We start from the raw sequence: 82783 nt of genomic DNA, 5'->3' as shown, positions 1-82783 counted from the left end.
GTGCACTTGTCAAATGCCAAATTATCCTCGTCTCCACTTCGGTGGGGGTGAGAATTCCTTTGGATCAAAGACCAACCTCCTTGTGGGGTTGGCAACGGATAAAGTCAGCAATGAATTTGTCTCTTTGGTCAGCATCAAACTCGCTGCGTCACCGTTTTCCCGGTGTCGTATGCATTTCTTTTTTACGGAGAGTTTGATCCTGGCTCAGGATGAACGCTGGCGGCGTGCTTAACACATGCAAGTCGAACGGTGAACACGGAGCTTGCTCTGTGGGATCAGTGGCGAACGGGTGAGTAACACGTGAGCAACCTGCCCCTGACTCTGGGATAAGCGCTGGAAACGGCGTCTAATACTGGATATGTGACGTGACCGCATGGTCTGCGTCTGGAAAGAATTTCGGTTGGGGATGGGCTCGCGGCCTATCAGCTTGTTGGTGAGGTAATGGCTCACCAAGGCGTCGACGGGTAGCCGGCCTGAGAGGGTGACCGGCCACACTGGGACTGAGACACGGCCCAGACTCCTACGGGAGGCAGCAGTGGGGAATATTGCACAATGGGCGCAAGCCTGATGCAGCAACGCCGCGTGAGGGACGACGGCCTTCGGGTTGTAAACCTCTTTTAGCAGGGAAGAAGCGAAAGTGACGGTACCTGCAGAAAAAGCGCCGGCTAACTACGTGCCAGCAGCCGCGGTAATACGTAGGGCGCAAGCGTTATCCGGAATTATTGGGCGTAAAGAGCTCGTAGGCGGTTTGTCGCGTCTGCTGTGAAATCCGGAGGCTCAACCTCCGGCCTGCAGTGGGTACGGGCAGACTAGAGTGCGGTAGGGGAGATTGGAATTCCTGGTGTAGCGGTGGAATGCGCAGATATCAGGAGGAACACCGATGGCGAAGGCAGATCTCTGGGCCGTAACTGACGCTGAGGAGCGAAAGGGTGGGGAGCAAACAGGCTTAGATACCCTGGTAGTCCACCCCGTAAACGTTGGGAACTAGTTGTGGGGTCCATTCCACGGATTCCGTGACGCAGCTAACGCATTAAGTTCCCCGCCTGGGGAGTACGGCCGCAAGGCTAAAACTCAAAGGAATTGACGGGGACCCGCACAAGCGGCGGAGCATGCGGATTAATTCGATGCAACGCGAAGAACCTTACCAAGGCTTGACATATACGAGAACGGGCCAGAAATGGTCAACTCTTTGGACACTCGTAAACAGGTGGTGCATGGTTGTCGTCAGCTCGTGTCGTGAGATGTTGGGTTAAGTCCCGCAACGAGCGCAACCCTCGTTCTATGTTGCCAGCACGTAATGGTGGGAACTCATGGGATACTGCCGGGGTCAACTCGGAGGAAGGTGGGGATGACGTCAAATCATCATGCCCCTTATGTCTTGGGCTTCACGCATGCTACAATGGCCGGTACAAAGGGCTGCAATACCGCGAGGTGGAGCGAATCCCAAAAAGCCGGTCCCAGTTCGGATTGAGGTCTGCAACTCGACCTCATGAAGTCGGAGTCGCTAGTAATCGCAGATCAGCAACGCTGCGGTGAATACGTTCCCGGGTCTTGTACACACCGCCCGTCAAGTCATGAAAGTCGGTAACACCTGAAGCCGGTGGCCTAACCTTTTTGGAGGGAGCCGTCGAAGGTGGGATCGGTAATTAGGACTAAGTCGTAACAAGGTAGCCGTACCGGAAGGTGCGGCTGGATCACCTCCTTTCTAAGGAGCATCTGACTCTTCGGAGTCCAGAACCCAGATCGAAGGCATACGTTCTTCGCTGGGAGCTCATGGGTGGAACATTTGACATGGTGTGAAGGATGTTGTTCTTCTTTAGTACGTCGGGTCTTCGGATCTGGTTGGAACGGGGAGGGTGGCGGATGTCGAACCTGCACGCTGTTGGGTCCTGAGGGACCGGATGCGCACTGGCCTTTGGGTCGAGTGCACAGTCGGTTACTCTGGGCCTCTTTCTGTTTCCCTTTTGTGGGGTTGTGGATTGGGGCACCGCCCGTACTTTGAGAACTACACAGTGGACGCGAGCATCTTGCAGCTGACTTCGGTCAGTTGCACAAGATGATCTTAAAGATCATTAGTCAATTTCATGCCGGACCTTTCGGGGTCTGGTGTCGATTCTGATTCAAACTCATGTGATTTATCAAGTCTTTAAGAGCAAACGGTGAATGCCTTGGCATCTGGAGCCGAAGAAGGACGTAGCAATCTGCGATAAGCCTCGGGGAACTGATAAGCAAGTTTTGATCCGAGGGTGTCCGAATGGGGAAACCCCGCTGGGCGGCGTGCCGACCTAGTGACTCCCGCCTGAATATATAGGGCGGGTAGAGGGAACGTGGGGAAGTGAAACATCTCAGTACCCACAGGAAGAGAAAGCAACCGCGATTCCGTTAGTAGTGGCGAGCGAAACCGGAACAGGCTAAACCTAGCGTGTGTGATAGCCGGCAGGCGTTGCACGTTGGGGGTTGTGGGACTTTTCAGTCATCTCTGCCGAGATGGCGGCGTTACAAGAAGGTATAGACGAACGGTCTTGAAAGGCCGGTCATAGAGGGTGACAACCCCGTAGTCGAAATGCTTCTCTTGGCGCGAAGAGTATCCCAAGTAGCACGGGGCCCGTGAAATCCCGTGTGAATCTGTCAGGACCACCTGATAAGCCTAAATACTCCCAGATGACCGATAGCGGACAAGTACCGTGAGGGAAAGGTGAAAAGTACCCCGGGAGGGGAGTGAAATAGTACCTGAAACCGTTTGCTTACAAACCGTTGGAGCCTCCTTAGTAGGGGTGACAGCGTGCCTTTTGAAGAATGAGCCTGCGAGTTAGCGATATGTGGCGAGGTTAACCCGTGTGGGGTAGCCGTAGCGAAAGCGAGTCTGAATAGGGCGATTCAGTCGCATGTCCTAGACCCGAAGCGAAGTGATCTATCCATGGCCAGGTTGAAGCGACGGTAAGACGTCGTGGAGGACCGAACCCACTTAGGTTGAAAACTGAGGGGATGAGCTGTGGATAGGGGTGAAAGGCCAATCAAACTTCGTGATAGCTGGTTCTCTCCGAAATGCATTTAGGTGCAGCGTTGCGTGTTTCTTGCCGGAGGTAGAGCTACTGGATGGCCGATGGGCCCTACAAGGTTACTGACGTCAGCCAAACTCCGAATGCCGGTAAGTGAGAGCGCAGCAGTGAGACTGTGGGGGATAAGCTTCATAGTCGAGAGGGAAACAACCCAGACCACCAACTAAGGTCCCAAAGCGCGTGCTAAGTGGGAAAGGATGTGGAGTTGCCTTGACAACCAGGAGGTTGGCTTAGAAGCAGCCACCCTTGAAAGAGTGCGTAATAGCTCACTGGTCAAGTGATTCCGCGCCGACAATGTAACGGGGCTCAAGCACGCCACCGAAGTTGTGGCATTGACATTATTGGTAGGCCTTCGTGGTCCAGCCGTGTTGATGGGTAGGAGAGCGTCGTGTGGCCAGCGAAGCGGCGGTGTAAACCAGCCGTGGAGGCTACACGAGTGAGAATGCAGGCATGAGTAGCGAATGACGTGTGAGAAACACGTCCTCCGAAAGACCAAGGGTTCCAGGGTCAAGCTAATCTTCCCTGGGTAAGTCGGGACCTAAGGCGAGGCCGACAGGCGTAGTCGATGGACAACGGGTTGATATTCCCGTACCGGCGAAGAACCGCCCAAGCTAATCCAGTAGTGCTAAGTGTCTGAATCCCAGTGACTGATCCCTTCGGGGTGACGCGTTGGGCCTAGCGCACGACCCCATTCTGGTGCGGTTAGCGTATTAACAGGTGTGACGCAGGAAGGTAGCCCAAGCCAGGCGATGGTAGTCCTGGTGCAAGTGCGTAGGCCGAGTCGTAGGCAAATCCGCGATTCACATAGGCTGAGACACGATGCGGATAAAAAGTGGGTGATCCTATGCTGCCAAGAAAAGCATCGACGCGAGGTTCAAGCCGCCCGTACCCCAAACCGACTCAGGTGGTCAGGTAGAGAATACCAAGGAGATCGAGAGAATCGTGGTTAAGGAACTCGGCAAAATGCCCCCGTAACTTCGGGAGAAGGGGGGCCTTCGGCGTATAGGGATTTACTCCCGAAAGCGTTTGGAGGCCGCAGAGACTAGTGGGTAGCGACTGTTTACTAAAAACACAGGTCCGTGCCAAGTCGCAAGACGATGTATACGGACTGACGCCTGCCCGGTGCTGGAAGGTTAAGAGGACCGGTTAGCCGCAAGGCGAAGCTGAGAATTTAAGCCCCAGTAAACGGCGGTGGTAACTATAACCATCCTAAGGTAGCGAAATTCCTTGTCGGGTAAGTTCCGACCTGCACGAATGGCGTAACGACTTCCCAACTGTCTCAACCGCGAACTCGGCGAAATTGCATTACGAGTAAAGATGCTCGTTACGCGCAGCAGGACGGAAAGACCCCGTGACCTTTACTATAGCTTTGTATTGGTGTTCGGTGTGGCTTGTGTAGGATAGGTGGGAGACTTTGAAGCATGGACGCTAGTTCGTGTGGAGTCATTGTTGAAATACCACTCTGGTCACTCTGGATATCTAACTTCGAACCGTAATCCGGTTCAGGGACAGTGCATGGTGGGTAGTTTAACTGGGGCGGTTGCCTCCCAAAAAGTAACGGAGGCGCCCAAAGGTTCCCTCAACCTGGTTGGCAATCAGGTGTCGAGTGTAAGTGCACAAGGGAGCTTGACTGTGAGACTGACAGGTCGAGCAGGGACGAAAGTCGGGACTAGTGATCCGGCAGTGGCTTGTGGAAGCGCTGTCGCTCAACGGATAAAAGGTACCTCGGGGATAACAGGCTGATCTTGCCCAAGAGTCCATATCGACGGCATGGTTTGGCACCTCGATGTCGGCTCGTCGCATCCTGGGGCTGGAGTAGGTCCCAAGGGTTGGGCTGTTCGCCCATTAAAGCGGTACGCGAGCTGGGTTTAGAACGTCGTGAGACAGTTCGGTCCCTATCCGCTGCGCGCGTAGGAAATTTGAGAGGATCTGACCCTAGTACGAGAGGACCGGGTTGGACGAACCTCTGGTGTGTCAGTTGTTCCGCCAGGAGCACCGCTGATTAGCTACGTTCGGGATGGATAACCGCTGAAAGCATCTAAGCGGGAAGCCGGCCTCAAGATGAGATTTCCATACCTTCGGGTGAGAGGCTCCCAGCCAGACTACTGGGTTGATAGGCCAGATGTGTAAGTGCAGTAATGCATGCAGCTGACTGGTACTAATAAGCCGATGACTTGATAACACACCGTTTGTTGGTGCTACGCGTCCACTGAGTGGTTCTCGATGTACGGTCGAGAACCGCATAACAACAATGACTTTGTTATGTGTTTGATTGAAACATCAATAGTGTTTCGGCGGCCATAGCGTGAGGGAAACGCCCGGTTACATTCCGAACCCGGAAGCTAAGCCTCACAGCGCCGATGGTACTGCAGGGGGGACCCTGTGGGAGAGTAGGACACCGCCGGACTCCTTTTAGACAAAATGGCCACCCATCGTTGGGTGGCCATTTTGCGTTTACACCGAAGCTCTTGCGCGAAGAGAACAGATGAGCCATCCCACACGGGGTGGCTTTTCTGCGTCAACGCGCACTGCGACGTCGTTGTCTCACCGCTTCAGACGAGCCTCGAGCATGGCTGCGCACTCCTGTACAGCTGCGGCCAGAAGGGCCTCGTCCAGATCCGCTCGCCCCCGTGTCACAGCCACGGCGGCCACCGGCCACCCGGCGGCGTCGAGAACTGCGGCGCCCACGCTGCGCAGTCCGTCCGCAATCTCGCTGTTCTCCGTCGCGTACCCTCGTGAGCGCACCTCGCGGAGCAGCTCCCGCAGCTCCCGTGGCGTGCGCGGCCCGAGTCCCGTGCGGTCGGGGAACGCCGACAGATCCGGGTACAGGGCACGCACCTGCTCGCGGGGGAGAGCAGCGAGCATCGCCCGCCCCGAAGCGGTGAGGTGCGCGGGGAGCCGTACTCCGACGTCGGTCACGAGCGCGGGCCGTCGTGGCGCGCGCTCCTCGACGATGTAGAGCACGTCGCCGCCGCTCATCACTGCAAGATGCGCGGTCTCTCCCAACCGGTCGGAGAGGGCGGCCACCAGAGGCCTGCCCCTCCGAGCGAGTGGCTGTTGGCGGGTGTAGCCGCCGGCCAGTTCGAATGCCGACGCGCCGAGCCCCCACCGCCGCTCCTCGCGGAGATGCAGAACGAACCCATGAGTGGCCAGTGTGGAGAGGAGGTGGTAGATCGTCGACCGTGGCAGATCGAGCTCACGTGCGATCGCCGACGCCGCCACCGGAGCGGGCCGACCGGCGAGATAACTCAGGATGCGGAGCGTGTTGTCGGCCGCAGGGACCTGCGTGCCGGCGACCGGCGATGCATCAGGCTTGTCTGGGATCACAGACAAAGCATCGCACGAACGGGTGCCGTTCACGAGGCGGCGGGTGTGGAATCGAGTCATGACTGTTCCTGTTCCCATGGTCGTCGGTGCGGCCCCACTTTCGCCCGCCGCTGTCGTCGCCGTCGCCCGCCACGATGTCCCCGTGCAGATCGACGCAGATGCTCTCGGCCGCGTCGCAGAGACCCGTCGCGTGATCGACGGCCTCGCCGCAGACCCGCATCCGCACTACGGCGTCTCGACCGGGTTCGGTGCCCTCGCGACCACCTTCATCGCCCCCGACCGGCGCCTGCAGCTGCAGGCCAGCCTGATCCGTTCTCACGCCGCAGGCACCGGTGCCGAGGTCGAGCGCGAGGTCGTCAGGGGACTGCAACTCCTGCGCCTGCAGACCCTGAGCTCGGGGCGGACGGGTGTGCGTCCCGTCGTCGTCGAGACGTATGCGGCCATGTTGAACTCCGGGATCACCCCCGTCGTGCGTGAGTACGGGTCGCTCGGGTGCTCCGGCGACCTCGCGCCCCTTGCACACATCGCCCTCGCCGCGATGGGCGAAGGTGAGGTGCGCGACGCATCGGGTGCTCTCGTCCCCGCATCCGAAGCCCTCGCGACGGCGGGGATCGCACCGCTCGTGCTTGTCGAGAAGGAGGGTCTCGCCCTCATCAACGGCACCGACGGCATGCTCGGCATGCTGGTGCTCGCCCTGCACGATCTCGAGATGCTCCTGCTCACCGCCGACGTGGCTGCGGCGATGTCGGTGGAGTCCCAGCTCGGTACCGACGCGGTCTTCGCCGCTGACCTGATGGCGCTGCGCCCGCAGACGGGGCAGACCGCATCCGCCGGTAACCTTCGGGCGCTGCTGGCGGACTCCCCGATGGTCGCCAGCCACAAGGGGCCCGAGGACGGGCGCGTGCAGGACGCCTATTCGCTGCGTTGCTCACCCCAGGTGCACGGTGCGGCCCGCGACACGCTCGCGCACGCAGCGATGATCGCCGGCCGCGAGCTTGCCAGCGTCATCGACAACCCGGTCATCACCGTGGACGGACGCATCGAGTCCAACGGCAACTTCCACGGAGCTCCGGTCGCGGCGGTCCTCGACTTCCTCGCCATCTCGGTCGCCGATGTCGCCTCGGTGTCGGAGCGCCGGACCGACCGAGCGCTGGACCCGGCCCGTAGCCACGGCCTCCCGCCCTTCCTCGCCGACGAGGTGGGCGTCGACTCCGGCCTCATGATCGCGCAGTACGCAGCGGCGGGAATCGTGTCCGAACTCAAGCGCCTCGCGGTGCCGGCATCCGTCGATTCGATCCCGTCCTCCGCGATGCAGGAGGACCACGTCTCGATGGGGTGGGCAGCCGCCCGCAAACTGCGCCGGGCGATCGACGGCCTCGGACGCGTGCTCGCGATCGAGATCCTCACCGGCGCTCGTGCCCTCGACCTGCGGTCTCCGCTGCAGGCGGGACCCGCGACCGGCGCGGTGCGCGACCTGGTTCGCACGGTCGCCGCCGGCCCCGGTCCCGACCGCTTCCTGTCTCCGGAGATGGAAGCCGTCACCGCCCTCGTCCAGTCGGGCGACGTCGCCCGCATCGCAAAGGAGCACATCGATGGCTGACAATACGACCGCAGGGCCCCGCGTCGTCCGCGCGGCCCGGGGCAGTACACGCACCGCGAAGAGCTGGGGCGCCGAAGCCGCCAAGCGGATGCTGATGAACAACCTCGACCCCGAAGTAGCCGAGCATCCGGAGGACCTCGTCGTGTACGGCGGCACGGGCAAGGCCGCCCGCAGCTGGGCGGCGTATGACGCGATCGTGCGCACCCTCGACGAACTCGAACCGGACGAGACCCTGCTCGTGCAGTCGGGCAAGCCGGTCGGCGTGTTCCGCACCCACGAGTGGGCGCCGCGCGTGCTCATCGCCAACTCGAACCTCGTGGGGGACTGGGCGAACTGGCCGGAGTTCCGCCGCCTCGAAGAGCTCGGTCTCATCATGTACGGGCAGATGACCGCGGGCTCCTGGATCTACATCGGCACCCAGGGCATCCTGCAGGGGACCTACGAGACGTTCGCCGCGGTGGCACGCTCCCTCGGCCGGGATTCCCTGCGCGGCACCCTCACCCTCACCGGCGGTGCCGGCGGCATGGGCGGCGCCCAGCCCCTCGCCGTCACCATGAACGACGGCGCGGTGCTGATCGTCGACGTCGACGAGTCGCGTCTCTCTCGGCGGGTGGCGCACGGCTACCTCGACGAGTACACGACCGATCTCGACGCGGCAGTCGCACGGGTCCTCGCAGCCAAGGCTGCCGGCGAGGCCCTCTCGGTCGGCGTCGTGGGTAACGCGGCCGAGGTCTTCCCCGAGCTGCGGCGTCGTGGCGTGCCGATCGACATCGTGACAGATCAGACCAGCGCGCACGATCCGCTCGCGTACCTGCCGATCGGGATCGGGGTCGAGGAGTGGAAGGCCGAAGCCGAACGCGACGCCGAGGAGTTCACTCGCCGGTCCCGCGAATCCATGGCGGCGCACGTCGAGGCGATGGTCGCGTTCCAGGACGCCGGAGCTGCCGTGTTCGACTACGGCAACTCGATCCGCGCCGAGGCGCAGCTGGGCGGCTACGACCGGGCCTTCGCCTTTCCCGGATTCGTGCCGGCTTACATCCGTCCGCAGTTCGAAGAGGGGCGCGGTCCGTTCCGCTGGGCGGCTCTCTCCGGAGATCCGGAGGACATCTACAAGACCGACCGGGCGATCGCCGAGCTCTTCCCCGAGGACGCGGCGCTGCACCGCTGGCTGGAGAAGGCCGCCGAGAAGGTGCACTTCGAAGGCCTTCCTGCGCGCATCTGCTGGCTCGGCTATAAAGAGCGACACCTCGCCGGACTGAAGTTCAACGAGATGGTCGCGTCGGGCGAACTGTCGGCGCCGATCGTGATCGGCCGGGACCACCTCGACTCGGGCTCGGTCGCCTCGCCGTACCGCGAGACCGAGGCCATGAAGGACGGCTCCGATGCGATCGCCGACTGGCCCCTGCTGAACGCCCTGCTGAACACGGCATCCGGCGCCTCCTGGGTGTCGCTCCACCACGGCGGCGGCGTCGGCATCGGCCGCTCGATCCACGCGGGTCAGGTCACCGTCGCCGACGGCTCGGCCCTTGCCGCGGAGAAGCTCGAACGGGTGCTCACCAACGACCCGGGCACCGGTGTGATGCGCCACGTGGATGCCGGGTACGAGCACGCGCGCGAGATCGCGCGCGAGCGCGGCCTCAACATCCCGATGCTCTGACACACTCGAAGGATCTCGAACGGGAGGAACGGCGATGCGCACGCTGCTCACCAACATCGCGGAACTCACCACCAACGTCGCCATCGGAGGCGACCCGTGCGGAACGCTGAGCGATGCGGCGGTCGTGATCGAGGGCGACCGGATCGCCTGGGTCGGCGCGGCCGCGGACGCGCCGGAGTCCGACGAGACGGTGGATGCCGGCGGCCGGGCAGTGATCCCCGGATTCGTCGACAGCCACAGCCACCTCGTGTTCGCCGGCGACCGCGCGGCGGAGTTCGAGGCGCGCATGGCGGGGCAGAAGTACGCGGCCGGCGGCATCCGCTCCACCGTCGCCGCCACTCGAGCCGCGAGCGACGAGGAGCTGCGCGCGCGACTCCGCGGCTTCCTCGCCGAGATGCTCGCGCAGGGGACGACCACCGTCGAGGTCAAGAGCGGCTATGGGCTCAGCGTCGCCGACGAGGCACGCCTCGTGCGGCTGGCCGCGGAGGTCACACCGGAGGTGACCTTCCTCGGAGCGCACGTCGTTCCGGTGGAGTACGCCGACCGCCCCGACGAATACGTCGACCTGGTCACGGGCCCCATGCTCGACGCCTGCGCACCGTACGCGAAGTGGATCGACGTGTTCTGCGAGACCGGTGCGTTCACAGTGACGCAATCACGGCGAGTGCTCGAGGCGGGGATCGCGCGCGGACTCGCTCCTCGCGTCCACGCGAGCCAGCTCGCACCGGGGGAGGGCGTGCGCCTCGCGGTCGAGCTGGGAGCGGCTTCCATCGACCATGGCACCTACCTGACGGACGCCGACATCGACGCGCTCGCCCAGAGCTCCACCGTGCTCACCCTGCTGCCGGGGGTCGAGTTCTCGACCAGGCAGCCCTACCCCGACGCGCGACGTCTGATCGATGCGGGCGTGACCGTGGCCCTCGCGTGCGACACGAATCCGGGATCGAGCTTCACCTCGTCGATGCCGTTCTGCATCGCGATAGCCGTGCGCGACATGGGCATGACCCCCGCCGAAGCCGTCTGGGCGGCGACGGCCGGGGGCGCCCGAGCACTCCGACGCGAGGACGTGGGGATCATCGCCCCCGGAGCCCGCGCCGACCTCGCGCTGCTGGACGCGCCGACCCGCGTGCATCTCGCGTACCGTCCGGGTGTACCCCTGGTCCGTCAGGTGTGGAAGGACGGCATCGCCGCGGTCTGAGTCGTCGCCGTCGTGTGACTCGTTGCCGTCGTGCGACTCAGCGGCGGGAGGCGAGGCCCGCGAGCAGCTCGAGCACGCAGAGCGCCGCGAGCCGGACGGTGCGGGCATCGTCGGCATCGGCCGTGGCGTCGACCTCGGCGATGTCGGCGCTCACGACGCGGCGATCCGAGGCCACCGCGCGGGTGAGCGCGCGCAGCTCCCACGCCTGGAGTCCGCCCGGCACGCTCGCCGGGCAACCCGGTGCGACCGAGCGGTCGCAGACATCCACGTCGATGTCGAGGTGGACACGAGACCCCTCGCCGGCGCCCGCGATCTCGACGGCCTCGGCGACAACGTCATCGATGCCGCGGCGACGCAGCTCATCGAGGGTGATCACCCGGATGCCCCACTCGGCGGCACGCTGCGCGTAGGCGGCGGAGTTCGCGAAGTCGGCGATGCCGATCTGCACGATCCTGGACGGCTCGATGCGCGCGATGTCGAGCGAAGACGCGGCAGGTGTGTCTTCGACGAGGCGGCGCACCGGCGTGCCGTTGGAGATCCCGTCGCGAAGGTCGAAGTGCGCGTCGAAGGTGATCAGCCCCGTCGCCTGGGCGCCGAGGGCCACCGGATACGTGAGCGAGTTGTCGCCGCCGAGCGCGATCACGAGGTCCGTGGCGTCGGCGAGGTCGCGCACGCGGGAGATCACCCTCGCCTCGCCGGCGGACCCGTCGGGATCGGTCACGTCTCCGGCGTCGGCGATGCGCAGCACGTCGTCGAGTTCGACGGCGGGCGGACCCATCAGGGCGGTTCCATAGCGGGGGAGCGCCTCGCGGATCGCGGTCGGTGTCGCGTGCGCACCGGTCGGCGACAGCGATGTACGCCAGGTCGGGACGCCGAGCAGTGCCGCATCGGCTGTGCCGCTGAAGGCGGGCCAGGATCCGGCGCGCGGCCAGAGCGGGTCGTGACTCAGCTGTCGGGATGCGGGTGCCATGTCAGACTCCGGGGATCAGGGCGTGGGCGATGGTGAAGATGGCGAGGCCGGCGAGGGCGCCGACGAACGTGCCGTTGAGGCGGATGTACTGCAGGTCGCGGCCGACCATGAGTTCGATCTTCTCGGTGGTCTCGGCCGGGTCCCAGCGCTCGACGGTGTCGGTGATGATCGAGGCGATGTCGTGGCGGTAACGGTCGACGAGGAAGACGGCGGCATCGGACACCCAGGTGTCGACGCGGGTCTGCAGCGCGGCATCCGTCGTCAGGCGTTCTCCGACTTCTTGCAGCGCCTGCACCGCGCGTCGGCGCAGACCGCTCTCGGGGTCGGCGAGGGCCGCGAGCAGCCCGTTCTTCGCGGTGTTCCAAGCCTCGGCGGCCAGGGCACCGACCCGAGGGCTGTCGAACAGCGACGCCTTCGCGTTCTCGAGCTTGGCGCGGGTGGCCGGGTCGTTCTGCAGGTTGTCGGCGAGGCGGCCGAGGTAGCCGTCGATGGCGATGCGGGCCGGGTGCCGCGGGTCGGCCTGCACGGCGTGGACGAACTTGATCGCCTCGTTGTAGACGGTGTCGTCGACGAAGCGATGGGCGAGCTTCGGCACCCAGCCGGGAAGGCGGCGCGAGACGAGTCCGGCGAACGACTCGGCGTTGGCCTCGAGCCAGCGTCCGATGCTGTCGACCGCGAGGTCGACGGCGCCGTGATGTGCATCGGCCTCGACGATCTTCTCGAGCCAGGCGCCCGCGGGCGGGCCCCATTCCGGAGCGACGAGGTGCTCGCGGGCGAGGTCGGTGATGAGGTCGCGCACGTCGTCGTCGCTCAGTGCGTTGAGCACCGCCGTCGCGATGGTCGCCCCCTCGGCGCCGACGCGCTCGGCGTGCGGAGCCTCGCGCAGCCACTCACCGGCACGGAGGGCGATCCGTGTGCTCGACAGCTTGGTGCGCACGACTTCGCCGGCGAGGAAGTTCGTCTCGACGAACTCGCCGAGGCTCCGGCCGATCTCGTCTTTGCGGCTCGGGATGATCGCGGTGTGCGGGATCGGCAGTCCCAGCGGGCGGCGGAACAGCGCGGTCACGGCGAACCAGTCCGCGAGCGCGCCCACCATGCCGCCTTCCGCCGCGGCCCGGACATAGGCGAGCCAGTCGAATCGCTGCTGGAAGGCGAAGGCGAATACGAAGACCACGGCCATGAACACCAGAGCTCCGAGGGCGACGGCCTTCATTCGGCGGAGCGCGCGCAGGCGTTCCTGGTCAGCAGGCGAGAGCTGCGTCATCGGTGTTCGCGGCATGACGTCATCCTTTCACGGGGCGGTAGCCTCGAGACGTGATCGAAGACATCAAGAAGCGCGCCCTGCATCGCACCAGCATCCTCGAGGGGCAGATGCGCGGCGTCGCGCGGATGATCGAGAACGAGGAGTACTGCATGGACATCATCACGCAGTCGCGTGCGATCCAGCGTTCCCTCGAGTCTCTGAACCGGCTGCTGCTCGAGAATCACCTCCGCACGCACGTCACCCACATGTTCGATGCGGGCGGAGACGAACGCGACAAGGCCGTTGTCGAACTGCTCAAAGCCTTCGACTTCGACTCCAAGTAGACGGTCTCCCGCCACTCCTACGGCGGGCTCGACCCGCTAGAGCACCGACTGCGCGCGCGTCAGCACGTCACGGAGGATCTGCTCGATCTCGCGGAACTCAGCCGGCCCCACGGTGAGCGGTGGCGCGAGCTGGATGACGGGGTCGCCGCGGTCATCGGCGCGGCAGTACAGGCCCGCCTCGAACAGGGCGGGGGAGAGGAATCCGCGCAGCAGCCGCTCGGACTCGGCGCCGTCGAAGGTCTCCTTGGTGGCCTTGTCCTTCACGAGCTCGATGCCGAAGAAGTACCCGTCTCCGCGCACATCACCGACCATGGGCAGGTCGAGCAGCTTCTCGAGCTCGGCGCGGAACAGCGGAGAGTTCTCGCGGACATTCGCGTTGAGTCCCTCTTCGTCGAAGATGTCGAGGTTCTCCAGGGCGACGGCCGCAGAGACCGGGTGACCGCCGAACGTGTAGCCGTGCGGGAACGAGACGTCTCCCTTCGAGAACGGCTCGTAGATGCGGTCGCTGATGATCGTCGCGCCGATGGGGGAGTATCCGCTGGTCATGCCCTTGGCGCACGTGATCATGTCGGGCACGTAGCCCAGGCCCGTGCAGGCGAACGTGTGGCCGAGGCGTCCGAAGGCGCAGATGACCTCGTCGGAGACGAGGAGCACGTCATGGCGGTCGCAGATCTCGCGGACGCGCGCGAAGTACCCGGGAGGCGGCGGGAAGCAGCCGCCGGAGTTCTGCACCGGCTCGAGGAACACCGCGGCGACCGTGTCGGCGCCCTCGAACAGGATCATCTCCTCGATGCGGTCGGCCGCCCAGCGCCCGAAGGCCTCGAGGTCGTCGGCAGGCGCACCCATCTCGGCCGCACGATAGAAGTTGGTGTTCGGCACGCGGAAGCCGCCCGGGGTGATCGGTTCGAACATCGACTTCATGGCCGGGATGCCGGTGATCGCCAACGCTCCCTGCGGGGTGCCGTGATACGCGACAGCCCGGGAGATCACCTTGTGCTTGGCGGGCTTCCCCTGCAGCTTCCAGTAGTGCTTGGCGAGCTTGAACGCGGTCTCGACGGCCTCGCCGCCGCCGGTGGAGAAGAAGACCCGGTTCAGGTCGCCCGGTGCCTCGTCCGCGAGGCGGTCGGCGAGTTCGATCGCCGCCGGGTGCGCGTAGGACCAGAGTGGGAAGAACGCCAGCTCGGATGCCTGCGCCGCGGCCGCCTCGGCCAGTCGTCGCCGACCGTGACCGGCGTTCACTACGAACAGGCCGGCGAGGCCGTCGAAGTACTCCTTGCCATTCGCATCCCAGATCCGATGGCCGTCGCCTTTGACGATGATCGGGACACCGGACTCGGCCATCGTGGACTGCCGGGCGAAGTGCATCCAGAGATGGTCCTTCGCCATCGTCTGCAGCGCGGACTCCGACGGGATGGTGCGTGCGGTGTTCATCTGGTCCCCCAGTTGTAGAGCTGCTTCTGCAGCTTCGCGTAGATGAAGGTCTCGGTGGAGAGGACGCCGTCGATCGGGCGGATGACGTCGTTGATCAGCGACAGCAGGTCGTCGTCGTCCTCGCAGACCACCTCGGCGAGGACGTCGAAGGATCCGACCGTGATGACGACGTAGTCGACGGCATCGATCGCCGCCACCGCCTCGGCGACGTGGCGCGTGTCTCCCGACACGCGGATACCGATCATCGCCTGCCGGGGAAAGCCCAGCTGCATCGGATCGGTCACCGCGACGATCTGCATCACGCCGGAATCCGTCAGACGCTGCACGCGCTGCCGCACGGCGGCCTCGCTCAGGCCGACCACGCGACCGATGTCGGAATACGAGCGGCGGCCGTCTTCCTGGAGCAGCTCGATGATCGTCTTGGAGATCGCGTCGAGCGTGGGATTCTTCTTCACCGGACCCATGGTGCGATCTTCGCACTCGGTGACGTCTCAGGCAACCGATTCCGCGGCCACGACGCACTTCGCCGACGGAACCGGCGGGAATGCGCTCAGGACCCGATCGGACCCAGCAGTGCGCTCGCCGCGGTGGAGTGCGCCGATTCGGGGTCGGAGGGATGGAAGGCACCGGCCAGCACGTCGCGATACAGGCGGGACAGCTCGTTCGCCGAGAAGTAGGAGCCGCCGCCCGCCACGAGCATCGCCTCATCGACGACGTGCTTGGCCATCGTGATCGCGCGGTGCTTGACGCCCGAGAGCAGCGGGAACCAGCGCGCTCCGTTGTCGACACGGTCGTCCACGTCCCGGGCGAGGGCCGCGATCTGCGGAGGCAGTGCGTCGTAGGCGAGCGCCATGTCGGCGATGCGCCAGCGGATGTCGGGATCCTGGCTGTAGGCGAGGCCGGTCTTCTTCGAGTGCCGCTTCTGCGCGGTGGCGACCGCCAACTCGAGCGCGCGCCGGGCGATGCCGGTGTAGACCGAGGCCAGGAGGATCTCGAACACCGAGAAGATACCGAAGACGATCGGATCGGGACTGGGGCCGGGATCGATACGACGCACGACGTGCGCCGCATCCGCCACTGCGCCGTTCAGCCGCGTGGTGCGGCTCTGCGTGCCCCGCATGCCCACGGTGTCCCAGTCGTCGGAGGTGGTGACGGCATCCGTCCGCTCGACGAAGGCGAACACCAGCTTCGGCGCGTCCGGGCTCGTGGTGTCGAGGCCGTGCAGGCCGAGCCGCGTCCACACCGGGGCGAGCGAGGTGAAGATCTTGGTACCGGTGAAGGAGTAGCCGCCGTTCGCGTCGGGCACGGCGGCGGTGTCGCTGCCGAACAGCACCAGGTCGTTGCCGCCCTCGCTGATGCCGAAGGCGAAGACCTCGCCGGCGACCGCGCCGTCCTGCACGAACTCGAGGCCCGGAACGCCGCGGTCGGAGAACACCTTCGCCACCCCGGTCCACACCAGGTGCATGTTGATGGCCAGCGCCGTCGCCGGAGCGGCGCCCGCGAGACGCTGCTGGAGGAGCGCGGCCTCGGCGAGTCCGAGCCCGGCACCGCCGCGTTCGGTGGGGACCAGGATCGACAGGTAGCCGGCGGCGCGCAGCTCATCGAGGTCCTGCTGGGGGAAGGTGTTCTCGCGGTCGTGGATCGGCGCACGCTCCCTGATCCGTTCGAGAAGGTCGTCGGGCAGGAAGGCCGTGGGATCGAACGTGCTCATGCGAGTGCCTCCAGAAGCTGACGGACGGATTCGTCCGGGCGATCGCGGTGCAGCGAATGTCCTGCACCCTCGACGACGGACAGAGTGATCAGGGGGTTCGCGGCGAGGACTTCCGCGGCGAGGTCGCCGGTGAAGATGCTGTAGACGGCGGGGTCGGCGCCGATCACGTGCGTCGGCACGGTGAGACGCGCGGCGTCGGCACGCACATCCCACGGCTGATTCTGGACGCTGGTCTGCTCCACCGCCCACGCGCTGGCACGGAGGACGGCAACGACCTTGAGCTCCTGATCCTGCGGATGCCAGTGCGGATGCTCCTGCTGCACGACCTCGAGCCGGGTGTCGGCGAAGGCGCGCTCCTGGCTTCGGCGGACGATGGCCGCGTCGCGTCCGTCGACCTGGATCGCGGGGTCGATGAGCACGAGGCGTCGCGTCCAGTCGGGGGAGGATGCGGCCGCGACCGTGCTCGCCGCGCCGCCGAGGGAGTGTCCGATGACCGCGTCCCACGCTCCGCCGTCCGCCGGATGGGTGGCGGCGAGATCGGCACCGTAGGCGGCGACGGAGTAGTCGAGGGAGCGCGGGGCGTCGCCGTGGCCGCGGAGGTCAACGGCCGTCGCATGCCAACCTGCCTCTGCGAGCGCGTTACCCAGGCGCCACATGAGTGCGCCCGATGAGCCGAGACCGTGGACCAGCAGGGCCCGCCGAGGGGCCGACGGAGCGCCCCACGAGAGGCGGGGCAGCGTGAGCGGTGCAGGCATGGCACCAGCCTACGACCGGGGGCGACGTCCGTCCCCGGAAGCGCCCGAGCAGCTCCGACCCGAGCAGCACAGAGGGGATGCACCCGGGCGGATGCATCCCCTCTGCCGGTCGGTCCGCTCAGTCGGTGCTGATCGCGATCAGCCCCGAGGGGAACCGGTCACGCGCCGACACGTAGATCTCGCCGTCGGTGGGGTTCACCGAGACGCCGTAGACCTTGTTGCCGTAGGCATGAGCGCTCAGACGGGCGACCAGCGAGAGGTCGTCGGTAGAGTAGACCGACACCCCGCTCGCATCGAAGGTCGCCGACTGGTGTCCGGCGATGAGCCGTCCGCTCGCGGTGTCCACAGCCAGCGAGCGCAGGTCGGCGTTCGCCATCGGGATGGTCCCGACGAGCTCCCACGTTCCGCCGGCGAACACCCGCACACCGTCGGTCGAGCCCTCGGCGTCCGCCGTGCCGACGTAGAGGCGGTCGTTCACCCCGTCCCAGGCGACGCCATGCGAACGCCATGGCGACGCGCCCGCCGGTGTGACGGTGATCGGCGCGCCCGTCGCGGCATCCATGATCTCGACACCCGACCCGCGCGTGGCTCCGAACACCAGGCCCGCCTCGGGGTCGACGTCGATGCCGCGCACGTTCGCCGTGAACGCGTACGGACCGCGCTTCAGGTCGCCGCTGGCCGCGTCCATCACGAGCCACTGGTTCGAGTAGGCGACGTACAGCTCACCCGTCGACTCGTCGAGCGCGACGTCTCGCACACCCTCGTCTGCCGCGGTGGGAGCCGGCACGTCGAGCGTTCGCACCAGGGCGTCCGTCTCCGGGTCGATCTCCCAGACGCGCGCCGGGCGCATCTCGTTGCCGACGAAGAGGTTCCCGGTACGACTGTCGACGGCCGACCCGACCGGTCGATCATCCGACTCGGGGACGTCGGTCGCCGAGGGGATCACGGCCAGCGAACGGGCCGTGAACTCCGGGGTCTCCGGATCGGTCGGGTCCGTGGGATCAGTCGGATCAGTCGGATCCGTGGGATCCGTCGGATCGGTGGGATCGGTCGGGTCCGTGGGATCGGTCGGATCCGTGGGGTCGACCTTGCGGACGCTGACGGTGACGGCGGCCGAGGTGAGTTCCTCTCCTGGCGGGTTGAGGCGGAAGTCCCGGTTGGAGACGAACACGCGCTGGTGCTCCTCGTCGACCGTGATGCCGTAGCCGTCCTTGCCGTACTTCGGTCCCGCGAAGTCGCCGAGCAGTGCACCTGTCGCCAGGTCATGCACGGAGAACCCGCCGCGGTCAGCCGTCGTGCCGGTGTAGCCGACGTAGAGCAGCCCGTTCGTCGAGTCGATGTCGACCTGACGGGGGTTGGCCCTGCTCGTGCGCTCCCACAGCTTGGCGAACCCGTTCGACGCGTCGAAGGCCTCCAGGTTGATCACGTCCGTGAGGTCGTGGAACTTGGTGCTGACGACGGTGCCGGTGGTGGGGTCGGCGGCGACGTAGTAGGCGTCTGCGGTGCCGTTGATGACTCCGAGGGAGGCTCCGGTGTCGGCGTCGAGGACTTCGATGCCGCGGGAGGGGACGGCGACGTAGACGTGTCCGAGTTTCGGGTCGACGTCGATCGAGCGGTTGGACTCGATGGTGGGGAAGGGTCCGCGGACGACTTGTCCGAAGGTGTCGGGGTCGATGGAGACGACGAGCCAGTTGCGGTTCTGCTGTCCGACGTAGAGGAGGTTCTTCTCGTCGTCGATGCCGATGTCGCGGATGTTCTCCGGCAGTGTCATCTCGCCCAGGACCTTGTCGGTGTCGGGGTCGATCTCGAAGATCTTCCGGCTGTTCTGGTCGCCCAGGTACAGCAGGTCGCGGGACTCGGAGTAGGCCATGCCTGCGGGCAGGCTTGCCTTCGAACGATCCACCGACGCCAGGTGCCCCGCCGATTCGTAGCTCAGCGTCTCCGGAAGCACCCGTTCGCTGACGGTGACGGCGGCCGAGGTGAGTTCCTCTCCCGGCGGGTTGAGGCGGAAGTCCCGGTTGGAGACGAACACGCGCTGGTGCTCTTCATCGACCGCGATGCCGTAGCCGTCCTTGCCGTACGTCGGATCCGCGAAGTCGCCGAGCGCCTTCCCGGTGGTGAGATCGTGCACCGAGAATCCGCCCGCGCCCTTGCCTGCGCCGGTGTAGCCGACGTAGAGCAGACCGTTCGTGGAGTCGATGTCGAGCTGCCGCGGGTTCGCGCGGGTGGCCTTGGACCACAGCTTCTTGAAGCCGTTGTCGGCGTCGAAGGCCTCGACGTTCACGACGTCCGTGAGGTCGTGGAACTTGGTGCTGACGACGGTGCCGGTGGTGGGGTCGGCGGCGACGTAGTAGGCGTCTGCGGTGCCGTTGATGACTCCGAGGGAGGCTCCGGTGTCGGCGTCGAGGACTTCGATGCCGCGGGAGGGGACGGCGACGTAGACGTGTCCGAGTTTCGGGTCGACGTCGATCGAGCGGTTGGACTCGATGGTGGGGAAGGGTCCGCGGACGACTTGTCCGAAGGTGTCGGGGTCGATGGAGACGACGAGCCAGTTGCGGTTCTGCTGTCCGACGTAGAGGAGGTTCTTCTCGTCGTCGATGCCGATGTCGCGGATGTTCTCCGGCAGTGTCATCTCGCCCAGGACCTTGTCGGTGTCGGGGTCGATCTCGAAGATCTTCCGGCTGTTCTGGTCACCCAGGTACAGCAGGTCGCGCGATTCGGAGTAGGCCATGCCTGCGGGCAGGCTCGCCTTCGAACGATCCACCGACGCCAGGTTCCCGGTGACCTCGTAGTCGACCTCGCCGGTCGGCACATCGGGCGTGACCTCACCGGGGTCGGGGTTGCCGCCGCAGCCGAGGCACGGTTGCACGGGACCGGTTGGGATCTCCTGCGGGTCCACGCCGTCGGTGACGAGCTTGCCCTTCTCGTCCTTCTTGATGGTCACACCGTCGAAGAACTCGCCGTCGGCCGTGCGCGACTCGTAGCGCAGCGTACCCTCGGTGACATCGACGAGCTGATAGAACTGCTTGCCGCCGTCGAGGCGACGCAGGTGCGCGCCGTTCTCCTTCCACAGGCGCGGCCCGTATTCGTACAGCTTCACGCTCGCGCTCGAGCCGACGTAGACGGGTCCGGTCGCGCTCTTCTTCGGGTCGGCGCCGGCCGGAAGGCTCTCCTCCGCGGCGAGGGTGTTGCCGCGGCCGTAGGCGTGGTCGTGGCCCTGGAGCACCAGGTCGACGTTGTACTTCTCCAGGAGCGGACCCCAGACCGTGCGGATGCCCAGGTTGTTGCGGCCTTCGTCGAGGGAGTACACGGGGTGGTGGAACAGCACGACGGTCCACTCGTTCGCGTTGTCGGCGAGCACCCCTTCGAGCCACTCGGCTTGGACGCGCAGGCCCTCCTCGGACGAGATGTTGCTGTTGAGGGAGATGAAGCGCACCCCCTCACGGTCGGTGTAATACACCGTGCCGGCGAGCTCGTCGTAGATGTCGCCCTCGCCGCTCGGACCGTTGTCCGGGTAGGGGAGCTGTGCGCGCCAGGTGCGGGACAGGCCGCCGTCGTACTCGTGGTTGCCGGGCGTCGTGATGAGGTTCTGCGTGCCCAGTGAGTAGGAGAAGGCGTCGAACAGCTCACCCCACTCCTGGTCCGAGTTCGCGTCGTTCACGAGGTCGCCGATCTGCACCACCGCATCCGCGTTCGGCCGGTCGCGGAAGGCGTTGCGCAGCACGCGCGAGCCGTCGCTGAGGATGCCGTTCTGGATGTCGCCGAGGAAGATGAACGAGGTCGTCTTGTCGGTCGCGCTGGCGGTGGCGAAGTCCTGCCATTCGGAGAAGTTCGTCCCGTCGCCGACGCGGTACATGTACTCGACACCGGGCTGCAGGCCCGTGATGGTGGCGGTGTGCATGTTCTGGCTGTAGCCGATGTCGGTGGTGACCTCGGTGTGGGCGGCTTCCGCCTCGAGCACGCCGCCCGGGTAGGGGGCGGGCGTCATGGTGCGGTACTGCACCAGTCCGCGATCGGTGGTCGCCGAGGTGCGCCAGGTCACACTCTGCTGCGTGGTGGCATCGGCGGCGGGAGTGAGGACGATCCGGTCGGGGATCGCGGAAGGCTCCCAGCGGGAGGGGGTGTCCTCCGCGGCCTGCGCACTGGGCGCGGGAGCGGCCAGGACGCCGCCCGACAGGAGCACGGCTCCCGCGAGGGCGCAGGCGGCGAGCCGCCACGGGGTGCGGCGCCGCGTGAAGGGGGTGGTCATCGAGATCAATGCCTTTCGGGAAGAGAGGAAGGGGCCGGTCACGCGGCGGAGCGGGAACGGGCGCGGAGGATCACGACGGCACCGGCCGCGGTGATGAGGATGCCGAACAGGGCGAGGCCGCCGCCGGCCCACCCGGTCGCGGCGAGGGATCCGCCGTCGTCCGTGGGCTGGGTGACGATGATCGCGATGCGTCCGGTGGCGTCGGAGCCGAGACCCGTCACGACGATCTCGTGCTCGCCGGGGGCGGTGTCGGCGGGGATGCGCACGGTCGCCGCCAGCGCGCCGTTCGCGTCGCTCGAGGCGACGGACAGCTGCACGGGTGTCGAGTGCAGCTCGATCGAGGCGCGTTCGCCGGGCTCGAGGCCCTTCGCCTGCAGCTGGATCTCGTCACCGGGAGCCACCTGCGCGGTGGAGAGGGTGATCGAGACGCCGTCCGGATCCACGGGATCCACGGGGTCAACCGGGTCGACGGGATCGACGGGATCGACCGGGTCCACGGGATCGACCGGGTCGATGGCGCCGGGCAGGCCGTCACGCGTCGAGCCGGGGCCGGCCGCCCACGCCGTGTCGTCGCTCACGAGCTTGCTGCCGTCCTTCGCCATCTCGATCGTGAAGGAGTCGAACAGGGCGCCGTCGACGGTGCGGGCCTCGACGTGGAACTCGTCGTCGGTGACGTCGACCGTCTGGAACAGCTGCACGTCGCGTCCGACGACGCGGAGGTTCGCGTCGTTGGCTGTCCAGTTGTTGGCGTCCTCCGGGTCCGGGATGTACATCTTCGGTCCGGCGACGGAGACGAGGTACACCGGTCCGGTGTGGCTCTTCGCCGGATCGGCGCCCGCGGGCAGGTTCTTCTCGTTGGCGATCAGGTTGCCGCGACCGTAGGCGTGGTCGTGGCCCTGGACGACGAGGTCGACGCCGTACTTCTCGAACATGGGCATCCACGCCTCGCGCAGCACCGCGTTGTCGCGGCCGGACGTGACCGAGAAGACCGGGTGATGGAAGGCCACGACGGTCCAGGTGTTCGGGTTCTCGGCGAGCTGGCCCTCGAGCCATTCGGTCTGCGCCGACAGGCTCGCGGGGTCGAACGCCTGGGTGCTGTTGAGCGTGATGAAGCGCACGCCCTGGTAGTCGACCGAGTAGACGGTCTCGCCCAGGTCGGCGCCCTCAGGGCCGTTGGCCGGGTACTCGAACTGCGCGTCCCAGTGCTTCGAGAGCTCCGGTCCCGGGTAGTACTCGTGGTTGCCGGTGGCGGCGATCACGTTGAGGTACTGGTTCGAGAACGCAGCGGCCTCATGCCATTCGCCCCATTCGGCATCCGAGGTCTCGGTGTCGATCAGGTCGCCGGCGTGCACGACCGCGCGCGCGTACGGGCGGGCCTCGAACGCGGCGCGGAGGGCGCGCGAGGTGAACGCCTTGTTGTCGTTCTGTGCGTCGCCCTGCACGAGGAAGCTGAAGTTGCCTGGCTTGTCATCCGCCGTGGTGAACTCGAGCCACTCGCTCCAGGTCGTGCCGTCGCCGACGCGGTAGAGGTACGTCGTCGCGGCCTTCAGCTGGTCGACGGTGGCCGAGTGGTGGGCGATCTCGTACCCGAAGTTCGATTCGAATCCGGTGGTGGTGGCGGTGATCGTGCGCGCGGCGGCCACGTCGACGGGCGTCGCGGTGAGAGGGGCGAGCTGCATCTGCGGCGACGTGACGTCCGAGGACGTGCGCCAGCTGACGCTCTGGCTCGTCTCGGGCGTCGCGGTCGGTGTGAGGATCACGCGATCCGGCACGGCCGAGGGGACGAACACCGTCGCGGGGGCGACGGCAGGCGGGTTGAGGCCTCCCGCGGCGACGGCGACGCCGCCTCCGAGGAACGTGAGGCCGACAGCGGCGGCGAGGCCGCCCGCGGTGAAAGCGGCACTGCGCCGCAGGGTCAGGGATCGTGGCAAGCGCGCCATCGCAGGCAGCACCTTTCGTCGGGATTCGAGAGGGGTGATGGCGCGCTGCAACAGGGTGGAGGAGGCGCCATTCGCGAAGCTACTAGCGCGGGGCGCAGCGAAACGGCGGTTCCTGCCACCCGTCATCCGTCGTTCATCGAAAGGCGACGAGCGTTCACCGAGCAGTCGCTTGACGCCGCTCGGCGATCTCTGAACGGGCGTTCAGTGAAAGGGGAGGGTCTTCCCCGGAAGCGATCCCGAGTGTCAGTCGAGCGGCGGCAATGCCGGCAGGTCCGCCGCGATCAGCAGCACTCTCTCGGCGGCGGCGTGGCCCGCGGAGAGGCGCGCGGCGAGGTCGGCGCCGTCGAGGGTCGCCGCCAGGAAGCCGGAGGCGAAAGCATCGCCCGCGCCGACCGGCTCGACCACGTCGACCACCGGAGCGGGGACGAACACCGGCTCGGCGTCGCCGTCGTATGCGGTCGCGCCGATGTCGCCGTCCTTGACGACGAGCAATGCGCAGTTCGGCAGGAAGGCCCTGATCTCCGCCGCCGTCGCGGTGCCCCAGATGCGTTCGGCCTCGTCGCGTCCGACGAAGGTGATGTCGGCGGCGTCCGCCAGCCGGGCGAGGGTCTCGGCCGCATCCTCCCGGCTCCACAGCGGGCGGCGGTCGTTCACGTCGAAGGACACCAGCGCACCGGCCGTGCGTGCGTCGGTGAAGAGCCTGTCGACCATCTCGCGGCAGGATGCGGAGAGCGCGGGCGTGATGCCGGTGGTGTGCACGATGCGCACGCCCGTGAGCCGCTCCGGCGTCAGGAACCCCGCCTCCATGCGAGAGGCCGCGGAGCCCCGCCGGTAGTAGTAGACGGAGGAGGACTCGACGCCCGGATCCTTGAACATCACGCCGGTCGGGGTGGTGGCGTCGCGCTCGACCCACAGTTCCACGCCGCGGCGCTCGAGTTCCGACGCGATGCGGTCGCCGAGCGGATCGGCGCCGAGGCGGGATGCCCAGGCCACGCGGTGCCCGGTCGCGGCGACCCCGGCCGAGACGTTCGACTCCGCCCCGGCGATGCCGATCGTCGCGTGACCGGCGGTCGCGAGTTCGGCGTCGGTCGGTGTGATCAGGGCCATGGTCTCGCCGACGCAGACGATCTCGGGTGCAGAGACGGGGGAGGAGGTGGAGCTCATGAGGGGGTGACCGCCAGGGGTTCGGTGTCGGGATACGGGCGCGCGTCGCGATGACGCAGGTCGGGGAAGGAACGGACGAAGACGATGGAGACGAGCAGGCCGACCGCGGCGAAGATCGTGGCGGCCAGGTAGGCGCCACGCCAGTCGCTGGCGTCGACGAGGAAGCCGGCGACGGCGGATCCGGCCGCCGCGCCGATCAGCTGCCCGGTGCCCGCCCAGCCGAAGGCTTCAGCGGTCTCGCTGAACTTCACGCTGGCCGAGGTGATGGCGAAGAGCACGGCGAGGGCGGGGGCGATGCCGATGCCGGCGAGGATCAGGGTGCCGCCCAGCCAGAACACGTTGAGCATGACCATCGTCAGGCCGAGGCCGATCGTCACGATCAGCAGGCGGCGGGCCATAGCCCACGGCCCGATCGGGATGTGGCCGAACGCCAGACCGCCCGCCAGGCTGCCCGCCGAGAACACCGCGAGCACGAGTCCGGCGGCGAGGCTGCCGTGCTCGAAGGTCGCGACGACGCCCACCTCCACCGCGGAGCAGGCGCCGATCAGCAGGAAGCCGATCACCGTCGCCAGCAGCACGGGAGGCTTGAGGACGACCTTGCCCAGCGCATTGCGGCTGCGCGGGATGCGCACCCGGCCGACTTCGGGGGAGAGGATGAACCAGGCGCCGCCGCCGACGAGGATGATCGCCACCAGCAGCAGTCCCTCCGCCGTGCCGATCTGGGTGGAGACCAGGGTGATGACGACCGGCGCCAGCACCCAGATGATCTCCTGCAGCGAGGCGTCGAGGGAGAACAGCGGCGTGAGGTTCGAGGAGTTCACGAGCTTCGGGTAGATCGTGCGCACCGCGGCCTGCACGGGCGGGGTCGAGAGCCCCGCGACCATCCCGAGCAGCATGTAACCCGGCACGTCGAGCGGAAGCAGAGCGAGTCCGAGCACGGTGACGACGCACACCGACAGGGTGAGGGTGATCACGCGTCGCATGCCCCAGACGCCCATCCACCGACTCGTGATGGGGCCGGCGACGGCCTGCCCCACGCTGGTCGCGGCGAGGACGAGGCCGGCGGATCCGTACGACCCGGTCTGCTGCTCGACGTGCAGCAGGATCGCGAGGGACATCATCCCGTTGGGGAAGCGCGCGGTCAGCTGAGCCGCGATCATGCGCGCCACTCCGGGCGTGCGAAGAAGGTCCCGATATCCCGCCACCAGACAACGGTACCGGGCCTCGAGCGCGGTCGTGGAAGAGGCCGTGCGGCGACACGCCCACGACACGCCGAAAGCCCGATTCCACAGGAAACGAAATGTCTGAGGGGCGGCGTAGCGTGCCCCCTGTGGATGGATCGTTCACAGGGGCTTCCCAGCCGCGATTTCTCGCGGTTCGTGAGCCTCGCGAAGGGGCCTCAGCCTGTGGAAGAAACGGTGGAGAACCTGTGTTGTATCTGTAGAGAACGGTGGATAACTACACGGATGTAACTACTACCCCTTGTGGTCGCCCCCAATGTCGGTCCCCATATGTAGTATTGAAGTCCCGGCAGGGGGTCTACCGGGAAACAGCCTGATGAGAAGCAGGCCAGAGATTTGAGGGGTTACGAAAAGATGTCGATCACGGTCTACACAAAGCCTTCCTGCGTTCAGTGCAACGCCACCTACCGTGCGCTCGATGCCAAGGGCATCGAGTACGAGATCCTCGACCTTTCCGAGGACCCGACGGCGCTCGAGCAGGTCAAGGCGCTGGGCTACCTGCAGGCACCCGTCGTCGTCACCGACGAGGGTCACTGGTCGGGCTTCCGTCCCGACAAGATCGACGAGCTCGCCTCCCGTCTGGCGTGACGCCCCATGAGCGCCGTCGCGACCGCAGCGCCGCTCCTGATCTACTTCTCGAGCGTCTCGGGTAACACCGCGCGGTTCATCGAGAAACTCGGGCTCCCGTCCCGACGCATCCCCCTCCACCGGCACGAAGAAGACCTCGTCATCGACGAGCCCTTCGTGCTGGTCACCCCCACCTACGGCGGGGGAGCGGGGCGCGGCGTCGAGAAGGGCGCCGTCCCCAAACAGGTGATCCGGTTTCTCAATGACGAGCGCAACCGGCGTCATATCCGCGGAGTGATCTCCGCAGGCAACACCAACTTCGGCGATGCGTTCTGCCTCGCCGGAGACATCATCAGCCGCAAGTGCCACGTGCCGCACTTGTATCGGCTCGAGATCTTCGGCACACAAGACGATGTGGATCGCGTGAGCGACGGATTGGAACGACGGTGGCAGCTTCAGTGACCGAGACAGTGGCATTCAAGGCGAACCCCTCCTACGAGGGTCTCGACTATCACGCCCTCAACGCGATGCTCAACCTGTACGACGCGAACGGGAAGATCCAGTTCGACGCCGACAAGCGCGCCGCGCGGGAGTACTTCCTGCAGCACGTGAACCAGAACACGGTGTTCTTCCACTCGCTCAAGGAGCGTCTGGACTACCTCGTGGAGAAGGAGTACTACGAGGGTGCCGTCATCGAGCATTACTCGATGGAGTTCATCCAGAAGCTCAATGACCTCGCCTACGGCAAGAAGTTCCGCTTCGAGACGTTCCTCGGCGCGTTCAAGTACTACACGAGCTACACGCTCAAGACCTTCGACGGCAAGCGTTACCTCGAGCGCTTCGAGGACCGCGTCGTCATGACCGCCCTCGGCCTCGCCGACGGTGACGAGAAGCTCGCCGTCGCCCTCGTCGAGGAGATCATCTCCGGTCGCTTCCAGCCGGCCACCCCGACCTTCCTCAACGCCGGCAAGGCGCAGCGTGGCGAGCTCGTCAGCTGCTTCCTGCTGCGCATCGAAGACAACATGGAGTCGATCGCCCGCGGCATCAACTCCGCACTGCAGCTCTCCAAGCGCGGCGGCGGCGTGGCCCTGCTGCTCTCGAACATCCGCGAGTCGGGTGCGCCGATCAAGCAGATCGAGAACCAGTCCTCGGGCATCATCCCCGTGATGAAGCTGCTCGAAGACAGCTTCAGCTACGCCAACCAGCTCGGTGCCCGTCAGGGTGCCGGTGCGGTGTACCTCAACGCGCACCACCCCGACATCATGCGCTTCCTCGACACCAAGCGTGAGAACGCCGACGAGAAGATCCGCATCAAGACGCTCTCGCTGGGTGTCGTGGTTCCCGACATCACGTTCGAGCTCGCCAAGAACGACGAGGACATGTACCTGTTCTCGCCGTACGATGTCGAGAAGGTCTACGGCGTGCCGTTCGGCGACATCTCGGTCACCGAGAAGTACCGCGAGATGGTCGATGACCCGCGCATCAAGAAGACGAAGATCAACGCGCGTGAGTTCTTCCAGACGGTCGCCGAGATCCAGTTCGAGTCCGGCTACCCGTACGTCATGTTCGAAGACACGGTGAACAAGGCCAACCCGATCAAGGGTCGGATCAACATGTCCAACCTCTGCAGTGAGATCCTGCAGGTGAACACGCCGACGACGTACAACGACGACCTGTCGTACGACAACATCGGCAAGGACATCTCCTGCAACCTCGGCTCGATGAACATCGCGCTGTCGATGGATGCCGATGACCTCGGCCAGACGGTCGAGACCGCGATCCGCGCCCTCACCGCGGTCAGCGACCAGAGCCACATCGGCTCGGTGCGCTCGATCGAGGACGGCAACGACCGCTCGCACGCGATCGGCCTCGGCCAGATGAACCTGCACGGATACCTCGCCCGCGAGCACGTGTACTACGGCTCCGAAGAGGGCATCGACTTCACGAACATCTACTTCTACACGGTGCTGTTCCACGCGCTGCGTGCGTCGAACAACCTCGCCATCGAGCGCGGTACCACGTTCGACGGGTTCGAGGACTCGACCTACGCGTCGGGTACGTTCTTCGACAAGTACATCGAGCAGGCGTGGGTCCCCGCGACCGAGAAGGTCAAGGAGCTCTTCGCCGGCAAGCACATCCCGACGCAGGACGACTGGGCCGAGCTGAAGGCGTCGATCCAGAAGCACGGCATCTACAACCAGAACCTGCAGGCCGTCCCGCCGACCGGCTCGATCTCGTACATCAACAATTCCACGTCGTCGATCCACCCGATCGCGTCGAAGATCGAGATCCGCAAGGAAGGCAAGCTCGGTCGCGTCTACTACCCGGCGGCGTTCATGACGAACGACAACCTGGAGTACTACCAGGACGCTTACGAGATCGGCTACGAGAAGGTCATCGACACGTACGCGGCTGCCACGCAGCACGTCGACCAGGGCCTGTCGCTGACGCTGTTCTTCAAGGACACCGCCACCACGCGTGACATCAACAAGGCGCAGATCTACGCATGGCGCAAGGGCATCAAGACGATCTACTACATCCGCCTGCGTCAGCTGGCGCTCGAGGGCACCGACATGGCCGAGTGCGTCTCGTGCATGCTCTGACCCGTTGACCCGCTGCTGACAGCTGAACCCGAGAAACGACGAAGAAAATGACTCCTGAAAGACTCAAGCTGGTCTCCAGCGTGCAGGCGATCAACTGGAACCGCATCCAGGACGACAAGGACCTCGAGGTCTGGAACCGTCTGGTGAACAACTTCTGGCTGCCGGAGAAGGTGCCGCTGTCGAACGACGTGCAGTCGTGGAACACGCTCACTCCCGACGAGCAGCTGCTCACCATGCGGGTGTTCACCGGTCTCACCCTGCTCGACACGATCCAGGGCACCGTCGGTGCGGTATCGCTGATCCCCGACGCGATCACGCCTCACGAAGAGGCCGTGTACACGAACATCGCGTTCATGGAGTCGGTGCACGCGAAGAGCTACTCCTCGATCTTCTCGACCCTCGCGTCGACGAAGGAGATCGACGAGGCGTTCCGGTGGTCGACCGAGAATCCGAACCTTCAGAAGAAGGCTCAGATCATCATGGACTACTACCAAGGAGACGACCCGCTCAAGCGCAAGGTGGCCTCCACCCTGCTGGAGTCGTTCCTCTTCTACTCGGGGTTCTACCTGCCGATCTACTGGTCGTCGAAGGCGAAGCTGACGAACACGGCCGACCTGATCCGCCTCATCATCCGTGACGAGGCCGTGCACGGCTACTACATCGGCTACAAGTTCCAGAAGGGGCTCGAGAACGAGACCCAGGAGCGCCGCGATGAGCTCAAGGACTACACGTTCTCGCTCATGTACGAGCTCTACGACAACGAGGTGCAGTACACGCAGGACCTCTACGACGGCGTCGGTCTGACCGAAGACGTCAAGAAGTTCCTGCACTACAACGCCAACAAGGCCCTCATGAACCTGGGCTACGAGGCGATGTTCCCCTCCAGCGTCACGAACGTGAACCCGGCGATCCTGTCGGCGCTCTCGCCGAACGCCGACGAGAACCACGACTTCTTCTCGGGGTCGGGCTCGTCGTACGTCATCGGCAAGGCCGAGGCCACGGAAGACGACGACTGGGACTTCTGAGAAACGCTGGTCAGCGTAGGATTCGCTGACACCCACGAAGCCCCCGCCCGGCGGTCCTATCGACCACCGTGCGGGGGCTTTCTCGTTCGAGGTCGCCAGCTGCGCCGTTCATCATGGGCGTGGCTACGGGGATACTGTCCTCGAATCCTGTCTCGGTATGAGGACCTGCTTCACGATGAGGAGGATCGAGGCGGTCACCGGAATCGCGATCAGAGCGCCCAGGAGCCCGAGCAGGGTGCCGCCCACGAGCGCCCCGATGACCACGAGTGCCCCGGGCACGGCGATCGCCCGATTCATCACCTTCGGCGTCAGGACGTAGGCCTCGAGCTGCATGTAGATGAGGTACGCCACGGCGAAGATCAGCGCCGGAAGCCATCCGGAGAAGAGTGCGAGCGCGGTCGCGACAGCCCAGTAGAGCACGGATCCCACCAGCGGGATGAGGGTTATGACGAATGCGACGACCGCCATCAGCAGCGCGAAAGGAAGATTCAGGACGAGGTGCAGGACGAGCGCGACAACACTGTTGAAGAACGCCAACACGACCATTCCCATGAGGTAGCTGCCCACGGAATCCGTGATCTGACTTGTCATCGAGTCGACGCCGGACCGGTTGTACGCGGGGAAGAGACGGTTGAATCCCGCCTTGATCGCCGGCAGGGAGGCCAGAAAATACAAGCTCAGCACGAGCACGATGACCACGCCGGAGGCCGTCGAGACGATCGACACTCCGACCTGCAGCACCCCCTGGCCTATCGCCGCGATGTGGGAGGGCTGCGTGAGAAAAGCCGTGACGTCGTGCACGAGGGTGGTCGCTTCGCTCCCCAACGCATCGTGGAGCCAGCCGTAGAAGCTTGATGCTTCGAAACTCTTGATCAGCTTCGGTCCGTCGGCGATCACCTGAGCGACTTGGCGCACCGCGGTCGGCACGATCAAGAGCAGGGCGCCGACCACCGCCGCAGCGAAGACCGCGTACACGATCAGGATTCCCCACGCGCGCCGTACCCCGCGGGTCTCGAGCTTGCGCACCACGGGGTCGAGTCCGAGGGCGGCGAAAAGGGCGAATGCCACATAGATCAGCACCGTGGAGAGGTGCGTGAACGCCACACCGGTGCCGAAAGCGAGAAGTCCGCCCAACGTCAAGATGTACCCCGACGAGAAGGGACGGTTGAGCGAAGTCAGCGTCTCGCGAAGCCGGCGCGGATTCTCGTCGACGGCAGGATGATCAGTCATGGTGCATTCGCTCTCCGTCGCTCGGCTTCGTCGGTCGGTTTGTGACACCCCGTCCGCGCGCCTGCCTCCACCCTCGAGACATCGCTGCGACGTCACGGCTCAGGCCTGCTCCCAGCAGCATCCCGATCGCGATGGCAGTGAGGGAGCCGAAGGTCCGCATGATGGTGTCGGTGGCGCCGGAGGCGCCCGATGCCGCCTCGCTGAGACCGATGAACCCCATCGCGCCGGGTACCAGGAGCCAGTACGCACAGGTGAGCATGACCGCGGTCGAGGGGGATGCGGAGAGGCGGCCGGCGAGCATGACGGCGGGGATGACGATCAGGGCGCCGATGAGCCCCGACAATTCGGCTCCGACCAGCATGTCGCCCAGCAGCTGTCCCGAATAGGCGACGACGAGCGCATAGAGGATCCACACGAGTGATCGTCGCGGAGCTGCGGAGTACAGGTAGTAGCCGAGTGCGACCAGGACGATCCCCGCCCAGGGCGCCCATGCACCGAGCTGCGTCGGTGCGGTGGTGGGAGCCGGAGGCTCCCCGGCGATGGAGATGCCCGCGTACACACCGAAGGTGAGAAGGCCGAGCCGGGCGATACCGGAGACCAAGCGGCTCGCCCCCGCCATCATCTGCCCGGAGGTGAGCTCGACGGCGGCGATCGTGAGCGTGAGCCCGGGGAGGAACGAGACCAGCGACGGCGCCACGAGCCGGAGCACATCGTCGTGCACGAAGGGACGCACGAGCAGCGATATGAGGAGTGTCACGGAGAAGGCAGTGAGCACCGGCAGGATGAGGGACAGCGTGGCGACGCGATTGCCGATCAGAACGATCGACCCCACGACCACCCCGAGCAGCACATAGACCGGAAGAGCGGTCACGGTGGGATTGAGCACCAGGCCGAACCCGACCGTGAGCAGGGTGTACCCGAAGACGGTGAGCACCGGTCCGAACCGTGCGGATTCCGATCGGATCTCGCCGAGTCGGGCGACGACGTCTTGCGGTGGCGTCGTACTCCTCGAGGCCTCACGCACGAGTCGCTCGACGGCGTCGACCTGGTCGAGGCGCAGCGGAGCGCTACCCACGGCGAAGAGGGAAGTGGCGGATGACGAGTTGCGCGGATCCTCGACCATCACGATCGTCGGAAGGACGAACACGCGGAGATCTGCGCGGTCGTATTGCTGCGCGAGACGGTTGAGTGTCTCCTCCACGTCATTCGTCGCCTGCGACGAAGCCAGCAGCGAGGCGCCGAGCATACCGAGCATCGCGATCACGTCGGCACCGGGCTCGGCATCATTCCCGATCACAGCACGCGGGCGCAGGGCCTGGAGAGCGCCCCGCGCCCGCCCGATGATCCCTGGACTCTGATTCGCCTCGCGGTCGAGCGGTGTCATGATCGGGGCGAAACTTCGGCGGCGAGCAGATGCAGTCGGGATGCGATGCTGACGGCGTCGTCGCGCGTCGAACACCCGAGCTTGCGGTAAAGCGACCTCAACTGCGACTTGATCGTGTTCGGTGAGACGTGCAACGACGCGGCGAGGGCGGCGGTCGTGGCATGCAGCGGGAGAGCGTGGAGAACCCGGAGTTCACTCGCGGTGAGGGTGGGCGGACGTGGGCGGTCGGTGGCGGCCAGCCCCCCGGTCGCGGCCGCGAAGGAGGTTGCTTCCTCCGGGGAGAGGCGTTCCTGCACCCGGGTGATCAGCTGGAGGGGAATCTGCGAGACGAGTCGCCGCCGCCCTGGCCTCGAAGCGATTCGCGCGACCTGCGCAGCCGTCTCCGAGGCGACCGCATCGGTGAGCGCGCACTCCAACCACGCAGACAGGAGGATCGACTCTGCGCGTGCACCCGGCCCCAACGATCGGGCGGTGGACATCTGACGCAGTCCCGAAGCGGCGACATCCAGGCGCGACTCGAGAAGTGCGTGGCGGATGATCGCCATGCGCGTGAGCGGTCCCGAGCGAGCGGTCTCCTCGGCGATTCGTCTGGCCGCGGTCGTGTCTCCGGTAGACCAGAGTGCGTCGATCGACACGGAGTTGATGACGTCGGTCGCGAACGAGCCGTGCTGATCCGGATGCGCGTCGCGTGCGAGAGCAACGGCCTCGATCGCGTCGTCGGGATGCTGCAGCACGAGCAGTCGCCGTGATCGCGCGAGTAGCGCGAAGGGCCAGGTCAGCTCGATGCTGTCATAGGTCTCGAGCCGGCTGAGGAGCTCGTCCGCGTCCGGGGCCATGCTGTCGACGGCGAGGAGGGCGCGCGCACATCGCTCCGTCATCGTCGTCGCCGTCAGATGGGCACGGGTGGGCTCAGGCAACGCGGTGAGCTCGTTCAGCGAACTCTCGGCATCGTCGAGCGATCCGCGAACGGCGTGGGTGAGTGCGGTGCGCCCGAGCGCCATCCGTTCCGCATCGGTCTGCTGCGACAATCTCCCGAGGTCCCGGGCGGTGGCGAATTCCAGCAGCGCGGCCGCGGATTCTCCGGCTGCGAGCAGGGTCGACCCGATCTGCTGGTGATAGAACCAGAGCGGTCCGTCGGGGCGCTCGCGGGATTCGACACGGACCTGCAGGATGCGGTCCTGCAGGCGGCGAGCGTAGATCATCGCGGCCGCCACGTCTCCGCTCAAGCGGAAGGCCACCATCTGCACGAGTGTGAAGATGTCGAGCTCGTCCGCGCTCATGCTCCGCGCGTCGTCCGGATAGATGAGGGGTTTGAACGGGCGGTTGGTCCGCGCCAGCACGGGCGTCATGCGGTGCACGATGCGCAGCACCGGGTACCGCTCGAGGAGAGGCGTCGGAAGCGACTCGACGGCGGACACGAGCTCATCGGCGTGCACGCTGTACAACGGCCAGATGTTCATCATGGCCGCGTGAGCCACCGCTTCGCCGCTCTTCGAGAGCACGGCGCTCCGCAGCGCCTCGATCGCCCGCGTGCTGTCCGTCAGGTTCATCGTCTCAGCGCGCGCCGAGGCGCTGCGCGCGTTCTGTAGCATCGGAGACTCAGCTCGGACGGGACGAAGCCACCGCACCGTGTCCGGCGGCGAGACGACGGAGATCGGTGAGCGACAGGAAATGCAGATCACCGCGCTCCTCGAACTTCGTCGAGACGTTGCCCGCCAGGCCTCCTTCGATCGCGAGACCGCTGCCCAGATCGAGGACCAGCGGGGGACTGCCCTCGGCGAAGTCGACATCAGCGAGGTCGACCCACACGATGTTCGGGCGCGTCGTCGATTCGAACACATAGCGGAGGCGGGTGAGATCCGCGACGACCTGCCAGATGGTCTGCGATGCATCCGGTCTGCCTTCGTCCGGCAAGCGGAAGGGCTGGGCGGCGTTGCGGATCACGCTGAACATCGACGCGATGGCCTCGAGCTGGGTCTTCGGCTGCGGCAGACGACGGACGTAGTGGGCGGCACGGGCGAAACGGTCGGGGGCGAGCGTCGTCCCAGGCAGGGGGTTCTCGCCCCCGAACCCGTCGATCTGTGAAAGCAGCGCGAGCTGCTCGTCATACTTCGGCGAGTTCGTCATCACCCGAAACTCCGCCCCGTGGTGGACCTCGACGTCGCCGTCGATGTACTCGATGATCGCGGAATCGCCGGATGCGTCGTCCAGGGCCAGATGAATCGTGGGGACCTCACCCGTGACGGGGTCCGTGAGCTGGACCACCTGCACGCGGTTCGAGGTGATCCACCCCACGGCTTCTGCCACCGTGGCGAAATTGTCGAGGAAGTACTGCAGCCAGACGGCCTGACTCAGCGCTGGTCGTGACGGATCGAGCTCCCCGTAGGAGGACTCGGCGAGCCAGAGCACGTGCCCGGCGAGCCCCGTTTCGTTCACCCCGTCGACCGTGATCATGTCGAAGGCCGTGGCGACGATGCTGCCGTACCGGGCCTGCCAGGTGAGAGCACCGTCGACTCCGTCGTCGCGGCGCGAACCTCTCGGCAGCTTCCATAGATTGGTGCCCAGATCGCGGTGGTAGTCCATGTTTCGTCCGACGATCACCGCTCCGCCGGCGTCGGGCCAGACCACTCTTGTGCACATGTCGGTGTCTTTCTCTCGGGTTCGTCGGGGATCGGCAAGATTGCGCTTCTATGCCGGAGCGGGAATGAAGGTGTCATCCCCTCTTCCGCGGTCGGAACCAAGGGAACAGGGAACCGATGACCACGCCGGCAGCCAGAACCGCGAGAAACCAGCCCCAGGCGGGCATCGTGAACTCCAGGAACAGGAATCTCAGCGTCGCGGGAGCCACATTCGAGAACACGAAGGAGAGCGCGGCGATGGCGATGATGATGGCGATGATCGCCTTCGCGCCGTTCGCTTTCGCCTTCTGTTCCGTACCGCTGCCTGTCGTGTTTTCCTTCTCGGGCATACGTCTCCTCCTCCTGCTCCGCGCGCTCGCGGGCCGCTCCACGGAGGAGACTACTCACCTTTCGTGCCGCTCCACGAGAGGATGAGAGCCGGGTGAAGGGCAGGGGGCGGACCGGGTCATCACCCGAATGACGGGTCGGGGGAAATCTCTCGCCGGGAGGCATCCACGGCGCGGCCCGCGGCATAGTCTCGCCGCCATGGCCCCAGGGACGCACGCACCTCAGAGAATGATCATTCGCAACGCTCGCGTCTTCGACGGCGTGAACGCGAAGACACAGGACAACGTCGATGTCCTGATCGAAGGTCCCTTCGTCGTGGCCGTATCCTCGGCTCCCGTCGCCGGCGACGCCTCCGACGGCGTCATCGAGATCGACGCGAAAGGGCGCTTCCTGATGCCGGGCCTGAGCGATGCCCACGTGCACCTCATGGGTAACGCCAACAGCATGATGGAGTTCCTCCAGGGTCCGACAGGCGCGCTGTACGGGAACACGATCGCCGAGGCGAAGCGGATGCTGCTGCGCGGGTTCACGACGGTGCGGGATATGGGTGGTGACACCGCTCCGGTGAAGTCGCTCATCGATCGCGGTGTATTCGAGGGGCCGCGCATCTTCCCCAGCCAGGCGATGATCTCGCAGACATCGGGACACGCTGACTTCTCGTTCGTCTACGACGTTCCGGAGGAGTTCGGCGGTGCGCCGAGCAGGACCGAGGACATCCACTTCACCCGCGTCGCCGACGGAGTACCGCGCGTCTTGGCGGCTGTCCGGGAGCAGCTCAAGATGGGGGCGAGCCAGATCAAACTCACCCTCGGCGGTGGCGCTGCGTCGATGTACGACCCGCTGAACACTCTTCAGTACACGCCGGATGAGATCCGAGCCGCCGTGCAGGCAGCGACCGACTACGGCACCTACGTCGCCACCCACGTCTACACGCCCGCCGGAATCGCACGCGCTCTCGATGCCGGCGTCACATCGATCGAACACGGACACCTCGCCGACGAGGCGACGATCGCGCTGATCGCCGAGAAGGGCGCCTGGCTCTCGATGCAGCCCTTCGCCGAGGACGACCACCACTACCCCGACCCGGTGCGTGCCGCCAAGAACACCGAGATCTGCCACGGCACCGATGAGGTCTACGGCTGGGCGAAGCAATACGGCGTGAAGACCGCATGGGGGACCGATCTGCTGCTCGAGCCGCAGTCGGCGGCCCGCCAGAGCGTCATGGCCGCGCGCCTCGGTGACTTCTACAGCAATGTGGACGCCCTCACGATGCTCACCTCCGGCAACGCGTCGCTGTTCGAGCTCGCGGGGGAGCGCAACAGTTACCGAGGCGCGAAGCTCGGCGTCATCGCGGAAGGATCCTGGGCGGACCTGATCCTGGTCAACGGAGACCCGATCGAAGACCTCTCGCTCATCGCCGACCCTGACACGAACTTCGCGCTCATCGTCAAGGGCGGCCAGGTCATCAAGAACGAGGCCTGAGGCCATGTCGGCTCCGATCGGCAATCTCAGGGCGAATCGAAGGGGAAGAGCGATGACAGCTCCGACGGATCAGGGTGAGACCGATGAGGGTCTCGGCACACGCAGTGGGCACAGCGAGACGTTCGGCGAGGTGCTGATCACCGCGACCGGCATCGGTGTCGACGCCTCTTGGGGGCACATCTACGGACCTGTCGATCTCACGGTCCGAGCCGGCGGCGTCACGGTGCTCGTCGGCGCAGGAGGCCGCGGCCGTCAGGCGCTCCTGCTGACGTTGAGCGGGCGGATGAAGCCGACCACCGGACGACTCGAAGCCTTCGGACGCATCGACAAGCCGCATCATCTCTTCGGTCAGGCGGCGATCGCCAACGTCGACGAGGTCGACGGCATCCCGCAGACGATCCGCGTGCACGACATCGTGACCGAACAGGTGCGGTGGGCCGCCAAGTGGTACCAGTGGGTGCCGCAGTCGACCGACGAGGATCTCGAACGCATCTGCCGCCCGGTATTCGGTGACTATTCGCTGCCGACGATGGACGCGATGGTCGAGGAGCTGCCGGAGTTCACGGCAGCCCTCTTCCGCATCGCCGTGGCCAACATCCGAAAGCCCCCGCTACTGGTCGTCGGTGGCGTCGACACCCTCGCCAGCGTCGAGGGCTCCCGGCGTCTCCGTGAGCGCCTCATCGCTCTCGGAGCCGAGCAGACCGTCATCATGGCCGACGTCAACGGCGTCGAGAAGCAGGACGGCATCACCGATGTGATCGAGGTCCACAACCTCACCGACCACGAATTCGCGGTCCTGGAACGAGAGGTCACCGGCCGATGATCGCCGCATTCTCACCCGGTAGCGATTTCAAGCGCTACTACCGCGGGCGCATGCCGCGTCTCGCCGTCGCCGTCATCATCCTGATGCCGCTCCTCTACGGCGCCCTGTACCTCTGGGCGTTCTGGAATCCGTTCGGCAACGTGAACCACCTGCCCGTCGCCATCGTCAACCTCGACGAGGGGGCCGACGCGATGGGCGAGCCGCTCGATGCGGGTACCCAGGTCGTGAAGGGAATCGTCGATTCCGGACAGCTCGAGACGCACGTCGTGGATGAGGCCGAGGGCACCGCAGGTCTCGAGCACGGACGATATGCGTTCACGATCACGATCCCTGCGGACTTCAGCGAGGCGATCGCATCGGCGGCGACGGGGGACCCCCGCCAGGCCGACCTGATCTTCACCTACAACGACGCCAACAACTACCTGTCGACGGTGATCGGTCAGGATGCTGCCGCTGAGGTCATCAACGACGTCACCGCGCAGGTGGGGGAGCAGGTCTTCCTCGCCGTCGCGACCGGGATCAAGGGGGAGCTGCCCACGATCCGTCAGGCCGCAGCGGGTATCGAGACGCTCAACTCGGGGGTCGACGAACTCAGCGCAGGGGCCGATCAACTCGCCACGGGGCTGGTGACAGCCAAGTCGGGCGCGGGGACGCTCTCCGCCGCCCTCGACGAACTCGTGGCCAACGTGGACGGTGCCGTCGGGCAGGTCGAGCGAGCGGTCAACGCCAACGGTCTCACGACGGGCGAATTGCAGCAGTTCGCCTCGTCCATTCGCACCAGCACCGACAGCCTCGACGGCGCTCTGGCGGGTATCGCCGAGGCGAACGCGCGGGCGCGGGCAGATCTGCAGGCGGTGATCGACGACGTGCGCGCCTCCGGCGACGATGAGCTGGCTGAGCGGCTGGAGGGCGTGCAGCGATCGATCGAGCAGAGCGGTGTCGGGCAGGAGGTGTCGATCGCGTTCGACCGTCTCCGCAGCGACGTCGACACCCTCGCCGGCGAGTTCGACAACCCGAGCAGTCGCGTGAATGTGATCCTGCGGGCCGTGGAGTCCGGCGGCATCAACAACACCCTGAACCAGGTCACGGGGAAGGCCGACGAACTGCGATCGGGCGCGGACCAGCTCGCGAGCGGCCTGGTCCAGCTCAGCGACGGTGCGAACGAGATCTCCGCGAACATGCCTGCGCTCGTGGCCGGCACCGCGGAACTGGCCAGCGGCGTCGAATCGGGGATGAAGCTGATCCCCAACTGGAACAGCGATCAGCAGTCCAGCTTCATCAAGACGCTGGCCGATCCCGTCGTGATGAAGCAGGTCACGAACAACGAGGCGAAGACCTTCGCCTACGGATTCGCACCGTTCTTCTTCGGGCTCGCGCTGTTCGTCGGCGGCATCATCGCGTGGATGCTCTTCACACCGCTGCAGGCGCGTCCGCTGGCGCAGGGGCTCGGATCCTTCCGAACCGTGCTCGCCTCCTATGCACCGACGCTGGCGGTCGGCTTCCTGCAGGCGACGATCCTGTACCTGGTCGTGCGGTTCGGACTGGGAATGGAGTACGCCAACCCCTGGGGCACGTTCGGGTTCATGCTGCTCATGGTCGCGATGTTCATGGCCATGATCCAGATGTTCAACGCCGTCCTCGGGCCGGCTGTGGGCCGCGTGCTCACGCTCGCCTTCCTCATGGTGCAGCTCACCTCCGCCGGAGGTGTGTACCCGGTCGCGGTGACGACCCTGCCGTTCCAGTACATCCATTGGATCGATCCGATGACGGCCACCGTCACCGGGCTGAGGTTCATGATCCTGGGAGGCGCGGATTACCGGCTGTGGGTTGCGATCGGCACGATCGCCCTTCTCACAGTGGTGTTCCTCGCGATCTCGACGTTGGCCGCCCGGCGCAACAGGCAGTACAACATGGACCGCCTCTACCCACCGGTCGAGGTATAGGAGGAGAGTCACCCTCACCACATGTCCTGACACCTCATCCCACTTCACCCGTCCGATCTCTTCGTAGGAGCGAAAAGTGACCACCAACACGCACAAGGCCCGGCAGTCGACGAACATCGACTCGACCATCAGCATCAATCCCGTCTTCGTCCGACCGGGCGAGGCCACCGAGTTCGACAAGTTCACGCTGCCGAAGGGCCCCAGCCTGCCGGAGACGGCGTACCAGATCGTGCACGACGAGTCCATTCTCGACGGCAACTCGCGACTCAATCTCGCGACGTTCGTCGGCACCTGGATGGACGACGAGGCCAAGAAGCTGTACCTCGAAGCGGCCGACAAGAACATGATCGACAAGGACGAGTACCCGGCGACCGCGGCGATCGAGGATCGCTGCTGGCGAATCCTCGCCGACCTGTGGAACGTCCCGGACAAGAGCGACACGATCGGCACCTCGACGATCGGCTCGTCGGAGGCGTGCATGCTCGGTGGGCTCGCTCTCAAACGTCTGTGGCAGGAGAAGCGCACCGCTGAGGGCAAGTCGACGGACAAGCCGAACCTGATCATGTCGGCGGCTGTCCAGGTCGTGTGGGAGAAGTTCTGCAACTACTGGGACGTCGAGCCGCGCTACGTGCCGGTGAGCCCGGATCACATCATCCTCGACGGCTACAACCTCGAGGACTACGTCGACGAGAACACGATCGGCGTGGTGTCGATCCTCGGACAGACGTTCACCGGACTGTACGACGACACCATCGCGATCTCGAAGAAGCTCGATGAGATCCAGGCGAAGACCGGCCTCGACGTGAAGATCCACGTCGACGGGGCATCCGGCGCGATGGTCGCACCGTTCTGCCAGCCGGACCTGGTGTGGGACTTCCAGCTGGACCGGGTGAACTCCATCTCCACGTCGGGCCACAAGTACGGCCTCGTCTACCCCGGTGTCGGGTGGGTGGTCTGGCGCAACACCGCCGTGCTGCCCGAGAGCATGATCTTCCACGTGAGCTACCTCGGCGGGGACATGCCCACGCTCGCGCTGAACTTCTCTCGCCCCGGCGCGCAGGTGCTGCTGCAGTACTACCAGTTCCTCCGTCTCGGATTCGAGGGCTACCGCGAGGTGCAGCAGAACTCGATCGACGTCGCCACCTACCTCTCGAGTGAGATCGCGAAGATCGGCCCGTTCGACCTGATCAGCAAGGGCGACACGATCCCCGTTTTCGCCTGGGTGCTCAAGGACGGACACACCGACAAATGGACTCTGTACGACCTCGCCGATCGTCTGCGAATGAAGGGATGGCTCGTCCCCGCCTACCCGATGGCCGACGACATGTCGGATGTCGTCCTGCAGCGCATCGTCGTGAAGGTCGGACTCAGCCGTGACCTCGCATCAGCTCTGCTCGCGGACATCCGGGGCGAGGTGGCGTTCCTCGAGGCGCTGACGACCCCGCTTCCCGATACCGCGAGCAGCGGATCGCACTTCCACCACTGATCCGCCCGATCGGGGAGGGCGCCATCCCGCGCCCTCCCCGATCGCGCCTTCGAGTCATACCGAGATGAGAGGAGAGCGACGATGACCGTTGCCGCTACCAGCATCGATCCTCCCCGCAGGCTCTTCGTGCCCAGCGTCACGAAGCAGTGCTGGGGGTTCATGATCGGCTCGGCATTCTTCGCCGCCGGCTCCGCACCCGGCCTGAGCGAGGCAGTGGGCTCGAGCGGGTCCAATCTGCTCTTCTTCATCGGCGCCTGGTTCTTCACCGGCGCCGGACTGATCCAACTGTTCCTCAGCGGTGCCGTGGCCGTCAGGGTGGCCTACGCACCGGGACGGATGGTCCGGGCGGAGTGGCTCGCCGCTGCCACACAGTCGTTCGGGACGATCCTGTTCAACGTGAGCACGACCGGTGCCCTGCACGCGCGGAGCATCACTGCACAGGAGAAGCTCGTCTGGAATCCCGACGCCGGAGGGTCCGTCGCTTTCCTCCTCAGCGGCGTCCTCGCATTCGTGGCCTACGCCCATGCCCGAAGACTCTGGGACCTGGGGCGCCGTGCCTGGTGGTCGGTCTTCATCAACATGGTCGGATGCATCGCGTTCGGTGCCTCGGCCGTCGGCGCGTTCATCCTGCCCAGCGGAGATGCGTTCAACAACGGTCTCGCGAACTACGGCACCTTCGTCGGGGCGCTCTGCTTCCTGCTGGCCTCTCTCATCGTTCTTCCGTTCTGGGATCGGGGTCGCCAACGTCCAGCTCGGGCGGGGTCCGGCCAGGACGACGAGCCGGTTCTCCGATGACGCGCACGCAGTCGCCAGCGGCGTCGGTAGACGAGGTGGCGACGGGGCGGACGACATCGATCGACACGAGAGCGAGTGCGGGGGCGGTCGGCGCCCGCACCCGGGTCCGGCGCGCGCTCGACGACGAGTCGTTCGCCCTCACCTTCGGCGCGTTCGCCTTCGCCGGAAGCGCCATCGTCGCGATCTTCGTGTTCTGGGGCCGCGAGCTCCCGATCGATGGCCGTCACTCTCTCGGCGAGTTCGCGGCGATCGCCGGCGCCGTGGCCGCCGCTGCCGGTTTCGCGACATCCCGTCTGCGTCCGCATCGCGACAGGCCGACCGACATGCGCGCCGCCGACGGCACCAGGTACTGGTGGTTCGACCTCGTCGCGTTGTCGGCCGCCTACGCTGCCATCGCTCTTCTCGGGTGGATCGGCGTGGCGACCATCCTCGATCACAGCTTCGTCGGGGCGACGGTCTTCGCGTCGCCTGCGGTCGTGCTCGCGGCGGCATCCACGGCGCTCAGCGCCTATCTCGCCTTCGTGAGCGGGGCGAATCTCACGCCCCGCCATCTGTCCCTCGTCCTCGCGGTGTTCCTCGTGGTCGGCATGGTGACGGCAATGCTGAGTGCGACGGATCCGCAGTGGTGGCAGATGAACCTGTCGGCGCTCGGCATCACCCACGACATCTCGGCGCTGACGTTCAACGTCACCCTGATCGTGTCGGGCGTCATCGTCACGACGATCGCACGGTTCGGGACCGCGACTCTGCCCTCGGCGACGGATGCGGATCGACGGCGGCGAGGTACCGTCCGTGGGCTCTTCGTGCTGCTCGGCGCGCTGCTCGCCTGTGTCGGGCTCTTTCCCGTCGACCGTTTCTTCCTCGTGCACAACACGGTCGCCACCGGCATGTGCGTCGCGTTCGCGGTGCTCGTGGTCGGGCTCCCCTGGCTCATCCCGACCATGCCGAAGGTCTTCGTCGCGCTGGGCTTCGTCTACGTGGGGGTGATCGTGATCCTCGCGGTGCTCTTCTCCGCCGGCATCTACAACCTGACGGCCGTCGAGCTCGTCTCGGCTCTGCTCATCTTCAGCTGGATCATCCTGTTCCTGCGTAATGCGCACCCGGCGGTGCGCGCATGATCGCCGTCCTCGCCGATCTGCTGACACTCGGCGTGGCCGTCGCGATCAGCCCGCTTTCCATCGTCGCCGTCATCCTGATGGCGACGTCGGGCAAGGGCCGCACGAACGGCACGGCCTTCATCCTGGGGTGTTATGCGTGGGGCATCCTCTTCGTCGGCGTCCTCGTGCTGATCGGTCGAGCGGCGGGGGCAGAGGACCCGGACTCCGGGCCGCACATCACGATCGACATCATCGAGATCATCCTCGGTGCGGGTCTGCTCGTGCTCGCGCTGCTGCAGTGGCGCGGCCGTTCATCGCACGAGACTCCCAAATGGATGGCCAGTCTCGACGGGCTGACCGCGTGGAAGGCGTTCTTCGTCGGCGTCCTGATATCGGGACCGCTGTCGCCCAAGGATCTGCCGCTGCTCGCCGCCGCGGGTGGCCGCATCTCGCAGGCCGTCCTGCCGGTCGAACAGGTGGTGGCCGTCGTGCTGATCTTCGGCATCTTCGGCATCTCGGCGGTGGCGATTCCGTGGATCATCAGCGTCGTCTCGCCGAGCAAGGTCGAGGTGCGCCTCTCCGGCATGCGCAACTGGCTCGTCACCAATCACGCCGTCATCATGGCGGTGCTCTTCGTCATCCTCGGTTTCAAGCTCATCGGCGCCGGCGTCGCCGACCTGGCGGCGTGAACCGTGGATTCCCCTCGTGAGGATTCTGGATGCCGGTAGAGGTCCTCGTCTTCGTCATCGGCGCGGTGTTCGTGATCGTGTTCGCGAGCTCGCTGTCACAGCGGACGGGCATCGCGGGGCCGCTGATCCTCGTCGCCGTCGGTGTGGGCGTCAGTCTGATTCCCGGGGTGGCGGCAGTGTCCGTGCCTCCGGAGCTGATCCTGGTCGGTGTGCTGCCTCCACTGCTGTTCTCGGCCGCCGTCTCCGCCCCGGCGATCGAGTTCCGGCGTGATATCGCCGCCATCGGCGGACTGTCCGTGCTCCTCGTGATCGTGAGCGCCGTGGTGCTCGGGCTGTTCTTCTTCTGGGCGATACCCGGTCTCGGCTTCCCCCTGGCGGTGGCGCTCGGTGCGATCCTGAGCCCGACGGATGCCGTCGCGACCTCGATCGTGCGCCGGCTCGGAGTGTCGCGACGCGTGGTGACCGTGCTCGAGGGGGAATCCCTGCTCAACGACGCGACCGCACTCGTGCTTCTGCGCACGGCGATCGTCGCCGCGGCGTCCGGGTTCTCGTTCCTCACCACTCTCGGATCGTTCGCCTGGGCGGTGCTCTCCGCCATCGTCGTCGGCGCGGTCGCCGGGTGGCTGGCGCTGCGCCTGCGGGCATGGACCACGAGCGCGACGGCGAACACCGCTCTGGGCCTGACGATCCCGTACATCGCCTATCTGCCGACGGAAGCACTCGGAGGTTCCGGCCTCGTCGCGGCGGTCGTGGCGGGCGTGGTCTGCGGGCAGGGGGCCGTGCGATGGCTCACACCCGAACAGCGCATCTCCGACAAGATCACGTGGCGTACGATCGCGTTCCTCCTCGAGGGTGCCGTCTTCCTTCTCATGGGACTCGAGTTGTGGGGGATCGTCGAGAGCAACCTCGAAGCAGAAGAAGGGCTGCTCGCCGGCATCACCATCGCTGCGGTGGCGCTCGTGATCCTGATCGCGGTCCGTGCCGCGTACGTCTTCCCCATGATGCATGTGCACGCCGCGAGGGTGGCGAGATCAATGCGCCGTCGCCTCTCCATAAACGGGGGTGGTGGCTCCAGAAAGCGCAGTGCGGGACGGATGCGCGCCGACATCGAGTACTTCGACGCGTCGCCGCTGACCTGGAAGCACAATGCGATGATCGTGTGGGCCGGCATGCGTGGTGCGGTCACCCTCGCGGCGGCGCAGACGCTGCCCCCAGACGTGCCGTCGCGCGACCTGCTGGTCTTCATCGCGTTTCTCGTCGCGGCGGGCAGTCTGCTGCTGCAGGGGATGACCCTTCCTGTGCTGGCACGCCTCCTCGGACTCCGGGCGGCAGGGGCGAGCGGCCCGCCGCGTGACGAGATCCGCAGCATCGACGAACAGTTGCGTGACGCCGCGCAGGCCGCGATCGACGGTGGCACTCTGCAGCGTCGCGGGCGCACGCCGTTCTCCGCTGCGATCTCTTCGCTCCCGACGGCGGGATTCGTCGCGCCGCTCGATCCCCGTGGCGGTGCAGACGCCCCGGAGGTGCTCGAGTTCCAGCTCGCCCTGATCGCCGTCATGCGGGAGCGCCTGCATGAACTCGGCCGGTCCGGACGCCACAGCACGACCGCCCTCCGATATGTGCTCGATGAGCTCGATGCCTTCGAGATCAGTGTGAAGCTCCACCTCGAAAGCGAGAGATGACCATGGAACTCGACTCGGCACCGCTGATCGGCATCGCTCTGGCGGTCGGATCTGCCGCTGCGCTCGCAGTCGGCAACCTGCTGCAGGCGCGGGGCGTGCGTGCCATGGAGGCCGCATCGGAGCGCGGCGTCGACGGTTCGAAGGCCATGAACCTCCTCCACAACCACTTCTGGCTGCTCGGCACGCTCCTGCTCGGAGTCACCGTGCTCCTGCAGATGGGCAGCCTCACGTTCGCGCCGTTGATGGTCGTGCAGCCGGTGGGCGTCGTCGCGTTGGTGTTCACCGCCCTGTTGACCGCCGTGTTCACCAAGAGAGCGCCCTCCCGTCAGGTCGTGCGAGCCATTGCCATCTGTGTGCTCGGGGTGGCCGGGTTCGTGACGGTCGCGGCCATGGTGAGCACGCAGCACGCGATCACCGATGTGCAGCTCATCGCGGTGCTGGTCGTGCTGGCCGTGCTGCTGATCACCACGGCGGTGGTCGGCATCGTAGGGCGGCGCCGGCGCACGCCTCCGGTCGTCTGGGTGCTTCTCGGCGGCATCTACTCGGCCTTCGTGGCGACCCTGGGCAAGACCGTCATCCTCCGTGTGCAGTCCGCCTTTCAGTCGGGCGGTCTGAAGTGGGATGTCGCCAACCTTCTGACCATCGCCTGCATCCTGGGCATCGGAGTCGCCGGGGGACTCTCGATCTACTTCGTGCAGAAGGCCCACGCTTTCAACCGCCCGGAGGTCGTCGTCGCAGGGCTCACCGTCGTGGATCCCGCGGTCGCCGTCGTGCTGGGGATCGCGATCCTGGGCGAGGCGAGCGGCGCGCCGATGTGGGCGTTCCTGGCGTTGGCGGCGGCGGGAGTGGTGGCGATGAGCGGCGTATTCGCTCTGTCGCGGGCGGAGGCTCGCACGGAATGAGCGGTGCGGGTCGGGTACTCAGCGACACGGATGCCGGACAGCCCGGGTGGTCACCCGGGTGTCACCGGGGTGAACACCCGGGTGATGTCCGACGGTGATCTGTGCCCCGAGCCCGCCAATATATTAGGAAGGAGTCAGCGAGGACCGAGGGGGTTGGTTTCTCGTCTTACAGGACCGGCGCTTCCCCAGAGCGTCGGCAGAGCAGGGGGAACCGATGCTTCGAGCGACCGCTTTTAACGACAAGTGCACGACTCTCCTTCGTCGGGAGCTGCTCCGTCCCGTCGTGGTGCGAACACCTCGAACCTCTCCGGAAAGAGCCTGGGTGGGGCCAGCATGAACCTCACCGACACGGACCGCGCCCGCGACGAACTCGCGAAGGCGGTGCGTGCCGGACATCCAGAAACCATCGCCCGCACCGTCGTCTCCAACGTCTGGCCTCTCTACACGACGCATCCCGACGCATTGACGGCAGCGGTCGTCGAGCTGCCGAGCAGCCTGCTCGACCGGCATCCCATTCTTCGAGTGATCCATCCGATGACGGCCGTGCTCGCCCGCAGGGCTCGGACTTATCAGCCGGTCCCGCACGCCCAGGATGCGCGCCTGATGAGCGCCGATGAGCTCGACTTCCTCACTCTTGCCCAAATGCTCTCGTTCCGTGTCAACGGCGACGTCACGGCCGCCATGGTCTACGCGCGGCGGCTCGAGGATCGTCTCCTCGAGACGGCAGCCGAGGGGCGGGAACGGATCGACGGGCCCCTGTGGTTCCTCCATCATCAGATCGGGACCACGATGCTCGCCGCCGGCGACTCGGGACGGGCGCTGTTGGAATTCGCGACGGCTCGTCAGCTGGGCAAGTTCTCCGGGCAGCAATACGCCGAACGTATGGCTCTCGCCCGGACCGCACTCGCTCACGCGATCCGCGGCACCCTGAGCGAGGCGGAACGCGCGCTCGCCGAGGCGGAGGAGATGCCGGAGGTGACCGCCCTCCATGCGAGCGCGACGATGTCGTCCGAGCTCATCGCCACGGCGCTCATCGCCGTGGACCGCCGGTCGGGTGTCGTCGACGAGTTGCTGTCGGGAGCGTGCCCGGTCGACAGCATCGAACTCAACTGGCCGTTCGCTTTGCTGGCCCGCTGCCGCGCCTACCTCTCGCGGCATCGGCCGGAGGATGCGCTCGAGGCGATCCGACTGGCTTCGGACGGGCATCCGACCCAGCGGGGCTCGTTCGCCGCCGACGTCGTCGCCTCCTCGACCATCGAGGCGCTCATCGCCACGGGTGACTCCGCGTATGCCTGGACGGTCGTCAAGGAAAACCCCAAGGTCGGCGTGCTCACCCTGCTGGCGACCGCCCATCTCGCGCTCCACGACGGGCGGCTGGACACGGCGGCACACGAGCTTCGCGCGCTGGCATCGGACCAGACGCTCGGACCTGCGCAGCGCGCCGAAGCCGTGCTGCTCTCGGGATGGCTCGAGCTCGCGCGAACGGGCGAGATCGATGCGGAGACCGCACGCCAGATCTCGAGGATCTCCCAGCGCGCCGACCGCCGTCGCCTGCTGGAGGTCATGCCGCGACAGCTCGTGGATCGCGTCAAGGAAGTGCTGGATGCGGAAGCCGCCGAGCAGTGGGTCGTGGTGACGGAAGGCATCGTGTTCCGTGACCTCCAAGCGCGACCGTCCCTGACCTCGGGCGAACTCCGCATCCTCAACGCGCTGCCGGCGCAGCGTTCGACGGCGAACATGGCATCGAGCTTCCACGTGTCGCCGAACACCGTGAAGTCGCAGTTGCGCTCGATCTATCGCAAGCTGGGGTGTTCGACTCGAGAAGAGGCGATCCGCATCGCGACGCGCATGCGTCTGCTCGCTGCCTCCATGAGCGACTGATCGCCTTCGCCGCATCGACCACGGACAGTCGCGCTGGCCACGTGCAGCCAGCGCGACCGTCCGTGATCAACGCGGAACGCGACCGAACGTGATCGCTCGCACGATGTTCACCACGCCGAGGACGATGAGCGAGATACCCATCAGCATCCACAGCACCATGGCGCCCCACAGCGGTGCGAACAGCAGCACCACTCCGGCCACGATCGAGAAGATCGCGAAGACGATCGACCAGACCCTGGAGCCGGTTTGGGAGAGGGTGCTCAGCGCGATGACTCCCTCGACGATCCAAAGGATGCCGACGAGCACGCCGAGGAAGGCTCCCAGCCAGACCGCCGTCTGACCGAGGCTCGTGAACGCGATCACCCCGGCGACGATGAAGATCAGGCCGAGCAGCACGTGGCCGACGCGCGCCCATCCGCCCTTCGTCCTGCTCAGCCCGCCGATGGCCGCGTAGATGACACCCGCGACGATCGCGTAGGCGGCGACGAGAGCGGTGACGGCCATCGCGGTCTTGCCCGGCCAGACGAGGATCACCACTCCGACGATGAGGGCGAGCGATCCCCCCACGCCGATGGCGATGCGGATGCCGTCGAAGGCGGTCTTCGTGGACGTGGGTGCAGCGTGCATAGGCGTTTCCTCGAGAGTCGATCGGGCGGTGTCGGGCGTTATGCGGCGTGGGGCTTCTTCTCACCGACCAGGCTCTGAACGGCCTTCGTGATCGCGGCGAACTCGTCCTGCTTGCGCGCCACGAACTCGAGTGCTTCGGTCCCGGTGGCCAACACCTGCTGGCCGAGCTCTCCGACATCCGCGAAATGGTGGCTGGCGTTGCCGACCAGGCCGCCCTCCAACGCCAGTCGCCCCACCAGGTCGAGCTTGAGGACTTTGGTGCCCTCCGTGAAGCTCATGTCGGCGAAATCGACCCACACGATGTTCGGTCGGGTCGTCGACTCGAAGGCGTAGCGCATGTTGGTGAGGTCGAGCACGACCTGCCAGATGGTCTGCGACGCGTCGGGCTTGCCCTCCTCCGGCGTGCGGAACGGCTGTGCGGCGTTGCGGATGATGCTGAACATCGCCGAGATCGCCTCGATCTGCGTCTTCGGCTGTTTCTGGTGAGCCACATAGAAGGAGGCGCGCGCGAAGCGATCGCTGGCCAAGGTCGATCCGGGGAGCGGCTTGTCACCGCCGAGACCTTCGACCTCCTTCACGAGCTCGAGCTGCTTGTCGAACGTCGGGGAGTTGGTCATCACCTGGTACTCGCGGCTGTGGTAGACCTTCGGCTTACCGTCGGTGTACTCGATGATCGCCGAGTCGCCGCTCGCGTCGTTTATCGCCAGGTGCAGCGTGGGAACGAGGTGCCCCGTCGGGTCGAAGAGCTGAGCGATCTGCACCTGCGACTCGTTCGTCCACGCGACGGCTTCGGCGACCGTGGCGAAGTTGTCGAGATAGTACTGCAGCCACACCGCCTGGCTCAGCTGAGTCGCATCCGCTTCAGGTTTGCCGTAGTCGGATTCGGCAAGCCACAGGATGTGACCCGCGAACCCCTTCTCGTTCATGCCGTCGCACGCGATGAGGTCGAACGCCGTCGCGATGATGCTTCCGTACTTGGCCTTCCAGGTGAGTGTGCCATGGACGCCGTCGGAGCGCTCGATGCCACGGGGGAGCTTCCAGAGGTTGGAGAGCAGGTCCATATGGAAGTCCATGTTTCGGCCAACGATGACTGCACCATTGGCATCGGGCCAGACAACTCGTGTGCACATGAGCGCCGCACGTCCTCTCGTCGATGATTCGCCCGCGGCCGGAGGGGTCACGGGCTCTCTGGCGATTATTGGTCGCGCGCGCCCGTGCGGACGTGGCGACGACGCGAAATCACCCGCAACGCTCACCCGGGCGCCACCCGCACCTTCACCCGCTTCCAACCCGCCTCGTGCTGACTCGCTCCGCAGTGGTTGCCCGTGAGGAAACTACGTGTTAGTTTCTTTACAGGAAACGAACTTCGAGAGGGGAATCATGGACAGCAACGAAGCAGCGGCCCGCCTCGCGGCCGTGAAGCAGGCGAAGAGCATGTCAGTGCGGAATGGAGCATGGATCGCCTCCCTCGTGGCGTCGGCGGGAGCGCTGGCGATCGGGCTGATGATCGACATGGACATGATCTACCTCTCGGCACTCATCGTGCTGGGGATCGTCGGGCTCTTCTCGATGCTGTCGATCCGGCTGCGGTTGACCTGGTCCGACCGTCGCGGCGCATGGCTGGTCTGGGGTGGTGCCCTGCTGGCGCTCGCCGCATTCGCCGCCGTGCAGTTCCCCGTGCGCGCGGCGGGATGGATCCTCCCCAACACGATCGGAGCGCTCGCCGCCGTCGTCGTGATCCTCCTCGTCTGCCGACCGGGTCTGCAGCGCCTTGCGAGCGTTCCGGCCGCGGCGGCATCCGGGAAGCGAGATGAGTGACCCGCACGAAGGGGACGCGGCAGCGCCCCGACTCGATCCGCTGCTGCATGAGCCGGTGCGATTGAGCGTTCTCTCCGCCCTGGCCCCCGCGGACTACATCGAGTTCTCGACGCTGCTCCGCCTGATCGGGGTGAGCAAGTCGGCGCTGTCGAAGCATGTGTCGGCTCTGACGGATGCGGGAGTCGTCGTCGTGACGAACAGCCCCACCGATCAGCGGGCCCGTCGCATCGCCCTGACCGAGGCGGGGCGGGAGTCCTTCGACGCCTATCTCCGCCGGCTCGAGGCGATCGTCCGCTCGGCACGAGGGCAGGGGCGCTGATCCCTATGACGGAGAACACCGCCGCCGATGCGCGGGTACGCACGACCGTGACCCGGAAACTGGTGCGCAACCCGCTCCTCTGGGGAGCGGTGCTTCTGCTCGCCGCCATCGGCTTCACGCTCGCCGGCGACGATCTGAGCTTCTTCCCCTTCCTGCTCATGCTGATCGGCGGCTGGTGCTTCGGCTTCGCGTTCGTGAACGCGACATTCGACATGGTGCCCGCGCGCAACGGCGTGATCCTCCACGTGATCGTGGCCGTTGTTCTGGGCGTGCTCGTCGCCTCGGTGATCGAGTTCGGGGGAGACCTGCTCGACCCGTTCCCGAACCCTGTTCGCGGTGTCGCCGTGGTGCTGCAGATGGCGGCGATCCCCGCGGTCGGGTGGATCTGGCTCGGGCTGCTCAGTCGCGTCACCGATCTGCTCGCGCGCCGCGATGCGAAGAAGCGCCCGCCGCCCGTGACCCCGGAGTGGGAACGCGAGGAGAGCGGCGACGGTTCGGTCGTGCGGTTCCCCGGCATCGAGCTGCGGATGCGCAGTCTCACCCAGGCGATCGTGGCGATCGTCGTGGTCTTCGGGCTCCTCGGTGTCGTCGCGCTGATCGCGCTCGACGACATCGTGATGCGGATGGGGCCGCGGATCGCCATCCTCCTCCTCGGGATCGTGGTCGGACTGCCCGTGTACCTGGCGTTCACGGCGATCCTGCGCCGCCGCACGCAGCAGTGCGCGGTCGCCTTCGGCAACGACGAACTCCGCGTGCGCGTGGGTGAGGCACACCACACCATCCCGTTCCGCGAACTCGAGCTCCTGCGCTGGCGGACCCGCAGTGACTACGCGCGCTTTGAAGTGCGCGGCGGGTCGGGCGTCGACCTCTCCGTGGTCACCGGGATCGCGAAGCCGCCGCCAGGGTTCTCCGCCGAGCTTCCGCCGCTGCCGAAGCGGGTGTATCGGCGCCTCGAACTCGCCGGTCTGACGCTCGAGAAATCGCGCCGGGATGAGGTCATCACCTTCCGTCGGTGAGCCGATCCGGTCGAGCGTCGGTGGCTCATGCGACCATCCGTGCATGGATTCCCTCAGGCTCCGACTCTGGTCCGAGAACGATCTCGAGCTGCTGCACGCCGCGAACACCCCGGCGATGACGGCCCATCTGAACGGTCCGGAGACCGAAGAGCAGGTCGTCGAACGTCAGGCCCGCTACCTGCGGCTCGTGGCATCCGGCGAGGCGAGGATGTTCGTGATCGAAGATGCCGCGGGGGCGTCGCTCGGTTCGATCGGCTTCTGGCGCATGGACTGGCGGGACGAGCCCGCGCTGGAGACCGGCTGGTTCGTCCGGCCCGAGGCGCAGGGGCGCGGCGTGGCATCGAAAGCCCTCGCCCTGCTCATCGACGATGCCCGCGCACATCGAGGTGACAGGCGCTTCCTGACGGCATTCCCCGGCGTCGACAACCCCGCGTCGAACGGCGTCTGTCGTCGGAACGGATTCGCGCTGGTCGGCACGAAGACGGAGGAGTTCCGAGGCGCCGACCTCTCCGAGAACGAGTGGGTGCTCGACCTCAGCTCGCCGGGTACTCCTGCGCTTTGAGCAGGCGAGCACGCGCGTGCACAGGGGGTTTCCGCGTCGGGGCTATCCTGGTAGATGGTACCGACGACAGGAGATCCCGTGATCCTCAGCTTCCTCTTCTTCATGATCCTCTTCATCGGAGGCATCCTGCTGATGGGCATCTCGTTCGGGCTGCCGGCCCTCAACGCGCTCGCTTTCTGCGGCGGCCTGCTGCTCGTCACGCTGGCCATGGCATTCATCTTCCGCCAGCGGGGCTCGGCCACCCGTCGGGCGAACAACTGGTCGGGCAACGCCACCGAGTGATCCATCGCGGACGGCAATGCCGTCCGCTCAGCGTCGTTTGGCGAGCCGCGCCTCGAGGTTGGCCCTCACCGCGGGCCACTCCGGTTCGATGATCGAGTACTCCACGCTGTCACGCAGCGCGCCGTTGCGGTAGCGGCTCATGGCCCGCATCACGCCGTCCTGCTTGGCTCCGAGCCGCTCGATCGCCGTGCGGGACTGGAAGTTGACCCACTGTGTGGTCAGGCCGACGCGGAACACCCCGAGCGTTTCGAAGGCGTGCCGGAGCAGCAGCAGCTTGGATTCGGCGTTCGTGCCCGTGCCGTGGGCGGACGGACGGTTCCAGGTGTAGCCGATGTGCAGCCGCGGGACATCCGCGACGATGTCGTAGTACGAGGTGAGCCCGAGAACGCGTCCGTCGGCACCGAAAGCGGTGAACGGCACCATCTCACCCTTCTCGATGAGCGAGAGGCGTCGGTCGACCTCCGCGGCCACGCCGTCCGGCGCCGGAACCGAGGTGTACCAGGCCGTCTTCCACAGGTCGCCCTCCTGCACCGCATCGATGAGACCGTCGACGTGCGAGCGTTCGAGCGGACGGAGTTCGACGAGTTCGCCGGTGAGGGTGACGGGGGCGGGAGCGACGAGGAAAGCCATGACGGTATTCAACCAGCGACCGGGACGGCGCCCTGACGCAGGAGCTGCTGGTAGGCGGTGACCAGCTCGATCGTGACCCCCAGCTCGAAGGCCAGACTGGCCAGGTGCGGCCCGCGGAGCTCTTCTGCCTCGGCATAGGCACGCGGGGTGATCAGCCGACAGGCCGCCCACTCGTCGGCCTGGCGCTCCTGCTGCGCACGGATGACGGGCACGCGCGCCGGAGTGTGCCCGAACTGCGCGTGCCCGAGCTCATGGGCGAGCACGCTGCGCGTCGTGCGCGCGCTCATGCCGGGACTGAGGCGGATCGTGCGGGTCAGGGGATCGAAGCCGCCGCGCGTGCGGCCGGGTCGCTCGACGATGCGCAGTCGCTGTTCCTCGGCGAGGTGGAGAAGGTCGTCCATCGCTCTCCTCCTCACCGTGCCGGGGCGGCAGTGTGTGCGCCGCTAGTCGTAGAGGTCGCCCGTATCCGAGTCGTGCGACGTGCGGGATTCGAAGGCGACCTCGCGGGTATCTTCTCGCGGACCGGCGACATCGGGGGTGGGGCGGATCGGGGTGATGCGCGCGGTCGTCTCCCCGTCTGCTCTGAGGCGTTCCTCTGCGCGAGCGAAGAGGACGTGGGGCTCGAGATCGAGAGCGTCGCAGACCGAGTAGACGACCGGGACCGGGATGGCGCGCTTGCCGGTGACGTAGTTGTCCAGGGCGCTGCGCGCGATGCCGATGGTCCGCGCCATCGCCGCGATGCTGCTCCTGGATGCGGCGATCTCGCCGCGGATCTGGCGCCCCACGGCGTTGTTGAATTCCTCGGCCGGTGTCTTCACCCGGCTCACGATAGCAGCGCGCCGACTCCAGAATGCTGCCATTATGGTGCAATCGACAGGTCTGCGTGTCCGTGCGGGGTACTAGCGTAGGCGTATGGGGACAGAACTGCGTCAGATGTTGGCATCGGCCGTGAACGGCGCGCGAATTCACGCGGGGTTGTCATTCTCTCGACTGTCCGACCTCTCGAGCATCGCTCCGGACGCGCTCGCGGAGCTGCTGGAGGGCCAAGCCGACTTCACGGTCGTCGACCTCGCCGCCATCGCCGCGGCGCTCGACATCCCGATCACGAGACTCCTCCCGGCGTCGACCACCGACGACGGCTGACGTCGGCGGCGCACAGTAGCGTGGTGCGCATGAAGACCGTGCCATTCGGATCGTCCACCGCCCCCGCCGTCATCGCCGGCATGATGCGTATCAACGACAAAGACGAGGCGCACATCCGGGCGCTCTATGCCACCGCGCGGGAGTCCGGCATCGACTTCTTCGACCACGCCGACATCTACGGCGGGAGCATGCACCACTGCGAAGCGCGCTTCGCCGGCGCCCTGCAGCTCAGCGCCTCCGAGCGCGACGAGATCGTGCTGCAGACCAAGTGCGGGATCGTGCCGGCGCAGGGGATGTTCGACTTCTCGTACGAGCACATCGTGACCCAGGTCGAAGGGTCGCTCGCCGCCTTGCAGACCGACCGCCTCGACGTGCTGCTGCTCCACCGCCCCGACATCCTCGTCGAGCCCGAAGAGGTCGCCCGCGCGTTCGACGATCTGGAGGCCGCGGGCAAGGTGCGCGCCTTCGGCGTCTCGAACCACACGCCGCGGCAGATCGATCTGCTCCGCACGGCCGTCCGGCAGCCGCTGGTCGCCAACCAGCTGCAGTTGTCGATCACCCATGCGCCGATCCTCGCGCAGCCGGTCGCGGCGAACATCGCCGGCCACGAGCAGAGCGCCGTGCGCGACGGTGGCGGCATCGTGGAGTACTGCCGCATCAACGGCATCACGATCCAGGCCTGGTCGCCGTTCCAGGACGGACGCGGTCACGGGGTGTTCCTCGGCAATCCCGAGTACCCCGAGCTGAACGCGGTGATCGATCGCCTCGCGGCGTCGTACGGCGTGACTCCGATCGCCATCGCGACCGCCTGGATCACCCGTCACCCCGCCGGCATGCAGGTCGTCCTGGGCACGACCACACCCCAGCGCGTGCACGAGGCGGCGTCGGGTGCTGACCTCGAGCTCACCCGGCCCGAATGGTACGAGCTGTTCCGCGCCGCCGGACACCTGCTGCCGTAGAACCGGCTCGGCCCGCGCGCCAGGTCACACCGTCGTCTACCCTGAACTCATGCCGTTCCTGTTCTCGCTCCTCGTCATCGCGTTGATGATCGGCGCACTGATCGACATCATCACCCGCGACAGCGCCCTGGTGAAGCACCTGCCGAAGATGGTGTGGATCATCATCGTGATCCTGCTGCCGTTCATCGGCAGTGTGCTGTGGTTCGCCGTCGGACGCGAGTACGGCGAGGCCGGCATCCCCATCCCGCGCATGCGTCGTGCCGAGCGGCCGACCACCACCCGCACCGACGTGCGCCCTTCGCCACCGGCAGACATGCGCTCGACCGAGCAGCAGATCGCCGATCTCGACCGCGAGATCGAGGAATGGCGGCTCCGCGAAGAGGTCGAGAGGCGTCGCCGCGAGGGGGACACCCCCTCCGGTTCCGCCGGCGCCGCCTCCTAGACGGAGACCCCGCCGCGGTCGAAGGACTCGCGGATCGCCTCTTCCAGCTGCGGGTGGCGGAACTCGAAGCCCGCGGCGGTGAGTTTTTCCGGCAGCACCCACCGGCTCTTCAGGACGAGTTCGGTCTCGGTGCGGATGCCGATGGCGCCGAGCTCGAGCATCCAGCGGGGCAGCGGCGGGCCGATGCGAGCACCCAGCACTCGCCTGATCGTCGCCATGAACTCGACGTTGTCGACCGGATTCGGGGATGCGACGTTGACGGGACCCTCGAGTGACGGCGTCTGCTCGATGAAGTCGATGATGCGCGCGACGTCGTCGATGTGCACCCAGCTGAACTGCTGACTCCCGCGGCGCGCGCGGAAGTGGTGAACGGTACCGGCCCGGCGTCGCGCCGCACTCGCGGGCCACCGGCCGTCGTACTGGGGCCCGCCGAGCCCGAGCCTGGCGAGGTTCCGCAACGGCTCGAGCACGCCACCGTGGCCGAGCACGATCGCGCTGCGAAGAGCGATGCGGCGGGTGGCGGGCAGCTCGTCGGCGAACAGTGCCTTCTCCCACGCCTTCGCGACCTCGACCGAGAAGCCGGTGCCGAGCTCGCCCGTGGACTCGGTCATCGGACGGTCTTCGGCGTGCCGGTAGATCGTGGCCGTCGAGGAGTTCACCCACAGCGCCGGGGGTGCCGACGCGCGGGCGATCGCCGTGCTCAGCGAGGTGGTGGTGTCGAGCCGCGACCGGAAGATCTCCGCGCGGTTCTCCGGCGTGTACCGGCAGTTGACGCTCTTGCCGGCGAGGCCGATGACCAGGGATGCGCCGTCGACCGCGCGGTCGATCTCGATCTGATCGCCCCAGCGGATGTCGGCGCCGGAGCGGGAGATCGTGACGACCTCGCGGCCTTCGGCGCGGAACCGGGAGACGAGGTGGCTGCCCATGAATCCCGTGGATCCACCGATCACGACTCGGCCTGCGCTCATGCGGACTGCTCCTTATCTGCGATGCGGGGGACCTCTGCGAGGGGCGGGACGCGGTACTCGAAATCGCCGCGGTATTCATACACCCGGCCGATGAGAGGCGCGTCGATCGTGAGCGCCACCTGCTGCCGGTCGATGTCGTCGTCGAAGCGCTCCGTGAGGCGGACGACCGGCGACATCAGGCGGGGGATGCGCATTCGGAGCCGCCCCAGTCGCACACCGACGGCCCGGCTGGTGAGCCGGAGCGCGCCGTCGCGCACATCGACGTCGAAGCAGGCCGCGATGAGTCCGGGTTCACCGAGTTCGTCGAGCACGCGGCCGTGCCGGGTGAGTGCGACCGCATCGCGCATGACCCACGGGCCGCGGGCGAAATGGAACGTGCGCTCGCCTATGGCTCGGGACGCGATCGTGCGGTTCTCGACGCGGAACGGTACGTCGCGCTCCCAGACGGCGGCGACGACGCCGCGACGTTCGAGAACGCGAAGCACGGGCCAGAGCCACCGCCGCGGCGTGCCGACGACGTGGAACACGCCCTCGCCGATGCCGACGGCGCCGTCGGGGACCGCCGAGAAGTAGGCGCGCAGCCGAGGGTGCAGCTCGTCGATGCGCTCGCCGAGTGCCCGGGCGTAGGGGGATTGCGGCACGGGCGTCACGTTTCGAGCCTAGCTGGACGGTGGGTGCGCCCGGCCGGTCCGCCGCCGCTCAGGCGGGTGGGCGCAGCAGTCGATCGAGCAGGGCGAGCGCCTCGTGCTGCGGCGCGTTCTCATCCAGCAGCCACTGCGTCTGGAGGCCGTCCGACGCCGCGACGACGAGAGCCGCGACGGCATCCGCGTCGACGTCTTTCCGGATCTGCCCGTCTTCCTGCTGTCGTCGAACGGTCTCGGCGAGCCGTTCGCGCAGACGTGCGAAACGACCGGTGGCGAACGTGCGCGCCGCCGGGTGGCCCTCCTCGAGCGCCGACGCGACGAGCGTTGAATACAGCTGCACGAGACCGGGGATCGCGCGGTTTAAGCGTGCCGACTCGATCATCATCTCGACCGGCGTCGCGTCGGCCGACGGAGGATCCGGCTGCCGCCCCGGGGCGTTGCTCTCTTCGTAGACGGCCACGAGCAGCTCTTCCAGCGAGCCGAAGTAGTGAGTGAGGGCGGCGTGCGTGACGCCCACTTCGCGCGCGATCGCCCGCAGGCTCGTGCGGTCGGAGCCGCGCGCGGCGAAGACCTCGATGGCGCGATCGAGGATCTCCTGTCGGCGAGCGATCCCCTTGGCGTAGGTGCCGCGCGGGCGGGGCTGCTCGGCAGGCTCTGGCGTGTCGGCGGGCATGGGTTGGAGTCTAGCGAACCAAAACTTCCACGTGGAGGTATTTGGTGGTAGCGTGCCTGCACGGGGTAGTGACCCCCACATGTCACCGAAGACCGAAGGAGCACGACCGATGACGATTCAGACCTCCCTGCAGCTGTTCACGATCAAGGAGCAGTTGGAGGCCGACCTCGAGGGCACGCTCTCGGCGGTCGCCGCACGCGGCTTCACCGCCGTCGAGCCCTACGACTTCGTCCGCCGTGCCGAGCCACTCGCCGCCGCGCTCTCCGCCGCCGGACTCACCGCCCCGTCCGGGCACGCCTTCCTCGCTTCGGAGTCGTTCGTGAACCCCGACGGCAGCGGCACGACCATCCCCGTCCCCACGCCCGACGTCGTCTTCGCCGCCGCCAAGGCGCTGGGGATGGACACGGTCATCGACCCGTACACCGAGCCCGCACGCTGGGAGTCGGTCGCGCAGATCGAGGAGACGGCCCGTCTGCTGAACGCGGCCGCCGAGATCGGCGCGTCCGTCGGCGTCCGCGTCGGCTATCACAACCACGCCCATGAGTTGGAGGCCGTCTTCGACGGGGTGACCGGGCTGGAGGTTCTCGCCGGGCTGCTCGACGAGCGCGTCGTGCTCGAGGTCGACCTGTACTGGGTGGCTCGTGGCGGTGTCGACCCCGTCGCGCTGCTGCAGCGCCTGGGCGACCGCGTGATCGCCGTGCACGCGAAGGACGGCACGCTCGACCCGGCGCTCGCCGGCGCCTACCCGCCCGCCGACCAGGTGGCCGCGGGCGAGGGATCCGTTCCGCTGGTCGAAGCCATCGCCGCCGCCCCGGCGGTCGAACTCGCGATCGTCGAGTTCGACCACTACGAGGGCGACCTGTTCGACGCGATCGAGCGCAGTCGCGTCTTCCTCGACGAGAAGGTCGCCGGCTGATGGCGGGTCCCGTCGGCGTCGGCATCATCGGTGCCGGGAACATCAGCGACCAGTACCTGTCGAACCTCACCACCCTCCCGGATGTCCGTGTGATCGCGGTCGCCGACGTCATCGAGGAGCGGGCGAAGGCTCAGGCCGAGAAGTACGGCGTGCCCCGCGCGGGCGGCGTCGATGTGGTGCTCGACGACCCCGAGATCGACATCGTCGTGAACCTCACGATCCCCGCCGTGCACGTCGAAGTCTCCGAGGCGATCATCGCCGCAGGCAAGCACGTCTGGACCGAGAAGCCGATCGGCGTCAGCCGCGAGGAGTCGCGCCGGCTGCTGGAGAAGGCGGACGCCGCCGGCCTCCGCGTCGGCGTGGCCCCGGACACCGTGCTCGGGCCGGGCGTGCAGACCGCCAAGCGGGCGATCGCGCGCGGCGACATCGGGCGCCCGCTGTTCGGGCAGACCACCTTCCAGTGGCAGGGGCCCGAGATCTTCCACCCGAATCCCGCGTTCCTCTACGCCAAGGGCGCGGGGCCGCTGCTCGACATGGGCCCGTACTACGTGTCGACCCTCGTGCACGTGTTCGGACCGGTCGCCGCGGTCGCCGCCCTCGGACTGCAGGGGACGCCGACGCGTCGTGTGCAGGTCGGCGAGCTGGCCGGCCAGGAGTTCCCGGTCGAGATCCCCTCCACGCTCAGCGTGCTGATGGACTTCGAGGAGGGCGGCCAGGCGCAGAGCCTGTACAGCACCGACTCACCGTTGCTGCGGCAGGGGATCGTCGAGATCACCGGCACCGAGGGCACGATCGTGATCCCCGACCCGAACACCTTCGGCGGTCCGATCACCATCACGCGTCCGCTCACCCGTCAGTTCGTTCCGCCGGAGCCGATGACGCAGGAGATCGTCGACATCGCGCAGGAGGGTGTGCTCTCCGGTCGCGGAGTGGGGCTGCTCGACATGGCCCGCTCGATCGCCGCCGACCGGCCGCACGTCGCCACCGGGGAGTTCGGCTACCACGTGCTCGACACGCTCCTGTCGATCGAGGAAGCCGCCGAATCGCGGAGCTTCGTCCCGGTCGAGAGCACGCTGGATCCTGTGGGCGCGATCGCCGCCGACTTCGATCCGTTCGAAGCCACACTCTGACCGTCGCCGCGCGGGGTGGCGGGGGTGCGGATCAGCGCGCCTTCGCCGCCACGTAGCGGTCGACGCTCGCGGGGGAGAGCACCTCGCGCGCGACCATGATCGCGGCCCCCAGCACGGCCGCGCGGTCGCCCGCCTGGGACTGCACGATCGCCAGATGCTGCGTCGCGAGCGGGATCGAGCGTCGGTAGACGACCTCGCGCACGCCCGCGAGCAGATGCTCACCGGCTCGGGCGATGCTGCCGCCCAGCACGATGATCGACGGGTTCAGGAGGTTGACGACGGTCGCGAGGACCTCGCCGACGTCACGCCCCGCCTGGCGAGTGGCCTCGATCGCGGCGGCGTTCCCGGCGCGGACCAGATCGACGACATCCGACGGGCCGTGCACGTCGAGCCCCTCCTCGCGGAGCGCGATCGCGAGTGCGGAACCGCTGGCGAGGGCCTCGAGGTCGCGCTCATCGCCCGGCTCGCGGGTCGACCCCGCGCCCGCGGGTACCTGCACGTGGCCCATGTCTCCCGCGGATCCCTGCGCGCCCCGCTGCAGCTGGCCGCCCGCGATGATGCCGGCGCCGATGCCGGTCGACACCTTGACGAAGACCAGGTCTTCGACCTGTGGCCAGCTCATCGCCTGCTCGCCGAGGGCGAGGATGTTGACGTCGTTGTCGACGAGAACGGGCACGTCGAAGGTCTTCTGCACGTAGGCGGGCACGTCGAACCGGTCCCAGCCGGGCATGATCGGCGGATTGGTGGGTCGGCCGGTGGAGTGCTCGACGGGGCCGGGGACGCCGATGCCGACGCCGACGAGCGGGAGGCCGCCGGCGGTCGAGTCGAGCAGGTCGGCGGCGTCGGCGAGGATCGTGTCGAGCAGGCTCTCCGGCCCGTCGCCGATGTCGATCGTGCGCGTGCGGGCATCGAGGATGACGGCGGCCAGGTCGGCGACCGCGACCGTCGCGTGCGTGGCGCCGAGATCGACCGCCAGCACGAGCCCGGCGCGCGGGTTGAAGGCCACGCGTGCGGGCGGTCGGCCACCCGTGGAGACGGCTTCCCCGGCGGGGCGGACGAGGTCGGCGGCGAGGAGCGCGTCGACCCGCAGGGCGACGGTCGACCGGGCGAGGCCGGTGAGGACGGCGAGTTCCGCCTTCGTCCTGGCGTGGCCGTCGCGGAGGATCTGGAAGATCTCTCCGATCCCCGATGCGATCGCCGGAGTCGGCCTGAGAACGTCAACCATTGCGTCAGTAAACCACAGCACTTCGGCGTCTCGTCGATCGACTTCCGATTTCCGTCAGATAACTTTTGACGAAGGTCTAGCAAAAGTCTGCAGGTCTGTGTCAGAATCGCCGCATGACAACGGATGTCACTGACACCGGTCTCGGAACGATCCGAGCCGGCATCCTCGGCGGAGGATTCATGGCCCGCGTGCATCGCACCGCGGCCCGCGACGCCGGCGGCGAACTGCGCGCCGTCGCCACCCGCTCTCGCGAAGGAAGCCGCGATGCCGCACTGGCGCTCGGCGCCGGTCGAGCCGAGAGCGATGCGGCCGGTCTGCTGGAAGCGGGGGACATCGACGTCGTGCACATCTGCACGCCGAACGCCACGCACGCCGAACTGGCGCTCCAGGCTCTGAACGCCGGCAAGCACGTCGTATGCGAGAAGCCGCTCGCGACGACGGCCCCGGACGCGAGGGTTCTCGCCGAGACGGCCGAGGCCCGCGGGCTGGTGGCGGCCGTGCCGTTCATCTACCGCTATCACCCGATGGTGCGCGAGGCCAGGGCACGGATCGCCCGCGGCGAGGCCGGCGACCTGCTCACCCTCGACTGCTCTTATCTGCAGGACTGGATGCTGTTGTCGAGCGACGACGACTGGCGGGTGCGCTCCGAGTCCGGCGGTGCATCCCGCGCCTTCGCCGACATCGGATCCCACCTGTGCGACCTGATCGAGTTCGTGATCGGTGAGCGGATCCACGCGCTGAGCGCCCGCACCCGTCGGGTCTTCTCGGAGCGCTCGGGGCAGTCGGTCGATACGGAGGACATCGTCGCGGTGCTCGTCGAGACCGAGTCGGGCGCCCTCGGCACGCTGCTCATCTCGCAGATGGCCGCCGGCCGCAAGAACGCCCTCACCCTCGAGTTGCACGGCTCGCGGCAGAGCCTGCGCTTCGAGCAGGAGCGCCCCGAGGAGCTGTGGATCGGCATGCGCGAGGAGTCCCGGCTGCTGCTGCGCGACCCCGCCACCGCCGACCCGGATTCCGCGCGGCTGCAGCGGGTTCCGGCAGGACACCCGATGGGGTACCAGGATGCCTTCAACAGCTTCATCGCCGACGTCTATGCGGCGATCGCCGGTGCGGAACCCGATGGGCTCCCGACTTTCGCCGACGGATACCGCTCGGCCGTGCTCACGGAGGCCGTGCTCGCCTCGGCGGCAGACGGCGGACGATGGGTGGAGGTGACGGCATGATCACGACCACGACCGAGCCCGTGCTGCAGGTGGCTGGCATCCGCAAGTCGTTCTTCGGCGTCGAGGTTCTCAAGAGCATCGAATTCGACGTGCGGCCCGGCGAGGTGCACGGTCTCGTCGGCGAGAACGGCGCGGGCAAGTCCACGCTGATGAAGATCATCGCCGGCGTGCAGCCGGCCGATGAGGGCACGATTTCCTACCGCGGCGAAGAGGTGCACCACGCGCACCCGCGCCAGGCGATGGATGCCGGCATCGTCACGGTCTTCCAGGAGTTCACCCTGCTGCCGGAGCGCACGGTGGCGCAGAACGTCTACCTCGGCCGCGAGCCGCGTCGGCGGGGATTCGTCGACCAGCGGGCCATGAACTCGCGGACCGCCGACCTGCTGACCGACCTCGGGGTGTCCTTCATCGAGCCGACCGCGCGCGTGGGTTCGCTCACGGTCGCCGAGCAGCAGATCGTCGAGATCGTCAAGGCGCTCTCCTTCGATGCTCAGGTCATCTCGATGGACGAGCCGACCGCCGCCCTCAGCGACCGCGAGGTCGAGCTGCTCTACGCGATCATCCGCCGGCTCACCTCCCGCGGCGTCGCCGTGATCTACGTCTCGCACCGGTTGAAGGAGATCTTCGACCTGTGCGATCGCATCACGATCCTCAAGGACGGCGCGCTCGTCTCGACCGACGAGACCGCCGCCCTGACCACGGATGAGCTCGTGCGGCGCATGGTCGGCCGCTCCATCCAGTCGTACTTCCCGGATGCGGTCGAGGGCACGACGGTCGGGAACGCGCGGCTCGAACTCGACGGCTGCGGCAACGCCTACGTCGACGGGGTTTCCCTCACGCTCCGCGCCGGGGAGATCGTCGGCATCGCCGGGCTGCAGGGTTCCGGACGCACCGAGTTGGTGGAAGGGGTGTTCGGCATCCAGGCCTTCACCCGCGGATCGATGCGCATCGACGGGGCGCCCGTGCGGATCGGCACCGCCCGCGCCGCCGTCCGTGCCGGCCTCGCCCTCGTCTCCGAGGACCGCAAGGCGCAGGGCCTCGCCCTCGGGCAGTCCGTCCTCGACAACGCGCTCCTGGTCGTCCGCAGCGTCTTCGCCGGTCGCACCGCCGCATCCCGGCGCGAGGTACCCGGCATCCTGAGCTCGCTCGAGGTCAGCTCGCGGGGCCTGGATCAGGAGGTGCGCTTCCTCTCCGGCGGCAACCAGCAGAAGGTGGTGCTGGCCAAGTGGCTGCTCACCCAGCCGCAGATCGTGCTCTTCGACGAGCCCACCCGCGGTATCGACGTCGGCGCCAAGTACGCCGTCTATGAGCTGATGCGCGAGCTCGCAGCGCAAGGGAGGGCCGTGCTGATGGTGTCGAGCGAACTGCCGGAGGTGATCGGCATGAGCGACCGGATCCTGGTCATGCACGACGGCGAACTCGTCGCCGAACTGCCGGCGGGCTCCGCCGAGCACGAGATCCTCGGGGCCGCGACCGGCGCCGCCCATCCGGGCACCCTCGATCCCGGCACCGCGACGGACGGAGGTGCGCGATGAAGCGTCTGAAGATCGATTCCACGGTCATCGTGCTCGGCATCCTGCTCCTGGTGCTCGTCATCGGCGCGATCCTGGTCGGCACGGTGGGACGTAACTTCCTCAGCGCCGGCAACATCCGCGACATCCTGACCGGCATGAGCGTGCTCGGCCTCGTCGCGATCGGGCAGACGCTCGTGGTGCTCGGCGCCTCTCTCGACCTCTCTGTCACCTACGTGATCAGCCTGTCGAGTCTGCTGGCGGCCACGATGATGAACGACAACGCGGCGAACATCCCGGTGGCCGTGATCGTCACGCTGCTCGTGTGCGCCGGCGTGGGTCTCGTGAACGGGCTCATCGTCACGGTGCTCAAGGTCAACGGCTTCATCGCCACACTCGGCGTCGGACTCATCCTGCAGGGCATCCTCAACACGAACTTCGAGGGATCCGCGGGGAAGGTGCCCTGGGCGTTCCAGCTCATCGGCGCCACCGGCGTCGGACCCATCCCGGTCTCCACGCTCATCATGATCGTGCTGGCCGTCGTGATCTGGGTGCTCCTCAACCGCACCCGCACCGGCGCCCACCTCTACGCCGTCGGCGGCGATCCCGAGATCGCCCGGCTCTCCGGCGTGCGCACACGGATGCCGCTCATCTGGGCGCACGTGCTCTGTTCGGTGTTCGCAGGGCTCGCGGGTCTGCTGCTCGCCAGCCGCCTCGGCGTCGGCAGCCCGACCGTCGGGCAGCAGGGCGGCTATGCGCTGCTCTCGATCGCAGCGGTCGTGCTCGGCGGAACGCTGCTGCTCGGCGGACGCGGCTCCGTCTGGGGAACGATCGGTGGCGTGGCGATCCTCGCGGTCGTCGACAACGTCATGAGCGTCATGCAGGTCAACCCGTTCCTCAAGGACGTCGTCCGCGGCGTCGTCATCGTCGCCGCGGTAGCCGTGTACAGCCGCCGGTCGATCATCCGCCGCCGTCCGCGCTTCGGCGCCGGAGGCACCCGCACCGGTGGGGACGATGCCGCGAAGGCGGCGGCGCCCGAGATGGCCGCCGCCGCGTCGCAGCTCGCCGACGTCACCACTGTCACCGCATCCGATATCGGCACCGCCACGGAAGGAGGACGCTCATGAACGCGCTGCGCACTCTCGTGAGTCCCCGTGGGGCCGTGTTCCTGCTGCTGGTGCTGCTGCTGGTGGCCGTCACGATCCTCAACCCGAGCTTCGCCGAGCCCGGTCAGTTCATGCGCTTCATCCAGCGGGTGGCGCCCATCGCGATCGTCGCGATCGGGCAGTACTTCGTGATCATCGCGGGGGAGTTCGACCTCTCGCAGGGCTCGCTCATCACGGCGCAGGTGATCATCGCCGGCAACCTGGTCGGTCAGGACGACGCCCGCACGGTGCCGGTCCTGCTGCTCATGATCGTCTTCGCGGTGGCCGTCGGGCTCGTGAACGGGGTGATCACGACACTGTTGAAGGTGCCGTCGTTCATCGTCACGCTCGGCATGATGCTCGCCCTCCTGGGTGGAGTGATGTGGTGGACCGGGGGAGCGGCCACCGGGAACCCGGCCGACAGCTTCCGCGAGATCGGGCGCGGCGGCATCCGCGACGTGCCGTTCCTCGAGTTCATCCCCTGGGCGGTGCTGCTGCTCATCCTGTGGTTGGGACTCGGCATCTGGATCACCAAGCGCCCGCTGGGCAAGACGCTGATCGCGGTCGGCGACAACGCCGGTGCGGTCGACTACGCCGGAGCCCGCCGCGCCTGGGTGACGACGCGAGCGTTCGTCATCTCGTCGCTCTCCGCGTCCCTGTCGGCCGTGCTCCTCGTCGGATACGCCGGCGTGCATCCCTCGGTCGGCCGCGGATACGAGTTCACGGCGATCACCGCCGTGGTGCTCGGAGGCGTGGTGCTGGGCGGTGGCCGAGGGTGGATCGTCGGCGCGGTCGCCGGTGCCTTCGCCCTCGAGGCCCTGTTCATGCTGCTGAACATCGCGGGCATCCCCTCGACACTGCGCGATGCCGTGCAGGGCGTCATCATCATCGCCGCGGTCGCCTACTCCGCCGTCGCCTTCCGGGCGCGGCGCAAGCGCGGCCCGCTGCCCTCAGACATCCCTCCCGAAGAACCCAGGATCCCTGAAGCAACCAGAATCCCTGAAACCACCAGCACCATCAACACAGAAACCAGAGGAGATTAGCAATGCGACGATCGATGAAGATCGCCACCGCAGGGGTGGCTCTCTTCGGCCTCATCGCGCTCGCCGGGTGTACGACCGACCCGTCCGTGGCGCCGGCGGAGTCGGAGAACCCCGAGGAGACGGCAGAGACGACAGAGTGGTTCGACCAGGAGCTCTTCGACAAGCAGGACGAGGAGCGCGGCGTCACCCCTCAGGGGCCGGAGGACGAGCCCTACCTGCAGCACATCAACGCCGAGATGGTCGACACGGCGGAGTTCGCGAGCGAAGGGGCCAAGAAGGCCTGCTTCGCCAACGCGTCGATCTCCAACCCGTGGCGTCAGACCGGCTGGATCACGATGAACGAGCAGCTGAAGTCGCTGCAGGATGCGGGCGCCATCAGCGAGATGGAGACCCGCGACGCGCAGGACTCCGATGACACGCAGATCGCGGACATCGACTACTTCATCGCTGAGGGCGAATGCGACGTCTTCCTCATCTCGCCGAACAGCACGGCGGCCATGACTCCGGCCGTCGAGCGGGCCTGCGAGACGGGCAAGCCGGTCGTCGTGTTCGACCGCGGCGTGAACACCGACTGCCCGGTCACGTTCATCCACCCGATCGGCGGCTTCGCCTGGGGCATCGACACCGCCGAGTTCCTCATCGACAACCTCGAAGAGGGCGACAAGGTCGTGGCACTGCGCATCCTCCCGGGTGTCGACGTGCTTGAGCACCGCTGGGCCGCCGCCGAGAAGCTCTTCGACGAGGCCGGCATCGAGGCCGTGGATCACTTCACGGGTGCCGACCCCGCCGAGATCAAGAGCATCATCAGCGACGAGCTCGCCAAGGGCGACGTGCACGGCATCTGGATGGATGCCGGTGACGGCGCCGTCGCGGCCATCGAGGCGTTCGAGGACGCCGGAGCGGACTACCCGGTCATGACCGGTGAGGACGAGATGAGCTTCCTGCGCAAGTGGAAGGACACGGGTCTCACGGGCCTCGCGCCGGTGTACTCCAACTTCCAGTGGCGCACTCCGCTGCTCGCGGCGCAGATGATCTTCGCCGGCGAAGAGGTTCCGAAGGAATGGGTCCTCCCGCAGAAGCCGATCACGGAGCCCGAGCTCGACGACTACCTGAAGGCCAACGAGGGCATGCCCGACGGCCACTACGCCAAGTTCGGCGGGGAGAACCTCCCCGGCTACCCGACGGTGTGGCAGCAGCGTCAGATCCCGTAACCGAAATCCGCTCCCGCCCTTCCGCTCCGCACCCGCGGGGTGGGAGGGTGGGAGCGCTTCACGATCACAAGGACAACGATGCCCCGCACGATCGCCGTCAACACCTGGGTGTGGACGTCTCCGCTGACCGACGCGACGCTCGAGCCGCTCGCCCGCAAGGCTCGGCAACTCGGTTACGACGCGTTGGAGCTGCCGCTCGAGAGCGTCGGCGACTGGGACCCCGTGCGCACCCGCGACCTGCTCGATTCGCTCGGGCTCGGCGCGATCGTTGTCGGAGCCATGGGGCCTGGACGCTCTCTGATCGCCCGTGCCGGCGATGTCGCCGCGACCCAGACGTACCTGCGGGCCTGCATCGCGGCGGCGCAGACGCTCGGGGCCGGAGTCGTGGCCGGCCCCTTCTACGCGCCGACCGGCGTGACCTGGCGGATGGATGCCGACGAGCGGGCGGCGGTCGTGGGGGAGCTGCGGGAGAACCTCGCGCCACTCGTGGCCGAGGCCGCCGAGGCGGGCATCACCCTCGCGATCGAGCCGCTGAACCGCTACGAGACGAGCCTGCTCAACACGGTCGAGCAGAGCCTCGACGCTCTCGGCCCGCTGCTCGGTGCCGGTCTCGGACTCGCGCTCGACACGTATCACCTCAACATCGAAGAGAAGAAGCCCGACGAGGCGATCCGGGCCGCCGGTGCCGCGATCGCCCACGTGCAGGTGTGCGGGAGCGACCGTGGGGCCGTCGGCGACGACCACACCGATTGGCCGGGGATCCTCGCGGCCCTCGACGACGCCGGCTATCGCGGCCCGCTGGGGCTGGAGAGCTTCACGGGGGAGAACGCCACGATCGCGGTCGCGGCCTCGGTGTGGCGCCCGCTCGCCCCGAGTCAGGACGAACTCGCCGCGCGCAGCATCGCTGCCCTGCGCGCTTTCGATACGAACCGAGCCCTCGATACGAACCCCGCCGTCGATACGAAGGAGTATCCATGAGCACGCATCCGGTCACGCTGTTCACCGGGCAATGGGCGGACCTGCCGTTCGAAGAGGTCGCCCGCCTCGCAGCCGAGTGGGGGTACGACGGGCTCGAGGTCGCCGCGTCCGGTGATCATCTCGACCTGCGGCGTGCCGACGAAGACGACGCCTACGTGGCCTCGCGCCGGGAGATCCTCGACCGGCACGGCCTCAAGATCTTCGCGATCTCGAACCATCTCGCCGGTCAAGCCGTGTGCGATGCGCCGATCGACTTCCGGCACCAGGCGATCCTGCGCGAGTACGTGTGGGGTGACGGTGAGGCGGAGGGCGTGCGGCAGCGGGCTGCCGAAGACATGAAGCGGGCGGCCCGCGTCGCGCGCAAGCTCGACATCGACACCGTGGTCGGGTTCACCGGCTCCTCGATCTGGCCGTATCTGGCGATGTTCCCGCCGGTGCCGGCATCCGTCATCGAGGGTGGGTTCGAGGACTTCGCCGCCCGATGGAACCCGATCCTCGACGTGTTCGATGCGGAGGGAGTGCGGTTCGCGCACGAGGTGCATCCGGGCGAGATCGCCTACGACTACTGGTCGTCGGTGCGCGCGCTGGAGGCGATCGACCACCGCGAGGCGTTCGGGTTCAACTGGGATCCGTCGCACATGATGTGGCAGAACATCGACCCGGTCGGATTCATCGTGGACTTCGCGGACCGGATCTACCATGTGGACTGCAAGGACACCCGGATGCGGCCGCACAACGGCCGAGCCGGTGTGCTCGGCTCGCACCTGCCGTGGGGTGATCCGCGGCGCGGCTGGGACTTCGTCTCGACGGGGCACGGGGATGTGCCGTGGGAGGACTCGTTCCGCGCCCTCGACGCGATCGGCTACTCCGGCCCCATCTCGATCGAGTGGGAGGACGCGGGGATGGACCGTCTGCACGGTGCCCCCGAGGCCCTGGCGTACGTGCGCTCGCTGCTGTGGCCGAAGCCTGAAGCATCGTTCGACGCCGCGTTCAGCAATCAGTGACCACCCCGACAGGAGCCCCATGCCGATCCAGCACACCGTCGTCTTCCGCCTGATCCATCCGGTCGGTTCCGCGGAGGAACAGGAGTTCCTGGCGACCGGCCACGCCGTGCTCACGTCGATCCCCGGGGTCGAGGACTTCACGATCCGTCGCCAGGTCAGCGCGAAGAGCGATCTCACGCACCAGTTCTCGATGGTGTTCGCCGACCAGAGTGTCTACGACGCCTATGACGCCCATCCCGCGCACCGGGCGTTCGTCGCGGAGCGGTGGGTGCCCGAGGTCGCCGAGTTCCAGGAGTACGACTTCGTGGACTGAGTCTCCCGATCAGCCCGTGAGCTCGCGCAGGCGCACGAGGCGCTCGTGCCCGGTCTCTTCGAGTTCCGCGATGTCGTCGCGTGACTTGAGGAAGTCGGAGAACGAGCGGTAGCCGAGAGCCTTCTCACTGAATGAGGGGTCCATGCGGCGCATGTGCGTCTTCACGGCGGAGCTGTGCAGCCACTCGTCGGCATCGGCCTTGTCGTGGCCGAGACGCAGGGCGCGCTCGAGCAACTGTGTCGCTTCGCCCTGCTCGTCGAGCTTGGGCTCCTCGACCTTGGCCGCGGCCGCCTTCGACCTCGCGCGGCGCGGGGCCTTGGCCTTTGGCGCGTCGGCCGCGTCGGGCACCGTCTCCGGCGCGGGCTCGGCGATGGCCTCGGCCTTCGCGGCTGCGACGACGGGAGCGGCCTTGGCCGGACGCACGACACCGGGCAGCGAGTCGTACGACTCGAACTCGTCGCAGGCTGCGGCGAGCGACTTGGCCGTCGAGCCGGACACGCCGACGCCGATCACGTAGCGCCCGAGACGCTTGCAGCGCTGGGCAAGCGGCACGTAGTCGCTGTCGCCGGCCACGATCACGACGTGCGTGAGGTCGGGCAGGCGGAACATGTCTTCGACGGCATCCACGGCGAGGCGGATGTCGGCGCCGTTCTTGGCGTAGGCCGCGGCGGGGAACAGCTGCACGAGGTCGACGGCGCGGGCCACGAGCTGCGAGCGGTACACGGCGTTCACGGGGGAGGACCAGTCGGCGTAGGCGCGCGTCAGCACGAGCGTGCCGAAGGACGCGGCGTAGTCGATGATGGCGCCGACCTCGATCATGGCGCGGCTGAGACGCTCGACGACGTCGGGGTCGTTCGGGTTCTCGGTGATCCGCTGCCGGTCCTTGCCGTAGGCGTTGCGCCCGTGCACCCGGTCGTACCAGGAGATGACGATGTTGTCGAAGTCGAGGTAGACGGCGACGCGGGCATCGGTGGTCTCGGCCATGATCAGGCCTCCTCACGGGGGTAGCGGACGCCGATCTGCGCCCTGATCTCATCGAGCGTGCCCATGATGGCGACGCTCTCGGCGATCGGAAGGATGTCGCCCTCGAGGATGCCGTCGCGCACCAGGCGCTCGGCGGCGAGGGCCTGGAACTGCATGCCGCGGCCGTCGACCTCGGAGACGTACTCCTCCTGCACCGTGCCGTCCGGGAGGGTGACCCGGAACGTGGTGGGGGTGTACCAGACCCGGTCGATGTCGATCCGCGCCTGGGTGCCGATGATGCTGGCCGCGTTCGGCCCGGATGCCCGCGAGGAGGAGAGCGTGGTCGAGATCGCACCGCCGTCGTGCGTCATGACAGTGGCGACCTCGGAGTCGGCGCCGGTCTCGATCAGGCGGCCGACGGCGCGGATGTCGGTCGGAGCGCCCAGCATGTCCCAGACGAAGGAGATCGGGTAGATGCCGAGGTCGAGGAGCGCGCCGCCGCCGAGCTCCAGGGCGTTGAGCCGGTGCGTGGGGTCGGTGGGCAGCAGCTGCGTGTGATCGGCGCTGACCGCACGGATCTCGCCGAGGGTGCCATCGGCGATGAGCTCGCGGATGCGGATCATGTGCGGCAGGTACCGCGTCCACATCGCCTCCATCACGAGGAGCCCCTTCTCGGCGGCGAGCGCCTGCAGGTCTTCGGCCTCGGCGCGGTTCAGCGTGAACGCCTTCTCGGCGAGCACGTGCTTGCCGTGCTCGAGCGCGAGCCGGGCGTTCTCGTGATGCATCGGATGCGGCGTGGAGACGTAGATGATGTCGACGTCGGGGTCGGACACCAGCGCCTCGTACGAGGGGTGCGCGTGCGCGATGTCGAAGCGAGCGGCGAACGCGTCGGCCGACTCCTGGGAACGTGACCCCACCGCCACGAGGTCGAGCCCCGCCGTGCGCAGATCGGATGCGAACGAGCCGGCGATACCGCCGGTAGCGAGGATTCCCCAACGAAGACCAGTCATGGTCTCAGCGTACGGGGTGGGGTGCACATGTCGGACTGTTACACCCCGAGACGTCCGGCGACGGCCGCCTGGTCGCGGGTGCGCGCCCGCTCCTACCGTGACGAGCATGACCGAACCCCTCATCATCGGCGCCATGGTGCGCACCCTGGGGGCCTACCCCTCGGGTTGGCGGCAGCCCGGCGCGCACCGCGATCCGGCCGCGGACGCCGCCCTCCTCCGGCACATCGCGCGCGAGGGGGAGGAGGCCGGACTCGACTACCTCTTCTTCGGCGACTGGCTCGCGACCGGCCCTGACCTGGAGTTCCGCGACCCGTATCTGCTGGCGCGCATCGACCCGGTGAGCGCGGTGCTGTTCCTCGCCGGGGTCACCTCGCGCATCGGCCTGATCGCCACGGTCAACACCACCTACGCCGATCCGTACACGACGGCGCGCTCGCTGGCCTCGCTCGACGTGCTCACGGGCGGACGTGCGGGCGTGAACCTCGTCACGGGCGCCGAGCCGCGTGCAGCGGGCAACCACGGCCGCGACGCGCACGCCGACAACGAGACGCGCTACGACCGCGCCGAGGAGTTCGTCGAGGCGCTCCGACGCCTCTGGGACTCGTGGGACGAAGACTCCTGGATCGCGGATGCCGTGCGCGGCGTGCTCATCGACCCGCAAGGGCTCCGCGCCGCCGACCTGCAGGGGTCGCAGGTGCGGGTCACCGGTCCGCTCAACGTCGCCCGCCCGCCGCAGGGGCAGATCCCGATCGTGCACGCCGGCACGTCGCCGCGGTCGCGCGCGCTCGCCGCGACCGAAGCCGACCTCGCCCTGACCGCCGCGCCGACGCTCGTCGACGCGATCGCCACGCGCCGGTTGCTGCGCGACATCGCGGCCGAAGCCGGGCGGTCTCCGGATGCGGTGAAGGTGATCGCCCCGGTGCTGCCGGTCGTCGCCGACACGGATGCCGACGCCCGCCGCATCGTCGAGCGCCTGCTCGCGCTGGTGCCGCTCGCCGAGGGACATCAGACGGCTCGCACCGCGTTCCCACCGAACCGCACGGTGGCCGCGCTCGCCGATGCGTTCGACGTCGCCGCAGACGACCCGCTGCGCGCGTCGGAGTTCGACCGCCCGGTCACGGCCGCCGAGGCGCAGCGGTTGGGGGAGCGCGGCTCCGCACTCATCGAGCGCCTCGCCGGCATCGCCGGACTGCGCGTCTCGGGAGCCGGGGTGACGACCGGCGATCCGCTCACCTGGCGGCACCTCGTGGCCGCCAACGCGGTGCCGGCGGCCTTCGTGGTCGGCGACGCCGGCACCATCGCGGACCACTTCGAGACCTGGCGCGACGAGGGGGCGGCCGACGGGTTCAACGTGCTGTCGGCCTTCCAGCCCGCCCAGTTCGAGGCGTTCACGCGGCAGGCCGCCCCCGAGCTGCGCCGCCGCGGGCTGCTGCGAGACGCGGCGGAGAGCGAGGGGGCGACCCTCCGCGACCGTCTGCGCATTTCCTCGTATGTCGACGCGTGACCACTCGTGTCGTCGCGCGACACCCGGTGTCCGCCGCCTCGCGGCACGGCCACTCCGATTCCTACCGTGAACACATCCCGACACCCGAAGCCCAGGAGACCCTCCGCATGAACCGCCGTCTCATCCGTGCCGCCGCCATCGCGGTCCCGCTCGTCCTCGCGGGCAGCCTCGCCGCCTGCGCCTCCTCGCCCGCTCCTGCCAACGCCCCCGCCGAGGGCGGCGCCCCCGTCACCGGCGGCACGCTCACCTACCTCGAGCACCAGGCGTACACGAACCTGTACCCGCCGCAGGCCGGCTTCTACCCGAACGGCGGCATCGTCAACAACATCGCCGCCCGCCTGACCTGGCAGAACCCGGAGACCCTCGAGATCGAGCCGTGGATCGCCTCGGACTGGACCGTGAACGCGGATGCCACCGAGTACACGTTCGACCTGAACCCCGACGTGACGTTCTCGGACGGCACGGTGCTCGATGCCGCGGCCGTCGCGAAGAACTTCGACACGTACGGCCTGGGCGATGCGGAGCGCGGCCTCACGGTCTCGGAGGCGATCAACAACTACGCCAGCAGCGAGGTCGTCGACGAGGACACCGTGACGTTCCGCTTCAGTGCGCCGTCGCCCGGGTTCCTGCAGGCCACCTCGACCATCAACTCGGGCCTGCTGTCGCCGGAGACGCTCGACGGCACGATCGAGGACTTCGGCGCGGGCAACGCAGCCGAGATCATCGGGTCCGGCCCCTTCACCGTCACCGACGAGAAGCTGGGCACCGAGTACACGCTCACCGCCCGTGACGACTACGAGTGGGGCCCCGACAGCGTCGACAACGCCGGCCGCCCCTACCTCGACGCCGTGCACGTGCTCATCACCCCCGAGGACTCGGTGCGCATCGGCTCGCTGCTCGCGGGCCAGGCCGACTACGTCCGCTACGTGCAGGCGTTCGACGAGGACCGCGTCGAAGGCGCCGGCTTCACGCTCTACGCCCCGCAGACCCGCGGCGTGAACAACTCGATCGCTCTGCGCCCCGAGAACCCGCTGCTGGGCGACATCCGTGTGCGCCAGGCGCTCGTCGCCGCCGTGGACGCGAAGGAGGTCGTCGACACGCTCTTCACCGAGAACTACCCGGTGGCGACGTCGGTGCTCTCCTCGCAGGCCGTCGGCTACAAGGACGAGTCCGCGCACTACGCCTACGACCCCGACAAGGCCGAGGAGCTGCTCGACGAGGCGGGCTGGGAGCCCGGCTCCGACGGCATCCGCGAGAAGGACGGCGAGCGCCTGTCGATCACCGTCTACGAGGCCAAGCCGCAGCCGCTGTCGAAGCAGACGCTCGAGCTCGTCGCGCAGCAGCTGGCGAAGGTCGGTGTGGAGCTCTCGGTCAAGCCCGGCGACGCCGGCAGCGCGGCCGAAGACACCCGCGATCCGCTGAAGACCGGCTTCTACCACTCGATGGTCGGACGGGCGGACCTCGACGTCATCAAGAGCCAGTACTTCACGAAGAACCGTGACGTGCTGATCTCGAAGGACGCGAAGCTCGACGAGCTGCTGCTCGCCGTGGCCTCCGAGCCCGACGCTGACAAGCGCATCGCCGCCTCGCAGGCCGTGCAGGACTACATCGCCGAGCAGGCCTACGTGATCCCGCTGTTCGAGGAGCCGCAGGTGTACGGCACCGCCACCTACGTGCAGGGCGTCGCCTTCGAGTCGGTGGGGCGTCCGACGTTCTCCGGCGTCTGGCTCGCCGAGCACTGAGAGCGCCGGTGACACGATGAGCTTCGTCCTCCGACGAGCCGGGCAGGCCGCGATCGTTCTGATCGCGGCCTTCACGGCCACCTTCTTCCTGCTGCAGCTGCTGCCGGGCGACGCGATCCTGATCAAGTTCTCCGACCCCAGCCTCGGGCTGTCGCCGGACCAGCTCGACAGCATCCGCGCCACCTACGGCGCAGACCTGCCGTGGTGGGAGCAGTACGTGCACGCGGGACTCGGCTTCCTCGCCGGGGACTTCGGGTTCTCGACCCAGTTCGGCACCCCGGTGCTGACGATGCTGGGCGAAGCACTCCCCGCGACCCTGCTGCTCGCGTCGCTCGGACTCGTCGTGGCGCTGATCCTCGCCATCCTCATCGCCGGGCTCTCCTCACTCGCGCCGTTCGCCTGGCTGCGCGACGGCCTGCGTCAGGTGCCCGGGCTGTTCGTGGCGGTGCCGGTCTTCTGGCTCGGCATCCTGCTCATCCAGGTGTTCTCGTTCGGGCTCGGCTGGGTGCCGATCGTCGGCGCCGACCCGGTGGCCGGACTCGTCCTGCCGGTGCTCACCCTCGCCGTGCCGATCTCGGCCCCGCTGGCCCAGGTGCTGGTGCGCGCGATCGACCAGGTGCAGGCGCAGCCGTTCGTCACGGTGGTGCGGGCGAAGGGTGCTCCGCCGCTGTGGGTGCTCACCCGTTCGGTGGCCCGGAACGCCGCCGTGCCGACCCTGACCATCGCCGGTGTCCTGTTCGGCGAGCTCGTCGGCGGGGCCGTGGTGACCGAGACCGTGTTCGGCCGCACGGGCATCGGCCGCCTCACCGAGCAGGCCGTCGCGAACCAGGACATCCCGGTGCTGCAGGGCGTCGTGCTGCTGTCGGCCCTCGGCTTCGTGATCATCAGCTTCGCGGTCGACCTCGTGACGCCGCTCATCGACCCCCGCCAACGCACCGTCGCCCGCGCCTCGGCGCCCCGCGCACTCCAGGAGGCGACCGCATGACCGCTCCCGTGATCATCGATCCCGTGGTCGGGCCCGACCCGGCCGCGCCCGCGCATCCGGCCGCGACCGAGACCGAGAAGGCCCCTCGCCGCCGACTGCGTGGCCGCGCCTGGGGCCTGTACCTGGCCTACGCGGTCGTCGCGCTCGCCGTGCTCTGGGCCGTCATCCCCGGGGTTTTCGCCCCCGGCGACCCGCTCACGGGCGTCCCGGCCGACAAGCTGCTCGCGCCGAGTGCCGCGCACTGGTTCGGCACCGACACCCTCGGCCGCGATCTGTTCGGCCGGGTCGTGCACGGTGCGGTGCACTCGCTCTCGGGAGCGCTCATCGCCGTCACGGTCGGCCTCGCCCTCGGCACGCTGATCGGTGCGATCGCCGGTGCCGTCGGGGGTGTGGTCGACGACGTGCTGATGCGCGTGGTCGACGTGCTGCTCGCGATCCCCGGGCTGCTCCTCGCCCTCACCGTCATCATCCTGCTCGGCTTCGGCACGGTGAACGCCGCGATCGCGGTCGGTCTCGGGAGCGTCGCGGCGTTCGCCCGGCTCATGCGTGCCGAGGTCGCCCGCGTGCGCCGCACCGAGTACGTCGAAGCCGCCTTCGGTAGCGGCGGCACGTTCTTCACGGTCCTGCGCCGGCACGTGCTGCCCAACTCGCTGACGCCGATCGTCGCGCTCGCCGCACTGCAGTTCGGCACCGCGATCCTCGCGATCTCGACGCTCGGGTTCCTCGGCTACGGTGCGCCGCCGCCCACGCCGGAGTGGGGCCTGCTGATCGCCGACGGCCGCAACTACGTGGGGACCGCCTGGTGGCTCACCGCTCTTCCCGGTCTCGTCGTGGTCGTCGTCGTTCTCAGCGCCAACCGGATCAGCCACCGCATCGGAAGGAGCGCGAAGTGAGCACCGTCATCTCCGCCACCGACCTCCGGATCTCCTACGGCGACAAGGACCGCCGCCGCGAGGTCGTGCACGGCGTCTCGTTCGAGATCGCCGAGGGCGAGACCCTGGCGCTCGTGGGGGAGTCGGGTTCGGGCAAGTCCACCACCGCGCACGCCCTGCTCGGGCTGCTGCCCGAAGGCGGCCGCGTCGACGGCGGGCGGGTGCTGCTCGGCGACCTCGACATCTCGGGGTGGTCCGATCGTGCGCTGCGCGGCATCCGCGGTCCCGAGATCGGTCTCGTGCCGCAGGATCCGACCACCTCGCTCGACCCCGTGCGCACGATCGGTGCGCAGGTCGAGGAGATCCTCCGTCTGCACGGGCACCGGGATCGCCGGTCGCGGCGGGCGCGGGCCATCGAGCTGCTCGACCGTGTTGGCATCGACGACCCCGACCTGCGGGCGCGCCAGTATCCGCACGAGCTCTCGGGCGGCATGCGCCAGCGCGTGCTCATCGCCACCGCGATCGCCCTGCGGCCGCGGCTCCTGATCGCCGACGAGCCCACCAGCGCCCTCGACGCCACGGTGCAGCGCAAGGTGCTCGACCTGCTCGACGAGCTGCAGCGGGAGGAAGGCACCAGCATCCTGCTCGTGACCCACGACCTCGGTGTCGCGGCCGACCGGGCCGAGCGGCTCGTCGTGCTCAAAGACGGTCGCATCGTCGAGCAGGGCTCCAGTGAGGCGGTGCTCGCCGCACCGGCCGACCCGTACACGAAGCAGCTGCTCGCCGACGCTCCGGCGTTCGCGACAGGTTTCCGTCGGCCGGATGCCCCGCCGTTCCTGCGTGATGCCGCGGCGGTCGCTGCCGAGAACCCCTGGGCGATCGTGGCCGACGGACTCGTGAAGGAGTTCCGCGTCGCGGGGCGCGAGCGCTTCCGTGCCGTCGACGACGTGTCGTTCCGGGTGCGCAAGGGCACCACGCATGCGCTCGTGGGGGAGTCGGGCTCGGGCAAGACCACGACGGCACGGCTCATCACCCGCTTCCACCAGCCGGATGCCGGGACGGTCGAGGTCGACGGCGACGACGTGACCCACGCGAAGCGCGAGCAGCTGCGGGTGCTGCGCCGACGCATCCAGCTCGTCTACCAGAACCCGTTCGCCTCGCTCGACCCGCGCCAGCAGATCGCCGACATCGTCGCCGAGCCGCTGGTGAACTTCGGCGTGGGCAGTCGCACCGAGCGCCGCGAGCGCGCTCTCGCCCTCCTCGACCGGGTGTCGCTCCCCGCGGAGGTCGCACGGCGCACCCCGCGGGAACTGTCGGGCGGGCAGCGGCAGCGCGTGGCGATCGCCCGCGCGCTCGCGATCGACCCCGACATCGTGGTGCTCGACGAAGCGGTGTCGGCGCTGGATGTCACGGTGCAGGCCCGCATCCTCGAGCTGCTCACCTCGCTGCAGGCCGAGCTCGGGCTCACCTACCTGTTCATCTCGCACGACCTCGCGGTGGTGCGGCGGATCAGCCACACGGTCTCGGTGATGCGCCGCGGCCGGATCGTCGAGGAGGGGCAGACGGAAGACCTCTTCCGCGACCCGCAGCACGACTACACCCGGGAGCTGCTGGCCGCAGTGCCCGGAACCAGAGAAGTCTCCGGCATCAGAGAGGTACCCGCATGACCGCACCCACCGTCGCCTTCTTCACCCGACTGCTCGACGACGCCGCCCCTGCCGAGCGGTATGCGTTCGCGACCGCGCAGATCCAGCAGGCCGAGCGGCACGGCATCGGCCGGGCGTGGGTCGCGCAGCACCACTTCCACGCGGCCGAGGGCGGGCTGCCGTCGCCCCTGGTGTTCCTCGCGAACGTCGCCGCCGTGACTTCCACCATCCGTCTCGGCACCGGCGTGATCACGCTGCCGCTCGAGGACCCGGTGCGGGTGGCGGAGGATGCCGTGGTCGCCGATCTGCTCTCCGGGGGGCGCGTGGATCTGGGACTCGGCAGCGGCGGCACGCCCTCGTCGTTCGCGCCGTTCGGCGAGGACGTGCGCGACAAGGGACCGACCTACGACCGGAAGCTGCGGACACTGCTCGACGGTCTCGCCGGCCGTGACGTCGGTGCCGGCAACACCCTCTACCCGGATGCCGGAGACCTCGCCGACCGCGTCTGGCAGGCCACCTTCTCGGTGCCGGGCGGGCATCGGGCCGGTATCCACGGGCATGGGCTGCTGCTGTCTCGCACGCAACCGCGCAGTGCCGACCGGCTGCACGCACCGCTGTCTGCCCTGCAGGATCCGATCATCGACGCGTACCTCGAAGCGCTGCCGGAGGGGGTGGTGCCGCGGATCACCGCCTCGCGCACCGTGTTCGTGGCCGACGATCGTGCCGAGGCGCTGCGCTTCGCCGAGGTCGGTCTGCGCCGGGCGGCCGAGGGCTTCCGCCGTCAGGGCCAGACCATCCCGGGCGACAGCATCGACGAGCTGATCGCCGCACTCGACACGCACCTGGGGACACCGGAGCAGGTGGCGGAATCGCTCGCGGCCGACACCACCCTCGCCCGCGCGACCGAGGTGGCGTTCCAGGTGCACTCGGTCGATGCCCCGCACGAGCACGTGCTGCGCTCGATCGCGCTCTTCGCCGACGAGGTCGCCCCGGCCCTCGGCTACGCGCTGACCCCGACACCGCACGGAACCACTACCGACCAGAACCTCACCCTCAAGGAGAACGCATGACCGACGACATCGTGGACCGGATCGCGGAGGTGACGCCGGAGCTCGATGCCCTGCGCCGTCGCCGTCCGGTGACCAGGGAGCAGCTGCAGGCGAGCTTCGACGCCCTCTTCCAGCCGGTGAGCACGGAGCACGTCTCGCAGGCCGAACGCGAACTCGTGGCCGCCTTCGCCACCGGTCTCGCGGGAGCCGAAGACCCGACCGCCGAGTTCTACGCCGGTCGTGCGCAGGAGGCTGACGCCCAGCGCGCGGCCGTCGTGCTCGCGGAGGCCGCCCGGGCGGCGACCACCGGACCCTTCGGCGCCTACACCGAGCTCGGGCTGCAGGCCGAGAACACCGACGGGGTGCGCTACGTCCCCTCCGAGACTGTCATCGCCGCGGTGGGTGAGCGCCTCGCCGCCGCCCTCGCGCACACGCACCTCCTGGTGTTCCGCCCCCGCGAGGCTTCGGGCGCCGACCTCGGTCGCCTGCTCGACGCGGGCTGGTCGGCGGACGGCATCGTGACGCTGTCGCAGCTGGTGTCGTTCCTCGCCTTCCAGCAGCGCGTCGTCACCGGGCTCCACGTGCTCGCCGCTGCGGGCTTGACCGCCGAAAACTCCGAGGAGGAGGCCGCATGACCGCCGAACAGAGCGTGCTCCGGCACGACGACGCCCCGCACCCGCACGCGTTCACCCGCGGCGAGGTCGGATGGGTCCCGCACCTCGAGCCCCTCGCCGAGGAGGAGCTGACGGAGCGGCACTACGACGGCCTCGTCGATGCGGCTCGCGCGAAGAACGACTACTTCCGCCTGCTGGCCCGCGACCCCGAGGTGCTGAAGGCCCGCACCCTGGTCGACAAGGACATCTTCTACAACGCCGCGGAGGGTCTGCCGCGAGCCGACCGAGAGCTCGCCGCGACCGCGGCCTCCCGCCGCAACGGCTGCGTGTTCTGCGCCTCGGTGCACTCGCGCTTCGCCGCGCACCACAGCAAGCGCACGGACGACGTCGACCTGCTGCTCGACGAGGGCGTGGATGCGGACCTCGGCGAGCGCTGGAACGCCGTCGTCGCGGCATCCGTCGCCCTCACCGACACCCCGAACGCGTTCGGCGCGGACGAGATCGTGCGGCTGCGTGCCGCCGGGCTCGACGACCTGGAGATCTCGGACCTCATCCACGGCGCCGCGTTCTTCAACTGGGCGAACCGGCTGATGCTGTCGATCGGACGGCCGGTGGCTCCGGCCTGACCGCTCTGACGGCACCTCGCCGTCAGGGGACGAGGATGATCTTGCCCGAGGCGGCACCGGATTCCATGAGCTCATGGGCCTGCGCCGCCTCGGTCAGCGGCAGCTGGGGGCCGAGCTCGATCACGAAGTCACCGGCGTCGAGGAGGGCGATCGTCTCGGGGAGCGCCTCGGCGCGCCAGGCGAGTTCCTCTTCGGTCAGAGGGACCGGGGAGCCGCCGGAGAACGCGCGGATGCCGAAGGACGCGGAATCCGGGCCACGCACGATGGTGGCGATCCGGTCGCGGTCGGCGACCAGCGCGAGGGAGGTCTCGATCGCCTCGTCGGTGCCGGCGCAGTCCAGGGCCACGGTGACGGCCTCGGGTGCGGCGTCGCGCACGCGGTCGAGCAGGCCCTCGCCGTAGGCCACGGGGATCGCGCCGAGTTCGCGCAGCTGGTCGTGGCGGGCGGGGCTCGCCGTCGCGATCACGGTCGCACCCCAGGCCACCGCGAACTGCACGGCGGCCTGTCCGACCGAACCGGAGCCGCCGTGCACGAGCAGCACATCGCCCTCGGTGACCCCGAGTGAACGCAGCGACTGGTACGCGGTGCCCGCGGGGATCCCGATCGCCGCCCCCTCGGCGGTCGTGACGGAGTCGGGGAGCTTCGCGAGCTTCTCGGTGGAGATCGCAATTGCCGAGGCGTAGGTGCCGTGCGCGTCGCGGATCGCCACGCGGTCGCCGACCGCGAAGTCATCGACGCCCTCGCCGAGCAGCTCGACCACGCCGGCCCCGTCGAACCCGACAGGACGCGGTTCGGTGATCGGGGGAGACGGCCGCTTGGCACTCCGCAGCTTGGCGTCGATGGGATTCGCCCCCGCTGCCTCGATGCGCACCACGACCTCGCCGCGAGCCGCGACGGGATCGGGGATCTCCATCAGGTGCAGGACATCGGGGGAGCCGAATTCGGTGTAGACGATCGCGCGTGCCATGGATTCAGGCTACCCGCGCCACACGCCCGCCGTCGCGGATCAGCGCCCGGACAGCACCTTCATGATGCGCTGCGGCGACACCGGCTGCGCAGTGCCGAGGCGCTGCGCGAACACGCTGACGCGGTACTCCTCCAGCAGCCAGCGCACCTCGACGAGCGCAGGGGGAGCGTCGGACGGAAGCGGGGTGGTGCCTCCGGCATCCTCGAACGCCTTCGCCATCCGCTCGTACTCGGTCATGCGCGCACGATCCTTGCCCGGTTCGCTGCCGAGCGTCTTCAGTCGGTCGAGCATGCCTTCGAGGTAGCGCGGGAAGTGTGCGAGACGGTCGACTCCGGCCGCGGAGACGAAGCCCGGATGCAGCAGGCCGCTGAGCTGTGTGCGGATGTCGTTCAGCGGGCCGAGCAGGGCGAGCGAGTTCTGCGACTTGATGCCGCGTTCGACATCGCGGGACTTCGTCAGGATGCGGGCCACCAGTGAGACGCACGCGAAGAGCTGATCGACCAGTACGCCCGAGACGGCGTCGCGCACCCGGACGAAGTCGGCTTCGCTGCGCACGATACCGCCCGGCGCCGTCTGCTC

73 protein-coding genes and 3 rRNA genes (1 of these 76 cut by a window edge) are annotated in these 82783 nt (G+C 67.5%); 47 read left to right on the top strand and 29 right to left on the bottom strand.

Annotation, left to right across the window (positions count from 1 at the left end):
• Positions 1–181 precede the first annotated feature (181 nt).
• From J7E45_RS17750 to rrf, 3 genes are all read left to right on the top strand, one after another.
• A 16S ribosomal RNA gene (locus J7E45_RS17750) occupies positions 182–1705 on the top strand.
• A 431-nt stretch (positions 1706–2136) separates the two neighbouring features.
• Positions 2137–5241: ribosomal RNA gene (locus J7E45_RS17745) — 23S ribosomal RNA — on the top strand.
• A gap of 108 nt (positions 5242–5349) precedes the next feature.
• Positions 5350–5466 (top strand): 5S ribosomal RNA (gene rrf, locus J7E45_RS17740).
• Together the 16S, 23S and 5S rRNA genes form the textbook arrangement of a ribosomal RNA operon.
• A 137-nt stretch (positions 5467–5603) precedes the next feature.
• Here the strand turns inward: rrf and J7E45_RS17735 are convergent.
• The gene (locus tag J7E45_RS17735; protein WP_374225481.1) at positions 5604–6386 is read right to left on the bottom strand and encodes an IclR family transcriptional regulator; all 783 of its coding nucleotides are present in this window, start codon (positions 6384–6386) and stop codon (positions 5604–5606) included.
• Positions 6387–6444: 58 nt separating this feature from the next.
• Between J7E45_RS17735 and hutH the strand changes: the two genes are divergently transcribed.
• Genes hutH through hutI form a run of 3 tightly spaced genes read left to right on the top strand, consistent with a single transcriptional unit; the run spans position 6445 to position 10841 of the window.
• Positions 6445–7986, top strand: a complete 1542-nt coding sequence (gene hutH / locus J7E45_RS17730) for a histidine ammonia-lyase (RefSeq protein ID WP_167635433.1) — start codon at positions 6445–6447, stop codon at positions 7984–7986.
• A complete protein-coding gene (gene hutU, locus J7E45_RS17725; RefSeq protein WP_215071087.1) occupies positions 7979–9643 on the top strand; it encodes a urocanate hydratase in 1665 nt (554 codons plus the stop codon). Before hutH ends, hutU begins: the two co-directional genes overlap by 8 nt.
• Positions 9644–9677: 34 nt before the next feature.
• A complete protein-coding gene (hutI, locus tag J7E45_RS17720) occupies positions 9678–10841 on the top strand; it encodes an imidazolonepropionase (RefSeq protein WP_215071085.1) in 1164 nt (387 codons plus the stop codon).
• Between the two features lie 37 nt (positions 10842–10878).
• Here hutI and J7E45_RS17715 read toward each other — a convergent pair whose 3' ends face one another.
• The gene (locus tag J7E45_RS17715) at positions 10879–11811 is read right to left on the bottom strand and encodes an arginase family protein (RefSeq protein WP_167635436.1); all 933 of its coding nucleotides are present in this window, start codon (positions 11809–11811) and stop codon (positions 10879–10881) included.
• A 1-nt stretch (position 11812) separates the two neighbouring features.
• Complete coding sequence (locus J7E45_RS17710) at positions 11813–13090, bottom strand: DUF445 domain-containing protein (protein WP_215071083.1); 1278 nt, start codon at positions 13088–13090, stop codon at positions 11813–11815.
• 35 nt (positions 13091–13125) lie between these two features.
• Here J7E45_RS17710 and J7E45_RS17705 point away from each other — a divergent pair, with 35 nt between their 5' ends.
• On the top strand, positions 13126–13398 hold the full coding sequence (locus J7E45_RS17705) for a metal-sensitive transcriptional regulator (RefSeq protein ID WP_029262067.1): 273 nt from the start codon (positions 13126–13128) through the stop codon (positions 13396–13398).
• Between the two features lie 36 nt (positions 13399–13434).
• Here J7E45_RS17705 and J7E45_RS17700 read toward each other — a convergent pair whose 3' ends face one another.
• The 8 genes from J7E45_RS17700 to J7E45_RS17665 form a co-directional block, all read right to left on the bottom strand.
• Positions 13435–14829, bottom strand: coding sequence for an aspartate aminotransferase family protein (locus tag J7E45_RS17700; RefSeq protein WP_215071081.1), 1395 nt, complete (start codon positions 14827–14829; stop codon positions 13435–13437).
• The gene (locus J7E45_RS17695; protein ID WP_215071079.1) at positions 14826–15293 is read right to left on the bottom strand and encodes an Lrp/AsnC family transcriptional regulator; all 468 of its coding nucleotides are present in this window, start codon (positions 15291–15293) and stop codon (positions 14826–14828) included. The genes J7E45_RS17700 and J7E45_RS17695 overlap by 4 nt, the downstream gene beginning before the upstream one ends.
• Positions 15294–15379: 86 nt before the next feature.
• Complete coding sequence (locus J7E45_RS17690) at positions 15380–16540, bottom strand: acyl-CoA dehydrogenase family protein (RefSeq protein ID WP_215071077.1); 1161 nt, start codon at positions 16538–16540, stop codon at positions 15380–15382.
• Complete coding sequence (locus J7E45_RS17685) at positions 16537–17295, bottom strand: alpha/beta fold hydrolase (RefSeq protein ID WP_215071075.1); 759 nt, start codon at positions 17293–17295, stop codon at positions 16537–16539. The genes J7E45_RS17690 and J7E45_RS17685 overlap by 4 nt, the downstream gene beginning before the upstream one ends.
• 118 nt (positions 17296–17413) lie before the next feature.
• Positions 17414–21544, bottom strand: a complete 4131-nt coding sequence (locus tag J7E45_RS17680) for a metallophosphoesterase (RefSeq protein ID WP_215071073.1) — start codon at positions 21542–21544, stop codon at positions 17414–17416.
• Between the two features lie 38 nt (positions 21545–21582).
• Positions 21583–23484, bottom strand: a complete 1902-nt coding sequence (locus J7E45_RS17675) for a metallophosphoesterase family protein (RefSeq protein ID WP_215071071.1) — start codon at positions 23482–23484, stop codon at positions 21583–21585.
• Positions 23485–23727: 243 nt separating this feature from the next.
• Positions 23728–24648: a sugar kinase gene (locus J7E45_RS17670; RefSeq protein ID WP_215071069.1), complete on the bottom strand. Its 921-nt coding sequence runs from the start codon at positions 24646–24648 to the stop codon at positions 23728–23730.
• The gene (locus J7E45_RS17665) at positions 24645–25853 is read right to left on the bottom strand and encodes an MFS transporter (RefSeq protein ID WP_208617629.1); all 1209 of its coding nucleotides are present in this window, start codon (positions 25851–25853) and stop codon (positions 24645–24647) included. Before J7E45_RS17665 ends, J7E45_RS17670 begins: the two co-directional genes overlap by 4 nt.
• 390 nt (positions 25854–26243) lie before the next feature.
• On the opposite strand from J7E45_RS17665, the gene nrdH reads away from it, so the two are divergent.
• The 4 genes from nrdH to nrdF are packed head-to-tail and all read left to right on the top strand — an operon-like array spanning position 26244 to position 30084.
• Positions 26244–26477, top strand: coding sequence for a glutaredoxin-like protein NrdH (gene nrdH, locus J7E45_RS17660; RefSeq protein WP_028503264.1), 234 nt, complete (start codon positions 26244–26246; stop codon positions 26475–26477).
• Positions 26478–26483: 6 nt separating this feature from the next.
• Positions 26484–26918, top strand: a complete 435-nt coding sequence (nrdI, locus tag J7E45_RS17655) for a class Ib ribonucleoside-diphosphate reductase assembly flavoprotein NrdI (protein WP_029262703.1) — start codon at positions 26484–26486, stop codon at positions 26916–26918.
• Positions 26915–29059, top strand: coding sequence for a class 1b ribonucleoside-diphosphate reductase subunit alpha (gene nrdE / locus J7E45_RS17650; protein ID WP_308162187.1), 2145 nt, complete (start codon positions 26915–26917; stop codon positions 29057–29059). Before nrdI ends, nrdE begins: the two co-directional genes overlap by 4 nt.
• Positions 29060–29106: 47 nt before the next feature.
• On the top strand, positions 29107–30084 hold the full coding sequence (gene nrdF, locus J7E45_RS17645) for a class 1b ribonucleoside-diphosphate reductase subunit beta (RefSeq protein WP_017828866.1): 978 nt from the start codon (positions 29107–29109) through the stop codon (positions 30082–30084).
• A gap of 123 nt (positions 30085–30207) precedes the next feature.
• Here the strand turns inward: nrdF and J7E45_RS17640 are convergent, their stop codons facing one another.
• The 5 genes from J7E45_RS17640 to J7E45_RS17620 all read right to left on the bottom strand — a co-directional run bounded on the left by J7E45_RS17640 (position 30208) and on the right by J7E45_RS17620 (position 35666).
• On the bottom strand, positions 30208–31314 hold the full coding sequence (locus J7E45_RS17640; RefSeq protein WP_215071067.1) for an AI-2E family transporter: 1107 nt from the start codon (positions 31312–31314) through the stop codon (positions 30208–30210).
• Positions 31307–32698, bottom strand: a complete 1392-nt coding sequence (locus tag J7E45_RS17635; RefSeq protein WP_215071065.1) for a threonine/serine exporter family protein — start codon at positions 32696–32698, stop codon at positions 31307–31309. Before J7E45_RS17635 ends, J7E45_RS17640 begins: the two co-directional genes overlap by 8 nt.
• Positions 32695–34290, bottom strand: a complete 1596-nt coding sequence (locus J7E45_RS17630) for a LuxR C-terminal-related transcriptional regulator (RefSeq protein ID WP_215071063.1) — start codon at positions 34288–34290, stop codon at positions 32695–32697. The genes J7E45_RS17635 and J7E45_RS17630 overlap by 4 nt, the downstream gene beginning before the upstream one ends.
• 7 nt (positions 34291–34297) lie before the next feature.
• Positions 34298–35338 (bottom strand): linear amide C-N hydrolase, encoded by a 1041-nt coding sequence (locus J7E45_RS17625; RefSeq protein WP_215071061.1) that lies wholly within the window; start codon positions 35336–35338, stop codon positions 34298–34300.
• Positions 35339–35411: 73 nt separating this feature from the next.
• Positions 35412–35666, bottom strand: coding sequence for a LapA family protein (locus J7E45_RS17620; protein WP_215071059.1), 255 nt, complete (start codon positions 35664–35666; stop codon positions 35412–35414).
• Between the two features lie 226 nt (positions 35667–35892).
• On the opposite strand from J7E45_RS17620, the gene J7E45_RS17615 reads away from it, so the two are divergent.
• The 10 genes from J7E45_RS17615 (at position 35893) to J7E45_RS17570 (ending at position 48444) form a co-directional block, all read left to right on the top strand.
• Entirely contained in the window at positions 35893–37146 is a 1254-nt protein-coding gene (locus J7E45_RS17615; protein WP_215071057.1) for an amidohydrolase family protein, read from the top strand.
• Between the two features lie 52 nt (positions 37147–37198).
• A complete protein-coding gene (locus tag J7E45_RS17610; RefSeq protein WP_205829366.1) occupies positions 37199–37969 on the top strand; it encodes a hypothetical protein in 771 nt (256 codons plus the stop codon).
• Positions 37966–39912, top strand: coding sequence for a YhgE/Pip domain-containing protein (locus J7E45_RS17605; protein WP_091031215.1), 1947 nt, complete (start codon positions 37966–37968; stop codon positions 39910–39912). The genes J7E45_RS17610 and J7E45_RS17605 overlap by 4 nt, the downstream gene beginning before the upstream one ends.
• Positions 39913–39988: 76 nt before the next feature.
• Positions 39989–41398 (top strand): glutamate decarboxylase, encoded by a 1410-nt coding sequence (locus J7E45_RS17600; protein ID WP_167635250.1) that lies wholly within the window; start codon positions 39989–39991, stop codon positions 41396–41398.
• An 81-nt stretch (positions 41399–41479) separates the two neighbouring features.
• Positions 41480–42193, top strand: a complete 714-nt coding sequence (locus tag J7E45_RS17595; protein ID WP_215071055.1) for a hypothetical protein — start codon at positions 41480–41482, stop codon at positions 42191–42193.
• The gene (locus J7E45_RS17590; protein WP_215071053.1) at positions 42190–43311 is read left to right on the top strand and encodes a hypothetical protein; all 1122 of its coding nucleotides are present in this window, start codon (positions 42190–42192) and stop codon (positions 43309–43311) included. The genes J7E45_RS17595 and J7E45_RS17590 overlap by 4 nt, the downstream gene beginning before the upstream one ends.
• Complete coding sequence (locus tag J7E45_RS17585) at positions 43308–43979, top strand: GAP family protein (RefSeq protein ID WP_215071051.1); 672 nt, start codon at positions 43308–43310, stop codon at positions 43977–43979. Before J7E45_RS17590 ends, J7E45_RS17585 begins: the two co-directional genes overlap by 4 nt.
• A gap of 29 nt (positions 43980–44008) precedes the next feature.
• On the top strand, positions 44009–45661 hold the full coding sequence (locus tag J7E45_RS17580) for a sodium:proton antiporter (RefSeq protein ID WP_215071049.1): 1653 nt from the start codon (positions 44009–44011) through the stop codon (positions 45659–45661).
• Complete coding sequence (locus J7E45_RS17575; protein WP_215071047.1) at positions 45658–46563, top strand: multidrug DMT transporter permease; 906 nt, start codon at positions 45658–45660, stop codon at positions 46561–46563. Before J7E45_RS17580 ends, J7E45_RS17575 begins: the two co-directional genes overlap by 4 nt.
• A 333-nt stretch (positions 46564–46896) precedes the next feature.
• Entirely contained in the window at positions 46897–48444 is a 1548-nt protein-coding gene (locus J7E45_RS17570; protein WP_215071045.1) for a LuxR family transcriptional regulator, read from the top strand.
• Positions 48445–48510: 66 nt separating this feature from the next.
• Here the strand turns inward: J7E45_RS17570 and J7E45_RS17565 are convergent, their stop codons facing one another.
• Both J7E45_RS17565 and J7E45_RS17560 read right to left on the bottom strand, forming a co-directional pair.
• Complete coding sequence (locus tag J7E45_RS17565; RefSeq protein WP_215071043.1) at positions 48511–49071, bottom strand: HdeD family acid-resistance protein; 561 nt, start codon at positions 49069–49071, stop codon at positions 48511–48513.
• Between the two features lie 38 nt (positions 49072–49109).
• Positions 49110–50201: a linear amide C-N hydrolase gene (locus tag J7E45_RS17560; RefSeq protein ID WP_167635255.1), complete on the bottom strand. Its 1092-nt coding sequence runs from the start codon at positions 50199–50201 to the stop codon at positions 49110–49112.
• A 250-nt stretch (positions 50202–50451) separates the two neighbouring features.
• Here J7E45_RS17560 and J7E45_RS17555 point away from each other — a divergent pair, with 250 nt between their 5' ends.
• From J7E45_RS17555 to J7E45_RS17535, 5 genes are all read left to right on the top strand, one after another.
• Positions 50452–50889: a hypothetical protein gene (locus J7E45_RS17555; RefSeq protein ID WP_215071040.1), complete on the top strand. Its 438-nt coding sequence runs from the start codon at positions 50452–50454 to the stop codon at positions 50887–50889.
• Positions 50882–51208, top strand: a complete 327-nt coding sequence (locus J7E45_RS17550) for a transcriptional regulator (protein ID WP_215071038.1) — start codon at positions 50882–50884, stop codon at positions 51206–51208. Before J7E45_RS17555 ends, J7E45_RS17550 begins: the two co-directional genes overlap by 8 nt.
• A 5-nt stretch (positions 51209–51213) precedes the next feature.
• A complete protein-coding gene (locus tag J7E45_RS17545; RefSeq protein WP_215071036.1) occupies positions 51214–52224 on the top strand; it encodes a hypothetical protein in 1011 nt (336 codons plus the stop codon).
• A gap of 43 nt (positions 52225–52267) precedes the next feature.
• Positions 52268–52786, top strand: a complete 519-nt coding sequence (locus J7E45_RS17540; RefSeq protein ID WP_215071034.1) for a GNAT family N-acetyltransferase — start codon at positions 52268–52270, stop codon at positions 52784–52786.
• A gap of 78 nt (positions 52787–52864) precedes the next feature.
• Entirely contained in the window at positions 52865–53068 is a 204-nt protein-coding gene (locus tag J7E45_RS17535; protein ID WP_091031186.1) for a hypothetical protein, read from the top strand.
• A gap of 27 nt (positions 53069–53095) precedes the next feature.
• Here J7E45_RS17535 and J7E45_RS17530 read toward each other — a convergent pair whose 3' ends face one another.
• Genes J7E45_RS17530 through J7E45_RS17520 form a run of 3 tightly spaced genes read right to left on the bottom strand, consistent with a single transcriptional unit; the run spans position 53096 to position 54516 of the window.
• Positions 53096–53698: a GNAT family N-acetyltransferase gene (locus J7E45_RS17530; RefSeq protein WP_091031184.1), complete on the bottom strand. Its 603-nt coding sequence runs from the start codon at positions 53696–53698 to the stop codon at positions 53096–53098.
• Positions 53699–53706: 8 nt separating this feature from the next.
• Positions 53707–54099, bottom strand: a complete 393-nt coding sequence (locus J7E45_RS17525; protein ID WP_167635261.1) for an ImmA/IrrE family metallo-endopeptidase — start codon at positions 54097–54099, stop codon at positions 53707–53709.
• A 42-nt stretch (positions 54100–54141) separates the two neighbouring features.
• Positions 54142–54516, bottom strand: a complete 375-nt coding sequence (locus tag J7E45_RS17520; RefSeq protein WP_308162186.1) for a helix-turn-helix transcriptional regulator — start codon at positions 54514–54516, stop codon at positions 54142–54144.
• A 94-nt stretch (positions 54517–54610) separates the two neighbouring features.
• On the opposite strand from J7E45_RS17520, the gene J7E45_RS17515 reads away from it, so the two are divergent.
• Genes J7E45_RS17515 through J7E45_RS17505 form a run of 3 tightly spaced genes read left to right on the top strand, consistent with a single transcriptional unit; the run spans position 54611 to position 56242 of the window.
• Positions 54611–54841: an XRE family transcriptional regulator gene (locus J7E45_RS17515; protein WP_251054563.1), complete on the top strand. Its 231-nt coding sequence runs from the start codon at positions 54611–54613 to the stop codon at positions 54839–54841.
• A 29-nt stretch (positions 54842–54870) separates the two neighbouring features.
• Positions 54871–55800, top strand: a complete 930-nt coding sequence (locus J7E45_RS17510) for an aldo/keto reductase (RefSeq protein ID WP_215071032.1) — start codon at positions 54871–54873, stop codon at positions 55798–55800.
• Positions 55801–55849: 49 nt separating this feature from the next.
• Positions 55850–56242 (top strand): PLD nuclease N-terminal domain-containing protein, encoded by a 393-nt coding sequence (locus J7E45_RS17505; RefSeq protein WP_215071030.1) that lies wholly within the window; start codon positions 55850–55852, stop codon positions 56240–56242.
• On the opposite strand, the gene J7E45_RS17500 is transcribed toward J7E45_RS17505, so the two are convergent.
• The 3 genes from J7E45_RS17500 to J7E45_RS17490 are packed head-to-tail and all read right to left on the bottom strand — an operon-like array spanning position 56239 to position 58527.
• The gene (locus J7E45_RS17500; protein WP_215071028.1) at positions 56239–57210 is read right to left on the bottom strand and encodes an epimerase; all 972 of its coding nucleotides are present in this window, start codon (positions 57208–57210) and stop codon (positions 56239–56241) included. The genes J7E45_RS17505 and J7E45_RS17500 overlap by 4 nt on opposite strands.
• A complete protein-coding gene (locus J7E45_RS17495) occupies positions 57207–57860 on the bottom strand; it encodes a DUF4166 domain-containing protein (RefSeq protein ID WP_215071027.1) in 654 nt (217 codons plus the stop codon). The genes J7E45_RS17500 and J7E45_RS17495 overlap by 4 nt, the downstream gene beginning before the upstream one ends.
• A 49-nt stretch (positions 57861–57909) precedes the next feature.
• Positions 57910–58527, bottom strand: a complete 618-nt coding sequence (locus J7E45_RS17490; protein ID WP_215071025.1) for a TetR/AcrR family transcriptional regulator — start codon at positions 58525–58527, stop codon at positions 57910–57912.
• A gap of 109 nt (positions 58528–58636) precedes the next feature.
• Between J7E45_RS17490 and J7E45_RS17485 the strand changes: the two genes are divergently transcribed.
• Entirely contained in the window at positions 58637–59443 is an 807-nt protein-coding gene (locus J7E45_RS17485; protein WP_215071023.1) for a sugar phosphate isomerase/epimerase, read from the top strand.
• Entirely contained in the window at positions 59443–60573 is a 1131-nt protein-coding gene (locus tag J7E45_RS17480) for a Gfo/Idh/MocA family protein (protein ID WP_215071021.1), read from the top strand. Before J7E45_RS17485 ends, J7E45_RS17480 begins: the two co-directional genes overlap by 1 nt.
• Before the next feature lie 31 nt (positions 60574–60604).
• Here J7E45_RS17480 and J7E45_RS17475 read toward each other — a convergent pair whose 3' ends face one another.
• A complete protein-coding gene (locus J7E45_RS17475) occupies positions 60605–61798 on the bottom strand; it encodes an ROK family protein (RefSeq protein ID WP_167635268.1) in 1194 nt (397 codons plus the stop codon).
• 113 nt (positions 61799–61911) lie between these two features.
• Here J7E45_RS17475 and J7E45_RS17470 point away from each other — a divergent pair, with 113 nt between their 5' ends.
• From J7E45_RS17470 to J7E45_RS17435, 8 genes are all read left to right on the top strand, one after another.
• Positions 61912–63021, top strand: a complete 1110-nt coding sequence (locus J7E45_RS17470; RefSeq protein WP_105710965.1) for a Gfo/Idh/MocA family protein — start codon at positions 61912–61914, stop codon at positions 63019–63021.
• Positions 63018–64556, top strand: coding sequence for a sugar ABC transporter ATP-binding protein (locus tag J7E45_RS17465; RefSeq protein ID WP_215071019.1), 1539 nt, complete (start codon positions 63018–63020; stop codon positions 64554–64556). Before J7E45_RS17470 ends, J7E45_RS17465 begins: the two co-directional genes overlap by 4 nt.
• The gene (locus tag J7E45_RS17460; RefSeq protein WP_081859863.1) at positions 64553–65659 is read left to right on the top strand and encodes an ABC transporter permease; all 1107 of its coding nucleotides are present in this window, start codon (positions 64553–64555) and stop codon (positions 65657–65659) included. The genes J7E45_RS17465 and J7E45_RS17460 overlap by 4 nt, the downstream gene beginning before the upstream one ends.
• Positions 65656–66720: an ABC transporter permease gene (locus J7E45_RS17455; protein ID WP_251054561.1), complete on the top strand. Its 1065-nt coding sequence runs from the start codon at positions 65656–65658 to the stop codon at positions 66718–66720. Before J7E45_RS17460 ends, J7E45_RS17455 begins: the two co-directional genes overlap by 4 nt.
• Before the next feature lie 2 nt (positions 66721–66722).
• Entirely contained in the window at positions 66723–67931 is a 1209-nt protein-coding gene (locus tag J7E45_RS17450; RefSeq protein WP_029262663.1) for a substrate-binding domain-containing protein, read from the top strand.
• Positions 67932–68009: 78 nt separating this feature from the next.
• Positions 68010–68909 carry a sugar phosphate isomerase/epimerase family protein gene (locus J7E45_RS17445; protein WP_215071016.1) on the top strand — a complete coding sequence of 300 codons (900 nt, stop codon included), beginning with the start codon at positions 68010–68012 and terminating at the stop codon, positions 68907–68909.
• On the top strand, positions 68906–69913 hold the full coding sequence (locus tag J7E45_RS17440) for a sugar phosphate isomerase/epimerase (protein WP_029262661.1): 1008 nt from the start codon (positions 68906–68908) through the stop codon (positions 69911–69913). Before J7E45_RS17445 ends, J7E45_RS17440 begins: the two co-directional genes overlap by 4 nt.
• Positions 69914–69932: 19 nt before the next feature.
• Positions 69933–70226 carry a Dabb family protein gene (locus J7E45_RS17435; protein WP_215071014.1) on the top strand — a complete coding sequence of 98 codons (294 nt, stop codon included), beginning with the start codon at positions 69933–69935 and terminating at the stop codon, positions 70224–70226.
• A 9-nt stretch (positions 70227–70235) separates the two neighbouring features.
• On the opposite strand, the gene J7E45_RS17430 is transcribed toward J7E45_RS17435, so the two are convergent.
• Positions 70236–71210, bottom strand: a complete 975-nt coding sequence (locus tag J7E45_RS17430; protein ID WP_215071012.1) for an NYN domain-containing protein — start codon at positions 71208–71210, stop codon at positions 70236–70238.
• 2 nt (positions 71211–71212) lie between these two features.
• Entirely contained in the window at positions 71213–72199 is a 987-nt protein-coding gene (locus J7E45_RS17425; protein WP_215071010.1) for a Gfo/Idh/MocA family protein, read from the bottom strand.
• 106 nt (positions 72200–72305) lie between these two features.
• On the opposite strand from J7E45_RS17425, the gene J7E45_RS17420 reads away from it, so the two are divergent.
• From J7E45_RS17420 to J7E45_RS17385, 8 genes are all read left to right on the top strand, one after another.
• On the top strand, positions 72306–73703 hold the full coding sequence (locus J7E45_RS17420; protein ID WP_215071008.1) for an NtaA/DmoA family FMN-dependent monooxygenase: 1398 nt from the start codon (positions 72306–72308) through the stop codon (positions 73701–73703).
• A 107-nt stretch (positions 73704–73810) separates the two neighbouring features.
• Positions 73811–75445 carry a TIGR04028 family ABC transporter substrate-binding protein gene (locus J7E45_RS17415; RefSeq protein ID WP_215071105.1) on the top strand — a complete coding sequence of 545 codons (1635 nt, stop codon included), beginning with the start codon at positions 73811–73813 and terminating at the stop codon, positions 75443–75445.
• A gap of 16 nt (positions 75446–75461) precedes the next feature.
• Positions 75462–76430: an ABC transporter permease gene (locus J7E45_RS17410; RefSeq protein ID WP_215071006.1), complete on the top strand. Its 969-nt coding sequence runs from the start codon at positions 75462–75464 to the stop codon at positions 76428–76430.
• Positions 76427–77323: an ABC transporter permease gene (locus tag J7E45_RS17405; protein ID WP_167634536.1), complete on the top strand. Its 897-nt coding sequence runs from the start codon at positions 76427–76429 to the stop codon at positions 77321–77323. Before J7E45_RS17410 ends, J7E45_RS17405 begins: the two co-directional genes overlap by 4 nt.
• Positions 77320–78969, top strand: coding sequence for an ABC transporter ATP-binding protein (locus J7E45_RS17400; protein ID WP_215071004.1), 1650 nt, complete (start codon positions 77320–77322; stop codon positions 78967–78969). The genes J7E45_RS17405 and J7E45_RS17400 overlap by 4 nt, the downstream gene beginning before the upstream one ends.
• Positions 78966–80018 carry a putative FMN-dependent luciferase-like monooxygenase gene (locus J7E45_RS17395; RefSeq protein WP_251054559.1) on the top strand — a complete coding sequence of 351 codons (1053 nt, stop codon included), beginning with the start codon at positions 78966–78968 and terminating at the stop codon, positions 80016–80018. Before J7E45_RS17400 ends, J7E45_RS17395 begins: the two co-directional genes overlap by 4 nt.
• Positions 80015–80632 (top strand): CMD domain protein, encoded by a 618-nt coding sequence (locus J7E45_RS17390; RefSeq protein WP_215071002.1) that lies wholly within the window; start codon positions 80015–80017, stop codon positions 80630–80632. The genes J7E45_RS17395 and J7E45_RS17390 overlap by 4 nt, the downstream gene beginning before the upstream one ends.
• Positions 80629–81237 (top strand): alkylhydroperoxidase domain protein, encoded by a 609-nt coding sequence (locus J7E45_RS17385; protein WP_215071000.1) that lies wholly within the window; start codon positions 80629–80631, stop codon positions 81235–81237. Before J7E45_RS17390 ends, J7E45_RS17385 begins: the two co-directional genes overlap by 4 nt.
• Before the next feature lie 22 nt (positions 81238–81259).
• On the opposite strand, the gene J7E45_RS17380 is transcribed toward J7E45_RS17385, so the two are convergent.
• Entirely contained in the window at positions 81260–82204 is a 945-nt protein-coding gene (locus J7E45_RS17380; protein WP_091031112.1) for an NADP-dependent oxidoreductase, read from the bottom strand.
• 39 nt (positions 82205–82243) lie between these two features.
• Positions 82244–82783 carry the 3' portion of an ATP-dependent RNA helicase HrpA gene (hrpA, locus tag J7E45_RS17375; protein WP_215070998.1) on the bottom strand. It continues 3393 nt past the right edge of the window, so only the last 540 of its 3933 coding nucleotides appear in the window; its start codon lies off the right edge, out of view; it ends in the stop codon at positions 82244–82246.

This window comes from Microbacterium sp. ISL-59 (assembly GCF_018613945.1).
Taxonomy (GTDB): Bacteria; Actinomycetota; Actinomycetes; order Actinomycetales; family Microbacteriaceae; genus Microbacterium; species Microbacterium oxydans_B.
The sequence above is the reverse complement of the archived record's forward strand: the minus strand, read 5'-3'. Positions and strand labels throughout refer to the sequence as shown.

Excerpts from the sequence above, each read along its gene's own strand:
- J7E45_RS17470 (WP_105710965.1), top strand. The coding sequence starts at position 61,912 with ATGACAACGGATGTCACTGACACCGGTCTCGGAACGATCCGAGCCGGC.
- J7E45_RS17625 (WP_215071061.1), bottom strand. The coding sequence starts at position 35,338 with ATGTGCACAAGAGTGGTCTGGCCCGACGCCGGCGGAGCGGTGATCGTC.
- J7E45_RS17565 (WP_215071043.1), bottom strand. The coding sequence starts at position 49,071 with ATGCACGCTGCACCCACGTCCACGAAGACCGCCTTCGACGGCATCCGC.
- J7E45_RS17410 (WP_215071006.1), top strand. The coding sequence starts at position 75,462 with ATGAGCTTCGTCCTCCGACGAGCCGGGCAGGCCGCGATCGTTCTGATC.
- J7E45_RS17550 (WP_215071038.1), top strand. The coding sequence starts at position 50,882 with ATGAGTGACCCGCACGAAGGGGACGCGGCAGCGCCCCGACTCGATCCG.
- J7E45_RS17415 (WP_215071105.1), top strand. The coding sequence starts at position 73,811 with ATGAACCGCCGTCTCATCCGTGCCGCCGCCATCGCGGTCCCGCTCGTC.
- J7E45_RS17455 (WP_251054561.1), top strand. The coding sequence starts at position 65,656 with ATGAACGCGCTGCGCACTCTCGTGAGTCCCCGTGGGGCCGTGTTCCTG.
- J7E45_RS17610 (WP_205829366.1), top strand. The coding sequence starts at position 37,199 with ATGACAGCTCCGACGGATCAGGGTGAGACCGATGAGGGTCTCGGCACA.
- J7E45_RS17440 (WP_029262661.1), top strand. The coding sequence starts at position 68,906 with ATGAGCACGCATCCGGTCACGCTGTTCACCGGGCAATGGGCGGACCTG.
- J7E45_RS17585 (WP_215071051.1), top strand. The coding sequence starts at position 43,308 with ATGATCGCCGTCCTCGCCGATCTGCTGACACTCGGCGTGGCCGTCGCG.
- J7E45_RS17395 (WP_251054559.1), top strand. The coding sequence starts at position 78,966 with ATGACCGCACCCACCGTCGCCTTCTTCACCCGACTGCTCGACGACGCC.
- J7E45_RS17640 (WP_215071067.1), bottom strand. The coding sequence starts at position 31,314 with ATGACTGATCATCCTGCCGTCGACGAGAATCCGCGCCGGCTTCGCGAG.
- hutU (WP_215071087.1), top strand. The coding sequence starts at position 7,979 with ATGGCTGACAATACGACCGCAGGGCCCCGCGTCGTCCGCGCGGCCCGG.
- J7E45_RS17450 (WP_029262663.1), top strand. The coding sequence starts at position 66,723 with ATGCGACGATCGATGAAGATCGCCACCGCAGGGGTGGCTCTCTTCGGC.
- J7E45_RS17425 (WP_215071010.1), bottom strand. The coding sequence starts at position 72,199 with ATGACTGGTCTTCGTTGGGGAATCCTCGCTACCGGCGGTATCGCCGGC.
- J7E45_RS17545 (WP_215071036.1), top strand. The coding sequence starts at position 51,214 with ATGACGGAGAACACCGCCGCCGATGCGCGGGTACGCACGACCGTGACC.
- J7E45_RS17540 (WP_215071034.1), top strand. The coding sequence starts at position 52,268 with ATGGATTCCCTCAGGCTCCGACTCTGGTCCGAGAACGATCTCGAGCTG.
- J7E45_RS17695 (WP_215071079.1), bottom strand. The coding sequence starts at position 15,293 with ATGGGTCCGGTGAAGAAGAATCCCACGCTCGACGCGATCTCCAAGACG.
- J7E45_RS17420 (WP_215071008.1), top strand. The coding sequence starts at position 72,306 with ATGACCGAACCCCTCATCATCGGCGCCATGGTGCGCACCCTGGGGGCC.
- J7E45_RS17475 (WP_167635268.1), bottom strand. The coding sequence starts at position 61,798 with ATGGTTGACGTTCTCAGGCCGACTCCGGCGATCGCATCGGGGATCGGA.
- hutI (WP_215071085.1), top strand. The coding sequence starts at position 9,678 with ATGCGCACGCTGCTCACCAACATCGCGGAACTCACCACCAACGTCGCC.
- nrdF (WP_017828866.1), top strand. The coding sequence starts at position 29,107 with ATGACTCCTGAAAGACTCAAGCTGGTCTCCAGCGTGCAGGCGATCAAC.
- J7E45_RS17525 (WP_167635261.1), bottom strand. The coding sequence starts at position 54,099 with ATGGACGACCTTCTCCACCTCGCCGAGGAACAGCGACTGCGCATCGTC.
- J7E45_RS17675 (WP_215071071.1), bottom strand. The coding sequence starts at position 23,484 with ATGGCGCGCTTGCCACGATCCCTGACCCTGCGGCGCAGTGCCGCTTTC.
- J7E45_RS17485 (WP_215071023.1), top strand. The coding sequence starts at position 58,637 with ATGACGATTCAGACCTCCCTGCAGCTGTTCACGATCAAGGAGCAGTTG.
- J7E45_RS17630 (WP_215071063.1), bottom strand. The coding sequence starts at position 34,290 with ATGCTACAGAACGCGCGCAGCGCCTCGGCGCGCGCTGAGACGATGAAC.
- J7E45_RS17510 (WP_215071032.1), top strand. The coding sequence starts at position 54,871 with ATGAAGACCGTGCCATTCGGATCGTCCACCGCCCCCGCCGTCATCGCC.
- J7E45_RS17465 (WP_215071019.1), top strand. The coding sequence starts at position 63,018 with ATGATCACGACCACGACCGAGCCCGTGCTGCAGGTGGCTGGCATCCGC.
- nrdI (WP_029262703.1), top strand. The coding sequence starts at position 26,484 with ATGAGCGCCGTCGCGACCGCAGCGCCGCTCCTGATCTACTTCTCGAGC.
- nrdH (WP_028503264.1), top strand. The coding sequence starts at position 26,244 with ATGTCGATCACGGTCTACACAAAGCCTTCCTGCGTTCAGTGCAACGCC.
- J7E45_RS17480 (WP_215071021.1), top strand. The coding sequence starts at position 59,443 with ATGGCGGGTCCCGTCGGCGTCGGCATCATCGGTGCCGGGAACATCAGC.
- J7E45_RS17615 (WP_215071057.1), top strand. The coding sequence starts at position 35,893 with ATGATCATTCGCAACGCTCGCGTCTTCGACGGCGTGAACGCGAAGACA.
- J7E45_RS17575 (WP_215071047.1), top strand. The coding sequence starts at position 45,658 with ATGACCATGGAACTCGACTCGGCACCGCTGATCGGCATCGCTCTGGCG.
- J7E45_RS17670 (WP_215071069.1), bottom strand. The coding sequence starts at position 24,648 with ATGAGCTCCACCTCCTCCCCCGTCTCTGCACCCGAGATCGTCTGCGTC.
- J7E45_RS17570 (WP_215071045.1), top strand. The coding sequence starts at position 46,897 with ATGAACCTCACCGACACGGACCGCGCCCGCGACGAACTCGCGAAGGCG.
- J7E45_RS17385 (WP_215071000.1), top strand. The coding sequence starts at position 80,629 with ATGACCGCCGAACAGAGCGTGCTCCGGCACGACGACGCCCCGCACCCG.
- J7E45_RS17710 (WP_215071083.1), bottom strand. The coding sequence starts at position 13,090 with ATGCCGCGAACACCGATGACGCAGCTCTCGCCTGCTGACCAGGAACGC.
- J7E45_RS17445 (WP_215071016.1), top strand. The coding sequence starts at position 68,010 with ATGCCCCGCACGATCGCCGTCAACACCTGGGTGTGGACGTCTCCGCTG.
- J7E45_RS17690 (WP_215071077.1), bottom strand. The coding sequence starts at position 16,540 with ATGAGCACGTTCGATCCCACGGCCTTCCTGCCCGACGACCTTCTCGAA.
- J7E45_RS17555 (WP_215071040.1), top strand. The coding sequence starts at position 50,452 with ATGGACAGCAACGAAGCAGCGGCCCGCCTCGCGGCCGTGAAGCAGGCG.
- J7E45_RS17490 (WP_215071025.1), bottom strand. The coding sequence starts at position 58,527 with ATGCCCGCCGACACGCCAGAGCCTGCCGAGCAGCCCCGCCCGCGCGGC.
- J7E45_RS17590 (WP_215071053.1), top strand. The coding sequence starts at position 42,190 with ATGACGCGCACGCAGTCGCCAGCGGCGTCGGTAGACGAGGTGGCGACG.
- J7E45_RS17435 (WP_215071014.1), top strand. The coding sequence starts at position 69,933 with ATGCCGATCCAGCACACCGTCGTCTTCCGCCTGATCCATCCGGTCGGT.
- J7E45_RS17635 (WP_215071065.1), bottom strand. The coding sequence starts at position 32,698 with ATGACACCGCTCGACCGCGAGGCGAATCAGAGTCCAGGGATCATCGGG.
- J7E45_RS17580 (WP_215071049.1), top strand. The coding sequence starts at position 44,009 with ATGCCGGTAGAGGTCCTCGTCTTCGTCATCGGCGCGGTGTTCGTGATC.
- J7E45_RS17715 (WP_167635436.1), bottom strand. The coding sequence starts at position 11,811 with ATGGCACCCGCATCCCGACAGCTGAGTCACGACCCGCTCTGGCCGCGC.
- J7E45_RS17505 (WP_215071030.1), top strand. The coding sequence starts at position 55,850 with ATGCCGTTCCTGTTCTCGCTCCTCGTCATCGCGTTGATGATCGGCGCA.
- J7E45_RS17685 (WP_215071075.1), bottom strand. The coding sequence starts at position 17,295 with ATGCCTGCACCGCTCACGCTGCCCCGCCTCTCGTGGGGCGCTCCGTCG.
- J7E45_RS17390 (WP_215071002.1), top strand. The coding sequence starts at position 80,015 with ATGACCGACGACATCGTGGACCGGATCGCGGAGGTGACGCCGGAGCTC.
- J7E45_RS17380 (WP_091031112.1), bottom strand. The coding sequence starts at position 82,204 with ATGGCACGCGCGATCGTCTACACCGAATTCGGCTCCCCCGATGTCCTG.
- J7E45_RS17460 (WP_081859863.1), top strand. The coding sequence starts at position 64,553 with ATGAAGCGTCTGAAGATCGATTCCACGGTCATCGTGCTCGGCATCCTG.
- J7E45_RS17560 (WP_167635255.1), bottom strand. The coding sequence starts at position 50,201 with ATGTGCACACGAGTTGTCTGGCCCGATGCCAATGGTGCAGTCATCGTT.
- J7E45_RS17595 (WP_215071055.1), top strand. The coding sequence starts at position 41,480 with ATGACCGTTGCCGCTACCAGCATCGATCCTCCCCGCAGGCTCTTCGTG.
- J7E45_RS17700 (WP_215071081.1), bottom strand. The coding sequence starts at position 14,829 with ATGAACACCGCACGCACCATCCCGTCGGAGTCCGCGCTGCAGACGATG.
- J7E45_RS17620 (WP_215071059.1), bottom strand. The coding sequence starts at position 35,666 with ATGCCCGAGAAGGAAAACACGACAGGCAGCGGTACGGAACAGAAGGCG.
- J7E45_RS17405 (WP_167634536.1), top strand. The coding sequence starts at position 76,427 with ATGACCGCTCCCGTGATCATCGATCCCGTGGTCGGGCCCGACCCGGCC.
- J7E45_RS17530 (WP_091031184.1), bottom strand. The coding sequence starts at position 53,698 with ATGGCTTTCCTCGTCGCTCCCGCCCCCGTCACCCTCACCGGCGAACTC.
- J7E45_RS17515 (WP_251054563.1), top strand. The coding sequence starts at position 54,611 with ATGGGGACAGAACTGCGTCAGATGTTGGCATCGGCCGTGAACGGCGCG.
- J7E45_RS17500 (WP_215071028.1), bottom strand. The coding sequence starts at position 57,210 with ATGAGCGCAGGCCGAGTCGTGATCGGTGGATCCACGGGATTCATGGGC.
- J7E45_RS17605 (WP_091031215.1), top strand. The coding sequence starts at position 37,966 with ATGATCGCCGCATTCTCACCCGGTAGCGATTTCAAGCGCTACTACCGC.
- hutH (WP_167635433.1), top strand. The coding sequence starts at position 6,445 with ATGACTGTTCCTGTTCCCATGGTCGTCGGTGCGGCCCCACTTTCGCCC.
- J7E45_RS17680 (WP_215071073.1), bottom strand. The coding sequence starts at position 21,544 with ATGACCACCCCCTTCACGCGGCGCCGCACCCCGTGGCGGCTCGCCGCC.
- J7E45_RS17430 (WP_215071012.1), bottom strand. The coding sequence starts at position 71,210 with ATGGCCGAGACCACCGATGCCCGCGTCGCCGTCTACCTCGACTTCGAC.